General features: G+C 61.6%; 66 protein-coding genes (1 of these 66 running past the window's edge). 31 read left to right on the top strand and 35 right to left on the bottom strand.

Features of this window, described 5'->3' with window-relative positions; translation table 11 throughout:
* Positions 1 to 370: 370 nt before the first annotated feature.
* From VHX65_15955 to VHX65_15945, 3 genes are all read right to left on the bottom strand, one after another.
* Entirely contained in the window at positions 371 to 2,326 is a 1,956-nt protein-coding gene (locus tag VHX65_15955; protein ID HEX4000047.1) for an ABC transporter ATP-binding protein, read from the bottom strand.
* A 231-nt stretch (positions 2,327 to 2,557) separates the two neighbouring features.
* Complete coding sequence (locus tag VHX65_15950) at positions 2,558 to 4,066, bottom strand: ABC transporter permease subunit (GenBank protein HEX4000046.1); 1,509 nt, start codon at positions 4,064 to 4,066, stop codon at positions 2,558 to 2,560.
* 349 nt (positions 4,067 to 4,415) lie between these two features.
* Complete coding sequence (locus VHX65_15945; GenBank protein HEX4000045.1) at positions 4,416 to 4,703, bottom strand: acylphosphatase; 288 nt, start codon at positions 4,701 to 4,703, stop codon at positions 4,416 to 4,418.
* Between the two features lie 316 nt (positions 4,704 to 5,019).
* On the opposite strand from VHX65_15945, the gene VHX65_15940 reads away from it, so the two are divergent.
* From VHX65_15940 to VHX65_15930, 3 genes are all read left to right on the top strand, one after another.
* Complete coding sequence (locus VHX65_15940) at positions 5,020 to 7,290, top strand: NPCBM/NEW2 domain-containing protein (GenBank protein ID HEX4000044.1); 2,271 nt, start codon at positions 5,020 to 5,022, stop codon at positions 7,288 to 7,290.
* A gap of 172 nt (positions 7,291 to 7,462) precedes the next feature.
* Positions 7,463 to 8,611 carry an NPCBM/NEW2 domain-containing protein gene (locus tag VHX65_15935; protein HEX4000043.1) on the top strand — a complete coding sequence of 383 codons (1,149 nt, stop codon included), beginning with the start codon at positions 7,463 to 7,465 and terminating at the stop codon, positions 8,609 to 8,611.
* 252 nt (positions 8,612 to 8,863) lie between these two features.
* Positions 8,864 to 9,685: a PEP-CTERM sorting domain-containing protein gene (locus VHX65_15930; GenBank protein HEX4000042.1), complete on the top strand. Its 822-nt coding sequence runs from the start codon at positions 8,864 to 8,866 to the stop codon at positions 9,683 to 9,685.
* A 199-nt stretch (positions 9,686 to 9,884) separates the two neighbouring features.
* On the opposite strand, the gene VHX65_15925 is transcribed toward VHX65_15930, so the two are convergent.
* From VHX65_15925 to VHX65_15915, 3 genes are all read right to left on the bottom strand, one after another.
* Complete coding sequence (locus VHX65_15925) at positions 9,885 to 10,910, bottom strand: hypothetical protein (GenBank protein HEX4000041.1); 1,026 nt, start codon at positions 10,908 to 10,910, stop codon at positions 9,885 to 9,887.
* A gap of 206 nt (positions 10,911 to 11,116) precedes the next feature.
* Entirely contained in the window at positions 11,117 to 11,242 is a 126-nt protein-coding gene (locus VHX65_15920) for a hypothetical protein (GenBank protein HEX4000040.1), read from the bottom strand.
* 370 nt (positions 11,243 to 11,612) lie between these two features.
* The gene (locus VHX65_15915; protein HEX4000039.1) at positions 11,613 to 11,864 is read right to left on the bottom strand and encodes a hypothetical protein; all 252 of its coding nucleotides are present in this window, start codon (positions 11,862 to 11,864) and stop codon (positions 11,613 to 11,615) included.
* 197 nt (positions 11,865 to 12,061) lie between these two features.
* Between VHX65_15915 and VHX65_15910 the strand changes: the two genes are divergently transcribed.
* On the top strand, positions 12,062 to 12,325 hold the full coding sequence (locus VHX65_15910) for a hypothetical protein (GenBank protein ID HEX4000038.1): 264 nt from the start codon (positions 12,062 to 12,064) through the stop codon (positions 12,323 to 12,325).
* Between the two features lie 58 nt (positions 12,326 to 12,383).
* The gene (locus VHX65_15905) at positions 12,384 to 12,665 is read left to right on the top strand and encodes a hypothetical protein (GenBank protein ID HEX4000037.1); all 282 of its coding nucleotides are present in this window, start codon (positions 12,384 to 12,386) and stop codon (positions 12,663 to 12,665) included.
* 232 nt (positions 12,666 to 12,897) lie between these two features.
* On the opposite strand, the gene VHX65_15900 is transcribed toward VHX65_15905, so the two are convergent.
* The 3 genes from VHX65_15900 to VHX65_15890 form a co-directional block, all read right to left on the bottom strand.
* On the bottom strand, positions 12,898 to 13,248 hold the full coding sequence (locus VHX65_15900; GenBank protein ID HEX4000036.1) for a hypothetical protein: 351 nt from the start codon (positions 13,246 to 13,248) through the stop codon (positions 12,898 to 12,900).
* Positions 13,249 to 13,420: 172 nt separating this feature from the next.
* Entirely contained in the window at positions 13,421 to 14,563 is a 1,143-nt protein-coding gene (locus VHX65_15895) for an aquaporin (protein ID HEX4000035.1), read from the bottom strand.
* A 31-nt stretch (positions 14,564 to 14,594) separates the two neighbouring features.
* Complete coding sequence (locus VHX65_15890) at positions 14,595 to 14,909, bottom strand: metalloregulator ArsR/SmtB family transcription factor (GenBank protein HEX4000034.1); 315 nt, start codon at positions 14,907 to 14,909, stop codon at positions 14,595 to 14,597.
* A 253-nt stretch (positions 14,910 to 15,162) separates the two neighbouring features.
* Between VHX65_15890 and ppk1 the strand changes: the two genes are divergently transcribed.
* On the top strand, positions 15,163 to 17,319 hold the full coding sequence (gene ppk1, locus VHX65_15885) for a polyphosphate kinase 1 (protein ID HEX4000033.1): 2,157 nt from the start codon (positions 15,163 to 15,165) through the stop codon (positions 17,317 to 17,319).
* A gap of 96 nt (positions 17,320 to 17,415) precedes the next feature.
* Here the strand turns inward: ppk1 and tsaD are convergent, their stop codons facing one another.
* The 3 genes from tsaD to VHX65_15870 all read right to left on the bottom strand — a co-directional run bounded on the left by tsaD (position 17,416) and on the right by VHX65_15870 (position 21,046).
* Positions 17,416 to 18,432, bottom strand: coding sequence for a tRNA (adenosine(37)-N6)-threonylcarbamoyltransferase complex transferase subunit TsaD (gene tsaD / locus VHX65_15880; protein ID HEX4000032.1), 1,017 nt, complete (start codon positions 18,430 to 18,432; stop codon positions 17,416 to 17,418).
* Positions 18,433 to 18,578: 146 nt separating this feature from the next.
* Complete coding sequence (locus tag VHX65_15875; GenBank protein ID HEX4000031.1) at positions 18,579 to 20,147, bottom strand: S41 family peptidase; 1,569 nt, start codon at positions 20,145 to 20,147, stop codon at positions 18,579 to 18,581.
* A 209-nt stretch (positions 20,148 to 20,356) separates the two neighbouring features.
* Positions 20,357 to 21,046, bottom strand: a complete 690-nt coding sequence (locus VHX65_15870) for a methyltransferase domain-containing protein (GenBank protein ID HEX4000030.1) — start codon at positions 21,044 to 21,046, stop codon at positions 20,357 to 20,359.
* A gap of 390 nt (positions 21,047 to 21,436) precedes the next feature.
* Here VHX65_15870 and VHX65_15865 point away from each other — a divergent pair, with 390 nt between their 5' ends.
* Positions 21,437 to 21,907, top strand: a complete 471-nt coding sequence (locus VHX65_15865) for a flavin reductase family protein (protein HEX4000029.1) — start codon at positions 21,437 to 21,439, stop codon at positions 21,905 to 21,907.
* 93 nt (positions 21,908 to 22,000) lie between these two features.
* On the top strand, positions 22,001 to 22,543 hold the full coding sequence (locus tag VHX65_15860) for a peroxiredoxin (GenBank protein HEX4000028.1): 543 nt from the start codon (positions 22,001 to 22,003) through the stop codon (positions 22,541 to 22,543).
* Positions 22,544 to 22,645: 102 nt separating this feature from the next.
* Here the strand turns inward: VHX65_15860 and ligA are convergent, their stop codons facing one another.
* The 5 genes from ligA to VHX65_15835 all read right to left on the bottom strand — a co-directional run bounded on the left by ligA (position 22,646) and on the right by VHX65_15835 (position 27,596).
* Positions 22,646 to 24,658, bottom strand: a complete 2,013-nt coding sequence (gene ligA / locus VHX65_15855) for an NAD-dependent DNA ligase LigA (GenBank protein HEX4000027.1) — start codon at positions 24,656 to 24,658, stop codon at positions 22,646 to 22,648.
* 166 nt (positions 24,659 to 24,824) lie between these two features.
* On the bottom strand, positions 24,825 to 25,205 hold the full coding sequence (locus VHX65_15850) for a cupin domain-containing protein (GenBank protein HEX4000026.1): 381 nt from the start codon (positions 25,203 to 25,205) through the stop codon (positions 24,825 to 24,827).
* A gap of 135 nt (positions 25,206 to 25,340) precedes the next feature.
* Positions 25,341 to 25,676, bottom strand: a complete 336-nt coding sequence (locus tag VHX65_15845) for a hypothetical protein (protein HEX4000025.1) — start codon at positions 25,674 to 25,676, stop codon at positions 25,341 to 25,343.
* A gap of 139 nt (positions 25,677 to 25,815) precedes the next feature.
* On the bottom strand, positions 25,816 to 26,652 hold the full coding sequence (locus tag VHX65_15840; GenBank protein ID HEX4000024.1) for a hypothetical protein: 837 nt from the start codon (positions 26,650 to 26,652) through the stop codon (positions 25,816 to 25,818).
* Positions 26,653 to 26,837: 185 nt separating this feature from the next.
* Positions 26,838 to 27,596: a HEAT repeat domain-containing protein gene (locus VHX65_15835; GenBank protein ID HEX4000023.1), complete on the bottom strand. Its 759-nt coding sequence runs from the start codon at positions 27,594 to 27,596 to the stop codon at positions 26,838 to 26,840.
* 512 nt (positions 27,597 to 28,108) lie between these two features.
* Here VHX65_15835 and VHX65_15830 point away from each other — a divergent pair.
* Positions 28,109 to 28,768 carry a hypothetical protein gene (locus tag VHX65_15830; protein HEX4000022.1) on the top strand — a complete coding sequence of 220 codons (660 nt, stop codon included), beginning with the start codon at positions 28,109 to 28,111 and terminating at the stop codon, positions 28,766 to 28,768.
* A gap of 73 nt (positions 28,769 to 28,841) precedes the next feature.
* On the top strand, positions 28,842 to 30,353 hold the full coding sequence (locus VHX65_15825; protein HEX4000021.1) for an SPFH domain-containing protein: 1,512 nt from the start codon (positions 28,842 to 28,844) through the stop codon (positions 30,351 to 30,353).
* Positions 30,354 to 30,382: 29 nt separating this feature from the next.
* On the opposite strand, the gene VHX65_15820 is transcribed toward VHX65_15825, so the two are convergent.
* The gene (locus tag VHX65_15820; GenBank protein ID HEX4000020.1) at positions 30,383 to 30,961 is read right to left on the bottom strand and encodes a LysR family transcriptional regulator substrate-binding protein; all 579 of its coding nucleotides are present in this window, start codon (positions 30,959 to 30,961) and stop codon (positions 30,383 to 30,385) included.
* A gap of 3 nt (positions 30,962 to 30,964) precedes the next feature.
* On the opposite strand from VHX65_15820, the gene VHX65_15815 reads away from it, so the two are divergent.
* Entirely contained in the window at positions 30,965 to 31,342 is a 378-nt protein-coding gene (locus tag VHX65_15815) for a hypothetical protein (GenBank protein HEX4000019.1), read from the top strand.
* A gap of 218 nt (positions 31,343 to 31,560) precedes the next feature.
* On the opposite strand, the gene recG is transcribed toward VHX65_15815, so the two are convergent.
* Complete coding sequence (gene recG, locus VHX65_15810) at positions 31,561 to 33,699, bottom strand: ATP-dependent DNA helicase RecG (GenBank protein HEX4000018.1); 2,139 nt, start codon at positions 33,697 to 33,699, stop codon at positions 31,561 to 31,563.
* Positions 33,700 to 33,905: 206 nt separating this feature from the next.
* Here recG and dapF point away from each other — a divergent pair, with 206 nt between their 5' ends.
* Both dapF and VHX65_15800 read left to right on the top strand, forming a co-directional pair.
* On the top strand, positions 33,906 to 34,880 hold the full coding sequence (gene dapF / locus VHX65_15805) for a diaminopimelate epimerase (protein HEX4000017.1): 975 nt from the start codon (positions 33,906 to 33,908) through the stop codon (positions 34,878 to 34,880).
* 101 nt (positions 34,881 to 34,981) lie between these two features.
* On the top strand, positions 34,982 to 35,698 hold the full coding sequence (locus tag VHX65_15800; protein ID HEX4000016.1) for a lysophospholipid acyltransferase family protein: 717 nt from the start codon (positions 34,982 to 34,984) through the stop codon (positions 35,696 to 35,698).
* 149 nt (positions 35,699 to 35,847) lie between these two features.
* Here the strand turns inward: VHX65_15800 and VHX65_15795 are convergent, their stop codons facing one another.
* From VHX65_15795 to VHX65_15770, 6 genes are all read right to left on the bottom strand, one after another.
* A complete protein-coding gene (locus VHX65_15795) occupies positions 35,848 to 36,882 on the bottom strand; it encodes a WD40 repeat domain-containing protein (GenBank protein HEX4000015.1) in 1,035 nt (344 codons plus the stop codon).
* Between the two features lie 154 nt (positions 36,883 to 37,036).
* Entirely contained in the window at positions 37,037 to 37,609 is a 573-nt protein-coding gene (locus VHX65_15790) for a YbhB/YbcL family Raf kinase inhibitor-like protein (protein HEX4000014.1), read from the bottom strand.
* Positions 37,610 to 37,804: 195 nt separating this feature from the next.
* A complete protein-coding gene (locus tag VHX65_15785; GenBank protein ID HEX4000013.1) occupies positions 37,805 to 41,233 on the bottom strand; it encodes an efflux RND transporter permease subunit in 3,429 nt (1,142 codons plus the stop codon).
* Positions 41,234 to 41,283: 50 nt separating this feature from the next.
* A complete protein-coding gene (locus VHX65_15780; GenBank protein HEX4000012.1) occupies positions 41,284 to 42,639 on the bottom strand; it encodes an efflux RND transporter periplasmic adaptor subunit in 1,356 nt (451 codons plus the stop codon).
* Positions 42,640 to 42,940: 301 nt separating this feature from the next.
* The gene (locus VHX65_15775; GenBank protein ID HEX4000011.1) at positions 42,941 to 44,632 is read right to left on the bottom strand and encodes a thiamine pyrophosphate-binding protein; all 1,692 of its coding nucleotides are present in this window, start codon (positions 44,630 to 44,632) and stop codon (positions 42,941 to 42,943) included.
* A 296-nt stretch (positions 44,633 to 44,928) separates the two neighbouring features.
* Positions 44,929 to 45,126, bottom strand: a complete 198-nt coding sequence (locus VHX65_15770; GenBank protein HEX4000010.1) for a hypothetical protein — start codon at positions 45,124 to 45,126, stop codon at positions 44,929 to 44,931.
* Positions 45,127 to 46,340: 1,214 nt separating this feature from the next.
* Between VHX65_15770 and VHX65_15765 the strand changes: the two genes are divergently transcribed.
* Positions 46,341 to 47,669, top strand: coding sequence for a POT family MFS transporter (locus VHX65_15765; protein HEX4000009.1), 1,329 nt, complete (start codon positions 46,341 to 46,343; stop codon positions 47,667 to 47,669).
* Between the two features lie 453 nt (positions 47,670 to 48,122).
* Here the strand turns inward: VHX65_15765 and VHX65_15760 are convergent, their stop codons facing one another.
* The 4 genes from VHX65_15760 to VHX65_15745 all read right to left on the bottom strand — a co-directional run bounded on the left by VHX65_15760 (position 48,123) and on the right by VHX65_15745 (position 52,897).
* Complete coding sequence (locus VHX65_15760) at positions 48,123 to 48,428, bottom strand: hypothetical protein (GenBank protein ID HEX4000008.1); 306 nt, start codon at positions 48,426 to 48,428, stop codon at positions 48,123 to 48,125.
* A gap of 279 nt (positions 48,429 to 48,707) precedes the next feature.
* Positions 48,708 to 50,078: a S41 family peptidase gene (locus tag VHX65_15755; GenBank protein ID HEX4000007.1), complete on the bottom strand. Its 1,371-nt coding sequence runs from the start codon at positions 50,076 to 50,078 to the stop codon at positions 48,708 to 48,710.
* Positions 50,079 to 50,237: 159 nt separating this feature from the next.
* Complete coding sequence (locus VHX65_15750) at positions 50,238 to 51,002, bottom strand: sugar transferase (GenBank protein ID HEX4000006.1); 765 nt, start codon at positions 51,000 to 51,002, stop codon at positions 50,238 to 50,240.
* A 902-nt stretch (positions 51,003 to 51,904) separates the two neighbouring features.
* Complete coding sequence (locus tag VHX65_15745; protein HEX4000005.1) at positions 51,905 to 52,897, bottom strand: DUF1559 domain-containing protein; 993 nt, start codon at positions 52,895 to 52,897, stop codon at positions 51,905 to 51,907.
* Positions 52,898 to 53,581: 684 nt separating this feature from the next.
* Here VHX65_15745 and VHX65_15740 point away from each other — a divergent pair.
* A complete protein-coding gene (locus VHX65_15740; GenBank protein ID HEX4000004.1) occupies positions 53,582 to 66,421 on the top strand; it encodes an autotransporter-associated beta strand repeat-containing protein in 12,840 nt (4,279 codons plus the stop codon).
* 266 nt (positions 66,422 to 66,687) lie between these two features.
* Positions 66,688 to 68,106, top strand: coding sequence for a DUF1501 domain-containing protein (locus VHX65_15735; protein ID HEX4000003.1), 1,419 nt, complete (start codon positions 66,688 to 66,690; stop codon positions 68,104 to 68,106).
* A gap of 535 nt (positions 68,107 to 68,641) precedes the next feature.
* Here VHX65_15735 and VHX65_15730 read toward each other — a convergent pair.
* Entirely contained in the window at positions 68,642 to 70,420 is a 1,779-nt protein-coding gene (locus VHX65_15730) for a bifunctional protein-serine/threonine kinase/phosphatase (protein ID HEX4000002.1), read from the bottom strand.
* A gap of 651 nt (positions 70,421 to 71,071) precedes the next feature.
* Here VHX65_15730 and VHX65_15725 point away from each other — a divergent pair.
* The 7 genes from VHX65_15725 (at position 71,072) to VHX65_15695 (ending at position 81,048) form a co-directional block, all read left to right on the top strand.
* Complete coding sequence (locus tag VHX65_15725) at positions 71,072 to 73,063, top strand: APC family permease (protein HEX4000001.1); 1,992 nt, start codon at positions 71,072 to 71,074, stop codon at positions 73,061 to 73,063.
* 512 nt (positions 73,064 to 73,575) lie between these two features.
* Positions 73,576 to 75,525, top strand: a complete 1,950-nt coding sequence (locus VHX65_15720; GenBank protein HEX4000000.1) for an ammonium transporter — start codon at positions 73,576 to 73,578, stop codon at positions 75,523 to 75,525.
* A gap of 59 nt (positions 75,526 to 75,584) precedes the next feature.
* Entirely contained in the window at positions 75,585 to 75,938 is a 354-nt protein-coding gene (locus VHX65_15715) for a P-II family nitrogen regulator (GenBank protein ID HEX3999999.1), read from the top strand.
* A gap of 445 nt (positions 75,939 to 76,383) precedes the next feature.
* Positions 76,384 to 77,898 carry an outer membrane beta-barrel protein gene (locus tag VHX65_15710; protein ID HEX3999998.1) on the top strand — a complete coding sequence of 505 codons (1,515 nt, stop codon included), beginning with the start codon at positions 76,384 to 76,386 and terminating at the stop codon, positions 77,896 to 77,898.
* A 323-nt stretch (positions 77,899 to 78,221) separates the two neighbouring features.
* The gene (locus VHX65_15705; protein ID HEX3999997.1) at positions 78,222 to 79,475 is read left to right on the top strand and encodes an FAD-dependent oxidoreductase; all 1,254 of its coding nucleotides are present in this window, start codon (positions 78,222 to 78,224) and stop codon (positions 79,473 to 79,475) included.
* A gap of 53 nt (positions 79,476 to 79,528) precedes the next feature.
* Positions 79,529 to 79,798 (top strand): hypothetical protein, encoded by a 270-nt coding sequence (locus VHX65_15700; protein ID HEX3999996.1) that lies wholly within the window; start codon positions 79,529 to 79,531, stop codon positions 79,796 to 79,798.
* A 5-nt stretch (positions 79,799 to 79,803) separates the two neighbouring features.
* The gene (locus VHX65_15695; protein HEX3999995.1) at positions 79,804 to 81,048 is read left to right on the top strand and encodes a hypothetical protein; all 1,245 of its coding nucleotides are present in this window, start codon (positions 79,804 to 79,806) and stop codon (positions 81,046 to 81,048) included.
* 294 nt (positions 81,049 to 81,342) lie between these two features.
* Here VHX65_15695 and VHX65_15690 read toward each other — a convergent pair whose 3' ends face one another.
* Positions 81,343 to 81,810 carry a tRNA (cytidine(34)-2'-O)-methyltransferase gene (locus VHX65_15690; GenBank protein HEX3999994.1) on the bottom strand — a complete coding sequence of 156 codons (468 nt, stop codon included), beginning with the start codon at positions 81,808 to 81,810 and terminating at the stop codon, positions 81,343 to 81,345.
* Between the two features lie 314 nt (positions 81,811 to 82,124).
* Between VHX65_15690 and VHX65_15685 the strand changes: the two genes are divergently transcribed.
* The 5 genes from VHX65_15685 to VHX65_15665 all read left to right on the top strand — a co-directional run bounded on the left by VHX65_15685 (position 82,125) and on the right by VHX65_15665 (position 85,718).
* Complete coding sequence (locus VHX65_15685; protein ID HEX3999993.1) at positions 82,125 to 82,700, top strand: hypothetical protein; 576 nt, start codon at positions 82,125 to 82,127, stop codon at positions 82,698 to 82,700.
* 42 nt (positions 82,701 to 82,742) lie between these two features.
* Positions 82,743 to 83,675, top strand: a complete 933-nt coding sequence (locus VHX65_15680) for a lysophospholipid acyltransferase family protein (protein HEX3999992.1) — start codon at positions 82,743 to 82,745, stop codon at positions 83,673 to 83,675.
* Between the two features lie 103 nt (positions 83,676 to 83,778).
* On the top strand, positions 83,779 to 84,111 hold the full coding sequence (locus tag VHX65_15675; GenBank protein ID HEX3999991.1) for a Rieske 2Fe-2S domain-containing protein: 333 nt from the start codon (positions 83,779 to 83,781) through the stop codon (positions 84,109 to 84,111).
* A 160-nt stretch (positions 84,112 to 84,271) separates the two neighbouring features.
* Positions 84,272 to 85,243: a GNAT family N-acetyltransferase gene (locus tag VHX65_15670; protein ID HEX3999990.1), complete on the top strand. Its 972-nt coding sequence runs from the start codon at positions 84,272 to 84,274 to the stop codon at positions 85,241 to 85,243.
* Between the two features lie 226 nt (positions 85,244 to 85,469).
* Complete coding sequence (locus tag VHX65_15665; GenBank protein HEX3999989.1) at positions 85,470 to 85,718, top strand: hypothetical protein; 249 nt, start codon at positions 85,470 to 85,472, stop codon at positions 85,716 to 85,718.
* Here VHX65_15665 and VHX65_15660 read toward each other — a convergent pair.
* Positions 85,704 to 88,274, bottom strand: coding sequence for a CHASE3 domain-containing protein (locus VHX65_15660; protein ID HEX3999988.1), 2,571 nt, complete (start codon positions 88,272 to 88,274; stop codon positions 85,704 to 85,706). The genes VHX65_15665 and VHX65_15660 overlap by 15 nt on opposite strands.
* Positions 88,275 to 88,572: 298 nt before the next feature.
* On the opposite strand from VHX65_15660, the gene VHX65_15655 reads away from it, so the two are divergent.
* The gene (locus VHX65_15655) at positions 88,573 to 88,962 is read left to right on the top strand and encodes a response regulator (GenBank protein ID HEX3999987.1); all 390 of its coding nucleotides are present in this window, start codon (positions 88,573 to 88,575) and stop codon (positions 88,960 to 88,962) included.
* 121 nt (positions 88,963 to 89,083) lie between these two features.
* On the opposite strand, the gene ilvB is transcribed toward VHX65_15655, so the two are convergent.
* Positions 89,084 to 90,853, bottom strand: a complete 1,770-nt coding sequence (gene ilvB / locus VHX65_15650; GenBank protein HEX3999986.1) for a biosynthetic-type acetolactate synthase large subunit — start codon at positions 90,851 to 90,853, stop codon at positions 89,084 to 89,086.
* Between the two features lie 265 nt (positions 90,854 to 91,118).
* Between ilvB and VHX65_15645 the strand changes: the two genes are divergently transcribed.
* Entirely contained in the window at positions 91,119 to 92,051 is a 933-nt protein-coding gene (locus VHX65_15645) for an archaemetzincin (protein ID HEX3999985.1), read from the top strand.
* A 175-nt stretch (positions 92,052 to 92,226) separates the two neighbouring features.
* Here VHX65_15645 and ribB read toward each other — a convergent pair whose 3' ends face one another.
* Both ribB and VHX65_15635 read right to left on the bottom strand, forming a co-directional pair.
* The gene (ribB, locus tag VHX65_15640) at positions 92,227 to 93,444 is read right to left on the bottom strand and encodes a 3,4-dihydroxy-2-butanone-4-phosphate synthase (protein ID HEX3999984.1); all 1,218 of its coding nucleotides are present in this window, start codon (positions 93,442 to 93,444) and stop codon (positions 92,227 to 92,229) included.
* A 148-nt stretch (positions 93,445 to 93,592) separates the two neighbouring features.
* On the bottom strand, positions 93,593 to 95,431 hold the full coding sequence (locus VHX65_15635) for a DUF4159 domain-containing protein (protein ID HEX3999983.1): 1,839 nt from the start codon (positions 95,429 to 95,431) through the stop codon (positions 93,593 to 93,595).
* A gap of 414 nt (positions 95,432 to 95,845) precedes the next feature.
* Here VHX65_15635 and VHX65_15630 point away from each other — a divergent pair, with 414 nt between their 5' ends.
* On the top strand, positions 95,846 to 96,721 hold the 5' portion of the coding sequence (locus VHX65_15630) for an NAD(P)-dependent oxidoreductase (GenBank protein HEX3999982.1). Its footprint extends 9 nt past the window's final position; only the first 876 of its 885 coding nucleotides appear in the window; its start codon is at positions 95,846 to 95,848; the stop codon falls past the right edge of the window.

Genomic DNA, 96,721 nt, shown 5'->3' with positions numbered 1-96,721 from the left:
GGACGCAGCAGAACGCAGCTCGTTTCTGTTGCCCGCCGAAGAACCCGCCCGACGATCAGTCGTGAAAAAGAGCTGCGTCCCCTGGTATGTCCCCAAAATCCTTTAAATCAATGAAAAAGGACCGTCCCAGCGCTTCTATTGAGGAGTTTGCCCAACCCTCAAATAGGAGATACTGGGATGACCACTCGAACCAAGAAACAGAGACCGACGCGCTCCACAAAGCGGTTCATTTGCAAGCCGGCGGGGCAGAAAGCGGAAAAAACGGTTCCTGACACCTTTTCAGCCCCTTTGAATCGCCGATCGGCGCACCGCCGGAAAATGTGCCTGACCCCCTTGAATCGCCACGTGGCGTCGCCCGCCATTCGAGCCTTCACCACTCCCCGCTTACTTGATTACGAAATTCATTGAACCGCACGTAGTTCAAGTGCCGGTACAGCTCGGATTCCGCGAGCAGATCGATGTGGCTACCGTCGCCGTGCAGCTTTCCCTGGTGGAACAACAGAATCCGTTCCACGGCGCGCAGCGTGGGCAACCGTCGAGCCAAGACGATTACCGTGCGGCCGGCGATCGCTCGGGCGGCGGCGGCAGCCAATTGTTCGCTCATCGCCGCATCGAATTCTTGTTTCCATTCTCCCAGGATGATGATTGCCGGATTCCGCAATACGACGCGCGCCCAGCCCAACAGCATTTGCTCTGCCGGCGCGAGATGAAAGCCATGCGGTCCGATGATCGTATCGAATCCTTGCGGCAACCGCTGAATGAATTCATAGGCATGGGCTTGCCGCGCGGCATCCGCAACTTCGACCGCGGAAATCCGCGCATCGCCGCAGCTCAAATTCTCCGTCACCGTTCCGGTTGCCAAAAAGCGATCGGGCAACAACAGGCTGACCAGCGATCGGACGGACGCCAACGTCGCCCGGCCAATGTCTTTGCCGTCGAACAAAACACGGCCCGCGGTGGGATCGTAGAATCGGGCCAAAAGGCCGGCCATCGCCAGCGGCGTTTCATGATCCGAGGCGAGAATTCCCATACTGCTGCCGCATGGAATCGTCAGTGAAACGTCGTCCAAAAGCCGATGCCCGCGCACGGCGGCCAGCGTAACGCCGGCGAGCGCCAAATCGCGGCTCGGCCGCGTTAGCGGTTTGGCCTCGGGGACTTGCCCCACGGCGGGTTGCCGCTCTAAATAAGCCATGATTTCCGCCGCGGCCGGTTCGGCAGTCGAGAGGGCCGTGGACAATTGCCGCAACGTCCAAATCGGAAATACGGCCGCCAGCAGCGCGCCGCTCATCAACACCGTGCCTGAAAGCGAAAGCCGCGGCGGCTCGTGCAACACATTCCATCCGCAGACCAAAAGGCTCAGTCCCACGCCGGCAAGAATGAACACGATGACGCTTGGCCAAGTGGCTGCCCGGCTCGTGTGCTGGCGAACCGCGGCCGCATGCGCTTGGTTTAATCGCGTTTCGAACGACGGACCGACCTGATCGGCGATCGGCGCAAAATTGGCCAGCAATCGCACCTGCCGCAGATCTTCAACCAGGGTGGCCCGCTGTTGCGCCGCTCGATCGCCCCAATATTTATCGCGCTGCTGAGAGCGAATTCGAAGCGCGTTGAACATCAGCCGGCTCAACGCCGCCAGCAGAATAATCGCGAGCGCCAAGAAAGGATCCACCCACAGCGCGACGATTGCCAACGGCACCAACACTAATACCGCATGCGGCACCGCGCGATACCACGCGACCAATCCGGTGGCGAACGTTTCGATGCGCTCGACGAACAACTCGACGACATTTTGCCGCTGTCCGAGCAGCAAATCGCCCGCCCCAAGCCGCGTCGAATGTTGAAACAGGTCATTTCGCAACCGCCGCACGACATCGAGCGTTGCCGTTTGCGCCCAGCGCTCCAAACCGTAGCGCGATAATCCATACGCCAGCGCCAAACTCCAACCCACGACAATCAACGCCAGCAGGCATTTCGAGTTCGATCGTAGAGCATACCAATGATCGTAGGACCACTCGGCGAACGAACCAAGCATCGTCCCACGCAACCGCCAAACGAGCGGCAGCAGGCCGCGATCGCGATATTCGACTGTCGGGCCGATCTGATCGGGGTTGCCTGCCGCTGCGGGCGCCTCGGCCCGCTCGCCTGGAAATACTTCCAAGCTTCCGCGAGTGACCAGCAAGTCGGCCAATGCCGAGAGCAACATCAACAGCAGGACGAGCATCACCGCCGCGGCAACGCTTGCCGCCGCCAGGCGAAATTTCGCGCCGCTCGATGGAGACGCAAATCGCCGGGTGCGGTGGAACGAGTTCCAGCCAAATTTCTGCATGAAGCAAGCGGAGAAGAGATGTCGGGATCAAGGCCAGCGGTCAACGCAGCGACTCTCTGACATTCTGCTTGGAGACGGCCGCGCAAGCAATCCGGCGACTGCAACTAGCTGGCTTCGGCCCCGTCATCGTAGCAGGCACTCTCCGTGTGCCTTCTGCGCCCCGCGGTGGGTTGCCCACAGAGGATGGCAGACGCCATCCGGCGGCAAGATGTCTTCAACAGGCTGCTCGCATCAGGCCAGATCGCGGTCTTCGAAAAGAGTCAAACCGACGAGCATAGCCACCGTGCTGTAGAGAAGGCAATAGAGGCCGGCCCAAGCAATGTACACCAGCGGGATGGCGGCATCGGTTGCCACAGCCGCTTCGCTCTCGAAATGGTCGAGCACCGGCAACACGGCAGAAAATAATTGACCGGTAAAATTGATAAATCCGTAACTGTCGCTCGCGCTCGACGCCACCAGCATCGGCACCAAGTGCCCGAGCACGTACACCGAGCAACAGATGATCAGCGTCGCCAAGGCCGATAGCCGCGTCGAGATGGCCACGCTCAAGGCGGCCAGCGCGACGGCCTCGAAAAACGCCAGCACCAGCACCGGCACCGACGTGATCATCGCCTGATAACATTCGATCCAGTTCGGCTCGAGCTTCGCCGATTCGCGGGCATCGTAAACCACTTTGTAGGAAACCGTGAGCAGAAACGCCGAGCCCAGGATCAAGAACAGCAGGGCCACCGGCAAGATGATGCCCACGAATTTGCCGATCAAGAATTGTCGCCGGCCGATCGGCTTCGATAGCACGGTCATGGCCGTGCGGCCTTCGAGTTCGCCGGAGACCGATTCACTGGCCGCCCACAGCGCCACGATCACCGAGAGGATCTTGATCAGCGTGACGTCGCTCGATTTGAGCATCTTCACGTCTTCGCCAAACGTATTCCCGGGAATATAGATGACCACCAGCAGGGCAAAGGCTCCGACGACGGCCACGATCTGAAATAGCGGCTGCACTGTCACTTCGCGCGCGGTTGCCAAAGCCACGGCGGCAATTTTCGGCGCCAGCGCCTTGAACAACAGGAACAACAGCACGAGCCCCACCAGGGCCGCTGCCGTTTGCGGCACGGTTTGCACGGCCGGAAATTCCTCGCTCGTCATGCCGGTGAACTGAAGATGGGCCGGCTTGTCGCTCAAGTTGCGAATGCTCATCATCGATTCATCGCTTCGTTCCCCGTAGAAAAGATTGTTTTCGCTGTTGGCGCGCGACCAATCGTAGGGCTCGCCGGCCGTAATCTCGATATGCCCTTGCTGGGCCTGCTTGATGATGCCGAACTGCATCAACGAGATTTTCACATCCTCATCGCTGTCGATGTGCAGCGATTTCAACTCGGCCGGGCGGATGTCGAGCGCCACTCGCTGATCCTGGGCGCCCGGAGCAATCGTTTCCGCGAGGGCGATTTTCCCGGAGTGCGGCAGCCGTGTGATCGAGCGGATCAAATCTTTGACCGGCACCACGGGCGAAGCCGCCAGCGCGATGACCGCAAGCACACAGGCCACGATCAACACCGGCCGCAAGAAGCCTTCGCGTAAGGCATCATGTAGAAACAGGCCAGACCGACGCGAAACACCCATGGCAATGCCATAACCGATCGCCAGCACAAGCAGGCCAATCGCCGCGCCGACGCCCAACAGCCAAGGGGGCGTCAGCCAGGTGCCGAGCGCTGCGAGCAACATTCCGCCGCCAAGAGTCATTCTATTTCTTATCCTGTTGCGCCGAGCAACGGCAGTCGCGGTCGAGTTCGTGACTACCGAAGTCACGAGCGATTCGCAGACGAGGCCGAGTGCCACGCGGCACACTAGCCCGAAGCGTCAGCGAGGATTGGCCGAGTGCCACACGGCACACTAACCCGAAGCGTCAGCGAGGATTGGCCGAGTGCCACGCGGCACACTAACCCGAAGCGTCAGCGAGGATTGAGGCATCCTCTGCCTCGCGAACGCATCTGGCTAGCTTAGCCTCGCTTACGCATCAGACTAGTGTCTAGAGGCAAAACCTAACTTCTTCTCTACGCACCGGGCGTCGGCAGAGTTTCCTCGGGCGGGGTCAATATCGCACTCCAAACTCGGAAAATTCGCTCGATGCGGTTCCCGGCTCGACCGCAACGGTGCGAATGTTTCCGGCCATCTCCGCTTGAACTTCGGCCAGAAAACGATCCAGTTCCGGGATTTCCCCCTCAACCACCAGCAACACGCGGCCATCGGCAAGGTTCTTCACAAATCCCGCGACTTGGTATTGGCCGGCGATACGTTCGGCCGAAAATCGGAAGCCAACGCCCTGCACACGGCCGCTGTAATGCACCGTTCGGCGTTGTCGTGCGTGGGCACGGTCCATGCTTCTCATCTCCCGAACGCCGCCGATCATCCCTTGCACCACGGCTCCAATGCTAGTATAGCGCTTGGTTCAAAAGCGTTCCAGGGCAGGGAACCTTTCGACCGCATCCCTCGTCTCAGGCGGCAGCAAACGATCGACTGAACAGGCCGCCAGAGCAAGCCTGCGCTTCCGCACCTTGTTGCATCTGGCTTCTCCGAAACCAAGCGCTCGCGAGTCTTGCGATTGCAACAGTGCTGCCGCATAATGGCAACAGACGACCAAATTTCCGATCGGGCGCGGCGGGGAAGCGGAACATGCGCCTGGAAGAGGGAGCCCGATGGCAGCGACGTTCGATCCATATTACAAATGGCTTGGCATTCCGCCCGCCGAGCAGCCGCCGAACTATTATCGGTTGTTGGCGATCAATCCGTTCGAGACGGATCCGGATGTGATCGAAGCGGCTGCCGACCAGCGGATGGTGCATCTGCGATCGTTGCAAACGGGCCAGCACGCCGAACTTACGCAGAAGCTGCTCAATCAGATTTCCACCGCCAAGGTTTGTCTGCTGCGGCCCGACAAGAAAAAGGAATATGACGACCGCTTGCGGGCAAAGCTGGCCAAGGCCGCTCCGCCGCAGGCGCCCCCAGCGGCTCCGCCGGGCGATCTACCGTCGGCGGCTTCGTCGGCCGAGGCTCGCATGGCGGTGCAGGAGCCGGTTGCTGCCGGACCCTTGGATTTTATCGACAATCCCGCGCCGGCGCCAAAGACCGGCGTTTGGGAGCCAGAGCCGCTGCCGCTCAGCCCTCGCGGGTCGTTCAAATCGAGCGCTTCAGGCTATTCATCGCGCAAGACGAAAAAAAGCTCGCAGACGCCGATTTTCGGGATCGTGGCAGCGGTCGTCGTCGTGGGGATCGCGATCGGTGCATATATCGTCGTCACTAGCCAAAGCGCCGGCGACACGAACCAAGCGAATCCGAGCAACTCGGGCACGAACGTCGAAAAGCACCCCGGCGACGAGTTGTTGACCGGTAAGCCGAAAACGCCCCCCCATCCGGCATTGCCAAAAATCCAACCGGCGAATACGCCCAGCAATCCGCACCCGCCTTCGACGCCCGATGTCGCGCCAACGGAGGTGGCCATCCATCCGCCGGTTGCGACGAATCCAGATCCCGACAAACCAGACAAGCCGCGACCGCACAAACAGCCGCCAGAATCACCGAAACTTCCGGAAGCGGCGGCCGAAACCCGAAAACCCATCCCCGACCAAGCGGCACAAGCCAAGGCGCTCGCGCAGGTGCGCGACGTGCTGAAAGACGACTACGCCAAAGCGCTCACGGCCGACGCTCGTCTCGATTTAGTTCGCAGCTTGATCAAGCTGGCCTCCGAGACCAAGGACAACGCCGATCAGCGTTACGTGATGGGCACGCAGGCGATGGATTTGGCCGTCAAAGCCGGCGACGCCGATCTGGCGTTCGAAGCGATCGACGGTTTGGATTCATACTTCGCCGTCGACGGGTGGGATATGAAGGCCCAAGCGATGATCAAGCTTTCGCATCTGGCAAAGTCGACGCCGGAGAAACAATACGTCGCTACCCACGCGTTGTCGATGACCGATAACGCGCTGGCCGCCGATCATTACGATGCCGCGGTCGAAATCGCAAACGTGGCCGCCATGATGGCCGATGCCGTCGGCGAGCCACTGCTGCGCGATCAGGCCCACGAGGCCCGATCGCGAGCTCAGCGGATGCAGAATGTCGCGGAGGATTTTAAAGCCGCGAAGCAGAAGCTCGCCGCGCATCCCGACGATGCCGACGCGAACCTCATCGTCGGCCGGTTTCTATGTTTTCAAAAGGGAGACTGGAAAGCGGGGCTACCATTTCTGTCGCACGGCAGCGATGTGGCGCTGAAAAAGCTTGCCGGAATGGAAGCTGCCGCTCCGGATGCGCCCCCCGATTCTCCCACGGGCGCCGCCGACCGCGCCAAGCTCGGCGACGCATGGTGGAACGCGGCCGAAAAGATCGGCGACAATAAGAGCCCGTTTGTCATCGCAATGTTTGCCCGGGCGAAATACTGGTATCACGAAGCACTGCCCGGCCTGAGCGGGTTGGATTTGAAAAAGGCCGAAAAGCGGTCGAGCGAAGACGCCGGCGTCGAACTCGGCGCCGTGAAAATGGTTTATCTCGACGATCTACCGGAACAAGACGTTTCGGTGGGGCTCGGATCGCTCGGGAAGCAGGGGGCAAGCGGTTTGCCCGAGGGGTCGCCGCAAACAGTTTCGTTCCGCGGCGTGACGGTGAAGCACGCGCTGGCGATGGCCCCGCCGGAAAACGGCAAGGCGACCGTGTCGTTCACGGTCGATCGCAAGTTTCACAACTTTACGGCAGTAGTCGGATTGCAAGACAAGGCGAAGCCGAAATCGGCGATCACTTTCGAAGCCCGCGGCGATGGAAAAATCCTTTGGATCTCGCGTCCGATCCGCGGGGCGGAAGAAAGCCAAGAGTGCAATGTCCCCGTCGGAAACTTCAGAGTGCTGCAGCTCGAGGTACACAGCGCCGGCGACAACGGCGATGCCTGGGCCGTCTGGGTAAATCCGATTTTAAAGCGCTAACTCCCCCGCCCACGAGCCCGCAGCGCCAGCAAGGAATATTCCTAATCCATCCATGCCGCCTCGCGTCCCACTTCTTATTCTGACCCCTGACCCCCGACCCCTGACCCCTGTCCTTCCCCTCGCCCCTCTCTTCCTGCTCGCAGCACTCTGCTCCGCCGCCGCGGCTGCCGACTTGCCCACCGCCGTTCCCGTAGATGGCGCTCCGTTCGAAGCTCGCCTCCGCACGGTCGATGCCGATTGGCGGCTCACTTTCGCCGGCCCCGCCGCCACGGCCGCGCCAAAGCAAATGCCGGCTGCCGATTTGTGCTGGTGGGGACGCTGGGCCGAGCCGCATGGCCAAACGCAAGTCTTGCTGGTCGATGGCTCGCTCATCGTTGCCGACATCGCCGATATCGACAAGCAGCGGGCTCTGTTGGATTGGTCGTCCGGCGGCAGCGTCAAATTGCCGCTGGAAATTATCGCCGGAATCGTGTTTCATCCGCCGGCCGATCCGCAAAGCGGCGATGCACTGCTGGCCAAACTGCCGACCGCCGGCGCCGGGGGCGATCGATTGCTGTTGGTCAACGGCGACGCAATCAGCGGCGAACTTCTTTCGCTGACCGACGACGTGGTTCGCATTCGCACTGCCGCCGGCGAACTCAAAGTGCGCACCGCCAAGATCGCTGCCCTTGCGATGAATTCCGCGCTGGCCGCCAAACCGCATCCGACCAGCGCTCGCGCTTGGCTCGGCTTGTCCGATGGCTCCCGGCTCCTGGTGTCGGCGACGACGTTCGACGACGTCAAAGCCCATGTGTCATTGGCGTCCGCGCCGGCAAACGCTCCACCGCTGGAACTCTCGGCCGACGACATTTGTGCGCTCCAGCCGTTGGGCGGCCGCTGCGTCTATCTCTCGGACCTGAAGCCCGCGAGCTACCAATATATCCCGCTGTTGGATCTGAAATGGCCATGGCATGCCGACCGCAATGTGCTCGGCACGCAGCTTCGCGCCGGCGGGCAGCTTTTTTTGAAGGGCCTGGGGATGCACAGTGCATCGCGGCTGACGTATGTGCTCGACAAGCCATTTCGCGAATTCGCGGCTGAAACGGCGATCGACGACCAAACCGCCGGCCACGGCAGCGCCCTTTTCCGCGTTTACACCGACGACGGCAGCGGCCATTGGACGCTCAAATACGACGGCCCCATCGTCCGCGGCGGCACAGCCTCGCAATCGATCAAGGTCGATCTGGCGGGCGCCAAACGCCTGAGCCTGTTGGTCGATTTCGCCGACCAAGGCGATATCCAAGCCCACGCCGATTGGCTCAACGCGCGGCTGCTGAAATGAGGCTTGCCTTGATGCCGACTGAATTCACGATGCCGCTATCAGCGAAGACACCCCTGCAAAGGTGCTTGGTTGACAGTGGTTGGCGCGGCTGCGTAAACTAGGCGCAAGTTGATGTCGCCTGCGCATTGCATTCGATCGCCTCGGGGGATCGCGATTCTGCGTGGGATGAGTCACGCCGGCCTGTGGAACTCGCACGGGGAATGCGAGGCACGGGCTATTGTGTTTTTCTTCAACACTAAGATTTGGCATCCGATGAAACTGCATCATGCAATTGCGGTGGCGGCTGGTTTGCTGGCCTTCGCATTCGTGGCCGACCGTGCTTCGGCAAGCACGATCGTGGCCGATTGGACGCTCTCGAACGACGCCACCGGATATTCTGGCGGCTCGACCGCCTCGGGCATGCCGCTCGATAGCGTCGGCGGCCATAATTTCGAGACCCCATACAGCGGCGCCAATCCGGCCCCGGGAGGTCCCCTTGGCGGCCCGAGCTCGACCAGCTCGGATTGGAGCGCTACCGGCGGATTTTATGGCACGCAGTCGGGCGCCACGACGCTGCCCAACGACAACTTTTCCGTCGAAGTACACGCGGCCCTCACCAGTTATGCGCAGGGCATTCTGTTTTCGTCCGACGGCGGTCGCGGTGGAGATCTGCAGATCGGCGAAGATGCCAGCGGTGATTGGGTGGCTTATTTCAGCTACGACGGGAACAATTTCACTTCCGGAACTTCCGGAGGGTATTCGGGCGTTCTTATCGGCTCCGCTCCGGTCGCTCTCGACACCGACTACGATCTAAAGGTGGACGATATCGGCGGCGTCTTCTCGTTCTTTGTCAACGGCGTGGAGGCCGGCACGGGCGTCACCCCAACCGGCACATTCGGCGGCTTTAATGCGATTCATCTTGCGGTCGCCCCCGGCGGCGGCGGACCGAACTACGACGGCCTCGCAAGCGATCTGACGATCACCAGCGGCGTAACCGCCGTGCCCGAGCCAGCGTCGCTCGCGCTGTTTGGCCTAGGTGCAATCGGCCTGCTCGCGGTCGTGCGACGTAGGCGCGGTGTATCCTCCCACGCGTGAGCCACGCGCGGACGTCGCAGCCGGATAGCGGAGGCGACTCTTCTTGACGGGAAAACGGGCCAGAAGGTCAGAACTAGTTCTCACCCCGATAATCTGGGGCTCGTAATTAGTTCTGACCCCGTTTTCTGCCCCTGAGCCTGTTACCGCCCGTCTGTGGGCGGGCAACGGTCGGTTCGCCACTCGGCATGTCGGCTATTCACTAACGGCGGTGCGTTTTAGTCGAATTTGGTGGCTGTCCCATTTTGCTCTCCACATTTTTCTCTCGCCCGTCGCGGTGTGTAAAGGCGAGACCGGCGAAAAAAAGTGCGGCGCCGGCGATGGCCGGGGCGAGGTGGCTGGGATCGGTGTAGCCGATGATCGGATGGATTCCGATCGCCGTGCCCCAGCCGGCGATGCCGCCGATCAAAAGGGCTTGCCATAGCGACCGCGAAACGCCGCCATGCCACACGCATGAGAAGAGCAAAAGCCCCGCGGTCGCCACGCCGCCGCCGAAGCCGGCCCGATCGTGGGCGATCAGCGGAATCAGTCGCGGGTTGATCAGGTCGAGCCGCTGGCGAGTCAGGCCGATAAACGCCAGATCGGTGGACACGAACACGCGTGTCATCCCGATGTATTGGATCGTGAAGCCCGCCCCGATCATTCCACACGCGGTCGCGAGCAAACACACGATCCCGAAGCCGCGACACGATCGCCAGTTCAATCCGCTCGGCAAGCGGAACAAGCTTCGCCATGAGGCGTCGGCTCCGTTGGCGGAAGACTGCGCTTTCACGATTCGCCGCGAGAGCCACAAGCCGGCGACGAAGCAGGGAAGCAGGCCAAGCGTGGCGGCGCCATGCCAGGTGTCGAAATAGCCGTAGCCGAGATACGTCAAAAAGCTGCCGAAGCCGACGACGCCGCTTAGCAAGAACGTCCACCAAGCCCACGCGGCCCCGGCCTTCAGCGGAAACTCGGCCAGCCACAAATACAGTGCCGCGATCGCGATCAGCGAGCCGCCGAAGCTGACCCGGTCGTGGAACATGAAATGGACGATGCGGCACTCGCGGATATTGCACAGATCTTCCGCGGCCATTCGCAAAAACTCCGTGTCCTGCGGCAAGAACTGGCCGGTCGCCGATTGAAACAGGGCGAAACCGCCCGACAGGCCGAGGCACAGCCCGGTGAAGATGAAGAGCGGCCGTCCGTCGCCGACAAGCGTTTGCAAAAATCCACGCGATTCTGGCTGCATTTGCACGCGCGGCGCGGCGCCGGGGTGATTGGCACGTGGAACGATTCGCAGGCTACGGTGGTAACCGAAATGCCGCCGGTTCTGTCACCAAAAACGATCGCGCCGGCAACGGATTCAAAAGCCGCGGCAGACCTGGGCGGCGGCACGGCTGTTGCGCGATGCGCCAGTATCGCGAAAAATGCGAAGCAAGAATAGCCAGCGCTCGGCTAGTGTGAGCGTGATCGGCGAGCTTCGCGGGCGGCCTTGCGGCCGCAGATCAGGATGTCGCTGGCCAGCCCGCACACGACCAAAAACACGATGCTGATGACGGGTTGAATCCAGAGCTCGGCCATGACGATCCCGATCGAGTGAGAGATGTTGCAGTGCGGTGGTTTGTCGGTGTACGTCGCGCGGCAAGCGTGAGAGCCCGTTGCGCCAGCAAGGATGGATATCGGTCTCCTTGCCAAGGGAACGGGCTCGGAAGGCGTTGCACTTGTGCGTTCCCTTTCGATCTTCGGACGCTAGCACCTCCCCGCTGAAGACGCCTGCGAACCGCGTGCGCCGGCGGAGGAATGCGGCAACTGACCGCAGACGGCAATGCTTGCCGCACCCGTACAGCCGGCTGCCATAGAAGCTTCGGGGCGAAGCGGATGGGGTAGTGGACGCTGTTCGCGAAGAGCGCCATCCCAGGCGTTGTTAATCAGCGCATGTATACACCGAATTTTATTCAGAAATTCGGCTGGCGAGCTTTGCGCCACGATAGCGAACGGTGGCCATTTCAAGCCGGGCGCGGGCATCTGCGGCCCATGCTTCGAGATGGGCGATCCATTCCAACGCCTTCTTCTCATGCACCGCGAGTTCCAACTCGGGCGAATTGCTCTTGGCGACGCTCATCTGCCGAATTTGATACGAAATATCGAGAATTCTGAGCGCAAGCTGATCCAACTGCTCGGCATTGTAGGGCTTAAGCGTCATGGCTGCGAAGCTCCGCGTGACGGATTTGAATCGCCCCGTCCACGCCATCCGCTTGAGTTTACCAAGGCCGGAGCAGATTGTCCATAAAGCTCAGAATAATGTCCAAAATAATGTTCAAAAATCTGTTTGAAAAATGGCCGGCAAATAGTGTACATAGTTACATTAGTCCGTTCGCATTCCAGCCGGAGAAAACCATCATGTCGAATCCTTCAAAGCCACAATCGCCTCTTCCCGGTCCCCGCCACGCCGACGGCCGCGCAGGCTGCATCGTTTCCCAGGCGAATTTTCTGCCCGAAGATTTTCCGCTCCCCGACGGCGAGGCAGAAACCGAGTGGGACGACGATGCGGATGAGTCGCTCGATCCGCTGGACGATTCCGGACTGGAAATTGATGAGGAGCCCGAGCCCGACGACGGAGATTTCTGGATCGATCCGGACGAGTCGGAAGACGGCTGGAATTGAGCCGCTTTTCCGCCGTTTGAACGAACCTTCTTCCCGCGAAAATCGGAGGCGCTCGGCCATGATCTCTCAGGGAATCGTCGATGAAATCGTCCGCCTGCTTGCCGAAGGTCGGCTTTCGCAACGCACGATTTCGCGCGCCGTCGGCGTGAGCCGGGGAACGATCGGGGCGATCGCCAAAGGGCATCGCCCGAGAATTCGCCGCACGGAAGATCGTTGGGGCGATCCGCATCGGCCATTGGGGCCGCCGCGGCGCTGCGCCGGATGCGGCGGCCTGGTGTTCATGCCCTGCCTGCTGTGCCGGGTGCGTACAATAAGAGCGGGCGAGTCGGCCGGCGATTGATCGAGCGGCAAAGCAAGTGGCTTCTCGAGCCCGCAGCGCTAGCCCGGATTATTCATAGTGCCAGGAATTCGCGACACGCTGCGAAATAGTAGCCCGAAGCGTTAGAGAGGGTAAGCGTCGGTGGCTCCCTCGCTTACGCTTCGGGCTAGTGTGGCGCCATGAATAATCCGGGCCAGCCAGGAACGTACGAGGGCCCAATTCCTTGCTAGCGCCGCGGGCTCCCGGAGCTTTCCTAACGGCTCGGCTGCGGATAGGGGGGCACCTGTTGGGGCACCGGAGCCGGCGTGTAAACCGGGGCCGGCTGGGCGTACACCGGCGCTGGCCCCGCGTAAACCGGGGCAGGAGCCGGGGCGTAGGCCGGCGGCGGCGGAGCGTAGTACGGATAGTACGGGTAATAGGGGTAATAGCCGTAGGGCGGATAATAATAGGGACGGTAATAGCCGGGATAGCCGCCCCAGTAGGGACCCGGGATTCCGATGCCAATACCAACGCCGACGCGGACCCCGCCCGCCCGAACGGGCGTCGCCGAGAGCGACGCCAGCAACATTCCGATTGCGGCAACAAAAGCAAACTTCCGTGTCATTTCACTCTCTCCTCGGAGCCAAAAGCGCATCGGCCACCCGGCTGATAGCGGCCGGATTATAGCCAGTCGCGTCAAACGGCCCAACATTAGATTATCGGCTGTTCCGGCCGCAGATGGCCCGACAGACGCGGCGGCACGCTTGCGTCTGCGCCTGAGGTCATCGTGCCGCCGCTTATGCCATTTCGTTAGCCGGTATACTCGGGCATTGCGAATGCCCGCAATCCGATTTTCGCAGATCGAAAATCAGCTTATTGACCTTACCGGCGATTAAATCGCGGATCGTGCGAAATTGCTCGGGCGACAGCTCATTGGGATTGGGGATCTTCCAGTCCTCGCGCCGCATCGCTTTCAAATTCGGACAAGCGTCGCCGCAACCCATCGTGACGGCGACATCAAACGGCAGATCTGGCAGATCGGCAAGCGATTTGGAGTGGTGCGTCGAAAGGTCGTAGCCAAGCTCGTTCATCGCGGCGATGGCCTTCGGACTAACCTGGCCCGACGGCCGCGATCCCGCGCTAAATGCCTCCACGCCGCCGAGCATTCGTGCGAAGGCTTCGGCCATTTGGCTACGATTGGAATTTTCGATGCAGACAAACACGACGCGTTGCATTGAGCCACCCTGATTGGCGGATCTGACGGAAGATTTTGCAAAGTCGGAGCCGGCCGCATTGCGTTCGTCGGCGCTCCCTACGCAGTAAAATGCCACGACGGCGAGCAGCGCGCCAAGCGGCGGCGCGGTGAGATACACCCACAAATCCTTGATAGAACCACCCACGATCGCCGGCGCGAGCGAACGGGCCGGGTTCATCGATGCCCCGGAAATCGGTCCACCGAAGAGAGCCTCAAATGCGATGACGCCGCCGACCGCAACGCCCGCCAGCAATCCCTTTTCCTTCGGGCCCGAAGAGACGCGAAGAATCACGAACATCAACAGAGCCGTCAGCAGCAATTCCAGAAAAAAACTTTGCCACACCGACCCGGCGGGAAGTGTCGCGCCGAGGTCTCCCGCACCGAACATCGCCCGCAACGACGCGCTCGCGACCAATGCGCCGCTCACTTGGCTGAGAATATAAGCAGCAACCGCCCGGCCCGGTAGCCGCCGAGCGAACCAGAATCCGAGAGTCACGGCCGGGTTGAGATGGGCGCCGGAAATGTCGCCGACGGCGTAAATCATCGCCATCACCACCAGGCCAAACGTCAAGGCGACGCCGACATGAGTCACCTGCCCGCCCGTCCGTTCGTCGACGACAACCGCGCCCGTGCCGGCGAAAACAAGCGCGAATGTGCCGATTGCCTCCGCTGCGTGGATTTTCATGCGCTGAGGCAAATCGAATGGAGAAAAAAATTCATGGGCAACGGCTTCCGCGCGCGGCCAAGCGCCGGGCGGCATCGGTCCGCTCGGGCACGTCTTCGAAACAACAGCTCAGGCAATCCAACAACTTGGCGTGGAAGGAGGTCTTCGCCGGCGCCAGGCAGTAATAGCTCCAGAGGCCTTCCTTGCGGCATCGAACCAGCCCCGCCCGACGTAGATAGGCCAGATGTCGCGAGGCCTTTGGCTGCGGCACGCGGAGCGTGTCGACCAAATCGCAAACGCAACGTTCGCCGCCGCGAAGCAAAGACAGCATGCGCAATCGGGTTCGGTCCGAGCACGCTCGGAACATGAGATCGACGTCGCTGGCGGGGCGGATCTTCATATTCGTGTACGCAAATATATTCGCCGGGCTTGTGGCATGTCAATAGTTGCATTTGGGCGTGGCCGATTAGCGAGGTATTAGTTTCTGATGAGATCATCGTTGCGGTATTGCGCGCAGCGGCATACGGGGTTCCGCCTTCGGCAAATTGGCCATATGATTCAGTTGGCCGGTGAATGGAATCCGGCCTGTTTTCGACGTTCGATGGTTCAGAGATGCGAAAATGTTCGAGCAGACGTTTCAGGCTGAGCAGTTTGTCAATCGCGAGATGAGTTGGCTGGAGTTCAATGCGCGGGTGTTGGAAGAGGCAGAAGACCCGACCAACCCGCTGCTGGAGCGTGTCAAATTCCTCTCGATCTTCAGCTCGAACTTGGACGAGTTTTTCATGGTGCGCGTGGCGGGCTTGCGTGAGCAGGCATTTGGCGACGGCGCTCCACAAGATTTCGCGCCCGACGGAATGCGGCCGATCACGCAACTGCAGCGCATCGCCCGGCGGACGCAAGAACTTGTCGCCGCGCAATATCGCTGCTGGAACGACGCTGTGCTGCCGCAACTGGCGCAAGCCGGCGTTACGCTTTTGAAACACAGCGAACTCGACCCGGTACAACTGGAAACGCTCGATCGGTTTTTCCGCGAACGAGCCTTTCCAATCCTCACGCCGATGGCCGTCGATCCGGCGCATCCCAGTCCGCGCTATCACAACCGCGGGCTCTATCTGGCGGCGATTCTCGAGCGGCGGCGCGGCTTGGGTCCGAAGCAACTGTTTGCGGTCGTGCAGGTGCCGCAGGTGTTGCCGCGGCTCGTGGCGCTGGGTCAAGGCGATCGCCAGCAATTTATCTTGTTAGAGGAGGCCGTCTCGGCTCGATTGCCGGAGTTGTTCGGCGGGTTCGACGTGCTGTCGTGGACAACCTTTCGCATCACGCGCGACAGCGATATCGAACTGTTGGAGCAAGAATCCGACGACATGTTGCGGCTGATCGAAGATCGGCTCAAGGCCCGGCAACGCGGCGAAGCGGTGCGATTGGAAATTGCCGCCGGCGGCAGCGACGAATTGCTCGAATTGATCACCGACGAAGAATCGATTCGCGACGGTGTGCCCGAGGGTTATAGCGAGGTGTACCGGATTCCTGGCCCGCTGGATCTGACGGCACTTGTCGAGCTGACGAAGCTGCCGAATTTCGACGCCCTGCGCGATCCGCCGTTTTCGCCGCAATTGCCGCGCGGGATGCGGCGCCGCGGCGACGATTTGTTTGCATTGATCGCCCGTCGCGACATCCTGCTGCATCATCCGTACGACAGTTTCGATCCGGTGGTCGATTTTATCAGCCGGGCGGCGAACGATCCGCGCGTGCTGGCCATCAAGCAAACGCTTTACCGTACCAGCGGCGATTCGCCGGTCACCCGAGCCCTGATTTCCGCGGCGGAAAACGGCAAGCATGTAACGGCCCTCGTCGAGCTGAAGGCCCGTTTCGACGAAGCGAACAACGTGAGCTGGGCGCGGCAAATGGAACGTGCCGGCGTTCACGTCGTGTTCGGCTTTTTGGATTTGAAAACGCATTGCAAGGTGTCGCTGGTGGTGAGGCAAGAGGGAAACTTGCTGCGCCGCTATGTGCACCTCAGCACGGGCAACTACAACCCCTCGACCGCTCTGCTCTACACCGATCTTGGCCTGTTCACCGCCGACGAAGACATCGCCGCCGACGCCTCGGCCTTGTTCAACTTGCTCACCGGTTATTCGCAAGGCCATCAATGGCGGCGATTGTTCGTGGCCCCCACCGATTTGCAGCGCCGCACGCTGCAATTGATCGAAGAACAAACCAATCGTGCCCGCGAAGGGAGGCCGGCCCGAATTTTCGCCAAGACCAACGCCGTGGTGGACCACCGCATTATCGAAGCGCTTTATCGGGCGAGCCAGGCGGGTGTGCCGATCGATCTCGTAGCTCGCGGCATCTGCTGCTTGCGCCCGGGGCTGCCGGGCATTTCCGACAACATTCGCGTGCGCAGCATTGTCGATCGGTTTTTGGAGCACAGCCGGGTGTATGTCTTCGGCCCCGACGAAGATTGCCAGATCTATCTGGCGAGCGCCGATTGGATGCCGCGAAATTTTTATCGCCGCGTGGAAGTTATGTTTCCGATTGAATCGCCGGAGTTGAAGGAGCGGATTCTGCACGAGATTGTGCCGGCTTATTTGAACGACAACGTGAAAGCGCGAATTCTGCAAGCCGACGGCACCTATGTTCACCTTCGCCCGCCGGAAGGAGGCGTCGCCTACCGCTGCCAGGAACGGCTCTTGGCCCTGCATCCAGCCGCCACGCCGGTCGAAGCCCGCGTCAGCGGAAACGGCTCGCTACGCCCTGAAGAAATGCGCATCGGGCATTGAGACAGCGAGGGGCCTTTGTCAGGGCCCGAAAGCCCGCCGTGCCCGTGTCGAAACATGCCTGCTCTTCGGTGCCCCTCTATTGGCCGCCCCGCCCACCTAGCGTGCCGCTGCGGGGAAGGCGTCGAGATCGAGGGGGGCGAATTGGCCGGCCTTGAGGCGTTCGACTGCAATGGCGCCCATTACGGCATTGTCGGTGCATAGGGCCAGCGGCGGAATGTGCAATTCGACGCCGCGGCGCCGGCAATCTGTCTCCAAGCGGCGGCGCAGAGCCGAATTGGCCGCTACGCCCCCGCCCACGCAAAACCGCCGCAATCCACTCTGCTCGATCGCGGCCATCGCCTTTCCCGCGAGGCAATCGATCACGGCCGCCTGAAAACTGGCGGCCAGATCGGCCAGCTCCTCGGCCGCCGGTGGTTCGGCTCGCGGGGCCTCGCCGGGGGGCTGAATTTGATAGCGCACGGCCGTTTTCAATCCGCTAAAGCTGAACTCGAGCCGAGTCTTGTCGGAAAGAAACGGCCTGGGAAAAGAAAAAGCCCGCGGGTTGCCGTCGCGTGCCGCGGCTTCGATTGCCGGGCCACCGGGATAGCCAAGGCCCATCAAAGCGGCCACTTTGTCGAACGCTTCGCCGGCGGCGTCGTCAATCGTGCCCCCCAGCAACGTGAAATCGAGCGGCCCGAGGCAGCGATATAAGCTCGTATGGCCGCCACTGACGATCAGCCCGATGCACGGAAAAACGTCGCGGCCGGCAGCGAGCCGGCAGGCATAGACATGGGCCTGCAGATGGTCGATCGCCACGAGCGGAATCTGCAGCGCGACCGCGAGCGCCTTCGCGGCCGAGAGACCGACCAATAGCGAACCGGCCAAACCGGGCGTATGAGCGACAGCGACCGCGTCGAGTTGCGAGAGCTTTAGCCCCGCTTGCGACATCGCGCGATCGATCACCGGGAGAATTCGCTCGACGTGAGCGCGGGAGGCGATTTCCGGCACGACGCCGTTGAACGGCCGGTGCAATTCATCCTGCGATGCGACCGACGAACCAAGCACGGCGAGCTGATCGGTGACGACGGCCGCGGCGGTTTCGTCGCAGGTGGTTTCGATCGTGAGGATATTCATCGCCGGCGAAATCCGGGCGGCGTAGGGCAAGCGGTAAAAATGTCTACCTGCGGCTAGCGCCTTGCCGCTCACGCGCCATCAAACCAACGTGAGCGGGCAAGACGCTAGCCGCCGGTGCCTTTGTCGCAGACATCTCGCAAAGCGGCTCAAGAGGTCTTGGCCAGTTCCGTCGTGAGATAGTCGATTGCCTTTTGAAGCTGACGATCGTTGGCGGGTTTTTCCGAGTCAGCCTTGGCTGCTTCTGGCTTGGCTGCTTCCGGCTTGCCGGCATCGGGTTTCAGATCGTGTGCTTTGGCCGTTTCGGATTTTCCCGCGTCGGGCTTCTTGGCGTCGTGCGCTGCCTGCGTTTTTGCATCCGGCTTGGCGTTATTGGCGTCTGGCGGATTGGCCTTTTTCTGCGGCAGCAAGATGTCTCGCTCGCGGCGTTCGGCGAGCAGTTCGCCCATTTCCTCCTCGCTCAGCTTCACCGCGAAGCCGGGATTCGGCATGACGCCCCATTCGTCGGATTCCTTCGAATCCGGAAACCGATGGATGTTGTGTCCGTTGGGCCGCTTGTAGCTGGCCGTGGTCAGCTTCAGCAGGCTTTTGCCGTCTTCGAGCTCGATGACGTTTTGCACGCTTCCTTTGCCCCACGTTCGATCGCCGATGACGATTGCTCGCTGGTGGTCTTGCAAACAGGCCGAAACGATTTCACTGGCGCTGGCGCTGTAGTGGTTCACGAGCACGACCATCGGGAAGCCGCTGTAGGCGTCGGACTTTTTCGTTGCATCCCACACACGTTTCGGAGAATTGCGCCCTTCGGTGCTGACGATTCGGCCTTCTTTCAGAAACATATCGCAGGTGTCGACCGCGGCGGTCAAAAGGCCACCGGGATTGAACCGCAGGTCGAGGATCAGGCCGCGGAGCTTTTGGGCCTTGAGTTCGATCATCGCCTTCTTAAGGTCTTGGGCCGTATCGCGGCTGAAAGTGGTGATGCAGATGTAGCCGATTCGCCGTTCGGGATCGAGCATGAAATCCCAGGTGTCGTCGCTCTTGCGGTGATCGCCGAGCACGGTGTCGACATGAATCAACTCGCGATTGACCGTGACGGTTTCTTGCTTGCCGCCGATGGCATGCGCCACGGTAAGCGACACGCTCGTGCCCACGTCGCCTTTGAGCTTATGGACCGCATCGTCGAGCAGCATGCCGACGGCCGATTGGCCGCCAATTTTAAGAATTCGATCGCCGGCCTGCAAACCGGCCTTGTATGCCGGGCTGCCGAGCAGCGGGCTGAGCACCTTGATTTGCCCATCTTCGGCAACGATTTGGATACCGATGCCGCCGAACTGATTTTCGACTGTATCCTTGAAGCGGCCGGCGTCTTCCGGCCCGATGTAGCTGGAATAGGGATCGAGCTTGCTGAGCACTCCCTTGATCGCGGCCTCCATCAACTCCCGGCGATCGATCTTTTTGACATAGTTGCGATCGACCTGATCGACCGTGTCGGCCAGGGCCTTGTACATTTCGAAGAATTCCTGCTCTTCGCGCTTTTCAGAGGCGGCTTGGGCCGGAGTTTTGGGCGCCGGTTCGGCGAGCGTGCCGTCGTCGTGCATGGCCACGGTGTTGCTTGATTTCGCCGGTTCTTCGGCAAACCCACGCACCGACCACCCAAGCCATGCCGCCGGAGCGACGGCCCCGGCAACCAACAACACCCCGAGCAAAAGGCGACTTTTCATACCGGGAAAACTCCCTAAAGATTGCCCCGTTGCCACCGCTGTTCAGTATAGGGAGCCCGCACGAACGCGACAAGCGAAGCCCAAACAGCCTCCCAGAACCCGCAGCGCCGGCAAGGGATTGCCGAGCGAGCGAAACCGCAAGCGAGCTTCATGCCTGTCGAGTTCGGGGTTCGCTTGCGGTTTCGCGCGTGCCACAGGAACTGCGTTTCCTACCGCGCCGGCCTACCGATTGCGACCCCATCCTCCGGCGCATCGGCAAACCGCACATGATGCACCCAGGCCGGCGTGACGTTTGGCCAAACGGCATCGCAACGGATTTGGCGATGCTCGAACAGATCACCCAGCAAACGGCCGATTTCGCGGAGCCGCTGCCGCTCGGCCCGACCGCTGATGACGACCTTTACGCGCCGAATCGCGATGTATTCGAAGAACGAGAGGATACCGCCGGCCTTCAACAGTCGGCCAAACACCCCTAGTATTTGTTCGACCTCCGCGGCGGCAAAGTTGTTCAATGGCAGCCCGGAGATGATCCGGTCATAACGCCGTTCGCCGGCCAATTCTTCGAGCCGGGAATGGATAATCTGCGTGCGGCCGGCAACGGCGCGAAAGCCCGGCTCGCTTGCAAACCGAGTTTGGAGGTGCTGGACAAATTCGTCGTTCAGCTCGACGAGCGTTAGATCGTCGTCGGGGCGCAGCACTTCGACGAGCCGGGCGGTGACGGCCCCGGTGCCCGGGCCGACTTCGAGAATCTGCCGCCCCGCGAGCCCGTCGCTTTCGCCGACATAATGGCATAGTGCCGATGCGAGCCGCCGTCCGCTCGGCAAAATCGCGCCGGTGGTATGATAGCGACGGAAAAATTGCCGCACGAACACGCGATAATCGCTCAGCAGGCCGGCCATAATCGATTCCAGGCAGTTGTACGTCTGGCTTTCCAGCCTGACATGAAGCCACCAGGGTACGGAAAACCGGTGACCGTTGGAAGGCCGACGAAGCACTTGCGCGGTCGCAGCCAACGTAGGAGGCACACGCCGTTTGCCGTCGGCACTCCGCGGCGCGGTCCACGCCATAAATGGCGGACGAAGCACGGAGCACGGCGGACGAAGCACGGCGGACGGAGCACGGAGCACGGCGGACGGCACACGGAGTGTGCCTGCTACGATACGAGCTGTGGCGTCGTTTTGTTGCGTGTGTCCAATCGTCAAGCGCCCGAGTATAACGTGGCTTTTGAATCCTTGTTGGAGTTCACGCTTCAGCGTGCCACGCTGCACGCTGAAGCAGGGGAATAACCATTGAGTCCTGCTCAGCTTGCCGGTGTTTTAGGGCGATTGCCCAGCGGATTGTTCGTTTTAGCGGCCCGGCGCGGCGACGAGGAGGATGGCATGCTCGCCAGTTGGGTGATGCAGGCCGGCTTCGAGCCGCCGATGATTTCGATCGCGCTGCGAAAGGATCGCCGGCTCGCCGAGTGGCTGGCCGCAGGGACGCCGTTTGTGTTGAACGTGTTGGCCGACGACCAACTTTCGCTGGTTCGACATTTCAGCCGCGAACGGCCTCCGGGCAAAGCGTTTTCCGGCCTGCCGCTGGAGCGAACCGCCACCGGGCTGCCGCTTCTCGATGGCGTGGTGGGCTTTTTGGAATGCGAACCTGCCGGCAAAATCGACTCGGGCGACCACCACGTCTTCCTCGCCCGCGTGGTCGCGGGGCGGCTCGCAACCGGTGCTCGTCCACTCGTCCACATCCGCAAGAACGGGTTGAAGTATTAGGGTGAGTGGAATCTCATCTATCGCCGTGTTAATCTAACGGTTCGTTGCCGCCTGCTTTCCCACCTGAATTTTGCCCTCACAGGAGTCATCGCCGTGAAAAAGGTTCTTTCGAGTCTCATGGCCGTCGGATTGAGTTTTATTTTCGGCGGCGCCAAAGTGCATGCGGCGGATTTGAAGGTCGGCGATCAGGCGCCCGATTTCTCGCTCAAAGGCTCCGACGGCAAAACGCACAGCCTGAAAGATTTCGAAGGCAAGCAAGCCGTCGTGTTGGCTTGGTTTCCCAAGGCATTCACCGGCGGTTGCACCAAGGAATGCAAATCGTTTCAAGCCGATAGCGATGCGATCAAGAAGTTCAACGTGGCGTATTTCACCGCCAGCGTCGACACTCCGGAGGAAAACACGAAATTTGCCGAATCTCTGGGCGTGAAGGACTATGCGATCCTCGCCGATCCGACGCGCGAAACGGCCAAGGCCTACGGCGTGGTGAACAAGGAGCGTGGCTTCGCCAACCGCTGGACTTTTTACATCGGCAAGGACGGCAAGATTCTGGCCATCGATAAGAAGATCAATACCGACAAGGCCGGCTCTCAGGTGGCCGCCGAATTAAAGAAGTTGCACATCCCGGAAAAGGGATAGTGCCGCCAATTCGACGGATCGCTGGTCAACGTTTGCGCCGTCTCATGAACGCGGTTTATTTTTTCGAACCTCGGTCTCGGCGGCTCCATCGGGGCATGGACACTATCCCGCAATCAGCTTCTTGAACTCGGCTTCGCCGAGCACTGGCACGCCTAGCTTCTTGGCTTTATCGAGCTTGCTGCCGGCTTTTTCGCCGGCGACGAGATAGTCGGTGCTCTTCGAGACGCTGGATGTTGCCCGGCCGCCGTGCTTTGCGATCAACGCTTCGATTTCCTCTCGGCTGTAGTCGACCAGCGTGCCGGTGACGACGAGCGTCTTGCCGGCGAGTGGGCCATTGGCCGCGGCGACTGCGGCGGCAGATCGTGGGGCGCTCATATCCACCCCCGCGCTTTTCAGATCGCCGATCGTGTGGCGGCCGAATTCGCCATGCAAAAATGCGTACACGCTCGCGGCGATCGTCGGGCCGATTTCCATCACCTCGGCCAATTCCTCTTCGCTTGCCGCCATCAGCGCGTCGATCGAACCGAAATGATCGGCCAGCACGGTCGCCACCCGCCCTCCGACGTGCCGGATCGAAAGCGCATTGAGCAATCGGGCCAGTCCGCGCGATTTGCTCGCTTCGATCGCGGCCACGAGATTCTCCGACGACTTTTTGCCCATCCGCTCAAGTTTCATTAGCCGCTCGGGCTTCAAGCGATATAGATCGCCATAGCGGAGCACGAGTTTGTCTCCGACCAATTGCTCGACCAATTTATCGCCGAGGCCTTCGATATCCATCGCGTTGCGAGTGGCGAAATAGCGGATTCGCTCGCGGGCCTGCGCAGGGCAATCGACATTCGGGCAGCGGATATACACGCCCCCTTCGTCCTTCACCAGCGGCGTGTGGCACTCGGGGCATTGGGTGGGAAAATGGAATTTCTCCGGCTCCGCCTTGCGCTCGTGCTTCTCGACCCGAACGATGTGCGGAATCACCTTGCCCGCCTTCTCGACCACCACCATGTCGCCGACGCGGATGTCTTTACGCTCGATCTCATCGGCGTTGTGCAAGCTCGCGCGGCGGACCACCGTGCCGGCCAGCTCGACGGGCGCCAGATCGGCCACGGGCGTGATCGTGCCCGTCTTGCCGACCTGCACGCGGATCGCATCGAGCTTCGTCGTGGCTTCGTATTTCTCAAACTTGTAGGCGATGATCCAGCGTGGGCTTTTCGACGTGGAGCCGAGCCGCTCGCGCTGCTCGAAACGGTTCACTTTCAACACCAGGCCATCCACCTCGAAATCCAATTCGTGGAGCCGTTCGATCAACGCTTCGCAATGATCGACCGCGGCATTGAAATCGGGAAACGATTCGACCTGCGGCGTAGCCGCCAGTCCGTAGCCGGCAATCTCGGCCAGAAAATCCATGTGCGTCTTGGCGCGCACGCCTTCGGAATAGCCGGTGCCGTGGCAGAACATCCGCAGCCGGCGAGCGGCACAGATGCGCGGGTCCAAGAGCCGGATGCTGCCGGCGGCGACGTTCCGCGTGTTGGCGTATGCGGGCAGGCCCTGGCTTTTCTGTTGCTCGTTCAGCCAGACCAGATCCGAGTTGTTCATATACACTTCGCCGCGCACTTCCAGCAGCTTCGGCACGTGATCGCCCGAGAGCCGCAGCGGCACGTCGGCAAGCGTGCGGATATTGTGCGTGATATCGTCGCCGACTCGGCCGTTGCCGCGCGTGGCCCCGCGAATCAGCAGGCCAGCTTCATACGTGATCGAAACGGCCACGCCGTCGATTTTCAACTCGACTACCCATTCGATCGTTTCGCCCGGCAGAAGCTTGGCGATCCGCTGCCCGTAGGCCCGCAGCTCATCGACGCTGTAGGTATTTTCGATCGACAGCATCGGAATTCGATGCTCGACCGGCGTGAGGCTCCCGATCGCCGAATCGCCGACGCGCTGCGTAGGGCTATCGGGCGTGATCAGATCGGGATGCTCGGCCTCGAGCCTCCGCAGGCGCTCCATGGAGCGATCGTATTCGAGGTCGCTGATTTCCGGCGCGGCCTCGACGTAATACTTCCGGTCGTGATACCGGATTTCTTTTCGAAGCCGCTCGATTTGCTGCGCGACATCGGCTGCCATGGACAGTTGCCCCCAACTGCAAATTATCACATGCTTGCCCGCGAAATGTTAGATCGCGGCCCAGCCGCGGCCAACGTAGCAGGCACACTCCGTGTGCCGTCTGCGCACCTCGGAACGTTGCGCACAGAGCACGGCAGGCGGCACACGGAGTGTGCCTACTACGTTCCTAACAACTTGCGCCGGGTGCGACCGTTACCGGTTTTCCCGCCGCCGAATTCGGGATCAGGCAAAGAAACTTCAACGGATTGCCACCGGTGTTGCGAAACTGATGGACTTCGTTCGGCCGCACGAACACGACATCGCCGGCCGCAAGCGCGTGTTCACGCTCGCCTTCCATCGCCACGCCCGAGCCTTCCAACACGAACACTTCGTGCTCGTAATCGTGCGAGTGCTTTGGCGTATGGCCGCCGGGTGCGACTTCGAATTGCCGCATGACGAAATTCGGCGCCCCTTCGCGCTGTCCCACAAGCACTCGAATCCGGCAATCGTGCGCGCCTTCCATATCGACGGGCGTCGCGGGCAACTGTTCATAATTTTGCACGTTCATGTTCTTTGCTTCCTGGTCTTTGGCCCTCAGTGGCTTCTCGTGTCTCGGCGCCTTTCCCGGGTGCTGAGGGGGTGGTGCTAAGGGGGACAGTCCCCGGTCCGCGAATGGGGACAGTCGCCGGTCCGCAAAAGGGGACTATCCCTGGTCCGCATTCGCGGCGCCGCCCCCGGTCTCTGATCGGTTGCCTTCCTGCCGCCGGGCGAATTTGCGCCGATCGCGCACATGGTCCAATCGGATTGCGGCGACAGTGCATAGCCCCAGGGCGGCCAATTCGCCGACAAGTATCTCCGTCCCATGCCGATCGAGCAAGGTCATCAATTCGTATCCCGGCTCGCCCGGTCGCGGCATTGCCCCGGCCCGATTCGTTTTCATCATCAAAACCGCATCGGCACAGGTGGTAATGGTAAACAACAGGCCGAGCACCATCGCCAAGGCGTAGAACGGATTTCGGAGTCGATGCTTGATTGACATAGCGGGGCGCGGCCACATCCGCAAAATCGTTCGAATTGTCCACGGTTGTCATGCCGTCGGCAGCTTCTGGCTACCGTCTTGGATTGCAGGCCTTGCCTGGGCCGTTTTGCGCGATTGGAGCAGGGCGGATCGGCAAGGTTTATTTCTCGTCCGGCGGCGGGGCCTCGCCGCGCGGCGGCGCATCGCCGTCGGAGGGCGGTCGACGGTCCGCAGCGACGCCGCGGTGGCCGGGGCCCGGCCGCGACACTTCCTTGTCATTGATCTTCACCGGGAATGAAATCATCGTGTGTCCATCGGCCATTTTCATCGCATAGCCCTCGACTGAGATTTCCTGTCCGACGGCGAGTTTGGCCTCTTCGGCTTCGCGCGGTCCGATGTGAACGAAATCGCCGCTTTCGAGCGTTGCCCCGTCGACTTCGCCGCGAGCGCCGCGGTTGAGCGACTTCACGACGCCTTTGACCGTTTCGGTCTTGGGCAATGCCCGCTCTCGGCCAGTCGAACCGGTTTGCTCCGGTCCATCGCCGCGGCCGGCGCCACGGCCGCCTTCCGGGCCACGCGGCCGCCGCGGTCCGGCCATTTCTATCTCTTTCCCCTTGACGGTCGTCAGCTTTTGGAGATGGAGAACGGCATGGTCGGCTCGCGCGCGTTCGGGCGTTGCCTCGGCAGTGATCTGGTCGCCGACGGCCACCGTACCGGTTAGCTTGCCGGCCTCGTGCGGCGGGAAATTGAGTTGCACGAGTTTGCCGTCGCTGGTGAGCAAAATGCCGTCGCGTTCGCCACGTGGCGTGTAGTTGAACTGGGCCACGGTGCCGGTGAATTTTTTCGCTTCCGGTTCGGCCGGCGCACCGGCCGGTCGGTCAGGAGGCTCTGCCGGCGCCCCTTTGTCATCCGGCTCGGCGGCCATTGAAAACTTCAGGGCAACTAGAACAGCAATCGATACGGCAATCGCCAAAGCACGAGTCCAACGACGGTTCATAACGACCTCCCAATGGTTCGATTGAAGACTTGGCATACGGCTTTAGTAACCGCGGGCGAGCAAAACCGCCGAAGCCATTCTAGCGAACCGCGGCGCCGCTTGCTCAGAGTTGCCCCATGCGGACCCACGCGGGGAGTGAAACTGTAGCGGCGAGAGAGAAATAGCGAGGCCCGATCGCTTGGGCGCTAGTTCGTCCGCGATGGGCGCGAGGCAATGGCACTGGGGGCTTGCTGGCCGAGGCCGGTGGGCGGCACGATGGCTTGTGGAATGAAGCTGTCGGCGAATTGCTGCCATTGCTTCACATCGCTGCCGAAATCTTTGCCGGAAACCGATTTCAGCGACGTGACCACGTTGTACGTCATGGCCGGATCCGTCGAACCCTTCAGCGCGATTCCCAGCGCGGCGATCGCCCGCGGATCGCGCGGCACTTCGCCGAGCGCACGGGCGGCGAACATGCGCACATCGAAATTCGTGTCGCTCGCCAGCGCCCCGGCGAGCACTCGCACGGCCGAATCTTCGGTCGGCCCGGGCGGAATTCCGCCACCCTTGGCGAGCGATTGATGCACCCGTTTGCCCCAGGCCGTGCAAACCTCCATCCGCACTTCCGGATCGGGATCCTTGATTCCCGCGGTGAGCACAGACGATGAAATCTCGGTCGGAATGCGCCCCAGCTCGCGGATGATCACCATTCGCACCAGCGGATCTTGCTCCGTTTGGATATTGGAAGCCAGTTTGGCGGCTACCTTTTCCTTCTCGAGCTGCGGCGACTTGGCGGCGTATTCGCCCATCTTCTTGATTGTTTCGATTCGCTGGAAGGCGAATGGGCCATAGTGTTCCAAATCGGCAAGCTGCTGCTGTTTGTCTTTCTTGCTGTAGTAGAACGGAACACCGTCGGCTCCGCCCCACCAACAACCGCTGAAGATCGCGGCAGACAGACACGCCATGGCGGCGCAAACAGCGAAACGATGCCGCTCGGTCGCCTGGAGCCAGCCCGATCGTCGCAGGGGCTCGTTGGATGCGCGCATCAAAATCGCCATCGGCTGGTTCGAAGAGATTGAACGAGAGGAGACTCGCGTAGACGTGAGCGGCGGGGACTATAGCGAACCGTCCGCGGCAAGCCAAGACCGGTCAACGAAATAAAACGCGATACGTAGCAGGCACACTCCGTGCGCCGTCTGCCCACATTAGCCCGAAGCGTTAGCGAGGGTGAACCCGCGTTGGCGGCGCGCCCTCGCCAACGCTTCGGGCTAGTGCGGGCCGTACCGCGGCAGACGGCATACGGAGTGTGCCTGCTACTTTGCAACCGGCGCGGGGCGTTTGCCCGGCGGCTGGGACAAGTGCTATCATGGCGGCGGGGCAAGATCGACGCTCGGCCGGCGAATTATCCTCGGCTCTTTTGCCCCGTCGATCGTGCGTTCGCCAAATTCCTTGAATCCCTCCCCTTGTCGAGATCCTTATGCCCGAGCCGCGATCCTATGTCCAACATCGCAATTCGTTGATGATGCTCGTCGGTGCGATTCCGGGCTTCCACGGCTATTTGGAACGCGAATATCGCCGCGATAGCGACGCACTCCAGCGCACTTGGCTGGCCGATCGTCTGCAGCGGAGCAAGCGGGCGATGGATGCGGTCGCGCTAAAGTTGGCCGATGCCGGCAAGATCGCGATCCTCCCGCAGTTCGACCGGCTGCGGGCCAAAACCGACGAACTGATCGCTCGCATTCGGGGAGCATGGGAAGGCTACACGGGCGTGTTCGACTTGGTGAAAGTCGACCAGGCCCTGCTGGATCAGGTGTACGACCACGATGTGCTGCTGATGCATTCGGTCGACGAATATGTCGCGATGACCGAACATCTGGCCGGCATGCCGCCGAGCGGCGATGCGATCGCAAAACCGCCGGCTGCCGTCGCGCCGCCCGTTGCCGCTGCCGCTCCGCCGGCGGATAATCCGATGCCCGGCAGCCCGCCGCCGTCTGCCGCGCCGGCAGAAGATCCGGTGTCGGCCGCGAACACGATGCCGAGCGATCCCGAGGCGGCGATCCCGATCTTGGCAGCGAAGCTCGACACGATTCAACAGAATTGCGATCAGCGAACCGAACTGCTCAAAGGCTTGGCATAAGGGCTGTGGCGAGCCTTCGGCAGGTAGTATAAACGCTAGACATGAACCGCCATATCCGCATGGAGATTTTCTCATGGGCCTGCGCTTGGAAGTGATCCAGTTCTTCGATGAATCGAACCATTCGCTAGTCGAGCGGATTCCGCCGGAGGGCTCGGCCGACATCAAATACGGGGCGCAATTGATCGTGCAAGAAAACCAGGAGGCGGTTTTTTTTCGCGATGGCAAAGCGCTCGACTCGTTCCCGCCGGGCCGGCACATGCTCACGACGGCCAATGTGCCGATTCTCACCCGTCTGCTGACGATTCCCTGGGAAAAATCGCCGTTTCAAGCCAGCGTTTATTTCATCGGCAAGCAGACGTTCCTCGATCAGAAGTGGGGTACGCCGCAGCCGATTCCATTTCGCGATCGCGATTTCGGCATGGTGCGGCTCCGCTCGTTCGGGAAGTATTCGCTCCGCGTGGCCAATAGCTCGGTGCTCTTGAACACGCTCGTCGGCACGCAGGGAAAATACACGACCGATCAAGTGACCGAATTTCTCCGCGATCTGATCGTGTCGCGATTGGCCGACGTGCTCGGCGCGGCCGGCATGAGCCTGTTGGACATGGCGACGCACTACGAGCAGATCGCTTCGGCGGCCCGCGCCAAAGTCGCCGCCGATTTCAGCAAATATGGCCTCGAGCTGGTCGACTTCTTCATCAACGCCATTACCCCGCCCGACGAAGTGCAGCAAGCGATCGACGCCCGCAGTTCGATGGGCGCCGTCGGCGATTTGAATGCGTTCATGAAATTCCAAGCCGCGCAGAGCATGGCTAAGATGGCCGCGGCTGGAGGCAGCGACGGGGCCGCCTCGACGATGGGCATGGGTATGGGAGCCGGCTTCGGCATGATGATGCCCGCCATGATTCGCGACGCGATGATGAGCGGCACGCAATACGCTCCGCAGCCGGGGGGCATGGGCACGGTGACGGCGGCTCCCCAAGGATATTCGCCGCCCCAGGAATATCCTCCCCAACAGGGCTACGCGCCGCAGCAGCCGCAACCGACGGCGGCGATGGGCGTCGCGGCGCCGATGGTTTCTACGGCCGCTGCGAGCCACGCCAGCGGGCCGGCCGCCAGCGCGAGCGGTTCGATCGTTGCCACGGCATCCGGCGGACCCGATTTCGACGATCTCACGGCGTCGGTCGATCCGAAACAATTGGTTCGCAACGTCGTTCAGGCCGGCGGTTACAAGCTCGACGACAGTGCCGACGAATGGCAAGTCACCATTCCCGTCGGCGCGCTCCGCAAACAAATCGTCACGGTCGCGTTCGGCCAACATGATGAAAGCGGACAGGCGACCGTGAATTTCCGCTCCACGTGCGGCCCGGCCACGGACCAGAATGCCGCCGCCCTGTTGCGATACAACATGAAGCTGGTTCACGGTGCGTTTGCATTCAACAAAATCGGCGACCGCGAAATGGTTGTCCTTCAAGGCAGCGCGCTGGCCGACACGCTTACGGGCCCGGCCATTTCGCAAATGCTAACGGCCATCGCCTGGCAGGCAGACAAAGTCGAAGAAAAGCTGACCGGCGCGGATCAATTTTAGACGGAACGCAAACCGCCCCGAAAACCGGATCACTTCGCACAGCGCTTCGCGATGAATTCGATGAATTCACTCGCGGCCGTCGACGGCGGGTCGCCGCGACGCACCAAGATTCCGGAATCGATCGGGCGGATGCGCGCTGCGAGGCTGCGCACTCCGACTCGCCGCGATCGCGTAACGATGCCGCTGGCCAACAGCGGCACAATCGAAACTCCCAACCCCGCCTCGACCATCTGCACGATCACTTGCGTGGTGGTCGTTTCCATTTCGACGCGCGGCGACAAACCCTCGCGGCGAAACGCATCCACGATGTGTTGCCGGCCCGTCGAGCCTCGCTCGAACAAAATCAGCGGCTCGTTCACCAGATCGCCCAAGGTCAAGCGACGTCGCTTGAGCAGCGGATGGCTCGGCGGCGTCAAAAGGCTCCAATCCAGCGAGAAGAGATGGCGGTATTCCAGATCCGGCGACGGCTCGAGCGGAGCGGCGATGCCGACGTCCAATTCGGCGTCGTTCTGCAATGCGTGCTCAATTTCGTGCTCGGTGCGCGTTTCCAGGCGAATCCGAATTGTCGGAAACGAAGCGTGGAAGCGCCGGATCGCATCGATGAGCACGTAGTGAATCAGGTACTGGCTGGCCGCGACGCGCACTTCCCGCGTCGGATTTTCCGAATCGAACAGCTCGCAAAGCTCTTCCCGCAGCAGCGCGCGACGCTCGAAAAGCTTTCCAAGATGGCCGTTTCCGATCCGAGTTGGACGCAGCAGATTTACCGGTCCAAAAACGCCCGGGCGTTCTTCGCCGGCCGGAGCGATTTCGGGCAGCTTGGCGTTTCCATCCCGGCCGACTACCAGGCGTATCTTGATCTGGGCCGATTCCGCAACGCATTGATTCTCGATGCCCAGCGCCGCCATCCGGCTCCCGCGCTGGCGAAATTCATCGCAATCTACGATCTCGACGCGTTCACGGTCCCCGGCGACTCCCCCAGCAAACAATGACCGAGCCAATCCAAAATTCACTCCGCGCCTCCGCGCGAAAACAATACTAGCCCGAAGCGTTAGCGAGGGAGCCCCGCAACGACGGCTTCATACCGCTCAATGAGGGCCATTCCGCGTACACATTGGCTCGCGCTCTAAGCGAGCATGACCGGTCCTCGGGCGCGACCTCGCTAACGCTTCGGGTTAGTGTGCCGGTCAGTGAAGTTTGATACAGAAACTTATCCCACATCGCCGAGGTCGAGCGCTTGGCCGTAGCGGGCGAGCACCATGCGGCGGAGTTTTGCGTGCTCGGGCGATCGCAGGCCGGGGTCGGCAGCGACCATTTGGGCCGCGTCGGCGCGGGCTTCGGTCAGCAGGCCCGCATCGCGCAGCAGATCGGCGGCCCGAAATGGCGGCAGGCCGTGTTGCCGCGTGCCGAGCATGTCGCCGGGGCCTCGCAACTCCAAATCGAGCTCGGACAGGCGAAATCCGTCGGTCGTTTCAACGAATCGCATCAGCCGGTCGACCACTTCGTCGGATTTCGCGTCGGTGAGCACGCAACAATAGCCCGGGTGTGCGCCGCGCGTGATGCGGCCGCGAAGTTGGTGCAATTGAGCCAGCCCGAATCGCTCGGCGCCGGCGATCGTCATCAGCGTCGCATTCGGCACATCGACGCCCACCTCGACCACCGTCGTCGCCACGAGCACTTGCGTCCGCCCCTCGGCGAAGGCCTGCATCGCGGCGTCCTTTTCCTCGGCCGACATTCGGCCATGAATCAATCCGAGCCGGAATTCGGCGAGTTGATCTTGGGTGAGTTCCTCGAATGTCGCTTCCAAGTTGGCCGTGGCGACGTTTTCTGATTCCTCGACCAGCGGAACGATGACGTATCCCTGTCGTCCCTCGCGAATCTTGCGGCGAAAGAAATCCCACCATTTCGGCCGATCGGCTGCGGCGGCGAGATAGGTGTGGATGCTCTGCCGGCCCGGCGGACGATCGGAGAGCGTCGAGACATCCAGATCGCCGTACAGCGTCATCGTCAGGGTGCGCGGAATGGGCGTCGCGGTCATGATGAGGCAATGCGGATCGCCGCCGGCCCGCTTCAGCAAGGCCCGCTGGCGAACGCCGAATTTATGCTGTTCGTCGATCACCACCAGCCCCAGCCGCGCGAATTCCACTTCGCTGCGGACGATGGCCTGCGTGCCGACGACGATATCAATCTCGCCGGCCGTGATTCGAGCCAGCAGCGATTCGCGATCCTTGCCGCCGACGCCCCCCGTGAGCACGCCGATCCGCACGCGGCTGGTGGCCAATAGCCGGCCGAGCGTGCGGGCATGTTGCCGGGCGAGAACTTCCGTGGGCGCCATCAGAGCCGCTTGATGGCCGTGTGCCACCGCGAGCAACATTGCATACACAGCCACGATGGTTTTGCCGCTGCCGACATCGCCCTGCAAAAGCCGGTTCATCGGCGTCGGGCGAGCCATGTCGGCCGCGATCTGGCGGATTACATCCTGCTGCCCCGCGGTCAACTCGAAGGGAAACAGCCGGCGGATGCGGGCATCGATCCGAGCATCGACTTCGAGTCGGCTGGCCGCGGCCTGGCTCTGTTGCGTTTGGCGTTTCACAGCCAGCGCCAGTTGCAGGATAAAGAGTTCTTGATAGCGAAACCGCCGCCGGGCGTGAGCCAGTTCGGCCGGATTGGCCGGGAAATGGATCGCCGGCAGCGCTTGCCGTAGCGCCCAAAGCTGCTTGTGGGCGAGAAACTCCGCGGTAAACACTTCGTCCAACTGCTCGACGTGAGATTCGATCGCGCCGCGCACGATATTTCGCAGATTGCCTTGCGTCAGCCCTTCGGTGAGCGGATAAATCGGCAGCATTTGGCCCGCCGGCGGCGGTTCGTCGGGATCGAGCCATTGCACACGGGGGTGGACCATCTCCCATCGCCCGCCATGCAGCACCGCCTTGCCCGTCAGAAGCAATTCCTGGCCGCGCGAGAATTTTTCGAGCATGTATGGCTGGTTGAACCATAGGGCCCGCAGATATAGCCGCCGCTCGTCTCGCACCAACACTCCCAGAAGCGAGCGGCCGGGCCCAGTGTTTCGCAGTTCGGATTCTTCGATAATGCCGCGAACGGAAATCAGTTTGTCTTCTTCCAAATCGGCGATGCTGCGCAGATCGGTCAGGTCTTGATAATCGCGCGGGAAATAGAACAGCGTGTCGGCAATGGTGTTCAAATCGAGCCGGTTGAGCAGTTCCGCCCGAGCCGGACCGACTCCTTTGAGAAACTGCACCGGCGTGTGCAGCGCGCGCGGCGGCGGAGCGGCGGCAGAGGCCGCTGCGGGACCGCCGGAATCGTCGATCATCGGCTCTGCCTGCGACATGCAAGTAGTATAAGCTTGGCAGCTTCTCACGCGGAGCCAAGGAGGGAGCGGAGGGTACGAATTTCAGATTCCGGCCGGCTCCCGGCTCTCCGTCCCGACGCGACTCCGCGTGAGTCACCTTCCGCCCTGAAACCGGGTTTGCCGCGATTCGCTGCTTTCCGTAAAATCTCTCGGCCACAGGTTGATTCGATGACGGGAATTTTCGCATGCGATTTACCAAAATGCACGGGGCAGGCAACGACTATGTTTACGTCGATTGCTTTGCCGAACCGATTCCGGACGATCCGGCCGACTTGGCCCGGCGGATCGCGGACCGGCATTTTGGCGTCGGCGGCGACGGGCTGATCTTGATTTGCCCCTCCGAAATGGCCGATGCCCGGATGCGGATGTTCAACGCCGACGGCTCGGAATCGGAGATGTGCGGCAATGGGATTCGCTGCGTGGCGAAATATATCTACGACCACGGCATTGCCCGCAAGCCGCAGTTGAAAATCGAAACCGGCAACGGCGTGCTCACGCTCGATTTGGAGATCGAGAATGATCGGGTTGACCGCGTGCGGGTAGACATGGGCGCGCCGATCTTGGAAATGGCCAAGATTCCGATGGCGCTGCCCGGCGTTCCGCCGACGGCGCAGGTCGTTGATTTTCCATTGGCCGAGCTTTTCAAAATGGCGGCCGTAGAAGCAGCCAAAATTTTGCCTCCCGGATCTGGCGCTGCAGCTGCGCTCGCACAACCGGATATCTTTGAGCCCTTCGGTGGAAGGCTGCACATTACGGGTGTGTCGATGGGTAATCCGCACTTGGTGATTTATGATCCGGACGTGGCTCGCGTGACGCTCGAGTGTTATGGGCCGCTGTTGGAACGCTACGTGTTTTTTCCCAAGCGAATCAACGTGCATTTCGTGCAGGTCGATGGCCGGCAGGAAGTGACGATGCGAACGTGGGAGCGCGGCAGCGGGATCACGTTGGCCTGCGGCACCGGGGCTTGCGCGGTGTGTGTGGCGGGAGTGCTCACGGGCCGCACCGATCGTCGTATCCTGGCCCATCTGCCCGGCGGCGATTTGGAACTCGAATGGCGCTCGAGCGACCAACACGTCTACATGACTGGCCCCGCCGTGGAAGTATTTAACGGCGATTGGAACGACGTGAGGGGCGAGGGGCGAGGGGCGAGGGGCGAGTAACCCAGATGTGGAAGTTTTTTTTGAGTGACTTGAACGAACCCGAAAAAATCGCGTAGCGGTATCGGCCGCTTCACTCGCCCCTCGCCCGTCGCCCCTCGCCCATGCCCCTATTTACGAACTTCGCCGGCCTTCTCGCCTCCGCCGCGGTGCGGCGTTGGATGGGCACGATGGAATACAAGGCGGCGTTGTACGATCCGGCCGTCGACCCGGTGAATCCGGCATGCGAGGGCCAAAAGATTTATATCTTCTGGCACGAATACATTCTCGCCCCGCTCTATCTGCGCGGAAATTGCAATCTGGCAATGCTCTTGAGCCGGCATCGCGACGCCGAAATCTTGGCCCGCATCGCCTACCACATGGGTTTCGATTGCGTGCGCGGCTCGACGTATAAAGGGGGCGCGGTGGCGCTGCGCGAATTGCTTTGCGATTGCAACGAACTCAATCTGGCCATTACGCCCGACGGCCCACGCGGCCCGCGGCGCACGCTCGCTCCCGGTTGCATTTTTCTGGCGTCGAAGCTGGGGCTGCCGCTGGTGCTGATGGGCTTCGGCTACGATCGGCCGTGGCGGGCGGGTTCGTGGGATCGCTTCGCCGTGCCACGGCTGGGCTCCCGAATTCGAGCCGTTACCAGCCCGACAATCGCGATTCCGCCGAATCTGGATCGCGCTGGCATCGAGCTTTATCGCGGAAAAGTGGAACGGCTGCTGAACCGGCTCACGGTCGAAGCGGAAGCCTGGGCGGAATCCGGAACGCGAAAGCAGTGCGAACAGCCGGGCCGCCGTGACCGTGCGCCGCGGAAATTGCTCACCGCGGCCTGACGGCGGTAGGTCGATCTTCGAATGCACTTCGCGAAGCCCAGGGAAGGCCAAGGAAAGCATTCGCCAGTCGTGGCGGCTCTCCAGGCCTTCCCCGGGCTTGGGCCCGCGGACTTGCGATCGTCGGATTGCTTCGCTCGCCGGCGCAAAAATTATTTGTTAGCCGCGGTCGCCGGCGCTGCGAAGCGGCTCTTCTTGGCCGCGATATCCCACACCGTCAGCGAATCGCCATGGCTGCCGATCGCCAGCAGCTTGCCGTCCGGTGAAATGGCGACGCCCCAGGCCGCTCCTTTCAACGGAATCGATTGCGATTCTTTCTTAGCGCCGATGTCCCACAGCTTGGCCGTGCGATCGTGGCTGCCGGTGGCGAGCACGTTGCCGTCGGTGGGCGAAAACGCGGCCGAGAGGATCCAATCCTTGTGCCCCGTCAACTCGCCCTGCGATTTGCCGTCGGGCGACCACAGCTTCACGACATGATCCGCCCCGGCCGTCGCCAGCAGCGAGCCATCCTTGCGATAGGCCACGGTCCACACCGCATCCTGGTGCCCTTCGAGCTTCGCCCGCATCGTGCCCTTGTCGAAATCCCAGAGCTTGGCCAAGTTGTCGCCGCCGGCGGTGGCAATCGTCTTGCCGTCCGGCGAAACGGCCACGCCATAGACCGGCCCCGCATGGGCCTCGATTGTTTTCACATCCTTGCCAGAGCCAGCTTCCCACACGATCACCGTCGTGTCTTCGCTCCCCGAGACGAGAAACTTGCTGTCGGGCGTAAAGGCCAGCGCGCGGACCCAATGCTTGTGTTTTTTCAAATCGCGGAGCGGTTTGCCCGAGGGCATTTCCCAGAGCTTGACGACTCCGTCGTAGCCGCCGGTGGCGAGCATTTTGCCATCCGGTGAAACTGCCACCGACCAGACCGTCGTGGCCGATCCGTCGAGCGACGCTTTCAATTTTCCATCGCTCGGGTTCCACAGCAGCACTTCACCGGGCCGATACAAAAGGCTCTGCCCGCCGACACTGACCAACGTGCCGTCGGTCGGCGAGAACGCCACGGCCGTGACCCAATTCGTGTGCGCGCCAATGGTGGCTGGCTGATCGGCGGCGGCCGCGAGTTGGATACAAGATCCGACGGCAATGGTCGCGGCAAGCAACATTCGGCGGCGAACGCAAATGGTTTGGCGATGGCTCGGCATGGTGTCGGGTTCTCTGGTGTTTAATGGCGGTCGTAGCGGATTCACTCTGCCTCGCGGGGCCGCCCCTCGCTAACGCTTCGGGCTGGTGTCGGTCATACTGGCCCGAAGCGTTAGCGAGGGAGCCCCGGCGGATCGCTCCGCCACAACCAATGCGTCAACGTTGGTAGGTGCCAATCAATTCGCCTTCGCCAATCATGTGACCCTTCATCGCGGCGAGCACTTTTTCCTTGTCGAGGCCGGGCGTTGCCGGGAGCGTCGTGTCGAGGGCGTAGAGATGGAAATGGTAGTGGTGTGGCTTTCCCTTCGGCGGCGAGGGTCCGAGATAGCCGAGTTTGCCTTTGCCGAACGAATTGATTCCTTGCACCGCGCCGGCCGGCGATGGTGGATTCGTCTCGCGGGGAATCGCCTCGGCGAGTGATTTCGTGTCGGCCGGAATTTTATACATCACCCAATGGACCCACGGCTGGGCCGACGGAGCGTCGGGATCGTCACAGATTAGGACGAATTCCTTCGTCGCCCGCGGCGCGCCGGTCCATGCCAGCGGCGGTGAAATATCCTTGCCGTCGGCAGTATACTGCGCGGGAATCGGTTCGCCAGCTTTGAACGCGCTACTGGTGATCGATATCGTCATCGCGTTTGCTCCCGGGGCCGTGCTCGCCGGCGCCGAAGAACCGGCCTGGCAGCCGGCGCCGGCTACCAACACGGTCGCCGCCGCGACAGCGAGCATTGCGGCAAAAAGGGATGTTCGGTGTATTCTGTGGTGCATGGTGGTTCGAGTGGTGAGCGATTTATGAATGGCCGACGCGCGAAACCACAAGCGATGCTCGGCGCGGGCCGGCCGGTCAAACTTACGCTGCCATATTCGTTGAGTTTACGGTATCCAAAGCGCGGAGCAAGTGTTGTCGAGCACGGCTTCGTCGTGCTATTTCCCGGCCGGTTTCGTGTGATCGGCAGCGGCCGGCTTGGGTGGGCTGCGGCGGAGGATCACGTAGAAAAAAATCGGCGTGAGAATGATCCCGAAGCCGGTAACGCCGATCATGCCCGCGAAAACAGCCGTGCCCAGCGAGCGGCGCATTTCGGCTCCGGCCCCTTCGCCGATCATCAGCGGCACCACGCCTAGGATAAATGCCAGCGAGGTCATTACGATCGGCCGGAGCCGCAATCGGGCCGCCTCGACGGTGGCTTCGAACACGGGCTTCCCCTCGGCCGCCATCTGTGCGGCGAATTCAACGATCAAAATCGCATTCTTCGCCGCCAGACCCACCAACACCAGAAAGCCGATCTGCACGAAAATATCGACCGGCAGCGCGACCAGCATCATTCCCTCGACCGAGCAAAGCAAACACATCGGCACGACGAGAATCACCGCCATCGGCAATTTCCAGCTTTCGTATTTCGCGGCCAACACGAAAAACACCAGTGCCGAGCCGACGAGGAACACGACAATTGCCCCACTCCCTTCTTGCAACTGTAAATACATGATCTCGGTCCACTCCGATACGATGCCGGCTTGATCGCCTTTGTTTTCGATGATCCGCACCACGTCGCCGGAACTGGTGCCCGGCGCGGGATTGCCGACCACGGGGGCCGAGGGATACATGTTGTAGCGGATAACCATCACGGGCCCGCCGACGCTTTCCGATTTCACCAGCGTTCCCAGCGGAACCATCTGGCCGGCCGCGTTGCGGACCTGCAGTTGCTGCAAATCGGAGGCGCGATTGCGGAACCGCGATTCGGCCATCATGTTCACTTGCCAGGTGCGGCCGAACGCATTGAACAAATTGATGAAATAGCCCCCCATGTACACTTCGAGCGTGTTGAACACTTCGTTGACATTGACGCCGAGCAATTGGCATTTGCTGCGATCGATATCGAGGAAAATCTGCGGCGTGCCGGCTCGGAACATGCTGAATAACCCGACGAGCCGACGGTCGCTGCCGGCATCGGCCACCAATTGTTCGCATTGCTGCTGCAGTGCCGGCAAATCGGAATAGCCGCGCTGCTCGACTTGCACCTTAAAGCCGCCCGCCGTGCCGAGGCCTTGAATCGGCGGAGCGCGAAACACTTGAATCTGCGCCCCGTCGATCTCGGCGGCGAATCGCTTGCGGAGCGTTTGGGCGACCGCTTCGTCGTATTCCGCCGCCGTGTGGCGCTTGGAAAAATCGTCGAGGATGACAAAGCACGAACCGAAATTGGATCCATTGGCATTGAGCAAGAACGACTGCCCGGCAATCGACAGCGTGTGGATCACGCCGGGCGTGCGATCCTTGCCGTCGGCGCTGCCGAGCGCGATCCGATCGATTTGCGCCATCACCTGTTTCGTTCGCTGCACCGAAGCCGAGTCGGGCAATTGGACATTCACGAGCAAGTAGCCCTGATCTTGCGTCGGAATGAATCCCTTCGGCGCTCGGTTCATCGACCAGCCGGTCAGGAAGAGCAAGCCGACGTACACCAGCATCACGATCGCCGACACACGCAACAGCCGGGCGATCGTTTGGCCATAGAAAACCGTCAATCGGTCGAACAGGCGATTGAATGCGCCGAACAGCCGCGCCAGCGCTTTGTTGACCGGCCGGATCACGATCTTTCCAAGCACGCCGCCGGCGATGAGTCCCGGCAGCGCGGCGGCTGCGAAAACTAGCCACGAGAGCAATTCCGACATGCCGCGGGACGCCGCCGCCCCGTGCGAGTCATGCCCCATCGAAATCCCCAGCCAGCCCATCATCGGATCGTGCAGTAGCTTCGCCGAGATCAGCCCGCCAAGGATCGCGAAAATCCACCAGGGAAGCGCCTCGCGCCGCGGATGGCCGTGCTCGTCGAGTTCTTCGGACGAGAAGATGGCCACGGCGCGAGACGGCGTTAGCGTGAGGGCATTGATCGCCGAGATAACCATCGCGGAGGAAATCACCAGTGCAAACTGCCGGAAGAACTGTCCCGTCACGCCCGGCATGAACACGCTCGGCAAAAACACCGCACAGAGCACCAGCGTGATGGCGATGATCGGGCCGGTGATTTCGTCCATGGCCCTGATCGTGGCAGTTTTTGGGTCGAGCCCGAACGACAGTTGCCGCTCGACATTTTCCAGCACGACAATGGCATCATCGACCACGATGCCGATCGCTAGCACCATGCCGAACAGCGTAAGATTGTTCAGGCTGAATCCCAGAATGGCCATGATGGCAAATGTGCCCACCAGCGAGACGGGCACGTCGATCATCGGCAAAATCATCGCCTTCCAATCTTGCAGGAAGAACAGCACCACGATCGCCACCAACAAGATCGCTTCGCCGAGCGTCTTGAACACTTCGTGGATCGATTGGTCAATGAACGGCGTTGTGTCGTAAACGATGCGGTAGTCGAGGTCTTTGGGAAACCGCTTTTTGAGCGTTTCCATCGTGGCTTTGACCGCATTGGCCACGGCGAGCGCGTTCGAGCCGGGCAATTGGAACACCGCCAATCCGACCGACGGCTGCCCGTCGAGCCGGCATATTTGATCGTATTGCTGCGCTCCGAGCTCGACGCGGGCCACGTCGCGGAGCCGAACCACTTGGCTGGATGTGTCGCCTTGTGTCGCGTCGGCAGCGCCGGTTTTGATGATGATGTTTTCGAACTGCGAGCGATCCAGCAATCGGCCCAGCGTGCTCATCGTGAACTGAAATTGCTGGCCGGGAAGCATCGGTTCGCGGCCGATCTGCCCGGCAGCCACTTGCACGTTTTGGTTTTGCACCGCGCGCACGACCTCGCTGGCGGTCAGATTGCGCGAGGCCATCCTTTGTGGATCGAGCCACACTCGCATGCTGTAATCGCGCTGGCCCAAATAGCTCAAATCGCCGACGCCGGGAAGCCGCAGCAATTCGTCTTTGATCTGGATCGTGGCGTAGTTCGAAAGGTAAAGATCGTCGAGCGAGTGGTGTGGCGATATCAGGTTTACCGCCAAGAGAATGCTTGGCGATTTCTTTTTCGTCGTGACTCCTTGCACCTGCACCTGCGACGGCAATTGCGGCATGGCAAGCGCCACGCGGTTTTGCACCAACACCTGCGCCATATTGAGATCGGTGCCAAGCTCGAACGTGATCGTCAGCGAATACGCGCCGTCGTTGGTGCATTGCGACGACATATACATCATCCGCTCGACGCCGTTGACTTGCTGCTCGATCGGCGCGGCCACGCTGTCGGCGACGACTTGCGCATTCGCGCCGGGATAGATCGCCGACACCTGCACGGTCGGTGGCGTGATATCGGGATACTGCGCGATCGGCAATCGAAACGCCGCCACTCCGCCGACCAAGACGATGACGATCGACACCACCCAGGCGAAGATCGGCCGTTCGATGAAGAAGCGTGAGAACACGGGGAAAGGGTGGGGGCGAGGGTGAGGGGATAGGGTTCGGGGAAAAACGCCTAGTGCTGTTTCTCGGTTTTGGTGGGAACGGGCGGCGACAGGTCGGCGGGCGACGGGCCCGGGCCCGCCGTGGCCGGCATCGCCATCGGCTCGCCGGGCGGAATCGGTTTCGCGTTGACGATCATGCCCGGCCGCACTTGCTGCAGTCCGCCGACCACGACCCGATCGTCGGCTCGCAGGCTATCGACCGTAGGCTCGCTCGTGGTCTCGCCGGCTTCGAGGGGCCGCAAGCCCTCGTTCGTTTGCACCATCTTTTTGGGAACGACCACCTGCCATCCGTCGGCCTGCTCGGCGCCTTGAATCACCGGGCGATATTCGACCGCGCCTTTGTCGTTCACCACGAGTAGATATTTCAGCCCCTGATCGGTGCCGACGGCCGCTTGCGGAACGACCAATGCCGTGTACGGCGGTCCGAGCGGAAGCCGGATTCGCACGAACAAGCCGGGCCGCATCAGACGATGGCTTCCGGTCGAATCGGCGGCAGCATCGGCGGAAGTCAACTTCGGATTGTCGAACACCGCGCGGACAGCGATCGTGCCGGTGCCCGAATCGAGTTGATTGCTGACGAAGTCGATGTTTCCGGAAATCGGATATTCGTCGCCTTGGTCGGAAAGGCCCATTTCCACCGGCACCGCTTTCCCCCTTTCGTGCGACGGAACTTTGCCCTCCTGAATTAGCTTTTCGACGCGAAGCATCGTGTATTCATCGACGTCGAAATAAACGTACATCGGCGTTTGCGACACAACCGTCGTCAGCAACGTCGAATCCTTGGTCACGAGATTCCCGACCGTGATCCGATTGCGATCGACCACGCCGTCGATCGGCGAAGCGATGCTCGTGAATTCGAGATTCAGCTTTGCCGATTCGGCATTCGCTTTCGAAGCGGCGACCGCGGCCACGGCTTCCTTTTGAGCGGCGACACGCGTGTCGATGTCTTGCTGGCTGATCGCGCCGGGCGTTTTGAAAAGCTCGTTTGCCCGCTTCAAATCGGCGTCGGCCAGGCCGAGCCGGGCTTGGGCCAGCTGCACTTGCCCCTCGACCTCGTCGTAAGCTGCCTGGTATGGCCGGGGATCGATCTTGAAGAGTTGCTTTCCCTTCGTCACTTCCGTGCCCGAGACGAAATCGACCGAATTGAGATACCCGTCGACACGCGCCTTGATGTTGACCGACTCGACCGCGGCCGTCCGCCCATTATAGAAAGCGTAGTCGGTGACCTTGCGAGTTTGCGCCGGAGCAAATCGCACGACCTGCCGAACCGACTGGGCATCGGCATTCGATCGCCGCTCGCATCCGCTCGCAAGAATTGATGTCAGCCCGACGATCGCCAAACAGGCGCGACACGCGCGGCAATTCATGGAAGATTCCCAATGACAAAACGTAGGAACGATCAACAGAAACGGCGCCTCGACGACGCATCGCGGCAACGGGCTAGAACGCTTTCGCGGCAGTGCGAACGTCGCAACCTGCAAACGTCGCAGTCCGCGCTCCGGCCGCCTCTACAAGAATTCGCGGATTGTACGCTGGCCCACTTTGGCCGGTCAATGATTTGAGCGGCACAGCGGCGCGACGCCGCGCATGAAGCATGCCACTGCCGGCTTGTCCGGGCAATCCAGCGGTGGCGCCCCGGCAGTCCTCTTTTGCCTCACAACCATCCGCTCACCCATACGTTAATCGCTCCTGCACGTCGCGGGCAATTGGCACTTCGATCAATTGCGGTCGATCGCCGGCCAGCGAGGTTGCCACACGCTCGGCCAATTCCTCCGGCTCGGTCACTCGTTCGGCCGCGATGCTCAGCGATCGGGCCAATCCCAGAAAATCGACCTCGGGATCCGTGATGTCCATGCCCAAAAACCGGCTCGCGCCGGCCTCCGGCAGGTTCATCATTCGCGAGCCGATCTTCAGAATCTGGTACTGGGCATTGTTGAAAATCACGAAGGTCACTGGAATGCGATAGCGGGCGGCCGTCCACAGCCCTTGAATTCCGTAGAGGGACGCACCGTCGCCGAGTAGGGCCAGTACTGGCCGATCGGGCCACGCCAACCGCACGCCGATCGAGCAGCCCAATCCCCAGCCCAGCGCCCAGCCGCGATGGCCGAAATAGCCCGAGGGATCGGCGATCGCGCCCAAGCGTTCGAGCGTGGTGTTGGTGGTGGTGACTGCTTCTTCGACGACCGCGACGTTCTTCGGCAGTACGCCGGCGACAGCCGCCATTGCCGCCAGCGGCGTCATCGGGCGCAATCGCCGCTGCGCATCGGCCTCGCGGCGCAACGATTCGCGGACCCGCCGCTGCGCTGCCGCGAGCGATTCGGCCCGGCCTCGGGCGGCAGCGGTTTGCTCGGCGGTCATGCGGCGCGACAATTCGGCGTCGAGCGCCGCCAGGCCGCCTTTGGTGCTGCCCCAAATCGCCGCGGCCAGCGGATAGTTCTTCCCGAGTTGATATTGATCTTCATCCAGATGCACGAGGCGAATGTGCTCGGGCATCGCGCGGGCCGGCTCGTGATAAAGATATGGGCGAAACAAGTCCATGCCGACGACCAACAGCGTGTCGAACTCCGCGAGCCGCTGGCGTATCTCGGGCGACCAAAGCGGCAGGCCCTGGGCATAGAGCGGATGGTCGGAGGGAAAGCTGAGCCGGCCGTGCGTCGTTCCTGGTTCCGAAAGCACCGCCGCTCCGAGGCGCTCGGCCACGGTCGCCAATTCCTGCACCGCCCCGCGCTCCACTACGCGGCTGCCGACCAGAATTCCCGGCCGCTTGGCCGCAAGCAACACGTCGACTGCTCGCTCGATCGCCGCCGCAGCCGGAATAATTTGGGGATCGGGCGGATTGGATAGCGTCGTGTCGAATTCGGCCGACGCGGTTTGCAAGTCGAGCGGGATCGACAGGAACACGGGGCCGGTCGGCGGCATGAGCGCGGTTTGCATCGCCCGCCGCATGGCCGAGGGAATATCTTCGACGCGCTCGACCTCCACGGCCCATTTCGTCCACGGCCGCACGACGCCCAACATGTCGCCCCACAGAATCGGTTCTTCGAATCGCAAGCGGCGATCTTGCTGGCCGGCGGTGAGCAAGAGCGGCGTGCCGGAGCGAAACGAGTTGTAGAGCATCCCCATCGCATTGCCCAAGCCGGCGCAAATATGCACATTTACCACGCCCAGCTTGCCAGAAGCCATCGCATAGCCGTCGGCCATGGCCATTACGGGCACTTCTTGCAGCCCGAGAATGTATTGCAGCCGGCCATCCGCCAGCATGGCATCGCAAAGCGGCAACTCGGTCGTGCCCGGATTGCCGAAAATGTGGCGAACGCCGGCGGCGGCGAGCATTTCGAGAAAAGCGTCGATGCCGCGCATGGGAAGGGGCGAGGGGCGAGGGGCGAGAGAATGTGGCTCGGGGCTGGTGCCCTGGTGCAGGTGGCGGGCTTACTTGCGATTGCCAGTTTAGCGTGCGGCGGTTGGCTCGCCCAGAAGCGCCACCAACAAAGGCGTTCCCCCTTGCTCGCCCCTCGCCCCTCGTCCCTAGTCCCTAGTCCCTCGCCCCTCGCCGCTACAAAACACCACGACCCCAACTCGCTGCCGCGAGCCGGGGCCGTCCAATCGCTCCCATCACTTCGGTGTTTTTAAATCACGCACCGCATGCCGCGCGCTTGCTAGTAGTTGCTCCAATGCGGGCGTTGCGACGTGCGCGGCGGATACGACGGCGGCAGGGTCGTCGGCGGCGGAGTGGTCGGGGGCGCTAGCGGCGGAGCGGCGTTCGGCATCGAATCGTTCGGCGTCGTCGGCGCCGAGCCATTCGGGCCGGGCACGATTTGGCCGTAGCCGTAGCCCGAGCCGGCTCGCGGCGGCATTTGATAGGACGGGATCGGTTCGCCGGGTCCCACCCAACCGCCGCAGCAGTTGCACGGTTCGCAGCGCGGCGGCTGGCTTCGCCAATCGCCAAGGTACAGTTCGCCGCAACCGCATTGGCCACATTCCCCATAGCGCTCGCCGCCCCCCTTGCACCGTTCGCTGCGGATCCAGGGGAAAAGGCACGGAAACAATCCACACGGGCGGCAGCCGCCATCATCGCAACCGCAAGACTCATGGCAGCCGCACGATTCGCAACCGCATGACGCGCGCCGCCCGCATGATTCGCAGCCGCACGGTTTCTCACATCCACACGATTCGCAACCGCAAGACTTTTCGCAGCCAGACGATTTCGCGCAACCGCAAGATTCATGGCAACCACACGACCCGCCACCGCCGCAGGAATCGCCACAGCCGCACGAATCGCAGGGCCGGTAGCGCCGCCATTCGCACTCGTTACGGCATGGAAACAACGGAAACAGCCCGCAGCACGGGCGTGAGCCGCACGAGGAGCATCCGCCGCCGCAAATCCAGCCGGAATTGCAGACGTGGTCGCAGCAATAGGGCTCGACGCACGAGGGATCGCCGCAGCCTCCCCCTTCGCTTCCGCAAGACGGACCAGCGCCGCAACCGCAATCGGCGCGGCTGGTGGCATCCATCCAACCAACCAGCGCCACTGCGGCAAACAATGCCAGATAATACTTTCTCATCCGAGTCTCCCCCCTGAAAAATCAGCCGGTTTCTATCTCTTTGCCACGCGGCCACCAATCGCGGCGGCGCCAACGTAGCAGGCACACTCCGTGTGCCGTCCGCGCCACGACACGGAGTGTGCCTGCTGCGTTGCTGGTTCTGCGCTGGCGAGAAATCTCCGCTTTCGACCCATAGGGCTTATCGGCCCGGCGAACCGTCAGAGTCGAGAAAATCGCTACAACCGCACTTCCTTTGCCAGCACGAACGGTCATCGCGAATTCCGCGGTATCAACCCATGTGTCGTGGGCGAGCGATTTTCGATTGAGCCGGCCCCTTCCCACGTCCGGCCCGCGGCGTATCATCCCGGCTGGCGATTCTCGGCTTTATCTCGAGAACTCGCCGCTCGGCACACTGGCCCGAAGCGTTGGCGATGAAGTTTGACCGACGATGCAGGCCCCGCCCGACTTCCGCGGCGCGTCGGTGTTTTAGGAGAGAGCCTCGCCCACCCCCCTTTTTCACCTGTCGCATGACGCAACCCGATCGCTATCTGTCGAAGCCGCTCCCCTCGCCGAATATGCCGGGCGGCATTCCCTACATCGTCGCCAACGAAGCGGCCGAGCGGTTTAGCTTCTATGGCATGAGCGCGATCCTCACCGTCTTTCTCACCCACTATCTGATGGGCCGCGGCGGCCAGCCGGCCCCGATGTCGGACCACGACGCCACGATCTGCTTCCACAACTTCGCGGCTGCTGTGTATTTTTTCCCCGTCCTCGGCGCAATTCTCTCCGATAGCTTGCTGGGAAAATATCGCACGATTCTCAGCTTCTCGTTCATCTACTGTCTCGGCCACCTTGCCCTGGCCCTCGACGACACCCGGCTCGGCCTTGTTCTCGGACTGGGACTGATCGCATTCGGCGCGGGCGGAATCAAGCCCTGCGTGTCGGCCCACGTCGGCGATCAGTTCGGCCGACAGAATCAGCATCTGCTCGCGAAGGTGTACGGCTGGTTCTATTTCTCGATCAATCTGGGCGCATTCGTTTCGCAATTGTTGACGCCCGTGCTGCTCAGGCGTTTCGGGCCGCACGTAGCGTTCGCCGTGCCCGGGCTGTTGATGCTGTTGGCGACGATTTTCTTTTGGCTCGGGCGATACAAGTTCGTGCACGTGCCGCCGGGCGGACTGCGATTCGTCCGCGAAGCGTTCAGCGGCGTCGGCCTACGGGCGATTCTTCGGCTGCTGGTGATCTATCTGTTCGTGGCCGTCTTTTACGCCCTTTATCAGCAGGCCAATTCGGAATGGGTGCTGCAGGCGGAGAAGCTGAACCTGCACTGGCTCGGCCACACTTGGGAACCATCGCAGATCCAGGCCGTCAACGGCGTATTGATCCTGGTGTTCATCCCGCTATTTTCGTACATCGTCTACCCGGCCGCGGGCCTGGTGTTCCGAGTCACGCCGCTGCGCAAGATCGCGATCGGCCTGTTCTTGATGAGCCTGACCTTCATCGTTCCGGCGAAGATCGAAGCCTGGCTCGCCGCGGGCCAAACGCCGAGCGTCGGCTGGCAAATCCTGGCCTATGCACTGCTTACCGCGGCCGAGATTCTGGTCTCGATCACCTGCCTGGAGTTTTCATACACGCAGGCCCCGCGCGAAATGAAATCGGTGATCATGGCCTTGTATCTCTTATCAATCTCCGCCGGCAACCTGCTCGCCTCGCTCGTCCACTGGACCATGCCCAACCTCACCGGCGCGGGCTACTACTGGTTCTACGCCGGCTTGATGGCCGCCACCGCAACCATTTTCAGTGCCGTCGCCACAGGCTACCAGGAACAGAGCTTCAATCAGGCGGAGGCGACTTAGCGCGGCGGCCAGTCTTTTTTTGGAGGCGAAGCACCGCGCCGGACGAGCGGATGAAGGCGCGGTTGGCGAACGACCTGAAATTCGAATTTCTCACTCAAGAGCAACTTCGCACGATCGTCGAACGAGCCTTCGAACGCCTGCTCGGGCTCGGCCGAAAAATGACTTCTCCACAAACCCCCTCGCCTTCCGGGAGAGGGCAGTGTGAGGGGCTCAAAAAGCGGAACGCACGAGAACGGCGCTCAGGTGCAAGGGTCGTTGTTTGACCAACTCGAGAGTGAGTCGCGCAACACGGTGCTCGAGTCTTGGAAATGACCATATCGGCCGCGAATTCGGCTGCGAATTCGGTTGCGGCACTGGGAAGCAAAGTCTGCCGGTGGAGGCCGATACGCTGGAGGCCGATACGGTGGACGTCGATACGCTGGAGGTCGATAGGCTGGACGTCGACCGGTGCCGCTACGAGTTTTCACGTCGCTCGCGGCGCAATTCGCCTTCATGCCGACGATGCAGATCCGCGATATAGGGATCAGCCCACGGTAGCAGCGTTCCGGACGAATGATCGTTCGATTCGGCAATGCTCGGCTCCATTGCTCGCGAGGCGGCAATCGGTTGGTGCAGCCTCAGCGTACTGGAAGGATCGCGGAGGATCGCAATGCGCTGCCCGGAATTGTGGTGCGGCGAATGTTGGGCGGCCGTGGCTGGGCGGCATCTTGCCATGATCGAATTGCCTTTGACGAGTGCGCGGTGAGATTGCATAAGCATGGCGTGGCTCCGTCGACGTGATGCTGGGACAAGCCGAACCGGCGATGGGTTCGCGTTTCATAACATGTCTTCCAAGCAACTCGCGGGCCAACTGCGCCGCTTGCCCTGCAAGAATCGAATTCGCGCGCCGGCCAATCGCCTCTAGCGGCAAGGGGAACAACCACTTAGGGACGATTCGGCCGTTTGCGAATTGCCGAGTTCCAGGGGTGCTAGCAGAGCGCCAGCATGCCGGCAATATTTTCAATCCAGCAGGCATGCCCGCCGCCCGCGCTGGCGCGTTCATGCCGCGTTTTTCTTGGTCTCGGCCGTTCCGGCCGGCGCGGCCTCGGCCGGTTTGTGCTCGAGATAATCGACGGCCCGCTGCAATTGCGGATCGATCGCCGCCGCTGCCTCGGCGTGTGGATCGTCGCCGATCGCGGGCGGCTGCGAACGATGCACGACATCCCGGGCAGCGCGGTCTTTAAGCCAATCGTCGAGTTCCTTGTCGGTCATTTTCACCTCGAAACCCTTGTCCGGTAGCACACCCCATTCGTCCGAATCCTTGGCGCCCTTGTGGCGATGGATGTTCTTGTTGCTCGGCCGCCAATACGTGGCCGTGGTCAGCTTGAGCACACTGTTGTTGCCCCCCATCGGAATGATCCGCTGCACGGTTCCCTTGCCGAACGAGCGCTGGCCGCAAATCACCGCTCGATGGTAGTCTTGCAAGCATGCCGAAACGATTTCGCTCGCGCTGGCGCTCATCGAATCGATCAACACCACCATCGGCACATCGGTGCAGATCGCCGGTCCGTGCGAGATCTCTCGCTCTTGCACTCGGTCATTGCGGCCGCGCGTGGTGACAACGGTTTGCCCGGACGGGATGAAAAAGCTGCACACATCAATGGCCGCATCGAGCCGGCCGCCCGGATCGCCGCGCAGATCGAGCACGAGCCCCTTCAGCTTGTCGGCGCCGATCGAGGTGAGCGCGGTTTGCAGTTCCTGGGGCGTGCGATCGCCGAACGATCGGATTCGCACGTAGCCGATCTCGGGATGGCCCGCGAGGTGAAAGTTCCAGGAATCGTCGGCATTGCGGCTGTCGCCAAGCACCGAATCGACCCTGATTTCGGCCCGCTCGAGCGTCACTTCGACCGGCTTGGCCTGTCCGGCGCGAATCAACTCCAGCCGCACGGTCGTGCCGATCGGGCCGCGGATCAGCTTTGTCGCCTGCTCGATCAGCGATGGCCCGGTTGTCCGATTTGGATCCGGCGCGATGGACTGACCGTCGATGCCTGCAATCCGATCGCCGACCAGCAGGTGGGCGGCATAAGCGGGCGAGCCGACGATCGTGCCGCGGACGACGATCTGCTGCGTCGCCGGATCTGCGCTGACCTCGATGCCCACGCCGCCGAACTGTTGATCGATCACCGAAAGCAACTTCGATTGTGCATCTTCCGGTTCGTAGAACTTGGAATTCTCGTCGAGCGTCGCCAGCATTCCATTCACTGCGGCATCGAACAGCTTTTCCTTGTCGACCGGCTTCACATAATCGCGGTCGACCTTGTTGATGACTTCCGCGAAAAAACGGCCGTAGCGATTGTGGTCAACCGCTCCGTAGCAGGCAAACGACACAACCGCCATCGCGAGGATGATCAGATAATTTCGACGAGGCATCGGAGGAAAGGGTGAGGGTGAGGGCGAGGGTGAGGGGATAGGACGACGCGGGACGAGCCTCCCCTGGATTATAGCGCACCGGGCATCGTTGCGGGAAACCCATCGTCGCACAGCCCTCACCCTAACCCCCTCACCCTAACCCCTCACCCTAATCCCTAGTCAATACGCTCCGCGGCAGCTCAGCACGCACAAGGGCGTGCGGACCAGAAGCTGCAAATCGGTGGCCAGGTTTTGATTTCGCAAATACCAGATATCCATCCGCACCCACTCGTCGAAGCCGATTTCCGACCGCCCGCTCACCTGCCAAAGGCACGTCAGCCCCGGCGGGATGGCCAAACGACGGCGTTGCCACGCCTTATAGTGGGCCACTTCCTTCGCCAACGGCGGCCGCGGGCCGACCAGCGACATGTGTCCGAAAAGCACGTTGAACAATTGCGGCATCTCGTCGATGCTCGTGCGGCGGAGAAGTCGGCCGATGCGCGTGATCCGCGGATCGCGGCGGTTCTTGAAAATCGGCCCGGAATTGTGTTCATTCTTGACGAGATGCTGCAGCTTTTCGGCATCGAGGCGCATGCTGCGAAATTTGTACATGCCGAATCGTCGTCCCAAATATCCGACCCGCTCTTGCCGAATCAAGGGCCGCCCCCAGGTGCTAATCGAGAGCACGACGAACACCGTGACCAACACCGGCGAAAGCAGCACAATCGCAACAATCGCGCCGGCGATATCGAACCCCCGCTTTGCAATTCGATAGCCCGCACGCAGATTGCCCTCGGGTTCGACGATCGGCTCGTTCCGCTCCAACCGTAGCCGCGCCAACGAAAAATACGGCGCAGCGACTGCTTCCGCTGTGCGGCGCGATCCGTCGTGCAACCGAATCGATGGTGCCAGCGAATCGAATTGCGTATCGGTTTGTGTGCTCATGGCAGCTCGACATTGTGTGAAGCGGGAGAACAAAACCGCTGGGTCGCCGAGCGATCGCCCCCGGGAAAAGCAGCAGGGGGTGCCGGCGGTGCGGAGAAGAAAAGGCAAAGAATGCGCCCGCTAAGACCCGCGCGCGCCATGCCGCGGGAGATCCTAAGCGCAAAGCGAATCGGAATTGCGACTTCCGTCGCGACATTGGGCAGCCGGTCTGGACCCGCCGACAAAGATTTGCCTCATACCGCGTTGCCAATCGGCAACGCGATGTCGCTTTACTACGACAACGAGGCGAAACCGCATGCTATTGAGGTCGAGGGCCGCCGCATACTACCGGCAACAAACGCTTCGCCGACGCACGGTGAGCAACAGGCCGATCGCGGCGAATACGGCCAACACGATTGCCGAGGGCTCGGGCACCGCGGCGGGGCTGCCGGCGAATGTCGCGTTCGGAGAGAACGCGTATTTGTCGTGGCATGGCCAAGCGCAAGGCGCCGGAGTTGATTGCGGTTGCGCCGCCGTAGGGATTGGCGGCCGCCGAAAGGACTACCGTGCCGGGGCCGGCCGTGGTGATTCCGTATCCGCCGCCGCTGTCGCTGATGGAACCGAGTGTCAACGTGCCCAGGGCATTGCCGCCGCCGTTGATGTTGTCCGCGACATTGAACGTGACGTTGCTATTGAGAGTTGTTGCTCCGAGTTGTGAGGCCGTAGGCGAGCCCGATGGGGACGGTCGATGCGGTGACATTGAGCGTTGATGCGGTGCCTGAACCAACCATTAAGTAGCCGGCCAAATCTTCGACATTCGCTGGGCTCCGTGCCCAATTCGCGTTCGCATCTTTTGATCTATTTTGCGGACAATTTCGGCGCGTAGTTCGGTGAACGGCCGCGGCTTGCCCCACGCGGGGGAATTACTGCACTTTCGTCGGGTCGATCGCCATCGTGCTGTTGCGATTAGCCATGTGGCCAATCGTCGTCGGGTCGATGGCATAGCTGAGCTTGTGCACCGAGCCATCGCAGAAAACGGCCGCAAATCCGCTCGGGTGGGCGCTGCCAAAATTCTCGTAGCTGTCGTAGCCCGGCGTGTCTTGCATCGGGGCGAAACTGGTGCCGGCCCAGCGATTCGTGTCGAGATCGTAGCCCATGTCCCAGCCTTGGTCGTCGCCCGAGTCGGTGCCGTTGAAATAATTGTCGGGATTGATGTATCGCTCGCCGGCCAAAAGCAGGTTGCTCATTCCCGTGTGAACCGCGCTGGCCCGGATCAGGCAGGCCGGCTCGCAAATGCCCGAATAATTGGCCGGAATGTTAGACCCCAAAAAGCTCTGCCACCATGGTAAGGATTGGCCATCGGCATAGTTCGGCGGCCCGGGGTTGTAGATCGGCAACCCTGCATCGCCGCCGTTGGCCGCGTAGTCGCAGCGGGCGAGACTCGCCGGGCGCGTCATGTTGACGAAACTGGTGCCGTTCACAAAGGGCCAAAGCTGGAGTGGCCGGCGGCTCGAGCAGTTGTACACTGACAATAGCGTGGTGGCGGCCTGCTCGATCGCGGCGTTCTTCGTCGAGCTTAATTGCGCGGTTCCGGCCCCCAATTGCCAGAGATTTTTCTGGTCGATGTAGGGAAGAATGTTGTAGAAGAACCCGCCCGGCTGATTCAGCCCCGTGCCTTGATCGGGATCGCCGGCCCAGGTCCAAAACCAGCCCGCGCAGGGGAAATAATCGAGCGTTTGCACGTGCAACTGGGCCGCGATCCCAATCTGGTGCAGGTTGTTCTCGCACTGCGCGATTCGGGCCGACTCGCGCGCCGATTGCACGGCAGGCAGCAATAGCGACATCAGGATGCCAATGATCGTGATCACTACGAGCAGTTCGACCAACGTAAAGCCCGCGGCTTTTTCCGTTCTCATTGTCAAACTCCGCTCATGACAGTCGCCAAGAATTGGCACATGCCAGCCCCCGCATTGGCCGGAAAAGAAAAGCGAAATCGGCCGGTTGCCTGAAGGCGGCATTCTACAAAGCCGAAATGTATTCGCATATCTGCTTGAAGATTTTTCCGAATTTGGGTCGCAATGATTCGAGGCTAGAACCTAGCACCCCGGCGGTTGCCGGCGTGGAACGGTCGGTGGCGAACCAAACGGTAGTAGCACGTTTGCCGTAGGTCAGCCTTCCTAGGCTGAAGGAACCCGAGGAATTTCAGGCTGGAAAGCCTGACCTCCTTGAACACGTCCGACTGCCAACCGATCCAAATGCGTGACAAGTTTTCGGCCGCTTGTTAGGATTGGCTGGCTTGGATGGGGGAATGCGGTTCCGCGTTCGCATGTCGCACAGGCGGCTTGTTTGCTCTGATTTCAGTACCCTGGCCGTTCGACTGCGCTCATGAAGTCGATATACATCGCCAACCTTCATTCGGTCGATCCTTCGACCAGCGAATCGCCGCGCAGCGCTCTATATGGCCCGGCTGCGCACGTTGCGAGCAGCGACGGGCGAATTTCGCACACCCCTCTTTTCTCGATCGATTCAACTTGCTTTTCACCGCATGATGCCGCGCGCCGACCTGCCCGCGACAACGAGGAATCCGTAGGAGCACAACAATGAGTCGTTCAACCGGTTCTTGGTTTTCCTCGATCTGCGGTGGCTGGGCCGGCTGTGGTTGGCAAGCGCTGCTCATGGTCGCGGCCGTGTTTGCGGCGCCCCGCCTGGCCGCGGCGAATGGAACGGCCTACTACTTCGACGTCAACACCACCACCAGTTCGGGCTTTGGAAGTCCGACGGGCACTTACAGCCCCGGGCAAGGTTACAGCTACTGGACAACTTCCAACACGGGGGGCGATTCGGGCCTCGCCGCCGCCCCCGCCGGCGCGCAGTTGACCTTCGGGGCCTCGTCGACCGACTTTGCCGGCGACACATTCACTGTGGCGCTCGATTCCGCAATCAATTGGACCGGTTTGGCGATCAGCAGCGGCAGCGCCAATATCACGTTGACCGGTTCGGCCAACTCGTACCTCAGCGGCACGCAAACCTGGACGGTCGCCGCGGGCTCGGTCTTGAATGAAGGCGACACATATAACGGCGCTGCACTGAACTTCAACGAAGTCGCGCTTACGCTTGCCGGCGGCGGCACGATCAATTTTCAAACGGCCCTCGGCTACAATGAGCAGAGCGGCGGTGGCATCATTACGGAAAACGGCGCCGGCCTGACGGTCAACCTCGACGTCGGCAACAACACCACCGAAGGCAACACCGGCTTCACCACCGGCTTCACGTTGACGTCCGGCACCTTGAACTTTGCCCAGGCCGCGGCGGCGAGCGCGTTCAGCGGTTTCGCCTCCGGCAAACTGTTTACGATCGGCAGTGGAACCACGATCGACAACACCAGCAATTCGCCGATGACGCTGTCGCTCGGCTCGGGGTCGTATAGCATCGGCGGAAGTTTTACGTTCACCGGTTCGACGAGCGGCCTCAATCTCGGAACTGCCCCGGTGGCGCTCACTGCTTCGCCCACCATCACCGTCGGCAACAACACGTTGACGATCGGCGGAGTCATCAGCGGCGCCGGCTATGGCATCACCACGGCCGGCAGCGGCACGTTGGCCCTCGCGGGCGCCAACACCTACAACGGCGCCACGACCGTTGGCACCGGCACGCTCCAATTGGCCAACACGAATGCCGTCCAAAACAGCACCGTCGCCGTCATTGAGAACAATGGATTGACGTTTGCCGCCGGAATCGATGCCCCGAACCTCGGCGGCCTCTCGGGCTCGGGAAATATCCTGCTTCAAGATCTGGCCGGCAGTCCGGCCGCCGTGGCTCCCCTCGTCGGCGGCAACAACGCCAGCACGGCCTACAGCGGCATCCTCAGCGGCCCGGGTGGAATAATCAAGGTCGGCACCGGCACGCTTACCCTCTCCGGCCCGAACACCTACACCGGCGCGACGACCGTCAATGCCGGCGCATTGGCCCTTACCGCCGGTTCGTTGGGCGATACGGCCGTTGCCGTCGGCAGCGCCGCCAACAGCGGCACATTGCTCATCAATGGCAACTACACGATCGGCTCCGCAGCCGGCGGCGCCGGCAGCCTCAGAGTCGGCGGCACATCAGGCATCGGCACTCTGGCGTTCTCCAACTCCGAAGCCTCTCCCAGCACTCTCACGATCAACAACGCGACGACGTCGGCTACCAATCTCACGCTCGGAGGCAGCACCTCGGGCGCCGCGGTGCTAAATCTTAATTTCAGCGCCAGCGCGACCGATCAAATCGTCACCACGGGCATGTTGAGCACGGGCCCCGGCGGCGCCACGATCAATCTATCGCCCTTGAGCGGAGCGACGCTCGGCATCGGCTCGGCGCCGTACACGTTGCTCAGCTTCGCCAGCAGCCCAGCGCCTACCGCGATTGCGCTTGGAAACTTTACGCCTCCCACCGGCGACGTCGCGTATCTGACGGCATCGAGCACAGGCGTCCAATTGAATGTCGCGCTCGGCGCAGCCGGCGACACGTATTGGGCCGGCGGCACCGACGGCAATTGGAACACGAACCCCGCCGGCACAACCAATTGGGTCACCGCGGCCACTGGTGGCGTGAACAGCGGCCTGCCGATCAGCACCGCCAACGTGTTCGAAACCGCAACCGGAGCCGCCAACCTGACGCAATCGCTCGGCCAAAGCTTCACGATCAATAGCCTAAATTTCAACATTGCGGGAGTTTCCATCGGCCCCGGCGCCGTTGCGACCAATTCAATTACGATCCTGGCCGGCGCATCAGGCACCAACACGGCCGGCTCGGGCATTACGGTCGCCTCCGGCGCGGGCCTCAATTCGATCAGCGCTCCGATTGTCCTCGGCGCAGCCCAATCGTGGACCAATGCCAGCGGCAGCTTGTTCACCGTGAGCGGCAGCGTCGCCAACGGCGGCTATCTGCTCACGATCGCCGACACCGGCACCGGCGGCACCACGATCAGCGGCCCAATCTCCGGCTCGGGCGGTCTGACCATGGCCGGCAGCGACACCTTGACCCTCAGCGGCGCAAACATCTACAGCGGCGGCACGATCGTTAGCTCCGGCACCTTGACCATCGCCTCCGCCGGCTCGATCACGGCCGCGGGCGGCGGCTTCACCGTCAACGGCGCATCGACCATCGCCAACATCGACGGCGCCTACATCAATTCGGGCAGTAGCGCCGTAACGGTCAATGGCGGCGCGACATTGACTTTTAGCGGCTCCGCAACCGCCAGTTCCCTCGCGGGAACGTCCGGCGAAGTCGTCATCGGGGGCACCAGCGCCGGTACGCTGAACATCAACGGCGGCACACTGAATGTCGACGCCTCCGGCGCCAGCGGCGCCAATCCGGCCAGCGTGAACGGCGTGCGCATCGGCAACGGCTCGGGCGGCAATGGCACGCTCAACATCGCCGGCGGCACGCTCGCCGTTTCCGGGGGCGACGAGTTTCTCGTCGGCTACAACGCCGCCACCGGACTGGTCGATGTCACATCGGGATCGCTGAGCGTCGGCGCGGGGGGCGGCCGAGTGTTTATCGGCGGCGGCGATACCAACAGCGGAACTTACGGAACGGGCACGCTCACCATCGCCGGCGGCACACTCACCGTTGCCGCGGGCGGCGCGTTTCCCAGCGATCTGATCTACCTGGCCGGTTATGGTGGCACGGGCGTGCTCAATCTCAATGGCGGCATACTGAGCACGGCCCGAGGCTTTGGCAGCGGTGGCTCGAGCACGATCAATTTCAACGGCGGCACGCTACAAGCGGCGCTTTCCTCGACCACCTTCTTGACCGGTATCTCCAATGCGTATGTCCTCGCCGGCGGCGCCGTGATCGACTCGCAAGCCAACGCCGTCACGATTTCACAAGCCCTCCTTCACGCCACGGCTTTGGGGGCCACGCCCGACGGCGGCTTGACCAAAGTCGGCAGCGGATCGCTGACGCTTTCCGGCGCAAACACCTACACCGGTCCGACGCTGGCCTCCGCCGGCACGCTCGAATTCACCTCCGAAACATCGCTCTACGACAACACCACCGCGAGTTGGACCGCCGCCAATATCACCGTCAATCCGGGCGCGACGCTGACGTTCGGCGTCGGCGCGTCGGGCCATTTTACCGCCGCCGACTTGCAAACCCTGCTCACGAACTTGAGCGTCGCCAGCGGCGGATTCGCGAGCGGCTCAAGCCTTGGGATCGACACGACCAATGCCGTCAACGGCGCCTTTACCTACGCGGGCGTGATCGCGAACACCAACAGCGGCGCGAATGTGCTCGGACTGACGCAAACCGGCGCCAACACGCTCTATCTCTCCGGCGCGAACACCTATACCGGACCAACCCTGGTCAGCGCGGGCACGCTTGCCGCGGGTGTCGCTTCGGTGGCGAACGTGAGCGGAGCGCTCGGAAACAATTCTGCCGTTACCTTGGCCAATACGGCCGGCGCGGGCCTGAATCTCGAAGGCCTCAACACGCAAATCGGCTCGCTCACCGGCGGCGGCACGATCGGCGGCAATGTGGCTCTCGGCTCCGCGACCCTCACCATCGGCGGCAACAACACCAACCCCGCGGCTTTTGCCGGCGTCATCAGTGGCGCCGGCGGCCTGACCATCATCGGCACCGGCACGACAACGCTCTCCGGCGCCAACACCTACGCCGGCCCGACAGTTGTCAGCAGCGGCAGCGCGCTCACCGCCGGCGTGGCGTCGGTCGCGAATGTCAGCGGTGCGTTCGGCGACAACTCGGCCGTAGCGGTCAATGGCGGCACATTGAGCCTCGGCTCGAGCACTCAATACGCCACGCAGATCGGCTCGCTCACCGGCACCGGCGGCACCGTGTCGATCGGCGCCGCGACCTTGACCGTCGGCGGCGACAACACCAGCCCCGCGGCCTTCGCCGGCTCGATCAACGGAACGAGCGGCGCTCTGACGAAGATCGGCTCCGGCATGCTCACGCTTTCCGGCGCCAGCACGTACACCGGGGCGACAAGCGTCAACGGTGGAACATTGAGGCTCGCGGCCACGGGCAGCATCGCCACGTCTTCTCTTGCCATGGGAGGCGGCACGCTGCAACTGATGGGCGGAGAATCCGCCAGCCAGACATTCACTGCGACGACGTTCAACGCCGGCGCGTCTGCGATTTCCGCCGGAGTCGCGCTCGGTTCGGGAAAAAATTTGGTGCTCAACGGTTTGACTCGCAGCGCCGGCGCCACGGTCGACTTCACGTTGCCGACCACCGGCAGCATCACGACGACCACCACGTTTACCGGCCCCGGAGTGCTCGTCGACGCCACCAACAACTGGACTGCGTACGCCACCGTCAATGGCGGCGCCAACTGGGCCACGATCAGCGGCGGAGCGATCGCGCCGCTCGCCAGCTATTCGAATACGAATTCGTTCCCTGCAACCTATATCGGTGAGACTAACCTCACGCAGAACTACACTGCCACCGGCGCCGTGGAATCGGGAGTGGTGACGTTCAGCGATCCCAACACCACGCTCACATTGGCGACGACCAATGACGACTTAGCCGACGCCGGCGGCATCCTGGTCATTCCGGCCGCAACCGGTACAACAATCACCGGCGGCTCGTTCCATGCCGGCGGCGGCAACGCCGTGCTTCTCATCGATTACGGTTCGCTGACCGTGAATTCCGCCATCACCGGCGGCTCGCTGACGATCTCCGGACCCGGCATGACGACCCTCGGCGGCACGAACACCTACAGCGGCGGAACGTATCTAAACGGCTTTGCGAGCATCGCGGCCGCGGCGAATATGGGCGGCGGAACGCTCGTGTTCAACGGCGGCACGCTTCAGGCAACCGGAACCTTTAGCTTGGGCAACGCAGTCACGCTGGGCAACAATGGCGGCGCCTTCGACGTCACCAGCAGCAACACGCTCACCATGTCGGCCGCGATGAATGGAGCGGGCACGCTCACGAAAACCGATTCCGGAACATTGATCCTCACCGGCGTAAGCACCTACACCGGCGGAACGATCGTCGGCGGCGGCACGCTGCAGGTGAATACGGCGAACGGCCAGCCGGGGCAGCTTTCCGCCTCGCCGACGATCACCGTCAACAACGGCGGCACGCTGCGACTGAATGCCACCGATGTGCTCGGCTACACCACCGGCAAAGAAGCCCTCGTGATCAACAACGGCGGCACCGTCACCGCGGCCAGCGGCGTGCGGCAAACCATCGCCAACAACATGACGCTGGTCGGCGGAACGCTCTCCTCCGCCGCCGGGCTGGGCGATGGCAACGGCAATTATTCGATGTACAACGGGGCAGGCTTCATCGCCACGTCCGATCCCACGACGGGCAATCCGGCAACCATCAACGCCACCGAAGTCGCCATCGAGATCAATGGCAACCTAACGTTCAATGTGAGCCGCGGCGCGCAAAATCCACCGTCGGACCTGAACGTTTCGTCCGCTCTCGTGCCGTTCAATGCCTATACCGCCGGCGTCTCGAAAACCGGCAACGGCATCATGACGCTTAGCGGCGCCGACACCTACACGCTCGGCACTACAATCAATGCAGGCACCATTCTTGTCGGCGCGAACAACACCAATTCAGCCACCGGCCCGCTCGGCCTTTCGACCGCCGTCGTTTCTCTCGGGGCCTCGTTCGGCGCGAACTCCGCCAGCTTGCTAACGGCTGGTTCCTACACGATCGCCAGCCCGATCACGGTCGTGGCCGGCAACACCGGCACGCTCACGATCGGCGGCACTGCCGCGGCCGCTTCCGCCTTCTCTGGTTCGACGATCACGCTCGACAACAATCTGACGGTCTCGCAAGTCGCCGGCGGCTCGCTTTCGATCACCGATGCGATCACCTCCGGCGCCGCAGGAACCGAAACGTTGACCTTGGCCGACTCCGGATCGCTCATGGTCGGCAGCACGATCGGGGGCGGCACGGGAACCATCGCGGTTGTGGCAAGCGGCCCGGGCACGACCATCCTCACGGCCGCCGATTCCTACACCGGCGCTACGACGATCAATCCCGGTGCAACGTTGCAGCTCGGCAACGGCACGACCCGCGGCGCGATTTCCGCACTTACCACCCTGACCAACAACGGCACGCTCTTGCTCGATCCGGGCACTGCCGCCGCACAGAGCGTCACCAATGTCATCGGCGGCAGCGGCGCCGTTCAACAGATTGGTCCGGGCCTCAACACCCTGACCGGTGCGAACACCTATTCCGGCGGCACCACGGTCAGCGCCGGCATCTTGGGGGCCACCTCGCCAACCGTCGGCTCGACCAGTAGCGGCATCGGCACCGGCGCGCTAACCGTTAGCGCGGGCGCGACGTTCAACTACCTCACCGGCAGCACAACTCCCTCGACGCTGGCGATCGTGCCCACCAGCGGCACATCGCTTACTTTTGCCGCCGGAAGCACGCTCGGCACGCAAATTCTCGACACGATCGCCACCAGCGGCACTGCCGTCGCATCGACGCCTGCCAGCGGTTCGGTGGCGCTGAATGTCTATGGCGTGGCGGGCCAAACCGTACCCTCCGGCGTTCAGACCTTGCTCAGTTCCGTCGGCGGCGGCCTCAACGCCAACGGCGCCTCGACCTACGCCCTATCGGTCTATAACAACACGAACTTCACCGTCAGCAATTTCACCGTCGGCGCAAATGCCGTCACGATTACCACCACGCCTCAACCCGAGCTCACGGCTGAATATTGGTCGGGCGGCTATGGCGCCGCCAGCGGAGTGTGGGGCGCCTCCGACGGAAGCGCCACCAGCAACTGGGTGTCGAACATCACGGGCATCGCGACGCCGCTGCCGCCGGGCCCCACCGCGACCGTCAATTTCTCCGCAACCGGCGCCGCCAACGAAGCAAACATGTCGCTCGGCGCCAACATGTCGATCCTCGGCTTGGTCAGCAACGATCCCAACGCCCTGACGCTGAGCAACGATCCAAGCTTCAACACCCTTACGATCGGCGCCGGCGGGATCACGATCGGGAATACGAACTCGGCCGCGGGAGCGGTGACGATCGCCGCCCCGCTGGTGCTCGGCGCGACGCAGAACTGGTCGGTCAATACCGGCAACACGCTCACCGTCAATAGCGCCATCAGCGGCTCGGGCGGATTGACGACGACCGGCCCCGGGCTCGTTAGCCTCGCCGGCGCGAACACCTATACCGGCACGACATCGATCAACGCCGGAACGCTTCAATTGGCCGTCACGGGAACCACGACCGGCTCGGCTCTCGAATTGGCGGGCGGAACCCTGCAGCTCTTGGGTGGCCGATCCGCCGCGGAAACATTCACCGGCACCACGTTCAACGCCGGCGCTTCGTCGATCTCCGCCGGCGTCGCGCTCGGCGCCGGCGATAATCTGGTCCTCGGGGCACTGACCCGCACGGTCGGCGCAACGATCGACTTCGTCCTGCCGACAACGGGTAGCATTACCACCACGCAAACGACCGTCGGCCCCGGCGTTCTCGTCGATGCCACCAGTAGTTGGACGGCCTATGCCACGGTCAATCATGGCAGCACCTGGGCCACGATCAGCGCCGGAGCGATCGCAGCGCTTGCAAGCTACTCCAATACGAATACATTCTCTGGCAACGACGCCGGTGAAACCAATCTCACGCAGAACTACACCGCAACCGCTGCCGTGGAATCGGGAGTGCTGACGTTCAGCACCCCGAGCACGACGCTCACGTTGGCGGCGACCGGCGACGACCTGGTCGACGCCGGCGGCATTCTCGTGACCTCGGCCGCCACCGGTTCAATCATCACCGGCGGCTCGTTCCATGCCGGCGGCGGCAATGGGATCGTTCTTATCGATTACGGTTCGCTGACCGTGAACTCCGGCATCACCGGCAACACGCTGACGATTTCCGGCCCCGGCATCACCACGCTCGCCGGCGGCGCCACGAACACCTACACCGGCGCGACCTACATCAACGGCTTCGCCAGCATTGCCAACAACGCCGATCTCGGCGCGGCATCCACAGGCGCCGCGATCAACCTCAACGGCGGCACGCTCCAAGCGACCGCCACCTTCGGACTCTTTAACGGTACTGCCGGCGCCAACAATCGCGCCATCAATTTGGGCAGCAGCGGCGGCACCTTCGACGTGACCGCCACGAACACGTTGACCGTGCCAGGAGTCATCAGCGGCGCCGGCGGACTCACCAAAACCGACGCCGGCACGCTCGCTCTTTCCGGCAGCAATACGTACACCGGCGGCACCACGATCAACCAAGGCACGATCGCCACTTTCGGCAATTCGACGCTCGGCACCGGCGCGGTCGTGCTGAATGGCGGCACTTTAAGTCTCCCCGGAACGAACAACCAGATCGGCGTCCATTTTGAGGGCAGCAATGCCGTCGGCAATTACACGGCGCTTGCCCCGAACGGCTCCGGCGCCCCTGGCGCGACGATGAACAACTGGATGAATCTTGCGGGGAGCAGCTTCAGCTCGGCCACGTCGCTGACCGATGCCTCGGTCAATCCCACCGGCGCATCCTTCACCCTTACCGGCGTCGGCAGCACCTACAACTCGGGAAGCAGCATTCCCCTGCTCAACGGATATCTCTACTGGGCTGCCGGCAGCACGCTCTCGCTCAATCTCAGCAATATCCCTTACTCGAGCTACAGCCTGTATGTCTACACCGGCGCAGCGGAATCGACGGCCGGCGGTCGCGACAACAATATCACTCTCGGCGGAACCACCTATTATCTCGCCTCCGATACGGTGCCCACCACCTACACGCAAGCGACCAGCACCACTCCCGGCACCTACACGGTCGGCGACTATGTCGTGTTCTCTGGCCTCAGCGGCACTAGCCAAACCGTGGGCTTGGACAACATCAACGGAAATGGCGCGTTCGAAGGTTTCGAAATCGTCGGTCTCGTTGCCGAAACGCTCGCGAACAATGTTCAGGTAACCGCGAACTCGACAATCGACGTCACGGGATACAATCTCGCCACGATCACCGGCCAAACCACGATCGGCGCCAGCACGCTCTCCGTCACCGGCGGCAGCACCGGGGCGAATATTCCTTATGCACTCACGCTCGGCGCCGTCACACTCACCGGCAACGCCACATTCAACGTGGCCAACAACGGCTCCGGCGCCGGCACGCTCACTCTCGGAGCGATCACCGATAACGGCAATAACTACGGAATCACCACATCGGGCCCCGGCGCCGTCGTCGTGCTGAATGCCGCCAACACCTACACCGGCGACACCAATGTCGCCAGTGGCACGCTCAACGTCGGCGCCACGGGCTCGATCGCCGGCGCGGGCATCAATGTTTCGTCCGGCGCGACGATGAACATCGCCGCGGGCGGTTCGATCTCCACGGCGACGAATCTCACCGACAACGGCGTCGTCAACCTGGACAACTCGACCACCACGCTTGCCATGCTCAACGGCACCAACGGCTCCGCCGCGCTGGATCTCTTCGGCACCGCGCTCTCCGTCACCGGCGGCGGGAGCTTCAGCGGCACGATTGCAGACGGAGGGCCCGCGGGAAGCCTCACCGTCAACGGCGGAACGCTCACCCTCACCGGCGCGAATGCTTATAGCGGCGGCACCACGATCACAAGCGGCACGCTGCGCTTGGGCGATGGCGCAACCTCGAACGGCTCGGTCGCCGGCAACATTCTCGACAATGCCGCCCTCGTCTTCGCCAATTTCAACCCGCAGAGCTACGGCAACGTGATCAGCGGCAGCGGCACTTTCACCGAAAGCGGACCGAACGTGCTCACGCTCACCAATGCGAACACCTACACCGGCAACACCAATGTCACCGGCGGCACGCTCGCAATCGGCAGCGGCGGCGCGATCGTCGGCACCGGCGTCAGCGTTTCCTCGGGCGGAACGCTGAGCGTTCTCCCCGGCGGTTCGATCTCCACGGCCAGCACGCTAACCGCCAACGGCACCGTCAACTTCAACAATCCAACCCGCACGATTGCCACGCTCAACGGCACCAATGTCTCGGCGGCATTGAATCTCAACAGCACCGCTCTGACTGTCAGCGGCGGCGGCTCGTTTGCCGGCGTTATCGCCGACGGAGCTTCGTCCGGCAGCCTGATTGTCGGCGGCGGAACGCTGCAACTGAGCGGCTTCAGCACGTTTTCCGGCGGCACGCAAATCAACGCCGGCACGCTCCGCGTCGCCAATGCATCGAGCGGATCGACGGCGTCGGCCACCGGGAGCGGACCGGTGAGCGTCAACAACAATGGCACGCTTGCCGGCGCCGGCGGCACGGTCAATCCCGGATTCATCAGCGGCGCAGTGACCCTCAATAACGGCGGCATCATCGCCCCCAGCGGCGGCGGCGTGGCCAATGCTCCCGCAACCGGCGGAACGCTCACCGTCGGCGCGCTGTCGCTGGCCGGCGGCTCGCAGTTGTATTATCAAGCCTCGGGCCTGGCGGTGCTGGATTCGATCGCCGTCACGAGCACCGGCAGCCCGGCGGGCGTTTTGACCCTCCCCGCAAGCGGCTCGGCCCAGTTCAATTTCTTCCAAGCCGGTTCGACCACACCCTATGTCTTCAGCGGCGGTTTCTATTCATTGATGACCTATGGATCAGTCGCCAACAACCCGACTCCCAACAATATAAGCGCCCTCTCGCTCAACGCGGCCGACGTGCCCAGCGGCGATCAGGCCACGTTCACCACGAGCGGCAACACGCTCGATCTGACCATCGGCCCCGCCAACGGCTCGGCCAGTTGGGCCTCGAGCATCAGCGGTATCTACGACAGCGCGAGCAACTGGAACCCCATGCAAATCCCCAGCGGCGCGGGCGTGTCTGCCACGTTCTCCACGATCGCCGGCGCGACTTCGCCGATCGTCGTCTCCGTCGGCAACAGCGATGTCGCCGGACAACTGACGTTCGACAGCAGCTCCACATCCTACACGCTCAGCAGCGGCACGCTGACGCTCGACAACCTCCGCGGCAGCAATGGCATCGGCGGCGTCGGCGCGATCCTGAATGTGTCGGGCGGCGCGACGCCGCAGATCGATTCCACGCTCGGCCTCGCCGACTCCACCCAAACCATGACCTTCAACATCGACGGCATCACCGGCAGCTCGCTGACCGTCAACGGCTCGATCAACGATTCGAACAGCATGCCCGGCCAGTCGATCGTGCTCACCGGCGGCGGCACGCTGTATCTCGAAGGCGCGAACGGCTACACCGGCAGCACGATCGTCAATAGCGGCACGCTCAATGCCGGCGATCAATCCTCGATCGCCACGCTCGGTGGCGGCTCTGCTCCGCTGGCCATCAACGGCAACATGTCGATCGTCAACCTCTCCAACAACAACTTTTCGATCGGCAACCTCTCCGGCACCGGCGCCGGCCAGTTGAACGTCAGCGGCGGGGCGCTGAGCATTACCCAGAGCAGTTCGACCGGATTCGCCGGCGCGCTGAATCTCACCAGCAGCGGCAATCTGACCGTGGCCGGCAATAGCAACAGCAACACGCTCACGCTCAGCGGTGCGACGGCCATCGGAAACGGAAGCGTTGTGACGGTCAACTCCGGCACGCTTCGTGTCAGCGGCACGCTAAATTGGGGCGGCAACAATATGGTCGCCGTCAACGGCGGCACGTTGGCCTTGAGCCCCAGTTCTCCGGCAACCGTTTCCGGCGCGATCTCCGTAACCGTCGCTTCCGAGGCCACGCTGCAATTGGCCGGCGCTCAAGCGCTGTCGCAAGGCAGCACCGCGGCCAACATCATCACCGCGGCAGGCCTCGGCAACAGCAACGACGGCGCAGTGTCGGTCGTCGGCGCCACATCGCAAACGGTGGGCGTGATCTCGGGCAGCCAATTGACCACTTCGCCCACAACGTACGCCGGCACCACGACCGTGGGCGACGGCTTGAACGCCGCCAGCCTGTCGGCCGCGCAGATCCTGCAAAACACGCTGGCGATCAACGCCGGCTCGACCGTGACGATCCTGCCCTTTGCCGGCGGCCAAGGAAACGCTCAACCAGCCGCAACCACAACGCCCGCCGTGGCCACCTCCAGTGCTTCGACCGCCGACACCCGCGATCCCTTCACGGCGATTCGGGCCGCGATCGCCTCCGGCGCGATCACGAGCGCCGCGGGCCAATCGCTGGAAAATCGCATCACGGCGATCGAGAACTTGGCTGGCGCCGATCCCGGCCTGAATGCAAGCCTGATGGAAAGCCGTGTGCTCGCCGTCCTGCCTTCGAGCTGGGCATTGCCGACCTCCGACGCATCGCCGGCTGAAATCGGATCGAGCCTGCTCGCATCAGACACGGCGGCATTTAGCACGCCCACCGCCTCGGCCGTGGGAAGCGTGACCGCCGCGTTCTCTCCGAACGCGACATTCGCCGGCAGCCCCGCCGCGGTGCCCGAGCCCTCGGCAATCGTGTTGGCCGTATTCGCCGCGATCGGCCTGTTGCTCACCGTGCGTCGGCGAAGCGTTTGTCGGCAATAATATCGCGGTTTCATCATTTCCGGCCAAGCGGCATTCCCGGCGCGCGCTGGATTACGCCGCTTGGGTTGCAGCGCCGTTTGTTCGGATTTTTCCAACGCGTTTCGTGGGGCAATTGCCAAGCTGAGCGATTTTCTGTTTTTGCTTGCTGTTTCGATTCGATAACCGCTAAAATGGCCCTTGCCGGCGGTCGCGAGCGATTGTCCGTCGGCCGCACTCCCTGCCCAAATCGCTCTCCCGCCTGAATAACCTCGATGAGTGGTAACGCCATGAACGGCACTTCTCCGCGCGCGAACGCGCACAACTGTTCCGGACCGATCACGCGCCGCACCGCGCTCAAGTTTGGCGCTCTGGGATTGGGTGGGCTGACGCTTGGCGATGTCTTTCGGCTCCAAGCACAAGCCGGCACCGCCGCCGCTCACGATGATCGGGCGGTGATTTTCATTTGGCTCCCCGGCGGCCCGCCGCACATGGAGATGTACGACCTGAAGCCCGACGCCCCCAGCGAATATCGGGGCGAATTCCGCCCGATTCGCACGAATGTTTCAGGCGTCGAAGTGGGCGAGCTATTGCCGCTGCATGCCAAGTGTGCCGACAAATTCAACATCATTCGCTCGCTGTCGCACAAATTCGCCGATCACGGAGGCGGTCATAAGCGATTCATGATGGCCCGCGAGCCGAAGGAGCCGACCGGCACGGTGAACGATCATCCGGCCGTGGCTTCGATGATCGCCAAGGTGGTCGAAGGCCGGCAACGTGGGCTGCCAAACTATGTCGCGGGAATGGATGCCGGGCGGCAAGGAATCGACACCTTTGCCTTCGGCAGCGCTTATCTCGGCAGTTCGACCGAGCCGTTTTCCGTGCCGGGCGATCCATCGTCGCCGAAATTCACGGTTGAAAATCTGGCGCCGCTGGCGGGGCTCGATTCGCGCGTCAAATTGCTGCGGCAACTCGACAAATGGGGCGGCGCGGCCGAGAAATCCGGGGCGTTCGATTCGCTCGATCAATTCAATCGCCGGGCTGTCGAACTGGTCACCAGCGGCAAAGCCCAAGCTGCCTTCGACCTCTCGAAAGAACCCGAGGCTCTAAAGGATCGGTACGGTCGGCATGCCTATGGCGCTCGCTGCCTCTTGGCCCGGCGGCTGGTCGAGGCCGGCTGCACGTTCGTTACGATGGTGCTCGAGAACCCGATGCCGGGGAAAGATTTGCCGAACTACGTGAGCTACAACTGGGACTCGCATGCCGTGAATTGCCACATCTTCAATGATGCCAAGGTGCGGTTGCCGCTCTATGACCAGGCGGTCACGGCCCTGATCGAAGATCTGTATCAGCGAGGATTGGACCGCCGGGTGCTTCTGTTCGTGACCGGAGAATTCGGCCGGACACCGCGGCTTTCGTATTCGGTCGGCACGGCGAGCCATGTGATGCAGCCGGGGCGCGATCATTGGCCGAATGCGATGTCGATGATTGTCTCCGGCGGCGGAATGCGCACCGGCCAAGTGATCGGGGCCACCAATAGCAAGGGCGAATTTCCGACCGAACGGCCGCTGACGCCAAACGATCTTTGGGCGACGGTTTTGCAACACCTCGGCATCGATCCGCAACGGGCCTTCAACGATTTCGCGGGCCGCCCGGTGCCCATCCTCCCCTTCGGCGACCCGATCCGAGAACTGCTGCCGACGGGCTAACCGGGGTAAAGCCGTCTTCGATTCGTGTAACGCTGCGGGTCGCCGTCAACACTGGCCCGAAGCGTAAGCGAGGATGTGCTCCGTTGCGGGTCGCCCCTCAACACTAGGCGCGAAGCGTAAGCGAGGATGTGCTCCGTTGCGGGTCGCACTCACGAACGCATAGATCCAATGTGCATCTGGCTGGGTCGCCTGCGGCGAGACGATGCCGCCGTTGCGGCGCTCCCTCGCTAACGCTTCGGGTTTGTGTTGCGTGATCGCAACGATTTGGGATCGTGGGTCGGTAGTGAGGCGGCAACTCGTCGGGTGAATCGCTTTGACTATCCCAAAATCCAGCGGCGGCGCCACATCAGCCCGAAGTTAACTATGTCGTCATCCGGAAAACGGCCAGTTGTTCCTGGGCATGGGAAATTGGGAAAGTTCAATGGAATTCATGAAGGCAATGCCGGTGGATTGACGGACAATGGACGAAGGAGCTTGAACGTTGGTGCTCGCCGAGCCTCGAGCCCTAAGCTCCCGCCGCACGTGCCGCATCACCTCAATGATGCGCGAAGCGAAAGAAAAGCCACAGTAGGCCGAACACGATGATCGGCACAAGCGCGAAGATGAGCGACCGCGCCGGCCGCCATCGGCCGGTCCATTGGGCCGGCGGCCGCAATCGATTGGCCCGGCCCGTGACCACCACCTTTTCCGGGTTTTCGAGCTCGGTCTTCATTTCCGCGGCCGAAGCATAGCGATTTTCCGGGCGCTGCTCGAGCGCATGCAGGATGATTTCTTCGACCTGCGGCGAGATATTCGGATTCAGCCTTGAGGGCGCGATCGGATCGCCCATCAAGCGGGCGTTCATGATCGCCAAGGGGTTCGTTCCCTCGAAGGGCGGCTGGCCGGTGACCATTTCATAAAGAATCGCCCCCAGGCTGTAGACGTCGGTGCGGGCATCGCCGCGCTTGCCGCGCACCTGCTCGGGGGCCATGTAGTCGGGCGTGCCCATCGCCGCGGAAAAGCCGGTGAACGTAATGCGGCGCATGCCCGTCGCCTTGGCGATGCCGAAATCCATGATCTTCACGCGTCCGTCGTCGCAGATCATGATATTCTCGGGCTTCATATCGCGGTGCACGATATTGTGCTGGTGCATGTAGTCGAGCGCATTGCAGATCGAGGCGGCAATGTCGAGGGCCTCGCCGACCGGTACCATCTTCACCGTATGAAGCACATTGCGGAGCGTTTGCCCCTGGAGAAACTCCATCACGATATATGGCCGCGTTTTTTCCTCGGTTGGAAAAATCTTCAGCAAACCGGGGTGATCGAGCGTTTTGCCGATTTCTTCTTCCCGCTGAAATCGCGAAAAGAAGGCCGGGTCGCTTTCGAACCGCATGAACGGGATCTTGACGGCCACGGTCTGGTTCGATTTCAAGTCGATCGCTTTGAAAATCGACGCCATGCCGCTACGGCTGACGACGCTTTCGATCTGGAATCGATTATCCAGAATCTGGCCAACTTCGACCTCGAGCGTCATGGGAATCTCGGCTTCGTGAAAGACTGGTTGTCCGCGGAAATAACTCAACGTGTTGACGCGTTCGACGTGAACGATCTGGACCGACAGATTGTCGTCAGTCCCGCGGCGTTCGGCCAACCGGATCAGTTCGCGGCAAGCTTCGGCCGGCGGCAGCTTGGTGACGAAATCGAGAATCTCCTGCTCGGTGACGCAGAAATGCATGCCGTCGGAACATTGCACCAGAATATCGCCGCGGTTTACCTGGAGCGTGTGATAATCGATCTGCACGGTCAGTTCGCGGCCGATGCTGCGCGTGAGCATGCAGCGCATGTCGCTGGTGGCGGCATCGCGGGGGGAGATCAAACCGAGCGCGAGTTGCTGCGCGGCGTAGTTGTGGTCGGTCGTGACTTGCGAGATTTTCCCCCCTTGGACCAAGAACGCTCGACAGTCGCCGACGTGGCCGATATTGATTTCGTTGTTCCGGAAGAGGGCGATCGTGAGCGTCGTGGCCATCTTGCCGAGTTCGTGTTCCGACATGCTGCGGTCGTAAACGGCCGTGTTTGCCGCCGTGAGCATTTTGAACAGCGATTGGCGCGGGAGCGTTCCCGGCTTCACTTCCAGAAATCGCCGAATTGCGGTTTCGACGGCCAATCGGCTGGCGACCTCGCCGCGGCCCAACCCGCCGACGCCGTCGGCAATGGCCGCCACTGCGCCGCGCGTGAGATATTCCTGCTCGTCGTCGGGCTCCCAAAAGCCGACCCAATCTTCATTGTTCGTGCGGACCGGGCCGACCGAGCTGAGTTGGGCGTAGGTCAACTTCATGGCAACTGTTGCACCGCATTAGCGCGCGAAAAGTCTATCATGCGTGAAGCCGAATTCTAGATAGGCTGCGAATAAAAGATAGGCTGCCGGTCGCGCTTTGCGGATGGCCAATCTTCGCTTCGGCGAACGACGATCATTCGGGGTCGGTTCGGCAATCGGCGGAAGGCCAATCTTCTCGGTGGGGCGATCATGCCCACGCGCGCGTGCGGGACCAAGGCTTAAGCAAAGCGTGCCTTGATCCTGTGCAGACTGGAATTCGATGGGCTTCCAGCCGGTCTTGCCAGCACAATCAGCGCTTTCACTAACAGCTTGCTAATTCGTGATTTAGGAATCGCGATCAAGCTGCGCAGCCTTTTGCCAGCGATTAGTGGCACTTATTTTGCTCTGCCCCGGGAACACTCACGCTGATCTTGCAAATTGCCTTGCGGGCGTTTGCGAGTTGCGCGATGCCGGACAGAGCGGTGGCCACGCTTTTTCGCGGCTCTCGACAGAGGCAACCCGGTGCGCCACAGGCGGGCGAACAGGTGTGCACGGGGTTCGAGGTTCTTCCTCGATTCTAGTTGCTCGCCCAATTGGGACAAACGGCTGTCCCGAAAGTAGTGGTGTCTAATTCCGCGCCTTTTTCGCAGCAATGTAGAAGCGAGGTAACCAGTGTCCACGGTTGAAAAGAAGTCTGGTCCGCAGATGAAATCGACGTTGGGCCTTACGGGCCTGACGATGAACGCGATGGCGTTGATCGCGCCGGGGGCCTTCTTGTGGCTTACGTTCGGTCAGCAGTCGTTGTGGGGAGCTCCGATGGCCGGCTCCGATATGTGGTTCGGCATCGTGGCGGCGTTGCTGCTCTGCTTCGCGACGGCGATTTCGTACGCGGAGTTATCGAAGCTATATCCGGGCGCTGGTTCGTCGTACTTTTTCGCCGAACAAGCGTTTCTATCAAAGACGCATGCTTATAAATTTGCCCGCCTTTCGAAGTACATCATCGGTTGGGCCAGCCACCTCTACTACTGGATTTATCCTGGCGTGATGGTCGGTGTGACGGCCTTGCTCGTCGGCTACATGGCAGGGCAATTCTTCCCGGCAACGTTCAATCCAGGCGTTCCGAGCCCGACGTTGATGGTTGGCTTCTGCGTTTTGTTTGCTTTAGGTGTGGCATATATCGCCTATCGCGGCGTGGTCGGGGCGACGGGCGTTAATATCGCGATCAACATCATCCAAATCAGCGCTTTGTTGGTCTTCGCCGTGCTGGCGCTCGGTTATCGGGCCAATCATCCCGAAGGATCGACCGGATGGACGCTCGATCCAGACGGCAATCCGATCAACGTGACACTCGCGACCTATAAGGTCGATAAAGACGGCAATCCGGTCGGACCGGATGGCCAGTCGGTGCTTGATAAAGACGGCAATGTGCCAGCCGACAAGATGGCTCTCTTGACTCCCGACGTCAGCGGAAAACCGGCCAAGGATTCCAAAGGAGCGTGGATTGTCGCAATGAAAGACGGCAAGCCGGTTCCGGCCACCGTCAGCTATGTCGACGACAAGGGCGTTTCACAAGCGGTTGCCGATCTGCCGGTGGATCCATCGGATCCTAAAAAGGGAACCCAGCCGACCAGGCAGTACTTTGCTTCCGCGGGGGATGTGGTGAAACCACACAATGTCTCCTACATCTTCATTCAAGCATGTATCGCGATTCTGATCCTCGTCGGTTTTGAATCCGTTACATCGATGGGCGAGGAAGCGAAAAACGCCAAGCGCGACATACCGCGGGCGGTTCTCTTGTCGTTGTTCATTCAGGGCGTGATTTGCTATCTGATCGAGTATTTCGCCGCGAATTTCACGCTGAATTCACAGTACACGATGCCGACCGCCGCGGGCTCGTCGGCTCCAATCGGCGATCTGATGAAGATCGTCGGCGCCTCGCTGTTTGGCGCGAAGGGCGGTTTGTGGTTCATGTACATCGAAGCGTTGACGGTGTTTCTGGCGCTGATCGGTACGACGTTGTCGTGTATGAACACGGGGGCCCGCGTCACGTATGCGATGGGGCGCGACGATGAAGTGCCGTCGCACTTCGGCATCTTGCACGGCAAGAATCTCACCCCGCACCGCGCGATTTGGACGTTGGCAATCATCTCGATGGTGATCGGCATGTTCGCCGTGCTTTGGCCGACCGCCTCGCCGACGGCATCGACCGACTTGATCGGATCGTTGACGCCCGATCAGGCCCACAGCTTCTGGTATCCGGCGTTTATCATTCCGACGCTCGACAGCCTGAAAACGCTGCCAAATAGTTTGCTGATCGTAACGCTGGCGAGTAACTTCGGCACGTTCCTGCTGTACATGTTGACGAACATCGTGGCGATCGTCGCCTTCCGCGAACACCACAGCTTCAGCGGCTTCAAGCACGTGGTGGTGCCGGTGTTCGGCTTGCTGGCCAATCTCGGCTGCATGCTGTTCTACCTCCTCGGTGGTTTCTTCGTGCCGGGCATGAGCGTGAAAGAGTCGTATATCGCGCTGGGCGTGGCGGCCGTGTGGGGCGTCTACGGCGCCATCTACTTTCTCTTCGGCAGCAAGAAGAAAGGCAAAACAGCGCTGCTCACCAAGGAGCAGGCTGCGGCGGCTGTCGGAGGCGTTGGAGCAACCACCTAGGCAACGGTTTTCGCGGTGCCGGTCACAGGACCACGAATCGGCCCTGCGAAAGCTTGGTAACTTGCAAAATCCGGTTGCGGGCGGCTCACCACATGGACCGTGGATGAGTCCGCCCGCCGCCTTAGTTTCTTACCCATGAACTTTCTCCGCAACTTGCGGAGAAGTTGTACCGTGATCGCACAGTGGTTGCACAGTGGTTGTACCGTGGTTGCACAGTGGTTGTAGAGTGGCTGATCTGTTCGCTCGGTGCAGTTTGCGGCTCCGCCGCGTTAGGCTCGGCCGAACAAGAGCTTCCGCTTTTCGAACCCCTCACCCTGCCCACTCCTGCAAGGGAGGAGGGGGCTGCGGAAAAGTTATTGTCGGCCGAGCCTAAGCCGCCGAAAGCCTCAGGGCGGCGCACCCCGATGCAGTAATGTTATCTCCATAGCGGCGACGCAACCTGCCCGTGCGAATCGATCGGCACGGCGCGATGGATAGATTTGGTTCGATTCCCTCAGGCGGGGGCTTCTCTCGTGCGTCAATCTCTTGCGTTGGTCTTGCTGGGCGCTGTCGCGCTCGTGTTGCTTAGCGCGCAGTGCTGCTTTGCGCAACAACCCGCGCGCCAGCAATCGCCCTCTCCAGGCAGCACGAACGCCGCGGCACCGGTCTCAGCGCCGAAGCCCGACCCTGCCGGCGAAAACACCGGCAACTCGCCGTTGCCCGCGAGCGGCAATCCCGATCGCGATCAGATCGCGATCAACATGGTTTGGGTGTTGTTTGCCGGATTCCTTGTGATGTTCATGCAGGCGGGCTTCGCGATGGTCGAGACCGGCTTGATCCGCTCGCGGAATGTGTCGCACACCACCGCCATGAACCTGATGATGTATAGCATTGCCGTGCTCGGCTTTTGGCTGTGCGGATTCGCGCTGATGTTCGGCGGGGGAATTTTTAACGCTGGTAGCGCGCTTTCTTCATTCGGTAATACGGGCCTGCTGAACAAAGAAGCGACGATTTCGCTCTTCGGCCACGAGTTCGGCATCTTCGGGCATGAAGGATTCATGCTCACGGGCAGAGCCTCCGATGTCGGCGTGCTGACGATATTTCTCTTTCAATCCGCGCTCGCCAGCACGATGGCCACGGTCACCACCGGAGCCATGACCGAGCGGTGGAAGTTTCTGGCATTCGTCAGCTTCGGCGCATTGATGACGGCCCTGGTGTATCCGGTGCTCGGCAATTGGGTTTGGGGCGGCGGATGGTTGAGCCGGCTCGGAGCAAACTTCGGACTCGGGCATGGTCACGTCGATTTCGCCGGCTCATCGGTCGTGCACATGGCCGGCGGCGTCGCGGCTGCCGTCGGCTGCTGGATGCTCGGCCCGCGGATCGGAAAATATGGCCGCAACGGCTCGGTCAACGTGCTCATCGCCCACAATGCGCCGATGTATATGCTCGGCACATTGATCCTGGCTTTCGGATGGTTCGGCTTCACGGGCGGGCATTGCGTTGCCGGGGATCTGAATGTCGGCCGCGTGGCCACCAACACCGCGTTGGCCTCCGCGGGCGGAGCGGTGGCGTCGATGCTCTATCTGTGGCGGCTCTACAAGAAGCCGGACCCGAGCTTTATCTGCAATGGCCTGTTGGCGGGCCTCGTTGCGATTTCGGCTCCTTGTGCTTTCGTTACTCCGACGGCTGCGGTGTTCATCGGACTGGTGGCGGGCGTGCTGGTCGTGGGCAGTGTGCTGTTCATCGAGCGGGTGCTAAAGCTCGACGATCCGGTGGGCGCGATCAGCGTACACGGCGTCAACGGCGCCTGGGGGATTTTGGCCCTCGGTCTGTTTGCCGACGGCACGTATGGCCAAGGCTGGAACGATGCCCATTGGTATCGATTGCCCGGCGGCGTGTTGAAATGGTTCGCGGAAAAGCCGGCTTCGCTTCCGACGGGCGCGACCGAACAGGGCGTGACGGGATTGTTTTACGGCAGCGCTTCGCAGTTGCTGGCCGAGTGCATTGGGATGGCGTCGGTACTAATTTGGATCGGATTGGCTTCGTTTGTCTTGTTTTTCTTGATCGAGCGATTGATCGGCAATCGCGTGAGCATGGCCACGGAAATGCAAGGGTTGGATATTCCCGAATTGGGCGTGTTGGGCTATGTCAACGAAGATCCGAAGCAGACGGCTCGTTCGCATGCGCCGATTGTCGAACCACGGCGTGCGGTCGCGCCAAAAATCGGCCCGGCGCAATTCTCGATCATCATCGAGGGGGCGGAAGTAGCCCAATTGCAGGCCGTCTGGTCGGCGCTCTGCCAGCCCTCCGACGGTCCTGCGGACGGCGATTTTTTGGCGATCTATCCGCAATTCACGACGCTCAAGGGAAACCACTTTCGCTTCCGCGAAGGCGACCCGGAGGAGTTGCGCGTCCGTTTGGAGCGGTTGCTGAATAGCCGGCTGACGGGGCGGACGATTTTCGCGCGGATTGGCCACGACTGATGGCACATCCGCCGCCGTATCCGAATTTTTTTGCCCAAAAAACTTGAATCGTGCCCCCGATGAAGATGATCATTGCCGTTATTCGGCCCGAGAAGCTCGATGAGGTGATCGCGGCTCTGAACGAGCGCGATATTTATCTGATGACGGTCAGTGAGGTGCGCGGATGCGGCCGGCAGCGCGGGCATCTTGAAGTGTTCCGGGGCACGGAGCATCAAACCCGGCTCTTGACGAAGCTCAAGCTGGAGATTGCCGTCAACGACAATTTTGTCGATGGGACAATGGAGGCCATCGTCACAGCCGCTCGTGCCGGGGCGACCGGACAAATCGGCGACGGCAAAATCTTCGTCCTATCGCTGGAAGATTGCGTGCGCATTCGCACCGGCGAGCAGGGCACGCACGCGGTGGGGCCTTAAAGCCGCCATCGCCTTTCGAAAACCAGCCGACGCGCGAAAACTCAATGCCAAGGGGGCGGGATGCCACAATCGGTGGTATTTCTTCACTGATTTGCCCACCTTCCACTCTTGGCGCGGGCGGGCAAGGCTACATCCTGCCGTCGCGAACAAACCGATTCCGGCTTCGGGAGCCGGACGAGGCTCCCCGACCCAAGCAATCGGCGTCCGGTCAGGTTTCCGGACCGTCAAAGCTTACGGAGCCTGCGTGCCAATTTGTCCTAGCGTAGCAGATTTGCCTCTTTTCCGGTGGACTCGTGTTTCTACCCCGGCCGATAGCAAAGTTGGTAGCGAAAACGGTCAACACGCGGCGAATGTTGAGACCTTGCCAGCGACGGCGATTTCCTCGACGCGTTGCGCCACGAACGACTCAGCAATCGTCTTTCTAGGGAGAGGAAGAGGGAAAACCATGAAACACAACGGATTAAAATTTGTCGTGGCGATTGCGGTCGGCTGTACGGCCGCCACCAGCTTCGCCCAAAGCGGACTCCAATATCCGGGATCGGTTCAACCGGTGGCGTACGACTACTATGCGCCCGACAGCGGCGCCGCAACGGCGACTGATAAATCGGCTCCGCCGGCGCCCCCGGCTGCTGCGCCGGCTGCTGCAGCGCCTGCCGCCGCACCGGCTGCGCCGGATTGCTCCGCGGCTGCCCCGGCTGCTGCTCCGAGTTGCAACTCGTGCGGTTGCGATTCGTGCGGTTGCGGCACAGGCTGGCTTTGGTTGCTCGGCGACCAGTGCCCACTGACTTGCCCCGATCAAACCACCAAACGGCTGTTCGAAAACAACTGCTGGTTGAAATGCCATAACATTACCGTGACCGGTTTGATTGACGCGGGCGTTGCGGCTCGCGACGGTTCGCGTGGCGACAACTTCCTTGGTCCGGACGGCTTCGATGATCGCGACTATGAAGGCCAGTTGAATCAAATCGACACGGTTATCGCCAAGGCCGTCAAGCCGCAGGAATGCTGCTGGGACTGGGGCTTCACGATCGAAACGATCTACGGCACCGATTACCGGTATCCGCTCGCTCGCGGTCTCGATGCCTACGACAATGGCTCTCCGAAGTGGAACACCGACCCACGCAATTTCTACGGGTTGGCGTTGCCGCAAGCCTACTTGGAATTCTCGGTGGGCACGAAGTTCGATTACAAGGTTGGTCACCAGTACACCCTGTTGGGATACGAAGTAGTCAATCCGAGCGGCAACTTCTTCTACAGCCACACCTACACGTTCCTCTATGCCTATCCGTTCACACAAACGGGCGTGGTCGGAACGTATACCCAGAACGACTACGTGACCTGGAACTACGGCATCAACGAAGGCTGGGACAACTTCAACGACACCGACGAAAACATCAGCTACACCGGCGGTGTGACGATCAAAAGCTGCGACAAAAAGACCACCTTGGCTTGGTTCTTCCAAGAAGGCAACGAGCCGATCACCGGCGTTACTGGCCCGGATGCCAACCGCTACGTGAACAGCATCGTGCTGACGAAGAACCTGACCGACCGCACGACCTTCGTTTTGGAAAATGCGGACGGTTTCCAATCCCGCGGTGCTCGTGACGGCGGAACCTCATCGTGGTTCGGCCTGACCGACTACCTCACCTACAAGGTCAACTGCTGCTGGACCGCCGGCCTGCGGAGCGAATGGTTCCGCGACACCAACGGCACCCGCGTTGCCCCGGTCGGCGACTTCGATACGCCCAACGGCAACACCGCTTCGGTGGGCGGCTTCGAAGGCAATTTCTACGATGTCACCTTGGGTGCCAACTACAAGCCGAACGGCAATCTCACCGTCCGGCCTGAAATCCGCTATGACTTGTTCAACGGCAGCGATCTGAACGGCGTCAAGCCGTACCTGTCGGGCACGTCGAATCATCAGTGGGTTTACGCGGTCGATGCGGTCGTGCTGTTCTAACCATAGGGGCGCAAGCGGCCCGCCGGAGAACCCGGCGGGCCGCGGCCGACGCCACGTCCGCTACCAACGCACGGCGCAGTCATTTTTCGGTCGATCTTAAACCCTCTCCTGTCGAGCCAAAACAGCCCGTCCGGCACAAGCCGCACGGGCGGTTTTCATTTTGGCATCCGTGTGCCACTGCCGGCGCCAATGGATCGATTGCAAAATCGCCGGCAAAGCGAGTGGCACATGATCTGGTCCAAATCGTCTACGATACTATCTCGTTTGCTCCGCGTTCCGCACGCCTCCGCGTGAGAAGTTCCTTTTCCTTCGGCGAGCCCTCTATGCCCGCAGAAACTGCCTCCACAAGCGATACACAACAGGTGCGCTGCTGCATTGCCGGCGGCGGACCTGCCGGAATGATGCTCGGATTTCTCTTGGCACGCGCGGGTGTCGAGGCCATGGTGCTGGAAAAGCATGGCGATTTTCTCCGCGATTTCCGCGGCGACACGATCCATCCCTCGACCTTGCAATTGATGCACGAGCTCGGACTGCTCGACGAATTCCTGAAGCGCCCCCACAACCAAGCGACCCATCTCACCGGCTGCATCGGTCCGGAGGAAGTGACGGTCGCCGATTTTACGCATCTGCCGACGCGCTGCCGATTCATCGCCTTCATGCCTCAATGGGATTTTTTGAATTTCATCGCCGACCACGCCCGCCGCTATCCCACGTTCCATCTGCGAATGCAAACCGAGGTGGATGATCTGATCGAAGAATCGGGGCGGATCGTCGGCGTCCGAGCGAGCGGCCCCGACGGACACGCCGAGATTCGAGCCGATCTCGTCGTCGGAGCAGATGGGCGGCATTCGACCGTCCGCGAGTGCGCAAAATTGCATGTCGACAATCTCGGCGCGCCGATCGACGTGCTCTGGTTGCGGCTGCCGAGGAAGAAAAGCGATCCGACCAATCCGCTCGGCCACTTCGATCGCGGCAAAGTGCTCGTCTTGCTCGATCGGGGCGACTACTGGCAAGGCGGCTTCGTCATTCCGAAAGGGGCCTTCGACGAAATCCGGCAGCGCGGGCTCGACCAGTTTCGCAGCAACCTCGCCGAGATCGCACCGTTTCTAAAGGATCGAGTCGGCGAGCTTCGCGATTGGTCCGACATCAAGCTCCTCACCGTCGCGGTCGATCGCCTGCAGCGCTGGCACCGGCCCGGCTTGCTCTGCATCGGCGACGCCGCTCACGCAATGTCGCCGATCGGCGGAGTCGGCATCAATCTGGCGATCCAAGATGCCGTGGCCACGGCCAACCTGTTGGCCGAGCCGCTCCGCCGCGGCACGCTCGAGGCGGGGGATTTGCAAAAAGTGCAAAGTCGGCGCGAATTTCCCACGCGGGCCACGCAGCGGTTGCAGGTGATTATTCAAAACCGTGTGATCAGCCGCGTGCTTGCAGCACAGCGACAACTCAAAGTGCCATGGATCCTGCGGTTGCTAAGAAGATTTCCGATTCTGCGGCGAATCCCTGCCCGGCTGGTCGGCATGGGGTTCCGCCCCGAACACATCCGGACGCCGGACATGTTTGCGAGTGCCAAATAAGCATGCGAGCCCAAATGTTTCCTCGCTTTTCACGGCATGCTATGCTGCTTGGCATGCCACGATTGACGTTCACTCAGCATTTGGACCGTTTCGTCGCTTGGGCTCCGCGCGATTTGCCGGGCGCGACGGTCGGCTCGGTGCTCGACGCCGCATTCGCCGATTGCCCGGCGCTGCGCGGGTATCTATTCGACGACCAGGGGCGTATGCGGCAACATCTCATGCTGTTTGTCGATGGCGAGTTGATTCTCGACCGCGATCGGCTTACCGACCCGGTCGCGCCGCATCAAGAGATTTTCGTCATGCAAGCGCTCTCGGGAGGTTGATGGCGATGGCAAATTCAGCGTCGGCACGACGATCGCCGCCAACTGCAATGCGTGGCACGGTGCTTTGGGCCGCCACGCGCAAAGGCCTGTTTCGCCTCGAACCGGAAGGGAGCAACGGACAACCGTGGCGGATCGTCCGTGTGTCGTTCGTCGGGCAGCCGGTGACGATGCTTTTATCGGACCGGCGCGACGGCGCGATTTACGCCGCGTTGAATCTGGGCCATTTCGGCGTAAAGCTCCATCGATCCGACGACGATGGCGATACATGGACCGAAGTTGCCGCGCCGGTCTATCCGCAATCCAATGGTTCAACGACTCCGGTGAAAGCCGCGGTAGAATTGCCCGACCACGAGTCGCCAAGCGAAAGCGGCACAGCGCCGGACGCTGGATCGGACACGGCTGCGACGAGTGCGCCGAACGCTGCAGCAGCCGGACCTGCCGTGAAACAAATTTGGTCTCTCGAAGCCGCCGGACCGGAGGCCGCCGACGGACTGTGGTGCGGCACGCTTCCCGGTGGTTTGTTCCATTCCTCCGACCGCGGCGCTAGCTGGACGCTGAACGCATCGCTCTGGGAACAGCCCGAGCGCAAGAATTGGATGGGCGGCGGCTACGATGTGCCGGGCATCCATTCGATCTGCGTCGATCCGCGCGACCCGCGACACGTGCTGGTCGGTGTGTCGTGCGGAGGCGTCTGGCGCACGCGCGACAGCGGCTCGACGTGGTCGCAAACCGCCCATGGCATGATCGCCGACTACATGCCTCCACAACGGCGCGAGGATCCGCAAATTCAAGACCCACACCGCATGGTGCAATGCGCAGCCGATCCTGAAGTGCTGTGGGTGCAACATCACAATGGCGTTTTCAAATCGACCAATGGGGCGGCACGCTGGGAACGGATCGAAACGATTCGGCCATCCGGTTTCGGTTTTGGCGTGGCCGTGCATCCGCGCGATTCGCAAACGGCGTGGTTCGTGCCGGCAATCAAGGACGAACTTCGCGTGCCTGTCGACGGCCGCCTGGTGGTCGCCCGAACACGCGATGGCGGCCACACCTGCGAAATGTTTTCCACGGGGCTACCCCAGGAACACTGCTACGATCTGATCTATCGCCATGCGTTGGAAATCTGTCCGGATGGCAATCAATTGGCGATCGGCTCGACGACCGGCAACCTTTGGACATCCAGTGACGCCGGCGAGACGTGGGCTCAGGTTCCAAATCACCTGCCGCCGATTTACGCGCTGCGGTTCTAACTGCGGACCACGATCCAATTTCGAGCCCCGGCAGCGGTGTGCCACTGGCCGCTGTGCCACTGGCCGCTGTGCCAGTGGCAAGCGAAGTCTGCCAGTGCGACCTGCGAGTCGACCTGAACCTCCGCACGAGATCATCGACGATCGCAGGCAGTGTACCGGGCAGCGACTTTCCGCGGCTCGTCGCCGATGCGGCGCGCCCACTGGCAGACTGCGCTTGCCAGTGGCACACGACTCGGCACACGACCGGGCGCATGACCGGGCACATGACGATGCGCGCGACGGAACACTGCAACATTAGCCGCTCGCCCATTGCCGCAGCGCTTCGTATGCCGCGATCGCGACGCTGTTCGAAAGATTCAGGCTGCGCACTTCGGAGCGAATCGGGATGCGCAACGTCTGTTCGCGGTGCTCCGTCAACAGGCTCGGCGGCAGACCTTGCGATTCGCTACCGAAAACCAAAATGTCGCCTTGTTCATAATGCGGAGCGGTGTAGAACGTGGTTGCTGTTTTCGTGAAGAACCACGGCTTGCGGCGCGGGAGCCGGGCGATCAGAGCGGTCCAATCATCGACGACCTCGAACTCCAAGCGTTCCCAATAATCCAGGCCGGCCCGGCGGAGATAATAGTCGTCGATGCGGAATCCCAACGGCCGCACCAGCCATAGCTTAGCGCCGACCGCCACGCACGTTCGGCCGACGCTTCCCGTGTTGTAGGGAATCTCCGGCTGATGCAGGACGATATGCAAGCAAGGCTCGTAGGACATAGGCGGAAGGCTGAATTGAGGCTTGAGGCTTGACGACATGCACGACCTGCACGACATGCAAGCACGGCTCGTCTTTCGCACCGCTTGGCATACCGCAAATATCCCGTGCCGGTCAAGCGCCTCACCGACCGCCACGTCGGAACTGACGCGACGGCATCGGATCCTAAATGCCATCGGCTTGGCAATCCGTGCCGGGCAACCACTGTTTCGCCGATTGCCGTGGGCGAGTAAACTGGGGACGTGCGGCGCGATCGACGAGCGGTCCGCGCTCGATTCGTGCTTCGTCATTCGTCCTTTCCCCTGGGGAGTTTGTCATGCGGTTCGTGGTCGCCGTTTGTGCTTTGGTTTGCTCGCTGGGCACGTTGGGCTTGGCGGCCGAGAACACCGAATTCAAGCCGTTCGCGCCCAAGGATGGCGGCTTCACAATTTCGTTTCCCGGCAAGCCGGAAGAATCGACGAACACGACCTCGACCGACCTGGGCTCGGTCGTGATCCATGAGCTGGCGGTCAAGCGGCCGAAGGAAAAAGAAACCTTCGTGCTGATCTATTCCGATCTGCCGGGCGAGATGGTGAAGGGGGCGGACCCCGAAACTGTATTGAACCGTGCCCGCGACGGCGGGGCCGCCAGCGTCCACGCCAAGCCGGCCAAGGAGACGAAAATCGAACTCGACGGCAATCCCGGCCGAGAGCTCGAAGTCGCCGGCCTGGGCGGCACGCGGCTGTGGCGGCTCTACCTGGTCGACGGCCGGCTGTATCAATTGCTCGTAACGACCGAAAGCGGAAAACCGTCGCCCGAGCGAGCCAAGACGTTCTTCAACTCGTTCAAACCGGTCAAGACTGCATCGACCGCGCCCACCGCGCCCTCGGCAGTCGCGGTTCCTAAAGAGTAACGACCGGTCGCGTTTGTCTCAGCACAACAGGAATGGATTCCTATGAAGATTCGATTTGGCCGGCGAGCAAAGGAGGTCAGCGATTTTCTCGTCTATTTAATCGTGCGGCTGCTGATCTGCGTTGTGCAGGCAGTTTCGATTGAAACGTGTGTCGCGCTTTCCCGCCGGCTGGCTCGGCTGGTGAACGACGTGATTCGCAAGCGCGGCGACGTCGTCGATGAAAACCTGCGGCTCGCGTTTCCCCAGCTTTCGACCGAAGAGCGACGAAACTTGTCGCGGCGGATGTGGGAGCATTTATTCTTGATGGTGATCGAGATGGTCCATGCGCCGAGAAAAATCCACGATACGAATTGGCAGGAATATATCCACGTCCGCAATATCGCTGAAACGATGCGGCGATTTTTCGTCGATCGGCCGAATGTGACCGTGTCGGCCCATTTCGGGAACTTCGAATTGGCGGGCTTCGTGTTTGGACTGTTTGGGTTCGAGATGTTTTCCGTAGTTAGGCCGCTCGACAATCGATTTTTAGACCGCTGGGTGCGCGATTTTCGTGCGTCGAATTTCGTGCGAATTCTGCCGAAAAACGGCAGCGCCGGCGAGATTTCGGAAATGCTCGCGCGGCAGGGCACGCTGTCGGTGTTGGCCGACCAGCATGCGGGGCCGAAGGGCTGCTGGGTCGATTTCTTCGGCCGGCCGGCCTCGACGCACAAGGCGATCGCGCTATTTTCCTTGGCGCACGATGCGCCGCTGGTGGTTGGGTCGTTCCGCCGCGCGGGCGGGCCGATGCGGTTCGAGCTTGCCGTCGAAGACGTGGCCGATCCGCGATCGCTACGGCCGGAACAGCAGGGAGTCGCCGGGCTGACGCAATGGTATACTCATTGCCTGGAGCGAATGATCCGCCGCGATCCCGATCAATATTGGTGGGTGCATCGCCGCTGGAAAGACACGCGCGGCGCACGAACGAAAGCCGCATAGCCAGGCGACGACAGCGGAACCGATTTCGCGGCGCCGAAGGCCCCCGTGAAAACCTTGCCGGTCGAACCCGGCTCCTGACGCCTTTCTTTTCGGAGTTTTCCGCATGTCCAATTGGGTTCGCGTCGGTAAAATTTCGGAATGCCCGCCGGGCATGGTGCTCGAACGCGTGGCCGGCGAGCGCGTCATTGCGCTGTGCAATGCCGAGGGAAAGCTGTTTGCGATCGACGGCGTTTGCCCGCATCAGGGCGGCCCGCTCGGCGAAGGCGAACTTGTCGGCACGACATTGGGATGCCCTTGGCACGGCTGGCAGTTCGACATCACCACCGGCCAACACCAACTGAACCGCCGCGTCCGCCAGCCGCAATTTCCCGTACGCGTCGAGGGAGACGACATATACGTTAACATTGAACCGGACGCGGCACCGGCCGCAGAATGACGAATGATGAATGTCGAAAGAATGACGAATGCTCGAATGACGGCGGACGACACCGATTGGGCCAACCATTAGGTCTTCGGCATTCTTTAGAGATTCGTCATTCGTCCTTAGTCATTCCCGCCTCTGTCCCCTCACCCTCACCCTCACCTTTTCCGACGCCTTGCTTCGCTTCCGCCCATATCTGAATAGCGATCCGCCGCTGCTGACTGCCGTATGGCGCGGCTGCGTCGGGCGGCGCGGATTGGCGCAGCCGATCACCACGGCGATGCTCGACCAACTGGTGCTTTCAAAACCCTATTTCGACCGCACCGGATTGATTCTCGCGCTCGACGATGATCGGCCCGTCGGCTTCGTGCATGCCGGTTTCGGACCAAACGAGGATGAGAGCGGGCTCTCGACCGATTTGGGCGTGGTCGTGATGCTGCTGGTGGTTTCGCATCCCGATGAATCAGCGATCGCTGCCCGGCTGGTGGCGATGGCCGAGGATTACCTGCGGTCGAAGGGTGCGAAAGTGATTTACGGCGGCGGCGTGCGGCCGCTGGTGCCGTTTTATTGGGGGCTGTATGGCGGCAGTGAATTGCCCGGCGTTTTGGATTCCGATCCTCAGGCGCAGGCAGTGTTCCGGGCTGCCGGCTATCGCGAGATGGCCCGGACCGTGATCTTGCATCGGGATTTGAGCGGTTTTCGGCCCTGCGTGGATCGCCGGCAGATGCAGATCCGCCGCAGCACGGAAGTGGAGACGGTCGTCGATCCGCCGCCGCGAAGCTGGTGGGAGGCGTGCGTGATGAACCAATGCGAGCGGACAACGTTTCGCCTGCGGCCGCACGGCGGCTGCGAGCTGCTTGCGCAAATGACCTGTTGGAACATCGAGCCGTTCGCGGCCCCGTGGGGCGTGCGGGCGAGCGGGCTGATCGACCTCGTCGTGACTGAATCGCATCGCCGCCGGGGCATGGCAACCTATCTCGTCGGCGAAACGCTGCGCCAGTTGCAGGAACAATCGTTCGCCCTGGTCGAAGCGCAAACGATGGACACCAATACCAGCGCCCTCGCCCTCTACCGCAAACTCGGCTTCAAACAAGTCGATAGCGGCGTGGTGTTCCGCAAGGAGGGAGCGGGAATATCGGAACGCTAGCCGAGCCTTCAGTAACTGCAGTTCATCACCGCTGAAACCCATCTAGGGACAAATCGGCATTTTTGTCCCGGTCAGCCGTGAGGCAGGCTTTGCATTCGGCTGCGATCCGGTGATGTGATTTGAATTATGGATATGAGCCGAATGAATCGCGTGCCGTGTGATCCATAGCCGCGCGCCGCGGATGCTGCTTTGCATTAAGTAGCGTTCCGGCACTATGATCTAAAGCATGGAAACGAGTCGAACGAGTCGTCCGCTGCAATTCAGCCTCGGAACGCTGTTGCTCGCCATCACGTTCGTCGCAGTGGGCTCCGCGGCCGGCAGAAGCTCGGTGCTGGCCTTTGGGCACTTCCTGATCCCGGGCCTCGTGTGCGGCGGCATCGGGATAATTCGCGGTCGGCTGCAATTCTGGCTCAGCTATGCCATCCTGCTCGAGCTCTTGATCCTCGGGCTTGTGTTTGCGCTATCCGCTGACTAATTCGCCGTTGGAATTGTCGAGCGAGGCAAGAATTTTTTGCAGTGCGGCAGGATCGACTGGCTTCACCAAGTGGGCATCGAAACCCGCTGCGGCGCTTTTGCGGCGGTCTTCGGTTTGGCCCCAGCCCGTTTGCGCCACAAGGATAGCGCCTTTCGCCTCGGGCATTTCGCGCATGCGTCGGCCGACTTCATGGCCGTTCATTCCCGGCAGACCGACATCGAGCAACACGACCTCGGGGCGAAATTCTCGCGCCGCCTCGAGCGCCGTCGGGCCATCGACGGCCGTGCGAACGTCGTTACCCATCATTCGCACCAGCATGGCGAGGCTGGCGAGCGAATCGTCGTTGTCGTCGACGACCAAAACGCGCCGTCTCGGCAGATGATTTGTCGCGGGGTGATGGTTGAAGCCATCGACTTGATGCGGCGGCGATTCGTCGAGCGCAATGGGCAAACGAATGACGAACTCGCTTCCCTTGTTCGTCCCCTCGCTGGCGGCCTCGACGCGGCCGTTGTGCATTTCCACCAGCCGGCGGACGAGCGTCAAGCCGATGCCGAGGCCCCCTTGAGCCCGTTCGCGAGTGCGCTCGACTTGCGTGAACATGTCGAACACGGTCGGTAACATGTCGGCCGGAATTCCGAAGCCGTTGTCGCGCACTCGGATCAAAGCTTCGCCGCCGTCGCGTTCGACGGCGAGCGAAATCCGGCCGTTCGGCGGCGTGTATTTTGCCGCATTGTTCAAGAGATTCGCCACGACCTGAGCCAGCCGTGTCAGGTCGCCGAGCACATAAATCGGCTTCGGCGGCAGCGCCACGGAGAGTTCATGCCGGCCGGCTTCGATCAGCGGGCGGCTGGTTTCGAGGGCGCTTTCGATCACTTTCGACAGATCGAGCCGTTCCTTGCGCAATTCAATCTTTCCGCGCGTGATACGGCTGACATCCAACAGATCGTCGACCAGCCGGACCAGATGATCGAGCTGCCGCTCCATGATCTCGTTGACGTGTGCGAACGTCTCGCGATTGTCTGGATCGAGCCGCATGACCTCCAGCGCGTTGCGCAGCGGCGCGAGCGGGTTGCGCAATTCGTGAGCGAGCGTGGCGAGAAATTCATCCTTGCGGCGATCGTTTTCCAGAAGCTTCGCTTCGGCCTGCTTTTGCTCGGAAATATCCACCCGGCAGCCAATCATGCGCACGACCTTGCCGGCCGCATTCCGCTCGAGCACCGCCCGATCCATGACGTGCAGCCAATGGCCGTCTTTATGCTGCACTCGGTAGGTGGACACCAGCCGGTCGGCCCCCGACGCCATGGCCCACGACCGTTCTTCCTCGAAACGGGGGCGATCGTCGGGATGAATGAGTTCGTTCCACCAGCCGACCGTCGCCGGCACGTCGTCGGGTTGGTAGCCCGTCACCTCGAAAAGTCCGCGGGTGCGGTGCGTATTGCCGGTTGCCATATCGACGTCGTAGATGATGCCGTCGACGGCATCGGCCGCGAGGCGGAATCGCTGCTCGCTTTTCTTGAGATGGCCTTCCACCTCGCGCCGGTCGGAGACGCTATGAAAAACGAGCACCACGCCGACGATCGCCCCCTGTTCGTCGCGGATCGGGGCGGCACTGTCTTCGATCGGACATTCGGCCCCGTCCCTCGAAATCAGCACCGTGTGGTTGGCCAGGCCTGCGATGATTCCATCGCGGAGAACCTTATGTACCGGGTTTTCCGTGGTTTGGCGGCTTTGCTCGTTCACGATCTTGAACATCGTCTCCAGCGGCTGGCCATGGGCTTCCGCTTCGGTCCACCCGGTGAGTGATTGGGCGATGGGGTTCAAGAACGAGACTTTGCCCTCGGTGTCGGTCGCGATCACGCCGTCGCCGATGCTCGCCAGCGTCGTGCGGAACCATTCGCGCTGTTCGTGGATCACCAACGCGTCGCGCCGGCGCGCCTCGAGCGCTCGGCCGAGATACCAGATGAATGCCCCGAACAGCAGCAACGCCAATAGCCCGGCCATCACCTCCGATGTCAGAGCGAAGTGGTAGGCGCTGCGCGATAGATCGGATCGCGATTGCCGCGATTGGTGTTCGTCTTGCACCATTCCTGCGACGAGGCCGCGAATCTCATCCATCGACCGTTTGCCTTGCTTGGTGGCGACAAACGCCTGGGCGTCGGCGGAGCTTTGTCGCCGCAAGGCAATGGTCTTTTCGACAATCGCGACGCGTTCGTTCTTCAGTTGTTCCAGTTTTTCGATCAGCGATTTCAATCTTGTGTCGTCGACCGTCAATTCCTTGAGCATCGCGACGCATTCGTCGAGTTGGCCCTTCGCCATTTCGTACGGAGCGAGGAAGTCTTCGTTGCCGGTGATGACGAATCCTCGCTCGGCGGTCTCCATATCCACCAACAAAAGCAGACAATTGGCCGTTTGATCGAGCACCAAGTCGGAGTGGTCGACCCAGTCGGCGTCGATCTTCAGAGTGCGCGTGTTGCGATAGGTGATCGCCACGTTGACGACCAAGAGTGCGACGACCAAGCCGATGCCGACAAGCATCCCACGATCGAAAGACCGCATAGCGCTATTTCTCCGCGTGCTGGGGGCTGGTGGAGTTCGTCACGCTCTCGGGATCGCCCGCCGAAAGCCGAACCGCTAGCAGGCAGCCATTCCGCCATGTTGGCAATGGCGGTGACGCGATCGGGTTGCTATGCTCAGCGAAATTCGGCACGACTCATTGTAGCCCGAGCTTAAAGTTTCGCTACCTTGATGCGGCCGGTAAAGAGGGGGGCGTCGAAGAGCACCGTTTGCGATAGCATGCAGCGGCGATGGCCGCCGTGCGACATCGGACGGTCCCGGCTTTTTTCAAAAATATCGCATGGCCAATCCCTATCGAATCCTGGTGGTCGACGATAGCCGCGATGCGGCCTACGCGTTGAAAATGCTCCTCACGAAAATCGGCCATCAGGTCGAGATCGCCGGCGACGGCAAGGAAGGGCTGCTGGCCGCAAAACAAGCCCCGCCCGACATCGTGTTTTGCGATATCAGCATGCCCCGAATGAACGGTTATGAGGTGGCCGAAGAGCTGCGAGCCGATGCGACAACCCGCCATGCCTATCTCGTCGCGCTAACCGGCTACGGACAAGACGACGATCGGAGAAAGGCGCTCGAATCCGGTTTCGATCTCCATCTCGTCAAACCGGTCGGTTGGACGACGCTGCAAGAGACCATCGCGGCGATCGGCGAGCGGCGACAAGGCAGAACTTAGTCTCGGCCGAAAAATAACTTCCGTCTTTCGATCCCCGCGCCCTGCCCTCCTCCCCGCAAGGGGAGAGGGGCTGAAGAGAAGTTGTTTTTCGGCCGAGCCCTTAACGCGCCCCTCTTGCCGATCATTCCTTGATCAAATCGCCGACCGTGCCGCCCGCGGGAATCATCGGCAACACGTGTGCCTGATACGGCACTTCGACATCGAGCACAAACGGCCCGTCGTAGGCGATCATCTCTTCTAGCGCATCGGTCAGCTCCGATTTACGAGTAATATGCCGCGCCCCGCAACCGAAACCATGGGCAATCGACACGAAATCGGGATACCGCTCCGACGGCACCTTCGCGTCTCCCTCGCCGATCGCCTCGGGATTGTCGATCGGGCCCAGGTACGTATGGGCGCGATTGCCCTTGAAGAATCGATCCTCCCATTGCACGACCATGCCCAGATGCTGGTTGTTCAATAGCAGCACCTTTACCGGAATCTTTTCGCAGCAGCAGGTGGCTAGCTCTTGGATGTTCATCAGAAAGCTACCGTCGCCGTCGATATCGACGACCAGCTTATCGGGATGGGCCACTTTCGCCCCCATCGCGGCCGGCAGGCCGAAGCCCATCGTTCCCAGCCCCGAACTGGAGAGCCAGGTGCGAGGGTGCATGAATTTATAGAACTGCGCGGCCCACATCTGATGTTGGCCCACGCCGACAGTGATAATCGTGTTCTCGCCCCCCGTGAGCCGCGAAAGCTCGGAGATCGCGCGCTGCTGCAAGATTCCGTCGTACGATTCGTCGTAGTGCAACGGATCTTTCGCTTTCCACTCGGCGATCTGCTTGTGCCACGGCGAAAGATCGGCTTCCGGCGGCTCGACGATCTTATTCAACTCCCCGAGGGCATATTTCAGATCGCTGGTGATCGGCACATGCACGGGCTTGTTCTTATTGATCTCCGACGGATCGATATCGATGTGCACGATAAACGCGTCTTTGGCAAACTCTTCTTTCCGCCCGGTGACGCGGTCGTCGAATCGCACGCCTAGCGCGATCAGCAGATCGGCTTTATCGACCGCATAGTTGGAATAGACGCTGCCGTGCATGCCGAGCATGTCGAGCCAGAGCGGATCGTCGGCCCGCACGGCTCCCAAACCCATCACGGTCGTGGTGACGGGGATGCCCGTCTTGTGGATCAAATCGCGCAGCTCGCGGCTGGCGCCCGATGCGATAATTCCGCCGCCGGCATAAACCACCGGCCGCCGCGCCCGACGAATCGCCGCTGCCACTTGCGCGATCTGCTCCGGCTGGGCCCGCGCCGTTTTGATCCGATAGCCGGGCAGATCCGTCGGCACATCGTAGTCGGGCACGATCTGGGCTTGCTGCACGTTTTTCGGCAAATCCACGAGCACGGGCCCCGGCCGGCCCGTCGTCGCGATGTGAAATGCTTCGCGCATCACGCGGGCCACGTCTTCCACGCGTGTGACGAGATAATGGTGTTTCGTAATTCCGCGGCAGACTTCGACGATCGGCGTTTCCTGAAACGCGTCGGATCCGATCACCGGCGTGCCCACCTGGCCGGTGAGCGCGATCAGCGGAATGCTGTCCATCTTGGCGTCGGCGATCGCCGTGACCAGATTCAGGGCCCCGGGACCGCTGGTGGCCATGCAAACGCCCGGCTTGCCGGTCGTGCGGGCATAGCCCTGGGCGGCGAATGCCCCGCCTTGCTCGTGCCGCGGCAGGATCGTTCGCAGCCGGTCTTTGAACCGCGTCAGCGCCTGATGCAGGGGCATGCTGGCCCCGCCCGGATAGGCGAAGATCACGTCGACGCCGTGGTTCACGAGCGATTGAACCACGACATCGGCTCCGGTGACCAATTGACTCGTGCGGGGTTTGCTTGCGGTGGCCATGGGAGGAAGGGTGGGGGTGAGGGGACAGGGCGGCAGCTTCGCTGACGCTTCGTTATGGCACGGCACGAGCCCGAAGCGAGCAAGGGTGTCGGTGCCGAATCGGTTTCGCATTCTAAAATACGCCGAATTGCGGCTAATGGCAACGGCGGATGGAAACAGGTCACATCGGCTGGCCGCGAGGTTCGGCATTTTATCGCTATAATGCCCACGGGATGAATGCGGCGGCCGCGCCAAAGGAACTTTCTTCAAAAACCGGGTAGCACTGATGAATGCTGCATTGCTTGCGATGCTCGGCGTCGCGATGGCGGTTTCGCTGGCATGGAACGGCACTGCTGCCCCACCGGTGGGCGGCACGGCGCCGGCTACCGGCAATATCGCCACGATCCGCGATACGATCGAAAAAGTAAAGCCACTATTCAAAGTCAAAGCAGCGCCGCAGCCCGGAGATTGGCTCGAAAAACAGCACGAACCGGGACAGACATTCGAACAATACATCCGCAGCAATCCGAATCGGCCGACTGCCGCTCGGACGACGATCTACGTGCAGCCGATCGGGGCCTTCGGCGAAAAAGAGAAGAAGCTGCTCGATGCCACGGTCGATCTGCTCGGGCGGATCTACAATCTGCCGGTGAAAACGCTCGATCCGATCGCGCTGGATGCGATTCCCGCCAAAGCCCGGCGGATCAACTCCGCGACCCACAAGGAGCAACTGCTCACGGAGTATATCCTCGGCGAATTGTTGCCGCCGCGCCGGCCGGCCAACGCCGTCGCGCTATTGGCTCTGACGACTTCCGACCTCTGGCCCGGACAGGGCTGGAATTACGTGTTCGGCCAGGCATCGCTTACCGAACGCGTCGGCGTCTGGTCGTCGGCCCGATATGGCGACCCGAATGCCGGCGACGAAGCGTACCGACGTTGCCTGATGCGGATGTGCAAAGTGGCCACGCATGAAACCGGCCACATGTTCGGCATCGAGCATTGCACGGCGTATGAGTGCGGAATGAACGGTTCGAATAGTCTCGCGGAAACCGACCGCTCCCCGCTGGCCTTCTGCCCTGAATGCTCGGCCAAGATCTGGTGGGCCTGCAATGCCATTCCGGAAAAATGGTATGGCTCGCTCGCAATCTTTGCCGAGCAGCATGCCATGAAAGACGAAGCCGCGCTATGGCGAAAATGCCAACGGGCGATGAAAAAGTGAGATGTGCCGTAGCGCGCCGCGGCCGCGGCGAATGGCAACGGCGGAAGCAAAGAGTTCGGCGCGAACCACCAGATCATCCCGCGCGGAACTGGCACTCGGCGCGAAACCGCAAGCGAGGGTCGCCCCCAAACAAGAGCCGCCGGCTCGCTAGCGGTTTCGCGCGTCGGTCGGATGGCTAACCGCCGTTTTCCGGCAAGTGGTGGCCGAGTTTTTCGCGCTTCGTGGCGATGTAGCGGGCGTTGTGCTCGTGCACGGGCGGCAAGATCGGCACCTGATCGACCACTTCCAAATCGAAGCCGCCGTAAATGAATGCGTCGGTCTTTTTGGGGTTGTTCGTCAACAGCCGCACCTTCGATAGGCCCAAATCTTTGAGCAATTGGATGCCGATGCCGTAATCGCGCGTGTCGGCTTTGAAGCCGAGCGCCAAATTGGCTTCGACAGTGTCGAGCCCTTGGTCTTGAAGCTGATAGGCCTTGATCTTTTCGATCAACCCGATTCCCCGCCCTTCCTGCGGAAGATACACCAGCACACCGGTTCCCTCCTGGCCGATCATCTTTAGCGCGAGTTGCAATTGATCGCCGCAATCGCAGCGGAGCGAATCCAACAGATCGCCCGTGAAACACGACGAATGCAGGCGCACCAGCGGCACGGCCACTTTTGCCGGATCCCCCATCACGAGCACAATCGGCTGCTGCGGCTCATACTTCACGCCATAGGCGATCACGCGAAAAAAGCCGTGCGTCGTCGGCAGATCGGCTTCGGCAATGCGATACACCAGCTTTTCGCGAACGCGCCGGTAGCGGATCAGTTCTTCGATCGAAATGATTTCGAGGTGATATTTTTGGGCCAGCTCGAAGAGCAATCGGCGATCGGCCCGGCTTCCCTCGGCATCGAGGATTTCGCACAGAGCGCCGGCCGGCGAAAGGCCGGCGAGCCGGGCCAGATCGACGGCCGCTTCGGTGTGTCCGGCGCGGCGCAGCACGCCCCCTTCCTTGGCCATCAGTGGAAACAGATGGCCGGGGCGGACGAAATCGGTCGGTTTGCTGTTCGGATCGAGCATGGCCCGAATCGTGCGTGCCCGCTCCTGGGCCGTGATTCCGGTTTTCGACGAGCGATGATCGACCGGCACGGTGAAACAGGTCCCCAGCGGAGCGGTGTTCGATTCGACCATCAAAGGAATCTTCAACCGCTCGCAAACTTCCGGCAGCACGGGCATGCAAAGCTGCCCGCGGCCGTTGGTGATCATGAAATTGACGATTTCGGGCGTGACTTTTTCGGCCGCGCAAATGAAGTCGCCTTCGTTTTCCCGATCTTCGGCGTCGACGACAATCACGACTTCTCCGCGGCGAATGGCGGCGACGGCATCGTCGATCGGCGAAAAATGGCTGGTCATAAATCGATTGCTCCTGTCGTGCATTATAGGCCCCCGCCCGAGCTTTGACAGGAGGACGTCGCTGGGCGCCATTGCCGGCTGGTTCCGGCTTCTCCAGCGGGAGAGCCGCTGGGAAAGATGAACGAGCCTATCAATCGCCCTGCGAATGTCAGTTATCCTTTTCGATCGTCCGCCCGTCGGCCGGTTTCGAATGATTCTCCGACGGGAATAATCGGTCCTTAGTTTTCAATTTGCGATTGGTCGCGTATTCCAGCACGGCCGCGCCGATCGAATTCGCGGCATCGATTTGGGCAGCCACCTCGGGTGGAAATCGCTGCTCGCCTGGCGATGAAAACTGCCACAGGCAAGACAGCGCGTTTTGCGGAGCCCCGGGCTTCGAAGGCGGACTATAAACAACGCACGTGCGGCCACGATCCTCGATGCCAAGCAGCGCGCGTTGCTGCTCGGCCGGCAATGCCTTTTCGGCCTGCGAAATCGGATGGCCCGGCGGCAACGGCTCCAACTTGAAACCGTGCGGGAAGATTCGTGGCAGCAAGGCACGAAAACCGCGATCGAATCCGTCGCCATCGGAACAAGCGGCTGCGGCGAACAAACAGCCGCCTTGCTCGATATAGCGGCGCAGCAGCGTGGCGTGCGGCGCATCGACCTCGGGCGATCGGCTGCCGCTAAGAAACAGCACCGGCGATTGCCGCAAATCGTCGAGCTTGGCTTCCGGCAAATCGACTACCTGCCATGAAAGGCCGAGCGGGAATTCCCTCTTCCAGCGCGTTTCGACACACGACGTCAAATTCGCCAGGTCGCTCGGATGCCGATTCCAATCATCGGCCGGGCCGTGCTGCAATTTGGCAATCAGCACCGGGCGGCGACCGTGGGTGAGGAAGAGCAACGCGTAGCTCGTGGCGATGTTCGGATCGTGCTCGGGATCGACACTGGAGCCAGAACTCTGCCACGCACCACTAGCGAGTTGCTCGTCCTCGCCGACGAGATAGGCCGCCGCTTCGCGAAACCAATCGTGGGCGCCGATGAACCGACGACCGGTGAGCTGGCCGACTCGTTCAAGCCCATCGCGATAATAGAACTGCCATAGCGACCGAACTCCTTTCGGATTGTACTCGATGCTGAAGTTTTGCCCTAACCAACGCAGGCCCCGTTCGATCCGTTCAGCCGAATCATCGGACGGCTGCGTGCAGCAATGAACCCGGCCGTCCGCCTGTGCGTCGATCGCGGCAACGCGCCGCGCGCAAATCGCCAGCGAGGCGACGCCCGCACAGGTCATGCTGCCCGTGCCCGGGACTTCGATTTTGCCGCGAAGATTGTAGTAGCCGAATGAGCCGTCGGGATTTTGGGCGTCCTTCCAGTAACTCAGAGCCAATCGCCATGTCTGCTCCTTGACCGGCACCCCGGCCCGCTCCGCTTCGTAGAGGGCGGCGAGGGCGGCTTGGCTGTTCGAATTGTCGCCATTTCCTAGTCCCGGATATGCCCAGCCGCCGCGGTGGGCGCCCTCCGTGATCTGGTGCTGCTCGAACCAATCGACATTGTTTTGGATCAGCGCCCGATCGCGTTTCGGATCGGCGAGGCAAAAGAGGAGCGTTTGCAGCGAGGCGGTGTAAGTCTTTTCAGGCTTTAGCGTGCGCAAATAATCGAGAGCTTTCTTGACATGCGGGTCGGTTGCCGGAACGCCCGAGGAGAGCAGGGCCAGCGTGCAAAGCTCAGTGGTGCTGCCCGTGTAATCGCGGTAGGCGGTCCAATGGCCGAAATCCTTGTCTAGATCTTCCTTCCGCTCGAGATACTCAACTCCTTTGTCAATCGCATGCTGCACCTGTTGGGCGGTCGGCTCAGGCCGAGCCTCGGGATCCGCGGATGCCGTGTTGGAAGTTGCAGCCGTAGCGCCGGCCGCAAATAGAACCGCCGCGATCAAGCGAGACGCCCATGTGCAGCGAAGGATCGAAACGCAATCGCGAAACGAGATGAAATCGCATGGACTCATCGTTGAGATTCCTTGGCTTCGAGCGGGCGGAAGCGCGGCGGGCCGGCTTTGGCTTGGCCGAAAAACAACTTCTCCACAGCCCCCTCTTCCCTTGCGGGAGAGGGGTAGGATAAGGGGTTCAACAAGCGGAAGTTATTTTTCGGCCGAGCCTTATTATCACACCTCCCACGCCCGCCATCTAGCAACGCGCTTGAAAAGCGTATGCAGTAGCCCGAAACGTTAGCGAGGGAGGACCCGCAACGCACGCGTTGTATCTCGTTCGGCCGTCGCCACGCGACGTGCCCGCGCGTTTACAAACAACAATCGGACCGGCAATAATCCACTTCCGCGGAACAGATCGGATCTTTCGACATTCCTGTAAACGCGGCGAGCGCGACACCTGCTACTCCCGCCGAACCAATGGAGGGCACTGCGATGAAAGAAACCATCGGCTTTATCGGCCTCGGCGGCATGGGCATGGCAATGGCCACGAACCTTCTCAAAGCCGGCTTCGGCTTGCGAGTTTATAACCGCACCGCGGAAAGAGCTCGACCATTGGTCGAGCGAGGCGCGGCCCTTGCGCGGAGCCCGGCCGAGGCCGTCGAGCCCGGCGGCATCGTGGTTACGATGGTTTCCGATGATCGAGCCGTCGAGGAAACGACGCTGGGAGCCGACGGTTTGCTCGCCGCCTTGGGCGGTGGAGTGCATTTGTCGATGAGCACGATCGCCCCGCACACGGCCCGCCGGCTCGCGGCGCTGCACAAGGAACAGGGCGCGAGCTACATTGCGTCGCCAGTGTTCGGCAAGCCCGACGTGGCGGCGGAAGCGAAGCTGTGGATTGTCACCTCAGGCGCCGACGCTACGGCACGGCAGCGCGTGCGGCCGCTGCAGGAGGCGATGAGCCGGGGAATCACCGACTTCGGCGACGAGCCGGGCGCGGCCAACATCATCAAGCTTTCGGGCAATTTTCTGCTCGGGGCCGCGATCGAAGCGATGGCCGAAGCCTTTACGATGGCCCAGAAACATGGCGTACCGAGAACAGCGACTTATCAGTTCTTCACGCAAACGCTCTTCGATTGTTTCGTCTATCGCGCCTACGGCGAATTGATCTCCTCGGAGCGCTATGAGCCGGTGGGCGCGAAGCCGTCGTTGATTCGCAAAGATTATGGACTGATCCTCGAGGCGGCGGCCGAGCAGATGGTGCCGATGCCGCTGGCCGCCCTGATTCACCAGCGGCTCACGGCCACGGTGGCCAAGGGACGCGAGAACTTCGATTGGTCGGGCTTCGCTCGCGAAGTGTCGGAAAGCGCC

Source organism: Pirellulales bacterium, assembly GCA_036267355.1.
In the GTDB taxonomy this organism is placed as follows: domain Bacteria; phylum Planctomycetota; class Planctomycetia; order Pirellulales; family DATAWG01; genus DATAWG01.
This window is presented reverse-complemented; position numbering and strand designations above follow the sequence as displayed.

Excerpts from the sequence above, each read along its gene's own strand:
- VHX65_15955 (HEX4000047.1), bottom strand. The coding sequence starts at position 2,326 with ATGCAGAAATTTGGCTGGAACTCGTTCCACCGCACCCGGCGATTTGCG.
- VHX65_15950 (HEX4000046.1), bottom strand. The coding sequence starts at position 4,066 with ATGACTCTTGGCGGCGGAATGTTGCTCGCAGCGCTCGGCACCTGGCTG.
- VHX65_15945 (HEX4000045.1), bottom strand. The coding sequence starts at position 4,703 with ATGGACCGTGCCCACGCACGACAACGCCGAACGGTGCATTACAGCGGC.
- VHX65_15940 (HEX4000044.1), top strand. The coding sequence starts at position 5,020 with ATGGCAGCGACGTTCGATCCATATTACAAATGGCTTGGCATTCCGCCC.
- VHX65_15930 (HEX4000042.1), top strand. The coding sequence starts at position 8,864 with ATGAAACTGCATCATGCAATTGCGGTGGCGGCTGGTTTGCTGGCCTTC.
- VHX65_15925 (HEX4000041.1), bottom strand. The coding sequence starts at position 10,910 with ATGCAGCCAGAATCGCGTGGATTTTTGCAAACGCTTGTCGGCGACGGA.
- VHX65_15920 (HEX4000040.1), bottom strand. The coding sequence starts at position 11,242 with ATGGCCGAGCTCTGGATTCAACCCGTCATCAGCATCGTGTTTTTGGTC.
- VHX65_15915 (HEX4000039.1), bottom strand. The coding sequence starts at position 11,864 with ATGACGCTTAAGCCCTACAATGCCGAGCAGTTGGATCAGCTTGCGCTC.
- VHX65_15910 (HEX4000038.1), top strand. The coding sequence starts at position 12,062 with ATGTCGAATCCTTCAAAGCCACAATCGCCTCTTCCCGGTCCCCGCCAC.
- VHX65_15905 (HEX4000037.1), top strand. The coding sequence starts at position 12,384 with ATGATCTCTCAGGGAATCGTCGATGAAATCGTCCGCCTGCTTGCCGAA.
- VHX65_15900 (HEX4000036.1), bottom strand. The coding sequence starts at position 13,248 with ATGACACGGAAGTTTGCTTTTGTTGCCGCAATCGGAATGTTGCTGGCG.
- VHX65_15895 (HEX4000035.1), bottom strand. The coding sequence starts at position 14,563 with ATGAAAATCCACGCAGCGGAGGCAATCGGCACATTCGCGCTTGTTTTC.
- VHX65_15890 (HEX4000034.1), bottom strand. The coding sequence starts at position 14,909 with ATGTTCCGAGCGTGCTCGGACCGAACCCGATTGCGCATGCTGTCTTTG.
- ppk1 (HEX4000033.1), top strand. The coding sequence starts at position 15,163 with ATGTTCGAGCAGACGTTTCAGGCTGAGCAGTTTGTCAATCGCGAGATG.
- tsaD (HEX4000032.1), bottom strand. The coding sequence starts at position 18,432 with ATGAATATCCTCACGATCGAAACCACCTGCGACGAAACCGCCGCGGCC.
- VHX65_15875 (HEX4000031.1), bottom strand. The coding sequence starts at position 20,147 with ATGAAAAGTCGCCTTTTGCTCGGGGTGTTGTTGGTTGCCGGGGCCGTC.
- VHX65_15870 (HEX4000030.1), bottom strand. The coding sequence starts at position 21,046 with ATGGCCGGCCTGCTGAGCGATTATCGCGTGTTCGTGCGGCAATTTTTC.
- ligA (HEX4000027.1), bottom strand. The coding sequence starts at position 24,658 with ATGGCAGCCGATGTCGCGCAGCAAATCGAGCGGCTTCGAAAAGAAATC.
- VHX65_15850 (HEX4000026.1), bottom strand. The coding sequence starts at position 25,205 with ATGAACGTGCAAAATTATGAACAGTTGCCCGCGACGCCCGTCGATATG.
- VHX65_15845 (HEX4000025.1), bottom strand. The coding sequence starts at position 25,676 with ATGTCAATCAAGCATCGACTCCGAAATCCGTTCTACGCCTTGGCGATG.
- VHX65_15840 (HEX4000024.1), bottom strand. The coding sequence starts at position 26,652 with ATGAACCGTCGTTGGACTCGTGCTTTGGCGATTGCCGTATCGATTGCT.
- VHX65_15835 (HEX4000023.1), bottom strand. The coding sequence starts at position 27,596 with ATGGCGTGTCTGTCTGCCGCGATCTTCAGCGGTTGTTGGTGGGGCGGA.
- VHX65_15830 (HEX4000022.1), top strand. The coding sequence starts at position 28,109 with ATGCCCGAGCCGCGATCCTATGTCCAACATCGCAATTCGTTGATGATG.
- VHX65_15825 (HEX4000021.1), top strand. The coding sequence starts at position 28,842 with ATGGGCCTGCGCTTGGAAGTGATCCAGTTCTTCGATGAATCGAACCAT.
- recG (HEX4000018.1), bottom strand. The coding sequence starts at position 33,699 with ATGTCGCAGGCAGAGCCGATGATCGACGATTCCGGCGGTCCCGCAGCG.
- dapF (HEX4000017.1), top strand. The coding sequence starts at position 33,906 with ATGCGATTTACCAAAATGCACGGGGCAGGCAACGACTATGTTTACGTC.
- VHX65_15800 (HEX4000016.1), top strand. The coding sequence starts at position 34,982 with ATGCCCCTATTTACGAACTTCGCCGGCCTTCTCGCCTCCGCCGCGGTG.
- VHX65_15795 (HEX4000015.1), bottom strand. The coding sequence starts at position 36,882 with ATGCCGAGCCATCGCCAAACCATTTGCGTTCGCCGCCGAATGTTGCTT.
- VHX65_15790 (HEX4000014.1), bottom strand. The coding sequence starts at position 37,609 with ATGCTCGCTGTCGCGGCGGCGACCGTGTTGGTAGCCGGCGCCGGCTGC.
- VHX65_15780 (HEX4000012.1), bottom strand. The coding sequence starts at position 42,639 with ATGAATTGCCGCGCGTGTCGCGCCTGTTTGGCGATCGTCGGGCTGACA.
- VHX65_15775 (HEX4000011.1), bottom strand. The coding sequence starts at position 44,632 with ATGCGCGGCATCGACGCTTTTCTCGAAATGCTCGCCGCCGCCGGCGTT.
- VHX65_15770 (HEX4000010.1), bottom strand. The coding sequence starts at position 45,126 with ATGCCGCCGCGAGCCGGCTCGGGCTACGGCTACGGCCAAATCGTGCCC.
- VHX65_15765 (HEX4000009.1), top strand. The coding sequence starts at position 46,341 with ATGACGCAACCCGATCGCTATCTGTCGAAGCCGCTCCCCTCGCCGAAT.
- VHX65_15760 (HEX4000008.1), bottom strand. The coding sequence starts at position 48,428 with ATGCTTATGCAATCTCACCGCGCACTCGTCAAAGGCAATTCGATCATG.
- VHX65_15755 (HEX4000007.1), bottom strand. The coding sequence starts at position 50,078 with ATGCCTCGTCGAAATTATCTGATCATCCTCGCGATGGCGGTTGTGTCG.
- VHX65_15750 (HEX4000006.1), bottom strand. The coding sequence starts at position 51,002 with ATGAGCACACAAACCGATACGCAATTCGATTCGCTGGCACCATCGATT.
- VHX65_15745 (HEX4000005.1), bottom strand. The coding sequence starts at position 52,897 with ATGAGAACGGAAAAAGCCGCGGGCTTTACGTTGGTCGAACTGCTCGTA.
- VHX65_15740 (HEX4000004.1), top strand. The coding sequence starts at position 53,582 with ATGAGTCGTTCAACCGGTTCTTGGTTTTCCTCGATCTGCGGTGGCTGG.
- VHX65_15735 (HEX4000003.1), top strand. The coding sequence starts at position 66,688 with ATGAACGGCACTTCTCCGCGCGCGAACGCGCACAACTGTTCCGGACCG.
- VHX65_15730 (HEX4000002.1), bottom strand. The coding sequence starts at position 70,420 with ATGAAGTTGACCTACGCCCAACTCAGCTCGGTCGGCCCGGTCCGCACG.
- VHX65_15715 (HEX3999999.1), top strand. The coding sequence starts at position 75,585 with ATGAAGATGATCATTGCCGTTATTCGGCCCGAGAAGCTCGATGAGGTG.
- VHX65_15710 (HEX3999998.1), top strand. The coding sequence starts at position 76,384 with ATGAAACACAACGGATTAAAATTTGTCGTGGCGATTGCGGTCGGCTGT.
- VHX65_15705 (HEX3999997.1), top strand. The coding sequence starts at position 78,222 with ATGCCCGCAGAAACTGCCTCCACAAGCGATACACAACAGGTGCGCTGC.
- VHX65_15700 (HEX3999996.1), top strand. The coding sequence starts at position 79,529 with ATGCCACGATTGACGTTCACTCAGCATTTGGACCGTTTCGTCGCTTGG.
- VHX65_15695 (HEX3999995.1), top strand. The coding sequence starts at position 79,804 with ATGGCAAATTCAGCGTCGGCACGACGATCGCCGCCAACTGCAATGCGT.
- VHX65_15690 (HEX3999994.1), bottom strand. The coding sequence starts at position 81,810 with ATGTCCTACGAGCCTTGCTTGCATATCGTCCTGCATCAGCCGGAGATT.
- VHX65_15685 (HEX3999993.1), top strand. The coding sequence starts at position 82,125 with ATGCGGTTCGTGGTCGCCGTTTGTGCTTTGGTTTGCTCGCTGGGCACG.
- VHX65_15680 (HEX3999992.1), top strand. The coding sequence starts at position 82,743 with ATGAAGATTCGATTTGGCCGGCGAGCAAAGGAGGTCAGCGATTTTCTC.
- VHX65_15675 (HEX3999991.1), top strand. The coding sequence starts at position 83,779 with ATGTCCAATTGGGTTCGCGTCGGTAAAATTTCGGAATGCCCGCCGGGC.
- VHX65_15665 (HEX3999989.1), top strand. The coding sequence starts at position 85,470 with ATGGAAACGAGTCGAACGAGTCGTCCGCTGCAATTCAGCCTCGGAACG.
- VHX65_15660 (HEX3999988.1), bottom strand. The coding sequence starts at position 88,274 with ATGCGGTCTTTCGATCGTGGGATGCTTGTCGGCATCGGCTTGGTCGTC.
- VHX65_15655 (HEX3999987.1), top strand. The coding sequence starts at position 88,573 with ATGGCCAATCCCTATCGAATCCTGGTGGTCGACGATAGCCGCGATGCG.
- ilvB (HEX3999986.1), bottom strand. The coding sequence starts at position 90,853 with ATGGCCACCGCAAGCAAACCCCGCACGAGTCAATTGGTCACCGGAGCC.
- VHX65_15645 (HEX3999985.1), top strand. The coding sequence starts at position 91,119 with ATGAATGCTGCATTGCTTGCGATGCTCGGCGTCGCGATGGCGGTTTCG.
- ribB (HEX3999984.1), bottom strand. The coding sequence starts at position 93,444 with ATGACCAGCCATTTTTCGCCGATCGACGATGCCGTCGCCGCCATTCGC.
- VHX65_15635 (HEX3999983.1), bottom strand. The coding sequence starts at position 95,431 with ATGAGTCCATGCGATTTCATCTCGTTTCGCGATTGCGTTTCGATCCTT.